The 103,273-nt window shown below is 52.1% G+C and carries 98 protein-coding genes and 3 pseudogenes; 21 read left to right on the forward strand and 80 right to left on the reverse strand.

Annotated features, from left to right (window positions below):
- Positions 1-361: 361 nt before the first annotated feature.
- The 5 genes from ACMWKK_RS16815 to ACMWKK_RS16835 form a co-directional block, all read right to left on the reverse strand.
- Positions 362-733, reverse strand: a complete 372-nt coding sequence (locus ACMWKK_RS16815; protein WP_152043840.1) for a hypothetical protein — start codon at positions 731-733, stop codon at positions 362-364.
- Between the two features lie 390 nt (positions 734-1,123).
- Positions 1,124-1,369, reverse strand: a complete 246-nt coding sequence (locus tag ACMWKK_RS16820) for a hypothetical protein (protein WP_152043841.1) — start codon at positions 1,367-1,369, stop codon at positions 1,124-1,126.
- Positions 1,362-2,252 (reverse strand): integrase domain-containing protein, encoded by an 891-nt coding sequence (locus ACMWKK_RS16825; RefSeq protein WP_152043842.1) that lies wholly within the window; start codon positions 2,250-2,252, stop codon positions 1,362-1,364. Before ACMWKK_RS16825 ends, ACMWKK_RS16820 begins: the two co-directional genes overlap by 8 nt.
- Before the next feature lie 1,114 nt (positions 2,253-3,366).
- Positions 3,367-5,949 (reverse strand): efflux RND transporter permease subunit, encoded by a 2,583-nt coding sequence (locus ACMWKK_RS16830; RefSeq protein ID WP_301512092.1) that lies wholly within the window; start codon positions 5,947-5,949, stop codon positions 3,367-3,369.
- Entirely contained in the window at positions 5,946-7,052 is a 1,107-nt protein-coding gene (locus tag ACMWKK_RS16835; RefSeq protein ID WP_152043879.1) for an efflux RND transporter periplasmic adaptor subunit, read from the reverse strand. The genes ACMWKK_RS16830 and ACMWKK_RS16835 overlap by 4 nt, the downstream gene beginning before the upstream one ends.
- A 230-nt stretch (positions 7,053-7,282) precedes the next feature.
- Between ACMWKK_RS16835 and ACMWKK_RS16840 the strand changes: the two genes are divergently transcribed.
- Complete coding sequence (locus ACMWKK_RS16840) at positions 7,283-8,701, forward strand: efflux transporter outer membrane subunit (protein WP_198996554.1); 1,419 nt, start codon at positions 7,283-7,285, stop codon at positions 8,699-8,701.
- Positions 8,702-8,723: 22 nt separating this feature from the next.
- Positions 8,724-9,614 carry a GNAT family N-acetyltransferase gene (locus ACMWKK_RS16845; protein WP_152043877.1) on the forward strand — a complete coding sequence of 297 codons (891 nt, stop codon included), beginning with the start codon at positions 8,724-8,726 and terminating at the stop codon, positions 9,612-9,614.
- A gap of 282 nt (positions 9,615-9,896) precedes the next feature.
- On the opposite strand, the gene ACMWKK_RS16850 is transcribed toward ACMWKK_RS16845, so the two are convergent.
- Entirely contained in the window at positions 9,897-11,084 is a 1,188-nt protein-coding gene (locus ACMWKK_RS16850) for a sensor histidine kinase (RefSeq protein ID WP_152043876.1), read from the reverse strand.
- Positions 11,081-11,767: a response regulator gene (locus ACMWKK_RS16855; RefSeq protein WP_152043875.1), complete on the reverse strand. Its 687-nt coding sequence runs from the start codon at positions 11,765-11,767 to the stop codon at positions 11,081-11,083. Before ACMWKK_RS16855 ends, ACMWKK_RS16850 begins: the two co-directional genes overlap by 4 nt.
- Before the next feature lie 105 nt (positions 11,768-11,872).
- On the opposite strand from ACMWKK_RS16855, the pseudogene ACMWKK_RS16860 reads away from it, so the two are divergent.
- Positions 11,873-12,649: pseudogene (locus tag ACMWKK_RS16860) on the forward strand (MipA/OmpV family protein).
- Positions 12,650-12,692: 43 nt separating this feature from the next.
- On the opposite strand, the gene ACMWKK_RS16865 reads toward ACMWKK_RS16860, so the two are convergent.
- Positions 12,693-13,577 (reverse strand): ATP-grasp fold amidoligase family protein, encoded by an 885-nt coding sequence (locus ACMWKK_RS16865; protein ID WP_152043873.1) that lies wholly within the window; start codon positions 13,575-13,577, stop codon positions 12,693-12,695.
- A gap of 204 nt (positions 13,578-13,781) precedes the next feature.
- On the opposite strand from ACMWKK_RS16865, the gene ACMWKK_RS16870 reads away from it, so the two are divergent.
- Positions 13,782-14,393, forward strand: a complete 612-nt coding sequence (locus ACMWKK_RS16870; RefSeq protein WP_152043872.1) for a GNAT family N-acetyltransferase — start codon at positions 13,782-13,784, stop codon at positions 14,391-14,393.
- 271 nt (positions 14,394-14,664) lie between these two features.
- Here ACMWKK_RS16870 and ACMWKK_RS16875 read toward each other — a convergent pair whose 3' ends face one another.
- Genes ACMWKK_RS16875 through ACMWKK_RS16885 form a run of 3 tightly spaced genes read right to left on the reverse strand, consistent with a single transcriptional unit; the run spans position 14,665 to position 16,386 of the window.
- On the reverse strand, positions 14,665-15,456 hold the full coding sequence (locus ACMWKK_RS16875; protein ID WP_152043882.1) for a tyrosine-type recombinase/integrase: 792 nt from the start codon (positions 15,454-15,456) through the stop codon (positions 14,665-14,667).
- Positions 15,457-15,507: 51 nt separating this feature from the next.
- A complete protein-coding gene (locus tag ACMWKK_RS16880) occupies positions 15,508-16,017 on the reverse strand; it encodes a M50 family metallopeptidase (protein ID WP_152043871.1) in 510 nt (169 codons plus the stop codon).
- Between the two features lie 15 nt (positions 16,018-16,032).
- Entirely contained in the window at positions 16,033-16,386 is a 354-nt protein-coding gene (locus ACMWKK_RS16885) for a hypothetical protein (RefSeq protein ID WP_152043870.1), read from the reverse strand.
- 1,013 nt (positions 16,387-17,399) lie between these two features.
- Here ACMWKK_RS16885 and ACMWKK_RS16890 point away from each other — a divergent pair.
- A complete protein-coding gene (locus tag ACMWKK_RS16890; protein ID WP_152043869.1) occupies positions 17,400-20,021 on the forward strand; it encodes a TrlF family AAA-like ATPase in 2,622 nt (873 codons plus the stop codon).
- Between the two features lie 421 nt (positions 20,022-20,442).
- Here the strand turns inward: ACMWKK_RS16890 and ACMWKK_RS16895 are convergent, their stop codons facing one another.
- The 3 genes and pseudogenes from ACMWKK_RS16895 to ACMWKK_RS16905 form a co-directional block, all read right to left on the reverse strand.
- The gene (locus ACMWKK_RS16895; RefSeq protein ID WP_152043868.1) at positions 20,443-21,567 is read right to left on the reverse strand and encodes a DUF3800 domain-containing protein; all 1,125 of its coding nucleotides are present in this window, start codon (positions 21,565-21,567) and stop codon (positions 20,443-20,445) included.
- 270 nt (positions 21,568-21,837) lie between these two features.
- Positions 21,838-22,611, reverse strand: a complete 774-nt coding sequence (locus tag ACMWKK_RS16900) for a hypothetical protein (RefSeq protein ID WP_152043867.1) — start codon at positions 22,609-22,611, stop codon at positions 21,838-21,840.
- A gap of 12 nt (positions 22,612-22,623) precedes the next feature.
- Positions 22,624-23,123 (reverse strand): annotated as a pseudogene (locus ACMWKK_RS16905) (HEPN family nuclease).
- A gap of 207 nt (positions 23,124-23,330) precedes the next feature.
- Here ACMWKK_RS16905 and ACMWKK_RS16910 point away from each other — a divergent pair.
- The 3 genes from ACMWKK_RS16910 (at position 23,331) to ACMWKK_RS16920 (ending at position 25,454) form a co-directional block, all read left to right on the forward strand.
- Complete coding sequence (locus ACMWKK_RS16910; protein ID WP_152043865.1) at positions 23,331-23,942, forward strand: DNA-binding protein; 612 nt, start codon at positions 23,331-23,333, stop codon at positions 23,940-23,942.
- 367 nt (positions 23,943-24,309) lie between these two features.
- Positions 24,310-25,065 carry a hypothetical protein gene (locus ACMWKK_RS16915; RefSeq protein ID WP_152043864.1) on the forward strand — a complete coding sequence of 252 codons (756 nt, stop codon included), beginning with the start codon at positions 24,310-24,312 and terminating at the stop codon, positions 25,063-25,065.
- Between the two features lie 107 nt (positions 25,066-25,172).
- On the forward strand, positions 25,173-25,454 hold the full coding sequence (locus tag ACMWKK_RS16920) for a hypothetical protein (RefSeq protein WP_152043863.1): 282 nt from the start codon (positions 25,173-25,175) through the stop codon (positions 25,452-25,454).
- Positions 25,455-25,498: 44 nt separating this feature from the next.
- Here the strand turns inward: ACMWKK_RS16920 and ACMWKK_RS16925 are convergent, their stop codons facing one another.
- From ACMWKK_RS16925 to ACMWKK_RS17175, 51 genes are all read right to left on the reverse strand, one after another.
- Positions 25,499-27,043: a conjugal transfer protein TraG N-terminal domain-containing protein gene (locus ACMWKK_RS16925; protein ID WP_152043862.1), complete on the reverse strand. Its 1,545-nt coding sequence runs from the start codon at positions 27,041-27,043 to the stop codon at positions 25,499-25,501.
- Between the two features lie 10 nt (positions 27,044-27,053).
- On the reverse strand, positions 27,054-27,392 hold the full coding sequence (locus tag ACMWKK_RS16930; RefSeq protein WP_152043861.1) for a hypothetical protein: 339 nt from the start codon (positions 27,390-27,392) through the stop codon (positions 27,054-27,056).
- A gap of 1 nt (position 27,393) precedes the next feature.
- Positions 27,394-28,788: an integrating conjugative element protein gene (locus ACMWKK_RS16935; RefSeq protein ID WP_000709002.1), complete on the reverse strand. Its 1,395-nt coding sequence runs from the start codon at positions 28,786-28,788 to the stop codon at positions 27,394-27,396.
- An 11-nt stretch (positions 28,789-28,799) separates the two neighbouring features.
- Positions 28,800-29,771: a TIGR03756 family integrating conjugative element protein gene (locus tag ACMWKK_RS16940; protein ID WP_064373805.1), complete on the reverse strand. Its 972-nt coding sequence runs from the start codon at positions 29,769-29,771 to the stop codon at positions 28,800-28,802.
- Positions 29,768-30,175, reverse strand: coding sequence for a TIGR03757 family integrating conjugative element protein (locus tag ACMWKK_RS16945; protein ID WP_105633371.1), 408 nt, complete (start codon positions 30,173-30,175; stop codon positions 29,768-29,770). The genes ACMWKK_RS16940 and ACMWKK_RS16945 overlap by 4 nt, the downstream gene beginning before the upstream one ends.
- Before the next feature lie 266 nt (positions 30,176-30,441).
- Positions 30,442-30,849, reverse strand: coding sequence for a hypothetical protein (locus ACMWKK_RS16950; protein WP_032676588.1), 408 nt, complete (start codon positions 30,847-30,849; stop codon positions 30,442-30,444).
- Positions 30,846-33,662 (reverse strand): conjugative transfer ATPase, encoded by a 2,817-nt coding sequence (locus ACMWKK_RS16955; protein WP_152043860.1) that lies wholly within the window; start codon positions 33,660-33,662, stop codon positions 30,846-30,848. Before ACMWKK_RS16955 ends, ACMWKK_RS16950 begins: the two co-directional genes overlap by 4 nt.
- Positions 33,662-34,078, reverse strand: coding sequence for a TIGR03751 family conjugal transfer lipoprotein (locus ACMWKK_RS16960; protein ID WP_000926982.1), 417 nt, complete (start codon positions 34,076-34,078; stop codon positions 33,662-33,664). Before ACMWKK_RS16960 ends, ACMWKK_RS16955 begins: the two co-directional genes overlap by 1 nt.
- Complete coding sequence (locus ACMWKK_RS16965) at positions 34,062-34,325, reverse strand: hypothetical protein (protein WP_223195103.1); 264 nt, start codon at positions 34,323-34,325, stop codon at positions 34,062-34,064. The genes ACMWKK_RS16960 and ACMWKK_RS16965 overlap by 17 nt, the downstream gene beginning before the upstream one ends.
- 11 nt (positions 34,326-34,336) lie before the next feature.
- A complete protein-coding gene (locus ACMWKK_RS16970; RefSeq protein ID WP_152043859.1) occupies positions 34,337-35,863 on the reverse strand; it encodes a TIGR03752 family integrating conjugative element protein in 1,527 nt (508 codons plus the stop codon).
- On the reverse strand, positions 35,860-36,759 hold the full coding sequence (locus ACMWKK_RS16975) for a TIGR03749 family integrating conjugative element protein (protein ID WP_152043858.1): 900 nt from the start codon (positions 36,757-36,759) through the stop codon (positions 35,860-35,862). Before ACMWKK_RS16975 ends, ACMWKK_RS16970 begins: the two co-directional genes overlap by 4 nt.
- On the reverse strand, positions 36,756-37,415 hold the full coding sequence (locus ACMWKK_RS16980; protein WP_000086096.1) for a PFL_4703 family integrating conjugative element protein: 660 nt from the start codon (positions 37,413-37,415) through the stop codon (positions 36,756-36,758). Before ACMWKK_RS16980 ends, ACMWKK_RS16975 begins: the two co-directional genes overlap by 4 nt.
- Positions 37,412-37,792 (reverse strand): TIGR03750 family conjugal transfer protein, encoded by a 381-nt coding sequence (locus ACMWKK_RS16985; RefSeq protein WP_000268263.1) that lies wholly within the window; start codon positions 37,790-37,792, stop codon positions 37,412-37,414. Before ACMWKK_RS16985 ends, ACMWKK_RS16980 begins: the two co-directional genes overlap by 4 nt.
- Before the next feature lie 9 nt (positions 37,793-37,801).
- Entirely contained in the window at positions 37,802-38,167 is a 366-nt protein-coding gene (locus ACMWKK_RS16990; protein ID WP_152043857.1) for a TIGR03745 family integrating conjugative element membrane protein, read from the reverse strand.
- A gap of 12 nt (positions 38,168-38,179) precedes the next feature.
- Positions 38,180-38,425 carry a TIGR03758 family integrating conjugative element protein gene (locus ACMWKK_RS16995; RefSeq protein ID WP_001251235.1) on the reverse strand — a complete coding sequence of 82 codons (246 nt, stop codon included), beginning with the start codon at positions 38,423-38,425 and terminating at the stop codon, positions 38,180-38,182.
- Positions 38,416-38,733 carry an RAQPRD family integrative conjugative element protein gene (locus ACMWKK_RS17000; protein ID WP_001216596.1) on the reverse strand — a complete coding sequence of 106 codons (318 nt, stop codon included), beginning with the start codon at positions 38,731-38,733 and terminating at the stop codon, positions 38,416-38,418. Before ACMWKK_RS17000 ends, ACMWKK_RS16995 begins: the two co-directional genes overlap by 10 nt.
- Before the next feature lie 191 nt (positions 38,734-38,924).
- Complete coding sequence (locus tag ACMWKK_RS17005) at positions 38,925-39,686, reverse strand: TIGR03747 family integrating conjugative element membrane protein (RefSeq protein WP_152043856.1); 762 nt, start codon at positions 39,684-39,686, stop codon at positions 38,925-38,927.
- The gene (traD, locus tag ACMWKK_RS17010; RefSeq protein WP_152043855.1) at positions 39,673-41,784 is read right to left on the reverse strand and encodes a type IV conjugative transfer system coupling protein TraD; all 2,112 of its coding nucleotides are present in this window, start codon (positions 41,782-41,784) and stop codon (positions 39,673-39,675) included. Before traD ends, ACMWKK_RS17005 begins: the two co-directional genes overlap by 14 nt.
- A 220-nt stretch (positions 41,785-42,004) precedes the next feature.
- Complete coding sequence (locus tag ACMWKK_RS17015) at positions 42,005-42,562, reverse strand: restriction endonuclease (RefSeq protein ID WP_152043854.1); 558 nt, start codon at positions 42,560-42,562, stop codon at positions 42,005-42,007.
- Complete coding sequence (locus tag ACMWKK_RS17020) at positions 42,559-43,089, reverse strand: integrating conjugative element protein (protein ID WP_152043853.1); 531 nt, start codon at positions 43,087-43,089, stop codon at positions 42,559-42,561. The genes ACMWKK_RS17015 and ACMWKK_RS17020 overlap by 4 nt, the downstream gene beginning before the upstream one ends.
- Positions 43,086-43,709 (reverse strand): transglycosylase SLT domain-containing protein, encoded by a 624-nt coding sequence (locus ACMWKK_RS17025; protein WP_152043852.1) that lies wholly within the window; start codon positions 43,707-43,709, stop codon positions 43,086-43,088. The genes ACMWKK_RS17020 and ACMWKK_RS17025 overlap by 4 nt, the downstream gene beginning before the upstream one ends.
- Positions 43,688-44,401: a TIGR03759 family integrating conjugative element protein gene (locus tag ACMWKK_RS17030; protein WP_152043880.1), complete on the reverse strand. Its 714-nt coding sequence runs from the start codon at positions 44,399-44,401 to the stop codon at positions 43,688-43,690. The genes ACMWKK_RS17025 and ACMWKK_RS17030 overlap by 22 nt, the downstream gene beginning before the upstream one ends.
- Positions 44,402-44,425: 24 nt before the next feature.
- Positions 44,426-45,292: a plasmid transfer protein gene (locus tag ACMWKK_RS17035; RefSeq protein ID WP_152043851.1), complete on the reverse strand. Its 867-nt coding sequence runs from the start codon at positions 45,290-45,292 to the stop codon at positions 44,426-44,428.
- A gap of 206 nt (positions 45,293-45,498) precedes the next feature.
- The gene (locus ACMWKK_RS17040; protein WP_152043850.1) at positions 45,499-46,620 is read right to left on the reverse strand and encodes a site-specific integrase; all 1,122 of its coding nucleotides are present in this window, start codon (positions 46,618-46,620) and stop codon (positions 45,499-45,501) included.
- Positions 46,621-48,211: 1,591 nt separating this feature from the next.
- Positions 48,212-49,546, reverse strand: a complete 1,335-nt coding sequence (gene pilV, locus ACMWKK_RS17045) for a shufflon system plasmid conjugative transfer pilus tip adhesin PilV (protein ID WP_406542872.1) — start codon at positions 49,544-49,546, stop codon at positions 48,212-48,214.
- 5 nt (positions 49,547-49,551) lie between these two features.
- Positions 49,552-50,220 carry an A24 family peptidase gene (locus ACMWKK_RS17050; protein WP_152043804.1) on the reverse strand — a complete coding sequence of 223 codons (669 nt, stop codon included), beginning with the start codon at positions 50,218-50,220 and terminating at the stop codon, positions 49,552-49,554.
- Complete coding sequence (locus ACMWKK_RS17055; RefSeq protein ID WP_076734831.1) at positions 50,217-50,696, reverse strand: lytic transglycosylase domain-containing protein; 480 nt, start codon at positions 50,694-50,696, stop codon at positions 50,217-50,219. The genes ACMWKK_RS17050 and ACMWKK_RS17055 overlap by 4 nt, the downstream gene beginning before the upstream one ends.
- Before the next feature lie 4 nt (positions 50,697-50,700).
- Positions 50,701-51,297 carry a type 4 pilus major pilin gene (locus tag ACMWKK_RS17060; RefSeq protein WP_152043805.1) on the reverse strand — a complete coding sequence of 199 codons (597 nt, stop codon included), beginning with the start codon at positions 51,295-51,297 and terminating at the stop codon, positions 50,701-50,703.
- A gap of 9 nt (positions 51,298-51,306) precedes the next feature.
- Complete coding sequence (locus ACMWKK_RS17065) at positions 51,307-52,422, reverse strand: type II secretion system F family protein (protein WP_152043818.1); 1,116 nt, start codon at positions 52,420-52,422, stop codon at positions 51,307-51,309.
- Positions 52,412-53,986, reverse strand: a complete 1,575-nt coding sequence (locus tag ACMWKK_RS17070) for a GspE/PulE family protein (RefSeq protein ID WP_152043819.1) — start codon at positions 53,984-53,986, stop codon at positions 52,412-52,414. The genes ACMWKK_RS17065 and ACMWKK_RS17070 overlap by 11 nt, the downstream gene beginning before the upstream one ends.
- A 7-nt stretch (positions 53,987-53,993) precedes the next feature.
- The gene (gene pilP / locus ACMWKK_RS17075) at positions 53,994-54,491 is read right to left on the reverse strand and encodes a type IV pilus biogenesis protein PilP (protein ID WP_152043806.1); all 498 of its coding nucleotides are present in this window, start codon (positions 54,489-54,491) and stop codon (positions 53,994-53,996) included.
- Positions 54,478-55,758 carry a type 4b pilus protein PilO2 gene (pilO2, locus tag ACMWKK_RS17080; RefSeq protein ID WP_193227153.1) on the reverse strand — a complete coding sequence of 427 codons (1,281 nt, stop codon included), beginning with the start codon at positions 55,756-55,758 and terminating at the stop codon, positions 54,478-54,480. The genes pilP and pilO2 overlap by 14 nt, the downstream gene beginning before the upstream one ends.
- Before the next feature lie 3 nt (positions 55,759-55,761).
- The gene (locus ACMWKK_RS17085) at positions 55,762-57,435 is read right to left on the reverse strand and encodes a PilN family type IVB pilus formation outer membrane protein (protein ID WP_152043807.1); all 1,674 of its coding nucleotides are present in this window, start codon (positions 57,433-57,435) and stop codon (positions 55,762-55,764) included.
- 19 nt (positions 57,436-57,454) lie between these two features.
- Positions 57,455-57,898, reverse strand: a complete 444-nt coding sequence (gene pilM, locus ACMWKK_RS17090; protein ID WP_152043808.1) for a type IV pilus biogenesis protein PilM — start codon at positions 57,896-57,898, stop codon at positions 57,455-57,457.
- A gap of 1 nt (position 57,899) precedes the next feature.
- Positions 57,900-59,249 carry a TcpQ domain-containing protein gene (locus ACMWKK_RS17095; protein ID WP_152043809.1) on the reverse strand — a complete coding sequence of 450 codons (1,350 nt, stop codon included), beginning with the start codon at positions 59,247-59,249 and terminating at the stop codon, positions 57,900-57,902.
- 266 nt (positions 59,250-59,515) lie between these two features.
- The gene (locus ACMWKK_RS17100) at positions 59,516-59,764 is read right to left on the reverse strand and encodes a DUF2442 domain-containing protein (RefSeq protein WP_000155614.1); all 249 of its coding nucleotides are present in this window, start codon (positions 59,762-59,764) and stop codon (positions 59,516-59,518) included.
- Positions 59,748-59,990, reverse strand: a complete 243-nt coding sequence (locus ACMWKK_RS17105) for a DUF4160 domain-containing protein (protein WP_406542873.1) — start codon at positions 59,988-59,990, stop codon at positions 59,748-59,750. The genes ACMWKK_RS17100 and ACMWKK_RS17105 overlap by 17 nt, the downstream gene beginning before the upstream one ends.
- Positions 59,991-60,068: 78 nt before the next feature.
- Positions 60,069-60,620, reverse strand: a complete 552-nt coding sequence (locus ACMWKK_RS17110) for a single-stranded DNA-binding protein (RefSeq protein ID WP_000168256.1) — start codon at positions 60,618-60,620, stop codon at positions 60,069-60,071.
- 17 nt (positions 60,621-60,637) lie between these two features.
- Entirely contained in the window at positions 60,638-60,841 is a 204-nt protein-coding gene (locus ACMWKK_RS17115) for a hypothetical protein (RefSeq protein ID WP_032676552.1), read from the reverse strand.
- Positions 60,842-60,913: 72 nt separating this feature from the next.
- Complete coding sequence (locus tag ACMWKK_RS17120) at positions 60,914-61,405, reverse strand: STY4534 family ICE replication protein (protein WP_032676551.1); 492 nt, start codon at positions 61,403-61,405, stop codon at positions 60,914-60,916.
- A 628-nt stretch (positions 61,406-62,033) separates the two neighbouring features.
- On the reverse strand, positions 62,034-64,043 hold the full coding sequence (locus ACMWKK_RS17125; RefSeq protein WP_152043810.1) for a DNA topoisomerase III: 2,010 nt from the start codon (positions 64,041-64,043) through the stop codon (positions 62,034-62,036).
- Between the two features lie 13 nt (positions 64,044-64,056).
- A complete protein-coding gene (locus ACMWKK_RS17130) occupies positions 64,057-64,779 on the reverse strand; it encodes a PFL_4669 family integrating conjugative element protein (RefSeq protein WP_152043811.1) in 723 nt (240 codons plus the stop codon).
- A 460-nt stretch (positions 64,780-65,239) separates the two neighbouring features.
- Positions 65,240-66,472, reverse strand: a complete 1,233-nt coding sequence (locus tag ACMWKK_RS17135) for an STY4528 family pathogenicity island replication protein (protein ID WP_076734837.1) — start codon at positions 66,470-66,472, stop codon at positions 65,240-65,242.
- 78 nt (positions 66,473-66,550) lie between these two features.
- Positions 66,551-66,781 (reverse strand): hypothetical protein, encoded by a 231-nt coding sequence (locus tag ACMWKK_RS17140; RefSeq protein WP_058799658.1) that lies wholly within the window; start codon positions 66,779-66,781, stop codon positions 66,551-66,553.
- Complete coding sequence (locus tag ACMWKK_RS17145) at positions 66,781-67,383, reverse strand: DUF2857 domain-containing protein (protein WP_152043812.1); 603 nt, start codon at positions 67,381-67,383, stop codon at positions 66,781-66,783. Before ACMWKK_RS17145 ends, ACMWKK_RS17140 begins: the two co-directional genes overlap by 1 nt.
- 84 nt (positions 67,384-67,467) lie before the next feature.
- Positions 67,468-68,211 carry a DUF2786 domain-containing protein gene (locus tag ACMWKK_RS17150; protein WP_152043813.1) on the reverse strand — a complete coding sequence of 248 codons (744 nt, stop codon included), beginning with the start codon at positions 68,209-68,211 and terminating at the stop codon, positions 67,468-67,470.
- The gene (locus tag ACMWKK_RS17155) at positions 68,204-68,458 is read right to left on the reverse strand and encodes a TraR/DksA C4-type zinc finger protein (protein ID WP_152043814.1); all 255 of its coding nucleotides are present in this window, start codon (positions 68,456-68,458) and stop codon (positions 68,204-68,206) included. Before ACMWKK_RS17155 ends, ACMWKK_RS17150 begins: the two co-directional genes overlap by 8 nt.
- Positions 68,451-70,166, reverse strand: a complete 1,716-nt coding sequence (locus ACMWKK_RS17160; protein ID WP_198996528.1) for a ParB family protein — start codon at positions 70,164-70,166, stop codon at positions 68,451-68,453. Before ACMWKK_RS17160 ends, ACMWKK_RS17155 begins: the two co-directional genes overlap by 8 nt.
- Positions 70,163-71,530: an SPI-7-type island replicative DNA helicase gene (gene dnaB-PI, locus ACMWKK_RS17165; protein WP_152043816.1), complete on the reverse strand. Its 1,368-nt coding sequence runs from the start codon at positions 71,528-71,530 to the stop codon at positions 70,163-70,165. The genes ACMWKK_RS17160 and dnaB-PI overlap by 4 nt, the downstream gene beginning before the upstream one ends.
- Positions 71,527-72,441, reverse strand: a complete 915-nt coding sequence (locus ACMWKK_RS17170) for a ParA family protein (protein ID WP_152043817.1) — start codon at positions 72,439-72,441, stop codon at positions 71,527-71,529. Before ACMWKK_RS17170 ends, dnaB-PI begins: the two co-directional genes overlap by 4 nt.
- A gap of 181 nt (positions 72,442-72,622) precedes the next feature.
- Positions 72,623-73,150, reverse strand: coding sequence for a helix-turn-helix domain-containing protein (locus tag ACMWKK_RS17175; RefSeq protein WP_112781519.1), 528 nt, complete (start codon positions 73,148-73,150; stop codon positions 72,623-72,625).
- 672 nt (positions 73,151-73,822) lie between these two features.
- On the opposite strand from ACMWKK_RS17175, the gene pgaA reads away from it, so the two are divergent.
- From pgaA to pgaD, 4 genes are read left to right on the forward strand one after another with little or no spacing between them, the layout of a single operon-like run.
- Positions 73,823-76,261 (forward strand): poly-beta-1,6 N-acetyl-D-glucosamine export porin PgaA, encoded by a 2,439-nt coding sequence (gene pgaA, locus ACMWKK_RS17180; RefSeq protein WP_112781518.1) that lies wholly within the window; start codon positions 73,823-73,825, stop codon positions 76,259-76,261.
- Between the two features lie 8 nt (positions 76,262-76,269).
- Positions 76,270-78,207 carry a poly-beta-1,6-N-acetyl-D-glucosamine N-deacetylase PgaB gene (gene pgaB, locus ACMWKK_RS17185; RefSeq protein ID WP_112781517.1) on the forward strand — a complete coding sequence of 646 codons (1,938 nt, stop codon included), beginning with the start codon at positions 76,270-76,272 and terminating at the stop codon, positions 78,205-78,207.
- Positions 78,200-79,531 carry a poly-beta-1,6-N-acetyl-D-glucosamine synthase gene (gene pgaC, locus ACMWKK_RS17190; RefSeq protein WP_112781516.1) on the forward strand — a complete coding sequence of 444 codons (1,332 nt, stop codon included), beginning with the start codon at positions 78,200-78,202 and terminating at the stop codon, positions 79,529-79,531. Before pgaB ends, pgaC begins: the two co-directional genes overlap by 8 nt.
- On the forward strand, positions 79,528-79,962 hold the full coding sequence (pgaD, locus tag ACMWKK_RS17195) for a poly-beta-1,6-N-acetyl-D-glucosamine biosynthesis protein PgaD (RefSeq protein WP_112781515.1): 435 nt from the start codon (positions 79,528-79,530) through the stop codon (positions 79,960-79,962). The genes pgaC and pgaD overlap by 4 nt, the downstream gene beginning before the upstream one ends.
- Positions 79,963-80,014: 52 nt before the next feature.
- Here pgaD and gss read toward each other — a convergent pair whose 3' ends face one another.
- From gss to ACMWKK_RS17225, 6 genes are all read right to left on the reverse strand, one after another.
- Positions 80,015-81,877 (reverse strand): bifunctional glutathionylspermidine amidase/synthase, encoded by a 1,863-nt coding sequence (gss, locus tag ACMWKK_RS17200; RefSeq protein WP_112781514.1) that lies wholly within the window; start codon positions 81,875-81,877, stop codon positions 80,015-80,017.
- A 258-nt stretch (positions 81,878-82,135) separates the two neighbouring features.
- Positions 82,136-83,113, reverse strand: a complete 978-nt coding sequence (locus tag ACMWKK_RS17205; RefSeq protein WP_406542874.1) for an ABC transporter ATP-binding protein — start codon at positions 83,111-83,113, stop codon at positions 82,136-82,138.
- Positions 83,110-84,087: an ABC transporter ATP-binding protein gene (locus ACMWKK_RS17210; protein ID WP_112781512.1), complete on the reverse strand. Its 978-nt coding sequence runs from the start codon at positions 84,085-84,087 to the stop codon at positions 83,110-83,112. The genes ACMWKK_RS17205 and ACMWKK_RS17210 overlap by 4 nt, the downstream gene beginning before the upstream one ends.
- On the reverse strand, positions 84,080-84,925 hold the full coding sequence (locus tag ACMWKK_RS17215) for an ABC transporter permease (protein ID WP_112781511.1): 846 nt from the start codon (positions 84,923-84,925) through the stop codon (positions 84,080-84,082). The genes ACMWKK_RS17210 and ACMWKK_RS17215 overlap by 8 nt, the downstream gene beginning before the upstream one ends.
- A 5-nt stretch (positions 84,926-84,930) precedes the next feature.
- Positions 84,931-85,884, reverse strand: coding sequence for an ABC transporter permease (locus ACMWKK_RS17220; protein WP_112781510.1), 954 nt, complete (start codon positions 85,882-85,884; stop codon positions 84,931-84,933).
- A 45-nt stretch (positions 85,885-85,929) separates the two neighbouring features.
- On the reverse strand, positions 85,930-87,519 hold the full coding sequence (locus tag ACMWKK_RS17225) for an ABC transporter substrate-binding protein (protein ID WP_112781509.1): 1,590 nt from the start codon (positions 87,517-87,519) through the stop codon (positions 85,930-85,932).
- A 245-nt stretch (positions 87,520-87,764) separates the two neighbouring features.
- Here ACMWKK_RS17225 and yghU point away from each other — a divergent pair, with 245 nt between their 5' ends.
- Both yghU and ACMWKK_RS17235 read left to right on the forward strand, forming a co-directional pair.
- Positions 87,765-88,631 carry a glutathione-dependent disulfide-bond oxidoreductase gene (gene yghU, locus ACMWKK_RS17230; protein ID WP_045331904.1) on the forward strand — a complete coding sequence of 289 codons (867 nt, stop codon included), beginning with the start codon at positions 87,765-87,767 and terminating at the stop codon, positions 88,629-88,631.
- A 159-nt stretch (positions 88,632-88,790) separates the two neighbouring features.
- Positions 88,791-89,123: a glycine zipper domain-containing protein gene (locus tag ACMWKK_RS17235; protein WP_045331905.1), complete on the forward strand. Its 333-nt coding sequence runs from the start codon at positions 88,791-88,793 to the stop codon at positions 89,121-89,123.
- 59 nt (positions 89,124-89,182) lie between these two features.
- Here ACMWKK_RS17235 and ACMWKK_RS17240 read toward each other — a convergent pair whose 3' ends face one another.
- Entirely contained in the window at positions 89,183-89,458 is a 276-nt protein-coding gene (locus tag ACMWKK_RS17240; RefSeq protein WP_406542875.1) for a hypothetical protein, read from the reverse strand.
- A gap of 231 nt (positions 89,459-89,689) precedes the next feature.
- The gene (locus ACMWKK_RS17245; protein WP_112781508.1) at positions 89,690-91,237 is read right to left on the reverse strand and encodes a methyl-accepting chemotaxis protein; all 1,548 of its coding nucleotides are present in this window, start codon (positions 91,235-91,237) and stop codon (positions 89,690-89,692) included.
- 219 nt (positions 91,238-91,456) lie between these two features.
- On the opposite strand from ACMWKK_RS17245, the gene ACMWKK_RS17250 reads away from it, so the two are divergent.
- A complete protein-coding gene (locus tag ACMWKK_RS17250) occupies positions 91,457-92,497 on the forward strand; it encodes an aldo/keto reductase (RefSeq protein WP_112781507.1) in 1,041 nt (346 codons plus the stop codon).
- 64 nt (positions 92,498-92,561) lie between these two features.
- Here ACMWKK_RS17250 and ACMWKK_RS17255 read toward each other — a convergent pair whose 3' ends face one another.
- From ACMWKK_RS17255 to ACMWKK_RS17265, 3 genes are all read right to left on the reverse strand, one after another.
- The gene (locus ACMWKK_RS17255) at positions 92,562-93,050 is read right to left on the reverse strand and encodes a TIGR00645 family protein (RefSeq protein ID WP_045331914.1); all 489 of its coding nucleotides are present in this window, start codon (positions 93,048-93,050) and stop codon (positions 92,562-92,564) included.
- 82 nt (positions 93,051-93,132) lie between these two features.
- A complete protein-coding gene (locus ACMWKK_RS17260) occupies positions 93,133-93,636 on the reverse strand; it encodes an ESA_00282 family adhesion-associated protein (RefSeq protein ID WP_045331915.1) in 504 nt (167 codons plus the stop codon).
- Positions 93,637-93,725: 89 nt separating this feature from the next.
- Positions 93,726-94,423 (reverse strand): IS1-like element IS1A family transposase gene (locus ACMWKK_RS17265; protein ID WP_226874028.1). Its coding sequence is split into 2 segments (ribosomal slippage): positions 93,726-94,174 and positions 94,174-94,423, totalling 699 coding nucleotides; the frame shifts between segments, so codons are not numbered across the junction.
- Positions 94,424-94,516: 93 nt separating this feature from the next.
- On the opposite strand from ACMWKK_RS17265, the gene ACMWKK_RS17270 reads away from it, so the two are divergent.
- A complete protein-coding gene (locus tag ACMWKK_RS17270; protein ID WP_008499807.1) occupies positions 94,517-94,921 on the forward strand; it encodes a hypothetical protein in 405 nt (134 codons plus the stop codon).
- A gap of 1 nt (position 94,922) precedes the next feature.
- Positions 94,923-95,372, forward strand: coding sequence for a cytoplasmic protein (locus ACMWKK_RS17275; protein ID WP_112781506.1), 450 nt, complete (start codon positions 94,923-94,925; stop codon positions 95,370-95,372).
- Positions 95,373-95,422: 50 nt separating this feature from the next.
- Here ACMWKK_RS17275 and exbD read toward each other — a convergent pair whose 3' ends face one another.
- On the reverse strand, positions 95,423-95,848 hold the full coding sequence (gene exbD / locus ACMWKK_RS17280; protein WP_112781505.1) for a TonB system transport protein ExbD: 426 nt from the start codon (positions 95,846-95,848) through the stop codon (positions 95,423-95,425).
- Positions 95,849-95,852: 4 nt separating this feature from the next.
- The gene (gene exbB / locus ACMWKK_RS17285) at positions 95,853-96,584 is read right to left on the reverse strand and encodes a tol-pal system-associated acyl-CoA thioesterase (RefSeq protein WP_112781504.1); all 732 of its coding nucleotides are present in this window, start codon (positions 96,582-96,584) and stop codon (positions 95,853-95,855) included.
- A 251-nt stretch (positions 96,585-96,835) separates the two neighbouring features.
- Here exbB and metC point away from each other — a divergent pair, with 251 nt between their 5' ends.
- Complete coding sequence (gene metC, locus ACMWKK_RS17290; protein ID WP_045332097.1) at positions 96,836-98,023, forward strand: cystathionine beta-lyase; 1,188 nt, start codon at positions 96,836-96,838, stop codon at positions 98,021-98,023.
- A gap of 142 nt (positions 98,024-98,165) precedes the next feature.
- A complete protein-coding gene (gene yghB / locus ACMWKK_RS17295; protein ID WP_039262934.1) occupies positions 98,166-98,825 on the forward strand; it encodes a DedA family general envelope maintenance protein YghB in 660 nt (219 codons plus the stop codon).
- Between the two features lie 49 nt (positions 98,826-98,874).
- Here the strand turns inward: yghB and ACMWKK_RS17300 are convergent, their stop codons facing one another.
- Positions 98,875-99,774 (reverse strand): AraC family transcriptional regulator, encoded by a 900-nt coding sequence (locus ACMWKK_RS17300; protein WP_045332072.1) that lies wholly within the window; start codon positions 99,772-99,774, stop codon positions 98,875-98,877.
- A 195-nt stretch (positions 99,775-99,969) separates the two neighbouring features.
- Between ACMWKK_RS17300 and yqhD the strand changes: the two genes are divergently transcribed.
- Positions 99,970-101,133, forward strand: a complete 1,164-nt coding sequence (gene yqhD, locus ACMWKK_RS17305) for an alcohol dehydrogenase (RefSeq protein WP_112781503.1) — start codon at positions 99,970-99,972, stop codon at positions 101,131-101,133.
- Positions 101,134-101,237: 104 nt separating this feature from the next.
- Positions 101,238-102,065 (forward strand): 2,5-didehydrogluconate reductase DkgA, encoded by an 828-nt coding sequence (dkgA, locus tag ACMWKK_RS17310; RefSeq protein WP_112781502.1) that lies wholly within the window; start codon positions 101,238-101,240, stop codon positions 102,063-102,065.
- 84 nt (positions 102,066-102,149) lie between these two features.
- Here dkgA and ACMWKK_RS17315 read toward each other — a convergent pair.
- Positions 102,150-103,157: pseudogene (locus ACMWKK_RS17315) on the reverse strand (radical SAM protein); the annotation flags it as partial.
- Positions 103,158-103,273: the final 116 nt, after the last annotated feature.

Genomic DNA, 103,273 nt, shown 5'->3' on the forward strand with positions numbered 1-103,273 from the left:
GCGCTTCTCTGGACCTAAAACATCAATCATTCGGACTCCAACGACTAGTCTAAAAACTAGTATTAAGACTATCACTAACTTAAGTGATACCAACTGTCTGGAGATTCAGGGGGCCAGTCTATCCTGCGTTTCCATGTACTGCCACACTTCACCAAAGTTTTCAGCGGCAGTGGGGTCCGGTAAATCACGATTCGGGCCACACGCGGACAGTTCTGCCCACATGTGGTGCCATTCGGGACTGTCCGGTCTGACAAGACAGATCGCGTTAACGGTATGGTTGAGCATAGAAAAATCCTTTGTTTGTGGACGAGAGGATTTCTCTCCGCAGGGAGAAAATCCCCTGCGGGTCAGGTATCAGTGGTCAGAAATCAGCGTCGTGGCTTTCCATCGTCAGAAAGGCCTCTTCATCTTTAATGGCAACCTGATAAAAAAAATCCCAGGCTGCTTTATCGATGCTTTCTGCCAGACGACAGAGGCTGTCATAGAATGTTACCCATGAGTCAGGTATGAGTTTCCGGACAGACAACTCAGCCAGGTCACGGGCAACAGCAGCCATATCCCAGACGTAAAACTGAAAACCGTCTTCATCTGTCCCGGTATTAAGGTCAAGGCGGCGTAGCGCTGCGATACTCAGCAGCTCGCCTTCCGCTTTTGCCAGCGTAATTTTGTGAGCGATCTGCTCGCTGGCATGATGAGATGAGTAATAAGCGGACAACGTGCGTGATTCATACATGATCGGATTCCTTTTGAGGGGAAACCGATCCCAGAGGGAAAGTTTCCCAATGGGGTAGTGGCACGACCAACAGCGTCAGACGTGAGGATTAAATGTAAGGTAAGGATGCGTAGGGCATAGCGTGAAATAGACCTTAACCTGGTTATCAGGCCCCTGTTTGCAAAGGTTAAACAGGATTAAACCACCCGAAGGCGCCACTCTCAGGTTGCTGTGGCATTGGCATGTGATCACCCGAAGGCGCCTGTCTCAAATCACTCAGGCATTGGCAGTTGTCAGAGACAACGTTAGCAAATTAAGCGTACACAATTCCAGCACCTCAGGCAAGTGTCAACGCAAAGATCTTCCCACATTGTGTCATGTTTAAATTGACCAGAAAACAGGATCATTTTTTTACATATCATGAGCGTTTTCTTTTTCTCTCAGAGATTTCCTGAAACTTTCAGACAGTGCGCCATAGATGAAATAAAGACAGGCATCAGTACGGGTGAATTTGTCGCCGTAATGCGCATGAGCCTCCTGTGAACAGGCCACCTCGTAATGTCCCCTGTCGATAATACGTGAAATCCTTTCCTTCCATCCCAAAAACACACGACCAATAAACAAATCCTCACCAGAAACAAAAATGCTTTTACTCATTACCCTTTACCTTATTATAAACACGAGCCACGTAATGCCCCCTGCCATCGCCATGTCCCAAATCCATTGAAGCCAGAGCCTGTGCCTCTTCTTTAGTGAAACCTTTTTTCATATGATAATTCATGACATCAACAGAGTAGGCATAACGTAAACTATGAGGCGCATATTTTCCTGTTAATCCGGATTCACGGACAACATTGCGATAACGTTCAATAGCTGTATGTAATGATGGCTTATCAATCAACTTTCCATTATTTTCATTCAAGTGTTTAAGGGACGCATTGATTGCAGCCAGAGTTGAGTCACGATCTAATACCGTTGTATCTCTTGGACGTCCTCCTTTTGTCCCGAATACAACACGTATTTTTTCGTCACCATTGAGTAAAGCTTTTTGCCAGGTACGCAATGATTTAGCAGACTGTACTGTTTCTTCTGTTCTTAAACCGAGTAATCTGGATAGTCTCATTGCACATGCAACGCCATCATCCTTTTGCTCTACACTCGTCAATACCTGCCGAAAATAAGCATCGGGAATAGCCACCTTAGTTCCATCCCGGCTCGTTTCCGAAATACCCAGAGCCTGATTGCTCAGTTTTTCGTGAGAAGGATTTGCCATGAATGTTTTACCCGCAACCCGTAACAAAGCCCGGATAGCTGCCATTTCGTTCTGAAGTGTGCGTCTGGAAATATCTTCGGAAAGACGGCTCTTCATATACAACTCGATATGCCCCGTCCTGATGTTCTTAATATCTCTAATCTGGACGTTAAGTTTTAATAAACGTTCAGCAAACCTGTCCGCAATTTTCATACGGTCGGAAACAGTTTTAAAACTTCCGCCAGCCTGTCTGGCAAGCGTTTTTAAATTCTTATTCAGTTTTGCCATAGTCAACCCTCCATTAAACAGGTGTCAGTGCTTTTCCGTCTGCGTGAACGGAAAAGCACTGACACCGGCTGCGCCACAGCTACAGACGATGAATTTCACCCCGACGGCACGGTTTATGGTTGCGCTTCCTGCGTCTCGACAGATATCTGTGCATCGGGGCGGCGAAATGTTGAGTTATTGCGAAGCTCCCCAGGTCTCTGACCTGTTCGCGGTTTGCACCGGGCTGAAATTAATCAGTCTGCTTCCACACACCAGAATGTTGACTGGTGTCGCCATCGATATCGTGTCGATTTTCTCCTTTCAGAATGAAGTCCTTACCCGTTTTTACGGTAAAGGCGTTTGGTTGATAAATGAACAAACAGTGAATGGAGTACGTTTTTAAGGCTCTTAAAACCTTTAAGTACGTGTTGGTCAGTTGGTAAAAAAGTTGTCGAAATGGCAGTGCGTCAGCTCTGCCAGTTTTGCGCTGCGCGCGTCACTTGGTACTCGTTTCACTCGTGCACAAGTGACGCCGCGCTCCTCTGCTCTCAATGCAACCGTGGAAGATGCCCAAATGTGCCAAATGGTCATACCCACGCCGCAAAGTTCGCAACGGCCTGCAGCGTCATAAAGAGTGAAAACGATAAGAAAATTGCACCCAGACAGCGGCTGCAAGACGTATCTGAAAACAGATACAGAAGTGAAAGGGACCTTAATCGCCAGATTCAAACTGTATGCGATCTTCGTTTTCAAAGGGTAAACGAAGTTACCGCCCGAAGGCGCCACCTCTCAGGTTACGGTGGCATTGGCATGGCGATCACCCGAAGGCGCCTCTCTCAGATCACCGAGGCATTGGCGTGTTGCATACAACGCAACGGTACAACGAGTAAGATATTAGATCGGAGAGCGATCCTTTAACAAGTTTTTATCTGTGATTGATTTAAACTGGTTGCTATTATGAGCTATGGAAGAGTAAATATAAAAACAATAATTCTAAATGGTAGTTGTATAACACACTGATAACTGTGTTGCGATTTGATAGAATGATTTTTTATTATGATGATATTGCATTGCTACATAAGCGCCTAAATACGAGTGTAACTCCCTTCCCCTTCTGGTCAACGGAACGAAATAACTAACGACAACATCCATGATTTATTGTCTGAGATATGTTAGATACTCTGCGTTCGCCCACATACCCGGTCGGTAGTTCTGAACGGAATTCGGTGATCACCTGCTCAAGTTCAGCACCGACGCTATCAACATTTTGCCCCTTGATCACATCCCCCTGGATAGTTACAGATGCTTCCCGGTTACGGCGTTGTATTTCCGGGCTCTTTAAATCCCATGAAAATGATGCCACCTGCGATAACGGGATTTTCGTACCCGATTCAGTGGTAATTAGTGTCCCTTCTAGACCGGAAAGATTATTCCTGTCATCTTCGTTACCCTGTAAAATGACTTCAGTACGGTGATTTTTCTCTCTCAACTCTGTGACAGAAAGACCGGAGTAAAACATGTTCAGCATGTTAGCAATACGCTCCGAGGTCAGTCCCGCCATCCCTGCTGCAGCCTGGTTTATCTGAATATTGACCGTACGCTGCGGATCACCAGCCGTCATATTCAGCCCTGTCACTCGCGAGTCCTTTGCCAGCAGGCCGGAAAGTTGCCGGGCATAAATTCGCGTCTGATTAAAATCCGGACCGGTGACCCTGTATTTAAGCGGCCAGCCTATCGGGGGACCTAGTTCCAGCGGTGAGACACGGGTAACGATATCGCTGAACTGCTCATTCATAATTCTGGTCAGCCTGGCCTGCAGCTTCTCCCTGGCCTCAAGGTCTTTTGCCACGACAACAAGCTGGGAAATATTCTCAGCATCAGAAAGAATATCCATTGGCAGATAGAAACGAACCGCGCCAGTACCAATATAAGAGGAATATCCACTGACCCCTTCGTCTTTATCCAGAATATTTTCAAGACGTCGGGTCTCCTGTTCCGTAACATATTGCGTTGTATTTTGCGGCAATGTCAGACTCACAAGCAGCTCCGGGCGATCCGATGCCGGGAAAAACTCACTTTTGAGCCATTGGCTGCTAAACACTGAAACGCCGAAAAGCAGTACGGATGAAATGATAACCGCAGGACGATGGCGGAACGAAAATGCGAGCAGGCTGTGATACATGCCTGCCAGTCGTCCGGTTTTGGTTTCATCGTGCTGCTGCAGCTTTGCCCCTTTCAGCAGCCATACACCACTGATTGGTGAAAAAAGCACGGCAACAACCCACGAGCTGAGCAGAGAAATAAAGATAACGGCAAATAATGAATAGCAGTATTCACCCGCCATTGATTTGGCGAACCCCACAGGGATGAATCCGGCAATCATAACCAGTGTCCCGGTTAACATCGGAAACGCGGTTTTCACAAAGGCACTTGATGCCGCCTTTCGCAGAGGCTCCCCTTTCTCAAGGTGCGATACCATTGACTCGATAGTGATCATCGCGTCATCCACGAGCAATCCCAGCGCAATAATTAACGCGCCCAGCGAGATTCGTTGCAGCCCAATACCTGCCAAATCCATCCCGGTAAAGGTCAAAGCCAGAACAATTGGAATGGCCACGGCAACGACCAGACCTGCGCGCAGCCCTAAAGAAACAAATGAGACCGCTATCACGATGATAATGGCCTCCATCAGCACATGCAGAAACCCATCCACGGCTTCGTCAACAATAGCTGGCTGGTTGGCGACTTTCGTTATGGTAATGCCATGCGGAAGTCTGGCCTTAATCTGCTCAAGCTTTTGATCAAGAGCCTCGCCAAACTGCAGCATGTTTCCACCCGATAGCATAGCTATACCGATGCCAAGCGCCGGATGTCCATTAACATGGAAAACCGGCTGAGGTGTTTCTGAGGCTTTTCTGGTCACGGTGACAATATCAGCCAGGGAAAGAATACGCTCCCCGGAACGCAGGCTGATACGCTTGAGAGCATCTTCAGTAAGTTTTGCACCGCTGACAAGAAGACTCATCCGGTCATCACGCGTTCGCAGCTCGCCTGAAGGCGTAACGGCATTGCTGCTCTTCAGTACAGCCATAATTTCATCAGGAGAAATGCCCAGTGTGGCCAGTTGGCGTGCTGAGAAGCTAAGAATAACCTGTTGCTGCTGTACGCCAAGCTGCACAGTGCGTCCAATATCTTTCACAGAACGGAGATCGCGCTGAACCTGATCTGCAATGTTTCGCAACTCATCACTGGAAAAACCGTCCCCGGTAATGCCGTAAATGGTGCCGTAGGTGGCATCATATTCATCATTCACCACCGGCTCGTTAACCCCTGCAGGAAGCGTGGCGGCGAGATCCCGAATTTTTTTGCGTAGCTCCTGCCATGACGGTTTCACTTCCGACGGAGGTGTGGCATCCAGCAAATTGACAGTGACTTTTGTATGACCATTTCGGGTCTGACTGTCAACACTGTCAAACCACCGAAGCTCCTGAACTGTCTTCTCAATTGGATCGGCAACGAGGTTCACCATGTCCGCCGGCGTTGCACCGGGCCAGTCGGCACTGATAACAGCTGTTTTTATCGTAAACGCAGGATCCTCATCCCGCGACAGTGCGGTAAACGAAAGGCAGCCCGCCGCCATGATGATCAGCAGGAAAAAACTGACCATCTGCTGATGGGCCAGTGCCCAGGATGAAAGGTTATGTTTATCCAGATTCATTTCATTGCCTCAGCGCTGACATCCACCTTTTCGCCGTCCTGTAGCGTATTAACACCGGCAGTAACCACTTTTTCGCCTGCTTTGAGGCCAGAGGATACATAGGCCTTATCGTCAGAGAAACGAACAATATTTATCGGACGGATGACGAGCTTCCCGAGTTTCGGATCAACGATAAATACAGCGGGCTGGTTACCTGCCCGGGTCAGTGCAGAGGCAGGTAGAGGAATAACGGTATCGTCATACGCACTCAGTTCGACTGATACAGCAGATCCAAACACAGGTTCGTTTTCCGCTGCAGAGAGCGTTGCACGGACCAGACTCGTACGTGTGCTGCTATCAAGCTGGGGTGTGATATACCTTATTTGCCCTTTGATCCGTGAGACCCCGTCGTTGACGGATACCGGGTCTCCGGCATGTAATTTTGAAGCCAGCCCGGACGAAACACTGAACTGTACCTCAGCCTTCGAAGAGGAAACTTTTAGGATATCCTGGCCCGCAGCGATGGTTTGTCCGGAATAAGGGAGATACGACGTGACCACACCATCAAAAGGCGCTCTCAGCGTACTGAAATCCGATTCGTTGAGCGCTGCATCTTTTTGAGCCTGAGCCCGGGCTTTACGTGCGTTCAATGCTGCAACAGAGGACACCGCCTCCTCAAGCTGTGCTCTGGATGCCGTTCCTATAGCGAACAGTTTTTTTGTCCTCTCAAGTTCCTGACGTCCTTTTTGTTCCGCTGCTACGGCTTCCTGATATTCAGCCACCGCCGCCGCTTTCTCGCCCTGGCTCATGGAGCCACTCAGCAGAGCAACGGGCTGGTTTTTTGTCACTTTCGCGCCGACATCTACCAGTTTTCTGGCCAGTTTTCCGTCAATACGAAACTGGAGAGTAACCTCTTCTGAGGGCTCAATGGTGCCAGTCCAGGTTAATGGAGGGACATGTTGCGCCTCCTGAACGACCCAGGTTTTAACCGGCCGCAAAGAAGCAGGTGCAACCTGACTATCATCACAGCCCGTTAGGAGCAGTAACATGCTAAATGCACATACGCCCAGACCTGAAACTGAAGTGAGCGGCTTCTGAATGATGTGTTTTTTGTGATATTGCATCGTGTAAATCCCGGTTTATTCCAGATCGTTATCTAACCGCACAAAGAACAAGGAACGCTTCAGGAATTATCAAGATACAGTCAATGGATATAAAAAAGTCATTCTTTCCTGGCATATTGCATCAACCTTGAATTGCCCTTGACCGTTTATTGATAAAGGTCTGGATAATCTGTCTGAGGGACGGATATGGCCGTCGGCTATGGCAATTAACATGACTTCGGGGAAGAGTAATGATACCGGAAACTACAAGATTTACATCCTTAACCATCACATTGTTTTCGGCATTATTGCTTTCAGGCTGTGGCCTGATGCCGGATTATCACAGGCCGGAAACAGCGATCCCGTTGAAGTGGAATCAACAGGAAGTTTCTCTTCAGGGAACAAACGTTGCCCGTTCTTCTGCGCCTTATTTCAATGACGAAAAACTGCAACAACTGATCAAACTGACCATCGCAGGCAATAAAGATTTGCAGGTGTCTGCTCTGAATCTTAAAAAGGTCGGGGAACAATATGGTGCAGACCGTTTGTCCACGCTTCCTAATATTGGTATGACTGTCGAGAAAACAGCTGCACATGAGCCCGCAGGAATTTATGACACAGTCGATACAGGAGCTGTTACGTATCATCAGTTCGATGCGAAACTGGTTTCAGCGTCATGGGAAATTGATTTCTGGGGGCGACTGCGCAGCCTGAAAGAAGCATCTCTGAATGAATATCTTGCCGCCGGTGCAACATCCCGGGCGCTGCGAATCAATTTAATAGAACAAACAGTGAGCGCATATTTCAATTATCTGTCCAGCCGTGAGGCTGCAGAAATATCCACTCAGCTTCTGAAGAATAAGCTGACAGAAAAAGAAATGGTGCATCAGGCATACCTGGAGGGGGCACTGACACAGAATGATGTTATTGAAGCCGATAAAGAAGCTGAACGCGCACAAACAGAACTGATGACATTTAAATTGCAGGCACAGCAGAATTACAATGCATTACAGCTTTTAGTCGGTCAGCCGCTGCCCGCTTCATTATTCAAGAACGTCGCACTCAGCCAGAACTGGCGTTTCCCCCTTCTTCAAAGCGGACTTCCTTCGGATGTACTGCTAAGACGCCCGGATGTTGTTTCAGCAGAATATGCTCTGAAAGCAGCTAATGCCCGAATCGGCGCCGCGCGTGCCGCATTCTTCCCGTCGGTTTCAATAACCGCGGCGGGTGGCTCAACCTCAGCAGAGCTGAGCAACCTCCTGTCCGCCGGAACGGCAAGCTGGAGTTTTGTCCCCTCGCTTAACCTGCCGATATTCGATGGCGGGAAAAATGCCGCAAATCTGAGCATCGCTGAACTGAATAAACAGGTCGAAATTGTCAATTACCAGAAGGCGATACAGCAGGCTTTCAGGGATGTATCCGATGCACTTGCAGGACAGGCGGCTATGAAAGCCCGGTATGGCAATAGTGAGGCGATTTACACGGCTGCAATGACACAATACCAGATGTCCGTAATGACGCAGACGGCAGGCCAGTTGAGTACAGAAGGTCTGGTACATAAGAACAATGAACTTCTTGAAGCACGTAAACAGTTACTGGAATCACGTCTGAAATACCTTATCCAGGGCGTAAAACTGTATTCTGTTCTGGGCGGCGATAGCGCTATCTGATTATTTTTTGGGACACAGGATTATGAGTCTTAAACATACCATTATGGGGTGGGTTCCCTGTAATTATGATGTTTACGCTGCAGCATATTATAAATTTGGCGGTAGCGTGAATATGCACCCCGACATGGTCATGTTTTTTATGAACCAGGGCCGAATGAAGTTTCAATTCTGGCATTATTGTCAAAATGGGATAACTACGGCAGCTTATTTCACCGTTGATAATAAGAATATTGGTTTAAATGTCTGGCGCGAATACCCGGTCTCCTTCGACGAAATTATGCTTCCTGTTGCGGCTGAGCAAAAAATCTGGCTACCTGAAAAGACAAACCGGCTGTCATCTGATAACCGGGCAAACATAATTAACTCTGCTTTTATCTACCGAACGAAAAGGCAGGTGTGTCGCGTTAAAGACTCCTTTTCGGTTAAAACAACCAAAAAGAGAAATAGCGAACTCAGAAAGTTTTTATCTCAGGGAGGCGAAAGCTATCGACTTGCTGACATATCAGCAGGAGAGATTGCGCAACTTTATGTGCATCTGTTTAAACTGCGTTTTGCAGACAGAGTCAGATGCTATGACCGACAGAAAATTTTTGAACTGCTGTCCTCTGTTCGCCATATGATTTTTGGCAATGTTATGTTTTTTGCAGGCGTACCTTGTGCCATCGATCTGGTTCTTGCAGCATCGAGTGAAAATATGATCTATTTTGATGTGCCGAATGGGGGGTTGGACCCACAGTTTTCACAGTACAGCCCTGGAAGCCTGCTCATGTGGTCAAATATCTCTGACGCCCGCAGAATATGCGCCATACAGAATAAAAAGATGGCTTTTTCAATAGGGATGTTCGAAAAAAACTGGGAATACAAACTGAGATGGTCAGAGGCCACTAAAACAGGAAAAGTGCTGTGCTATTAGCTATCCGGCATCGCCCAAAATAAACGTATCGATGCAGTCTATTTTTTATTCCGGTTTGAGTGACTTGTGTCCAGGAGGATAGCCACAAAAAGTTGAATGACAAAAATTATAATCGCGATAATGATAATCCAGACACAGCTATCATCAAATTTATCGCATGCTGACAAGAAACTCTCAATAAAACCTGACAACATGGTAAACCTCCGTTTACCATGCATTTAATCAGACGATAATCAAGGAACTGTACACGCATTGTTAAGAATGCTTCAATGGCTGAAAAATTTAATGCCTGGGGAGGGTTATGCAGAAAGATAATCCTTTTTCTTTGTTTTTTTCAGCGCTTAGTCTTCCGCCATGAGCTTCACAGATTGCCCGCGCAATTGATAAACCCAGTCCTGATCCCCCGCTATGACGCGAGCGGGATACATCTTCACGCACAAAAGGAGTGAAGATACTGTCAAGGAAGTTATCAGCAACTGCCGGGCCGCTATCTTTGAACACTACAACAACAGCTTCAGAGGAAGAACGATAGCTTATATCAAGGACCCCACCGTCAGCTGCATAGCGTAGCGCATTATCCATCAGTATCAGGAACACCTGGCCTATACGGTACGGATCAGCCATGCAAGTGATTGTTTGTTTCTGATGGTGGATAATATCCACCCCAACTTTTTTAGCGGAAGGCGTTATCCACGCGATTTTTTCCCGTACAATATCACTGAGGTTTACTGGCATAACATCCAGGTTAAGCTGACCGGCATCGGCCAGTTTAAGAAGATGCAGATCTTCGACGAGCCTGTTCAGCTCGTTAAGCTGACGCATCACCATCTTCAACTGGTCTTCGTCTGGCTCAAATATTCCGTCAATCATACCCTGCAGGCGACCTGTAGCAGCGGTTAGTGGGGAACGAAGCTCATGTGCCAGCGTTACATGGGCCTTTTTTAAATCCTTTTCATAACGTTCAAGCTTCACTGACATATCATTGAAGTTTTCACTAAGACGTTGCAATTCAAGCGGCAGGATATCCGGAACGGGCACTTTAAAGCCGAACCCACCTTCAGAAACTGATCGGGCTGCGCGATCGAGTCTGCCGATATGACGCGAAATAGGGCGCGCGGCCTTAAGGGTAATCAGGACGATCACCGGTATGAAGAACAGTATCAGGGCTCCTAGTACTAGCCAGTCCATTACACCCATTGAGGGGTCGGAATAAGAAAGGCCATACCAGGTATCAATAATCTCGTGATAACGATTTATATTCAGGCGCGGATTTTTTATCAGTACGGCAAGTTCAGCCCGTACATCTTCCGGCATGCGGTATTCATGCCATTTGTTCTGCACATAAAAGCGTAACCACATCAAAAAAGCGATCAGAATGATACAGCCAACAGCAAGGGATATCAGACGGCCGCAAATCCAGGACCATAAGGTTCCTGGCTCCTTTTTTTGTCTGTTTTGATCCATCTTCATATGTTTGAAAACCTGTAGCCAATGCCTCTGATGTTAACGAGGAGATCTGTCTGACCAGCGGACTCAAGCTTTTTGCGTAAGTTATAAATATGCGTGTCCACAACACGTTCGAGTGCATAACTGTCAGGCAGGCAAGCTTCCAGTAATGCCTGCCGGGTAAACGCCTTATTGGGCGATTTAAGGAAAGTCACAAGTAGTGAGAATTCCGTTGGAGTCAGATCTAATAATGTAGATGCACCCTGTTCATCTTCAACCGTTGCCTGCATCGACTCCATATCCGCTTTAAGTCCTCTGAACTGAATAATATTGGTGACTCGCTCACTCGAATATCTTCTGAGAACAGCGCGTACACGGGCAACGACCTCGCCCGGGTTGTAGGGTTTTACGACATAGTCATCCGCACCAAAACGCAGCGCACTGATTTTGTCGCTACCATCGCTCACGGCGGTGATCATGATCACCGGTACATCACTCCTGCGGCGTACAGCCAGCAGAACGTCCGTTCCGCTCATTGCTGGTAGCATGACGTCCAGCAAAACGAGGTCGGGTTTCCAGCTAAAGACCAGTTCCAGACCATGTTGACCATTACTGGCTACCGCCGTTACAAACTGATCGTGTTTAAGGTATGCCTCAAGCACATTCGCAGCATCGAGGTCGTCTTCAATAATTAAGACACGTTTCATATTCGCACCTTGACTGAATCTTGATTAAATCTTGCGGGTTTTTTGATTATCTGCATGCATACTATGTTTCCTTTTTATATAAGCATAATTCATTTCGGGAGTTTTATGAAGGAAATAAAATTTGCCATCGCGACATTAGTTACCTTGTCATTTTCATCGCAGGCAGCATCTGAAAATGCCACACCATCCCTAACGATTGGACTGGGTGCACAGTATGCTCCGGAATATACGGGGGCTGATAAATATAACACGAACGTATTGCCCTATATTGAATGGAGTAACGACACCTGGTTTCTGAACTCCGAAAAAGGGGCGGGTTATACCCGGCAATTTGATAATGGTATTTATATTGGTCAGGCTTTAGGATATTCTGTCGGGAGAACTGATAAAGGTAACTCCTGGATTCAGGAGGGGTCGAAAAAACTGAAAGGCATGGGAAAAATCAAGCCAGCAATAACGAGTACGACTACTGTTGGATGGTGGATAACCCCCTGGGTCGGTTTTGAAGGGAATATTATTGCACCACTGACAGACAGTCAAGGTATGCAGTATAACGTTAAAGTCAATCTCGTTCTCTTTAATAATGATACAGATACGCTGACAGTTAGCTCGGAAGGTAAATACGGTGATGCACGATTTAATGACACCTAGTTTGGTGTTAATGAAAGACAAAGTACAAATTCAGGTTACAGAAAATACAATGCCGGAAGCGGAATGAGCAGTATTGATTATACTATTAACTGGCAGCATGCATTCACTGACTCCTGGTCAGGATATGCTGATTTTCGTTACACCACTCTACCGAACCGTGTAAACAGAAGCCCGATTGTTAAAAAGGATGATTACATCACTTTTACTATTGGCGCATTATATAATTTTTAAACGCTGGCATCAGTTATCTGACGGCATTATGCCGCCAGATAATTTAAAGCACCCACAACCGGCCAAGCTTTGCGTCCCATTCTGGAGGATTAAACTTTAGTTGACCGCTTTCTGGTGTCAGTGTAATTTCACTAAAAAATATAGCGTCGTCAGATGCCATAAAATCCAGACGGCAATAGTCAAAATCAATAGCTATCTTACTGGCTAAGCTAAGCATTTTATTGAAGGATGCTGGCCTGTCGATTGGATTCGGTGTGTTGGCATACCCCAGAGTAAATGGCTCCAACTCCCATTCAGTGTTATAGATGTTTACATGCTCGTTGCCATTGCCCGACGTGAAGTCGACCTCAATAAAGTGTGGTCTGCCATGGAAACAATGTATTCTGAACATTTCTGGTGTGGTATCCCGCGATTTACCACGAAACAATTCTACTTTTTCTTCAATTAAGATACGCGGCTTAATGTTTTTGTACTGCCATTCACGGTTGGTGTAATACGGATTTCTTTTGAGATGCTGTTTAAAATGGCGGATGACATTTTCCAGATCAAGATTATATTTATTATTGCATATAATTGCGCTTCCACTGTCATGATTGCACTTCATAACGAAACTCAATGGAAGTCTGCTAAATTCAATTTCTTCTGGCTTTTCGAAAACGCCCAACAAAGGAACAAGATACTCAGGACCAATGGCAAGTTCAACATAATCTCGTACGGAAATTTTATCTGCAACTAGCGTAAAGAAATCACTTCGCTGATTAACCATTCTGTAATTAATTTTTTCGTTCAGCGTTTTCGGTGATGTCAAGGAGACTTCTTTACCAAAAATTTTTTTAAATTTTTTCCTGCGATACTCCTCATCGCTAACAAACAGTGTTCTGAAAACCTTGAACTGATACTCAATCATTTTAAATTTACTTAAAAACATGATAAATCCCCAGGATAAATGACAGAGTCAATTTAACCTGCACTTGTCAATTCTCAGTCAAGGAAGTATTGAGAAACCGTTAAGATTGGGATGTATTTTCGTAAACATACGTAAATAATAAAAAGTGGCGATAATAAAATCACGTTCCGGTTTATTATAAGTCAGCCACAACATTTAACAAACAGGATTTCATAAGAGTTGAGCATGGACATAACCATTAAAGAAGTTCAAAAGAAAGACCATCGCAGAGCCAGGCAGTTTGCTATTTCTGGCATGCATCTCAGCTGGTACACATCAAGTAGGCTGCATCTTTTATTGTACATACAACACTACTGGAATTATGAGTTATTACATGCAACTCATCTTATGGGAGCTTATTCAGGGGACAAGTTGTCTGGTGTACTTATAGCAAAAATGAACGATCACCCAGCAATCTGTAGTTCCGTTTTGCGGAAGATTTTCGTTGCGACATTAGAGTGGATTATAAGAAAATTATACGGTCATTCCGGTGAGGAACTGGACAACCTCAATATGAAAATGTTACAGGAAAATTCACATTGCTCTCAGTTCGATGGTGAAATTACTTTTTTTGCCGTCGCCCCTGAAACGAAAGGAGCTGGAATTGGCTCCCTCCTGCTTAAAGAGCTTGAGGCCAGGGAAAAAGGAAAAAAAATTTATCTTTTCACCGATACGGGTTCCACGTTCCAGTTTTATCAGAAAAGAGGTTTTCAGGAGGCTGGCAAAAAGAGAGTGCACCTGAAAATAGGCCCACGAACCCTGGAGGTAACGTCTTACCTATTTTGTAAAAGGTTGTGATTTTCTTGAAGACAGACTCAACAACACTCTCACTAATCCTTGATTTCTGCTGCGGAGATTTATTCTAACTATTTTCTGTCATTAACAATCTGAACGATGTCTGCATAACCACAGCCTTGACGGATCTAAAGATCCTCTGTGTGCCAAGCGGACATGGCTAAGTCCGCACCGCATCTATTATTGAGGAGCGTGTCACTCAACTAAATCTGTTTGACGAGATACAGCCGCGCGCTTCGATTAGATAATTCTGGCTGATCTGTATAGTGCCGGTTTACTCCACATGTTGAGTAATCTGCTTCATCAAACTTACTGCTTCATCTGTAGGCATCTGAAACTGAACCCGGTGTCTGGCAGCGACATCAAGGGCAAACACCTTCGTGTACACCTCCGTCGAGCTTACCGACTTATGCCCCATCAGACTCTGTAGCACCTTCAGCGGAATACCGGCGTACAGCATGTGCATGGCATAGGAGTGACGGAACGTGAGAGGCGTCACCGGCACTGAGAACCTCACGCCGTCGGCCGCAGCGGCTTCAACCGCTTCATTCACCCATGTCCTTGCCGTCCGGTCGGTGATCTCCCAGATGCGTGCCTTTTCCATTCTGCCGGTACGTTTGTGTTTACGCTCCAGCGGAATTTTCAGGGTAGCCACTAACATCTGCAGCTGGCTGACGTACTGATTATCTGAGAGGGGGACCAAGCGATGTACCTGACTGTCGGCTAACGCACGCCCTGCTGCTCTGGCCGCTTTTTCCGTGCGCTGCTTGAGAGTGGCCAACTGTACAAACGGCCAAGGCGGCGTCAAAGAAAAATCGCCCCTCGTCAGCGCCAGCGCTTCGTTGATGCGCGCGCCGATGTTCCAAAGCGTCTCTAGCAGCATTTTGCGGTGCAGATCCGGGACATAATGGAGTAACGCGCTCACTTCCGGCGCCAGCAGGTATTTCGGCAGTTCGACATGCAAAAGAGCCATCTTCCGCAGCGCCAGCGCCGCCGGATAGTCGATAGCCACAGGAAGCTGCTGTGACTGGGCAACATATTCGCTTGGCAGACCAAGAAGAGACATCTTCATCAGCATTCCTTTCAACTAAGTAGATAGAACTCGTGTAACAGTTGCTCAGGAATTCAGGACCTTCCGCCCCTGAACTATGGCATGCAGATGCTTGAGAACTTTCTGGCCATCTGTTTCCATCATGAAGGGATTTAGGTTAACCAGAGTCAGTATCATTACAATCAACCCGGCAATGACCATTAGTGGCTGAATACCGGTAAGAGTAAAAACTGGTACTGACAGAATCACGGGCAATAATGGACCGGCCAGCGCCGCCGCCATAACTTTCCACCTGGGGGCATCATTCGCATAGTGGTAACTGACACCTCCGTCCGGAAAAAGCAATCCAAACTTCAGGATAAGTCTGCCCCTTTTGAACCGGAACAAGACAGGTTTCCCCACTTGAAAGCGCGTTACCCGAGTTCCCAGGCACATGGCCATAAGGGCATGTCCGGATTCATGAATAAATGCGTAAATAAAACTGAAGAGATATAAATAAACCGGCAGCATCCATCCAAGGCTATCAACGATGTAATGCAGATATTCAAAAGAGAGCAATGGAATTTCTTTAATCATAAATCCCGCCCGCCATTAAATTTGTTTAGCAGCAGCTTTTGCAATTTCATCCACCGCTTCTCTGACCGAAAAGGACAAACTCTGCTTCGGCGAGAAATGTACCCAGTAGCACAGGTGAGATGCCCAGGTCTGACCGTTCTGTCGCGGCTCATAATCCACACTGAAGGCATAGATAATCCTTCCATTAAGATCAAAGCTGGTCACTTCGCAGTAACGCAGATAAAGCTCGCGTAATTCATCAAACAATTTTCCCTCTTTCAGCGGGCCCGCTTCTTTGACTGTTTCACGCTGATCCATGAAATGCCCCACAGCTGCTTTTTTGGAAGGAAACTCCCTCCCCTTGATAATCACCTTAGTGGAACGCCCCATCCTTAACTCCTTTGTTGTTACGCTGCTTTATAGAGAAATCCCGCCATCATTGATTGGTTCAATTGCGGGTGGCTTTTGCTATTACCAGTCATTTATTAGATATATCTGTTGTGCTGCATGACCTGGGTCTATGAGTTCAGTGAGGAAGCCCCCTGGTGGGGATTCATTTTTCGTATTGTCATTCACCCGACAGGCATTTTTGCGAAAATTCCAGCTCCTGAGGTATGGGTTATAGCTGGCAGCGACTAGGTTATCCCTGGTAATGATAAGGCGATTGTACTTTCCGTTATCACGAAGCCAGAGACGGGTGTGTCCGATACATATCAGCGCCTCAAATATTTGTTGTATTTCAACCGGCATTCGTTTGCTCACTGATCTCCCCCAATACCTTTCATGAAAATAGTCCCGCCGTCAAACCTTCCCCCGCCCCGACGCCACCCTTTCTTTCCGCATTGTCGCAGTGAGTGATAATCACTAACCTGATAATAAACAGATATATAACCACTCCATTAAATTACCGAATGCCGGTTTCAAGGTGATCAGATTTTTCTGCTCTACAGCAGTTTCCGGAAGTGTATCACGGTCAGGGAATAAGGCCGGGGGCGAAGATACAGCATATAGCGTGACCGGTGCGGTATTAACTACCACATGGTGGATTAAATGGCCGCAGCGCCCCGGAGGCCGAAAAGAAGAACCGGGACCACCAGAAATCGGATCTGTGCGAGAAGAAAAAAACTACTGCTTAATCTGCAATAACCATAAATTATTATTTCTTTTTTGGCATTAATGTCTGATATGCAATAATAATCACTTTCTATTGCTTAATTCAGCACATCGGAAAAGACTGCCGGCCGCCCTCATTCGTAACCGGTTAAATGCGGTTCGGGTTCAGATCAAAGATTTATTAAGCGGCTACGGAAATAAAATGAAGCCGGAACGGGATCGCCCTAATATAAATGACATTAAGCAAAGCCTCCGGGCATTCATCAGCGACTGAATAAAGGTATCAAGGAATGTATCCCGTATTTGAGAATGGATCCTGCTGGGTCAAGGTGGATTTTCACCTGCATACCCGTGCAGATAAAGAATTTCGCTATGCCGGCGAAAGCGACAGATTTATTACCGACTATGTGAATACCCTTAAAGCGGCGGAAGTGGGGCTGGGGGTTATCACCAATCACAATAAATTTGACCCCGGTGAGTTCATTGCACTGCGTAAAGCGGCGCGCCGTGAAGGTATAGGGCTACTACCCGGCGTGGAGCTGTCCGTCAATGATGGCCAAGCCGGCGTGCACACGCTCGTGGTCTTTGCTGATGAGTGGTTTATCAATCTACAGCAGACGAATCATATTGAAAGTTTCCTGACGGCCACGTTTGCGGGCGTTGATAATTTTGAGAACGAAAATGCCCGTTCAACAGAAAATATCACACAGACCATCCAGCGCCTTGACCGGTACGAACGGGATTACTTTATTGTGTTTGCTCACGTGGAGGCCCATAACGGGTTATGGGGCGGGCTGAGCCCTGGCCGGATCGGGGAGCTTTTTAAAAATGACCTTGTCCGCCGGCGCGTGACGGGATTTCAGAAGGTGATGACCCTCGACCTGCGGGTCAAAATTCAGGGCGTGCTTGGTGAGCGCTATCCTGCTGAAGTCCAAGGATGCGATGCCAAAACGCTGGATCACATCGGTGCCAGAAAAGTCGCCAGCTATCTGAAACTGGGTGATTACAGTTTTGACGCTGTCCGCTTTGCGCTGCAGGATTTTCCGCATCGCGTCAGCGGCGAGAAACCGCCCCTGAACCACAGCCATATCCGCCAGATAGCATTCGAGGGAGCCGGTTCGCTCGGTGGAACCGTGGTGAAATTATCTCCGGAGCTGAACACCCTGATTGGGATCCGCGGCAGCGGCAAATCCTCCATACTTGAAGGGATCCGATATGCCTTGGACATTCCGTTTGGCGAGAAGGCTTCTGACCGCGATTACAAAGAAAATCTGGTCAGTAATTTACTCAAAAGCGGGGGGAAGATTACCGTTGACGCCGTGTGCCGTCACGGACGGGCCTATCAGATAACCCGCATCTTCGGCCAGGAGCCGCAGGTTATTTTTGACGGTCAGGCCCGGCACGGGGTGGCGCTTCGGGAAACGGTTCTGCACAAGCCGGTGTATTTTGGCCAGAAAGATCTGTCCAATACCGGCGCGGGATTTGAACACGACCTGATTGAAAAACTGGTCGGAGAGCGCCTGGCCGCCGTGCGGAATAAAATCCGGCAGCAGAATGATGTCGTCCTCGACAGGTTACGCGAGTATCGTCGTCTGAAAACATCAGGAGAAACACTCTCCGAATGGCAGGCGAAAGAGAAGGATGCGCAGTTCCGCCTGCGCTTTTATGCCCAGCACGGTATGGAAGAAAAACTGGCGCGTCAGACCACTTTCGGACGGGATGAGCGTTATCTCAGCAGTACCACTGCACGGGCAACCCGGGCGCTGGACAGTCTGCAGGACGGGATCAAGGAAACACTCGATGAGCTGAAACAGGAGCAGAAACATGAATCAGCGCATAACCAGGCAGACATTGATGATTACAGTGCGGGATATGATCGCTTCACGGCCCATCTCGACTCCCTGAACTCCATCGTAGACGGCGCCCGCCCGCTCCTCGCCGAACTCGATACGAAGCAGCAGGCCTTCCTGCAGAAAAAGCTGGCGCTGACGGAGGAATTTGCCGAAATAGAGCGTGGCCTGGCTGAAGAGTTGCGGCTGGCAGGCGTGGAAAAAGCCGATCCGGCTGACTTTCTGAAGCTGAAGGCCGGGCTGGAACTTGCGGAACAGAAAATTGCCGAGCTGACCCGGGCTGAAAGCAGTCAGGCGTTACTGGAGAAAAGCCTGACAGAGGCGCTGAGCCGATTGTATGAACTGTGGGTGGAAGAATATCAGGAAATTGAAGCCGTGCTGGCCGGCATCAGCCAGGCCGACTCGCCCCTGAAGATCGTGCCGTCCTTTGCAAACGGCAAAAAAGCCATGCAGGCCGTTCTGAAAGAGGCCTTTACCGGCAGCCGGCTGCGGGAAAGTACCTACCAGACCGTGGCTGACACCTTCAGAGACTTTGGTGAACTCTGGCTGAACAGGGACAAACTCCCGAGGATTATCAGCGGCTCTGCAGAGACGTTCAGCGAGTATCTGGAACAGCAGATAGAATCGCTGATTGCCTGGCAAATACCCAATACCTACTCCATTGAATTCCGGGGCAAACCCCTAGAACAGCACTCGCTGGGTCAGCGCGCATCCGCATTAATGCTGTTTGTCCTGAATCAGCAGGACAATGATGTGGTGATCATCGATCAGCCCGAAGACGACCTCGACAATCAGACGATTTATGACGACGTGATTAAAATCATCCGGGTAATGAAACCCCACACCCAGTTTATCTTTGCCACTCATAATGCCAACATTCCGGTGTTGGGAGATGCAGAAAATGTCTGTGCCTGTGAATATTCAGACGGAAAGATCCAGGCTGCCGGCGGGGGCGTGGATGCCCCTCTTGTACAACAGCACATCATTTCTGTGATGGAGGGAGGGCGGGAAGCCTTTGAGCGTCGCAGGGAAGTTTACGGCTCATGGCTCAGTAAAACCTGATGCCATCACGCTTACTGAGCATGCAGAAAAAGCCGCAAATGCGGCTTTTTCTGTTTCCAATTAACCCGAATCCTCAGAGAGGATTTTCATGCTGTTCTCGCACCGCTTCATCAGGAAATGCGCAGCCTGGACTATATGACGTCCCGTCTGCCCCTGAAGTGGCTGCAGCGGGAACAACGCCACCTACTCCGCCATGCTCGATGGCTGCAGCTGTATCTGGATTCGTGCAGGGGCGACAGTAAAGGTTTTTTTCCTGTTACTGCATGATGTGGCGATGGGGGCTGATTATGAGCTCGCTGACATTCTGGCGTCGCTGCATAACAGTAAGCGGTGCCGTGTATCACGCCTGCCGGTTAACATGAAAACCAGCCCCTAAGACGGTGCAGATGAACGCAGAAATGAATATCCGGCATCAGCCGGGTTATCCCGACACCACATGCAGCATGCGTCTGGCTTCGTCAAAGTCCCGCAGTTCCTGCGCCTGCTTCATTATCTCGGCAGTAGGAACCGGGAGTTTACCCAGGAGTTCCTCAAAGCGCTTGGCAACCGACTGGATTGACACGCTGTTGGTCCTGGCCGTTTTCAGATTGGTATAAACAAGGCGGGCAAGCGGCTTTGTCAGCGCCTTATCTTCCATGAATCGCTTGAATGTCCAGAGATAAATATCTACCAGCTCCAGGCCTGCACTTTGGGTACCGGACTGGAAAACAAGTGGCTCAGCCGGCATATTTTTCATATTCATTACGGGTAATCCAGGCCCCAGCTCCCAGGGCATCTCCCGGATCTGGTAGTAGAACTCGTTAAGTTCACGTTGTGTAGTGTTGAACTGTGACTGCTGGTCAACAATGATACAGGCCTTTCTTTCAGGAGCCCCCAGGCGGGAGCAGATACCGTGCAGCACGGACTGAAAGCCAATCATATTGGGCATGATCTGCAGCCTTTCCTTGTTAGTTTTACAGTTATAGCCCAGCCGCTCAAAATTGACTGATGCCCAGTTCAGGGCATCGGTGATCAGCTGTTTCGACCGATGGTCCAGCGCGCTGGCTGCCGTCCTGCTGACCAGTTCATTACTGACGGTACAGAAAAGCGCCGCCGCCCGCTCATCATGAGCCTCCAGCCTAGCACTCCATGCGTTTGCAGCAAGTTCATCATCAAACAGGCTGGCCAGATTCAGCAGCAGGGGGTAGCGCAGAGGGGTCCAGTATGCGGACCAGGGAACAGCTGGATTCATCCCCTGATCAAACACCTGGTCGAAGAACGAAATAATGGCGTGATCGCGCTTAACCACCTGCCAGATGTCAAACCGTATCCGGTGCTTTTTCTGGAGGACCAGCAGCGTATCCACAACATCAGAAAGACGATGCACGCCCAGTTCCGCAGCGTGCAGGCGCTCCACGCCCAGTGTTTTGCGTAATACGGCAAGATCAGCTTCAGCAACCTTATCCAGATCAGCATCTGAGGACAGCACTCCATAGGAGAGGACGGGCTGGGTTTTGTCAAAAAGGTTTCGGCCGGTCTGGCCTGTTTCATCCACATAAAAGTGCATTCAGATATCCTTTTCCGGGCAGGAGGAAGGGAAACGGCATAATCTAGGTCAATGTAAAACCTTTCTGTAGTCGGCTGCAAGTGATCCGCTTAAGCCTTAAGATCCACGCGGAGTCCGGTAACTTCAGAAAGGTCGCTGATTCGGGACGCCTTGCGGATCTTACAAAAACATGGCTTACCCCGGCAGAAACCGATCTACTCTGCAGTGATCTTGCCCACTTAGATCACAGCAAGGAACAAACGGACCAAAATACTGGCCTATTTTTTTGTGTTAAATCTGCCCGGTCGGCAGAAACTCGATTCTAGCAATGGCCGATCTGGACACTGATTTACCCTCACAGTCTATGCCTAAAGTTGCGTTTGTGTCCGGCGGGAGGTCCCGGACTGATGTATAGGCATATGCTAGGGCCGTCTCAAGTGCCCCTTTTTCATAAATAATATCCGCCTGGAACCAGATAATACAGGGATGAAGCACCCTGAGGTAATGCGGCGTCAGATCGTGGCCGTACTGCTCCTGATAGGCGTTACAGACGTCCTCTACCAGTTCCGGCAGCCGGAGATAATCATGCAGCCCATTTTTTCTGGCGTGGAAATGTAATTCACGGACCAAATGGCCGTATGGTCCCCAGTGCGTTTTATCGCCTGTTCTGAGCTGAAACATCTCGTCCGGGACGCCCCCCGGAACAACCCATTCCTGCAGGTGTTTACGGACTATGTCGTTCGGGGCATGGGTAAGCAGCATCTTCATCGCAAGCGATTCGGAATGATTCAGCGCAAGTAACCCTGCAGGAAAAGTATTATCGACGAAAGTCCTGGTGCCATGAAACCACAGCGCCCTTCTGAAGGGACCCGGTTCGCCCAGTTCCGCGCTGACATAATCTTTCAGAAACTGATTTGCATCCACTATAATACTTTGATCTGTTTCGTAGATATGCTCCAGATCGAGCGACAGCAGCACCTTTTTCAGCTTTTCAGGGGGACAGCCAAATCCGGCAGATAGTGTATGCAATGCCTGAGACCGTGAGGAGCAATCGAGAATCAACATTGTGTAAATCCCTTACAAATCCAAGACGTTAACAGCTGGGGCTCGACGGCGGGCCATATTCTCTAGCAGCTGCGCTGCGTAATATTTAAGGAAAGGCAAAAGTTCCGGGGCGCTGAAAATGGCGTAGGCATTCTCATCCTCCGGATCATCCCTGAAAGCAATCAGATCTACAAGACTCTCATCGCTTACTGATACAACCTGGACGCTGAAATGAGCCACAGAATTTCTCATTTTAAGGATCAGAGCCCGCAGGGTCATCTCGGGTCCGGGTAGTTGCGACTCCTGTAACCCCATGCTGGTTTTAAGCTGCTGCGTTAAACGGTCAGCAGGCAGGAAAGAGAGCGCCCTCTCTTTCGCAACACGATAAGACCCAGAAGGCAATTCAGGGTCAACGTGTAGTTGTACTGCTCCCTGAACGGCTTGCCCTGCACCTCAATCATTTCGTTATACTGATCGATAAATGCCAGTGTTCGCTGAACAAATTCGGTCTCAAAATCTGAATAATTTCCCATTCAAACCTCCCGCTCCGGTCCAAAAACTCACTATACCATCAGGTCAATCAGATACCTCAGGCCTGCAATTCCGATTCAGTGAGTTTTCGGATCTGAGCGCGAAAATAAAGATGGTGTATGTTGGTTTTGTATTGAATGTATTATTTGTATTGTGTACAAAATACAGTCAGGTTAAAATGTATGCATACCTTCTAAACGGAGTATTTCATGACTAACCTGCCTGCTGACACCGTCCGTCGGATCGAGGACGTCGCCGCCGCACTCATTGCCGCCGGCAACCCGAACCCGACCAACGAACAGGTCCGCCAGCACCTCGGTGGCGGCTCCCTGTCCCACATTTCCCCGGTGATGCGGGAATTTCGGGCACGCCAGCGCGCACTGGCCAGCGAACGGACGCCGGCTCTGCCGCCAGAGCTGGCGCAACTGCTCACCGGCCAGTTGGCCCTGCTGTGGCAGGCCGCAGTGAAACAGGCAGAAGCCGGGACACTGGCGGCCCGGGAACAGGCCGACACCGATATCGCCCGGGCCGACCAGGAACGCGACGAGGCGCTGGAGAAAGTGACCGCACTGGAAAGTGAACTGGCGGTGCTTCGGGAGGTGGTGACCGAACGTGACCGGTTGCTTGATGAGGTACGCGGGCTGCGCGCAGAGGCACTGCCGCTGCGCGAGCAGGTAGCCCGTCTGACCGCTACCGGCGAACACCTGGCGGCGCAGTTGCAGGACACCAAAGCGGAGTTGAAGGAAACCCGGGAGGATGGCCGTGCGCTGCAGGCCGAGCTGCTGGCCCTGGCACGCCATGACGGGAAGGCGAAGAAATGAGAGCGGGAACACAGGCCCGTGTGGAGGCCTTCCGTCGTCCGCTGGAGCTCTCCACCAAGGAACGCGCCGGTGAGCGGTGCCCTCCGACTGGCACAAGGAGCTGGGGTCATTTCCGGACTGCTGCTGTGAGCTGGCCAGCCAAGCACTGGTAAAGTACCTGAGAGATCACGACAAAAGCGACAGAACGGTTACCGGTCCGTCAGATTAGGGCGCTCACGTCCCTGAAGGAGTTTATCGTGGGGAGCACTGAATCCGTCAATCACACTGACTCCAGCGGGCCACCAGACTGACGGCCTCATATGACAAGTATTGCAAGCGGAAGTCAGCATTAAGGTATCCATACCGGCTAAGGAATAAAGTTAAAAATATGAGTAAAAAAATGCTTGAAAGATGCAAGGAGACGTACCGATTTCTCAGATCGGTAGATGCGCTTTATCATTGGATCGGGCTCGGTAGTCTGGTTGTATTGCTGTCCAAGGTGGCGGTTCTGAACAGTATACCAGCGCCGCTGCATTTTATGTCTGCAATCAGTCCGGTGGTGGAAGGCATTCTTGGCTCGGTAATCGCCAGCTACATTTTTTATATGTTCTGTATTCACCCGCCAGTGTTTGCAGAAAAAAAAACCAGTGCGGCTTTTGTTAATTTTATACTGACACGGATAAAAAAAGGGTTCGACGAACATTTGCGCAATGTGTCCTCCACGCTGAGCTATGACTCAACCGAACAAGATTTTTATGCGGCATTTACGGGTATCAATCCCTTTGCACGTAACGCACCTTTACTCCTTCAGGCACACCCAAAGCTGATATATGCAGACTGGTTCGAGTTTTTTCAAAACCATAATGTGCATATAAAGAAAGAAATCTCGCGCCTGCTGGATTCGCGGCTAACCTTGGATATAGAGACAATCTACATTCTGAATCTGATTAACGATTGCAGCTGGTTCATGATTACCGAAAAGCTGGCTGGACTGAAAGGGCAGATGACAAATGGACATAACCCTTTTGTAAATCCAAACCAGCCAGAAATTTCTTGCTGCTCAAGTATGTATAAGTTGAAGGAGTTTATCAGAAGCCTTCAACCTGCAATCGATGCTACGGATAAACTGGTAGGTAGAATCTGAAAGATAGGTTGACATGTCCCCTATACGGCCCATATAGCGCTTAATAATTTGCGTGTATAGGGGATTTTTAGTAGCTTATTTATTAGACGAAATCAGGAGTCGTTACTATGAGCGAGGACGGTTTCAATAAAGATGACCTGAGCAGCACCTTTGCGCGCTTCACTACAAAACGCCGTAATATCGTTAGTGATGAGTCAAAGTTAAAGCGGAAAAAACCTGAGTCGGTAAAACTTTCGAGTGCAACACAAGAAATTGGTAGTGTGATTTCATCTGTGCTCGCCTCTACCTCTAAAGCGGATGTCACTAAAGACAAACAGGACCAATATAAATCTCCTATCCGTTACAGCTGGGAGAAAAAAGGTATTAACGGTGGTTCTAACAATTTTTAATCTTATGAAGCGATGGCATAACCACCGCTTCATAAAGCCATCAGTTACCCTTTACTTAATCCTGATTTAATCCCGCCTGAAGCTGCATCAATCGCCATTCCCTGAGCTTTTTTACCTGCTTCCGAACCAGCATCCATAGGCATTTTAGAAGCATCGCTAAAGTTGTTAGCCATATTGCCAATTCGAACTCCTGCCCAACTGAGCATACCAACCCAGAACATTGGAAAGACCAGGTACATCATCCCCAATACCAGGTTCATAATCCATCCATCAGCCGTTGAGCTAAAGAAAGCCGCAAAAGGCACTGAGCTGTTTGCAATCCCCTGCTCAGCCATATTGTCATAAAGGATGGTGATCAATCTGTCATCAAGCCAGCCTGCCAGTTCCCACCAGAACGTAATGAACTGAAGAGCAAATAACGCGAATGAGATAGTAAAAATGGTTTTCGGATCGTAGGCGCTGAACATCATTAACGCAGGAATGACCGTAATTATCATCATCAGCAATAATGCCTGGATCATCGGCAGCGCCTGCTTCATTGCATCAAAACCTGGTAACGCTTCGGCCTGTTTCAGTCCAAGACCAATAGACGAGGTAAGGCGTGTAAGATTACCGACTACTCCGGAAGTTGTGTCGCTACTGCCAACAGCATAAGTGGTACCTGCGCCGGACAGATCTGCGTTGCGTGGACTGACCAGCCAGCGTAACGCGATTTCTTCCCACTGCTGTCCGGGGAACTGGCGTTGCATCTCCTTACGTGTGTTATCACTAAAGCTGGCCAGAACTCGTTTGCGAAGCCCGGAAGTACCATCAGACCACCACGTCTTACATGTTGGGTATCCACCTGCGCCGGTATCTGGATAACCACTGTCCCGGCTAATGTTGTAAGGCCACTGGCTACGTGGCGTCATAGCCGTGTAGTAATCATAATATCCGGAAGTATTCAGGAAGTAGCTGCTACCTATCCAGCCCACAGAGTTGATGGTGGCATCACTGAGCTGGCTGTTGCTGTTTTTCAGTTTGAAATATGCTCTCGAGTAACATTGATCTGCAAATTCCTGGACCTCCTGCAGCAACACAGGATCACGCAGCTTCGTGTTCTGAATGTCAAAACGCATCTGTCGCAAATTCGTACCGCATGGGATTGACGCAATCATTGCCTGCGTTGTGCCCTTCGACATCATATGCAGGAGATACCACCATACTGGAACCTCGGCCGTACGACCGTCAAAATCATTAACGAGTCCCTTGTAGCCCGAATTCTGTGGCGTCGGCACACTGACACCGCACTGTTTAGCGCGTGAACTGTCGAACTTGATCGTGCTGATATCAACCGGCAACAGCGGAATGCAGCAAAAGAGCATCACAAGATAAGACACATACAATGCATGCTCGATTCGCGGAAGGGCAAGAAGCCCTTTGTTCCCCTCGTCAGCCCCCTCCTCCCTCACTTTCAGCCAGACGCCAAGAACCCTGACCACTAGTGGCAATGCAAAAAGGCCCGTATTGCTGAGAATGCTCCACATAGCATTGTTCATTACCCAGCCAAAGAGAACGAGAAAATATTCCAGAAAACTGTTTGCGGTCATCGTCCTCTCCTTACACAGCACTTGTCCAGGCCACATATTCCGTGGCTACCAGGAACAACACCCCCATCAGTTCCATACGCACAAGACGCGGACGTCCGTCCGGCCAGCGGATTAATGCCTGTGGGCGTACCTTCAGTATCCAGGCGGTAATAAGGCAGCCATAAAGAACCAGTCGCCAGGCAAACAGTCCCCATCGGCTGTCATGCAACCAGCCCCGTGTGATGTGGCCATCAGGGTCGTAAGCCATAAATACCGCTGAGATAGCAAACATGCTGGCCGTCATCAACAGAATGAGCAGCACCATAAGGAGAATGCGGCCAATATGGCCGCTGAACGGGTAAAGTCTCATATCAGTTTGCTCCGGAAGACTGAGACTGGCCCATCTGGCTGAAGCCCTGGTCCTCGTTACCGGCTTTCTGCTGCAGACGGTTATCCTGATTCCTTGTTCCCTGCCGTTCCAGTGCCGTAAGCAGACTGTTATTGCTGATAGATTTGCGTAACTCCATCTCATTACGCAGCGCCGTCAGCTCGCGATCGAGGGCATCGATGCGGCGATCACCCTCGGCAATAGCTTCCGGCTGCTCTGCAGCATTAGGTTCGGATTCACCGGTGGTGAGCATCCTGCGCATTGTTAGCGCGGTTTCAACGGTATCGGACATCGCCAGTTCGCCGGCAAGCCGTTGAACCAGGGCCGCTTTGTCTGGATCGTCACGTAATGCCTGAATTACCCCGCGGGTGACAACCAGACTGCCGGTTTTCAGTGCGGAAAGGTTATCAGTGGTGGGCTGCAGTTCACCACTAACCAGCTTACTAAGCTGCTCCAGATTCTCTTTCGTGGCATCCTCAAGGATGGGAGAAAAGCCAGTACCAGCGACAGCACTGCCCGGCTGGTTATCGGTTCCACCACTGGTACATTCACTGGTTTCCCGGCAAGTCCTGATGGAGCGATCACCAAGCACTTTAACAACGGCCGCTGCGGCCTCTTCAGAAGATTTATAACGTTGGCATGCGGTACCATTGCAGCTCGAGGAGCCGACGCTGCTGTTACTGGTCACTGGCAAATTATTCATCATGTTATAACCAGCTTTGGCCAGATCCCGAGTGGGTTGAATTGCGGGCTGCCCCTTACCTCCCCTTTTCTGCCCACCGACCCACGTCACGCCTTCCTCTCCAGTTGCTTTTTGCAGTTTCTGGTCGCTGGAAACCGCATCGCCACCACTTGTGGCCACAATATCTTTGTACTCTTCAGAGACGGCTACCTGCTGCCATTTATTGCCAATGGTATAATCAGCCAGCTTCTTCGACATACTCTGACAGTTCAACATCGCTTTATCAAAGCTCAAACCGGCCTGCAGAACGCCATTGGTGAGCATTTCATACAGCCCGGGGTTTGCGCGCTGAATAGCCATTGCCGGCATACTCATGACAGCACCGGTCGCCCCCTGAATCACATTCCCCATCAAATCCTTAAACCCGCTGGTAATACCATTCAGCTGGTTGCCAACGGTTGTTTTGATGTCGAAATTGCCACACATCAGATCACTGCTAAGGCCACCATTAATGCCTATCCTGGACATATTGTTACGACTGGGCGGGGGTGAAATAACCGAACCGCCACCAATAGAATAAAAGAGCCCATCGCTGATAGCGTTACCGCTAACTGACGCCCCCGATGAAGACAAAGAGATATCAGCTGCCATTGCCGGCAGCGAGGCAAAAATCAGTAAAAGTCCTGCTTTTTTCATGTTCTGAACCTTTATGAGAAATCGGTGCTGGAAAGGAACGTCTGGCCGCGACGTTTGCAGCAGCTGTACGGTTGCCACAATGCCCAGGCATAGTTACCGTCCTGGGCAATCTGACCATTGGTGTCGGGAAACACTGCACAGGTCTGGGACAACTGAGGCGAAAGTCGCTGCCATTTGTGGTTTTTCGTGCCGGTATTTTCTTTTACCGGCTCGGGTGGCCAGTAACCCGGGGACTTCTGTCCCGTAAGGGGGTTGTAGACGTGGAGCTGGCCGGAGCGGGTAATGACGTCAGCGACACGCTGAACTACAACCGCTGCTGATTTGTAACTGTCTGTCTGGGTGACAAACCCGCTACGTGGATAAACGTTCCCCCACATATTGCCGGATGTGGTTTCCCCGATTTCTCGTTGCCCGGGGATGAGTGCTTCGGGATAAAGGGTCTCCGGGACACCCGTTCGCCAGACCAGAGCATCCAGTGAGCTGTTGAAATATGGCATGAAAGGAGTGGCAGCACTGTCGCATGAATAGCCCGGCACCATACCGCCAATGACTTTCGTTGCTGGATGGCCATAGGCGTCGCCGTAATAGAAATGCAGGTTCTGCTTACGTTCCCCGGGAGCTTTCATCTCCTGACGACCGCCCCCCGTACTCACGCCCGTCACACTTTCCAGCAGAGAACCTTCAGCACCGCTGGCGGCGTTACTAACTGTGGACATTTCGGTCCAGGGGTTATCTCCGGGGTTGAGGTAAGCCGATACCACAGCCTCCGGAATGAAATGTGTCACTTTTACCGAGGTTTTCACCGTGCAACCAAATGGGGTACACAATAACCAGTAGCAGATACCACTGACACGCCAGCTGATACAGTCTGTACTTGCCGCGCTGGCCAGAAGATTCGCTGTATTGACGCTGGCCATGGTGCCGGAACAAACCAGCAATGTGGCGATCGCCAGTCGACGTGGGCGGAAGGAGAAAGATTTCATCGGTTCTTCTCCTTCCAGGCAGTGAGCTGACGGGTTGCCTCGTTGACATCAGTCGTACCGTAGACAACAAAGACGTCATCAAAAACCACAGCCGGGTATTTTTCCAGGCCGAGGGACCAGGCATGAGTGACACCCGCATAAGCTTCCGCCAGTTGTTGTTGCTGCTGCCGGAAATTCGGGGAAGAGATCACTGCCCGGGCACGTTGTTCTGCAAGAACGGGATCGGCAGATAACTGACCGAAAATGTCCGCCTGTGCACGTTCGGGCGCATCGAGCTCAACAACGGAGACATCCGGACCAGGATTTGCTGCTATGGCATGAGAGGAGTCGGTATATATCACTGTGCCGGCACTGGCACCGACGGAAAGGAACAGTGCTGCCAGGCAGCAAAATGGCATTTTCATGAAAAACACTCCCTGAGTGTGAAAAACCTATTCAGGGTGCGTTCTCTTTAAGGAGGGGTCAGTAATTAATTCTGACGTGAAAAATGATAATTAATCTTGCCCTGGTAATTCATCATCTGTACGTCAGCATAAATCTCAGATCGCTGGAAATGTCATTTTTTAAATGCAGGAACTTTAATACACGCGGGCTCTTTGCCGCCCGCACCCGCAGCCTCCCCCCTTACCAGACAGCGGAAAACACACCGCTGTCTGGCAAGGTCGGAGGGTTATAAGTCACATCCGGTGTCACAGGTCACCCTGTCGATTTCCTTAAGAACCCAGAGCATATCGGTTGCATCGGGTACACAGATATTCCATCGGATACCCGACCGGTACTCTTGTTCTGCTGGCCAGAGTGTATTGCCGGTAACAGTTATCAGGATATCCAGGGTTTTCTCATGCACGTCGCTGAGGTGGACTGCAACGCAGCTGCGCCGGCCAACCCGGTGAGGATAGACCGACAGCAATACAGGCTGCTCCAGTCTCTTAACGATCTCCCCTTGCAGATGCTTAATCGACTCACTGTCAGCCACACCGACTGAGGCAGAACCCTGTGGCGGAACGGTAAAAATAACAGAGGCAATAAATGCCTTGTCCGGTACAACGATCGGCGTCGCCATAATCAGTTTTTTCATATTGTCCCCTGAATAGTACCAATGCCACGTTTCTCATCGAGGCGGCGCGCAACGTGAAATGCGGCCTCAAGCTCCGAGCAATTTAATTCATTCATAATGGCCCGTCTTTCGGCTTTTTCCTCTTTTTCAGTCATTCCCAGCGCCAGGTACAAACTGGGGGGGACCGCACGAAACAACGCCTGTACCTTACGGGACAAAATAACTCCCTCTGTGTATTTTCTCGGAAGTTTTGTCGCGGACAACAGCATCGCCTTCTGCTCTTCTGTGAGCGTCTTAAATCGCGCTATTTGTTCAACTTCATCAGGTGGCATAACGAGGCAGATCCACCACTCCGCCATATTGAGCATTTTTTTCGCAGTGTCAGGGAAATCCTCCAGGTTCTGTGTGAACAACCACAGCCATGATCCGAGCTTACGCCACATTTTGACAATTTTGGTTGCATACGGGCCCAACAGCGGGTTAGCAGTTACAATATGCGCTTCGTCGATTGGCACAATGATATCCCGATCGCTGAACTGTTCCCTTTCTGCGATGTTGTTAATCGTATTAAGCAGCGAGATGACAGCAACGGCCATCTGAGCTTCATAGCCTTCACGCGCCAGCGTACCTAAATCAACAATAGTCACGTCTGCCTCTGGCCATTGCGCGCCTGGACGGTTAAACAACTCCCCTTCAAAACCTTCGGTAAACATGCGTAATGCTTCTGCCATCTCTTCAGCTCGCGCACGTCGCGCTGGCGTGCGTTTCTCGCGGCCGTCTTCTCCCATGCTGACATCGCGGGCAATGTTCTCAAGCGAGAACATTAAATCTTCCGGTAGCATCTGGCGGTTTTCCTCAAACGCTTTACGAGCCGCAATGAGTATCGCCTCACGAATCATACCGCGGTCGGCGCGTGTCATTCGCTCCTCTTCTGCTGCTTCACCACCGGTGATCATCAACCGCGCTGCAATCTCCATTTCACCCAGAATGTCACGTTCTTCGTCCTTGTCCTCATCATCTTCATCAATGTCAGGGAGGGCCTCTTCGCTTGTCACTAACGTCTCAGGTTTCGCCTGCATGAGCAGATGTGAATCGCCAAACGGAGCAAGTGAAATAACCTTACCAGGCTTGATACTGACACGGTGCACTGAGAGCCCCAGCGAATTACAGTAATCTCCAAACAGACCGAAGCTGTTACCCGCTTCCAGCAAAAATATACGGGGGCGGTAGATTGCCACCATCTGAGCCAGTTTATCGAGCGCAGTGGCAGATTTACCGGCACCTGTCGGCCCGAAAAGCAGCAGGTGCGCATTCTGGGTACGGTCATTTTTATTAAGTGGATCTACGGACAGGGGGCCACCACCACGATTCCAGAACGTAAGCCCCGGGTGACCAGTACCGGTGTCACGACCATAAATAGGGGCGAGACATGCAAAATGCTGTACAAACATAAGGCGCGTGTACCAGTTGTGTTTATCCATTTGAGGGTTAAAGCACATGGGTAACGCACGCATATAACTGCTGAGAGGGCCAATATCGTGTTCTGGATTTATCGGTTCCATCCCACAGTTCAGCAATTTACTGCTGAGATCAAGATACCGTTTATCGAGTGTTTCCTTGTCCTGAGCCTTGATAAGCAGTGTGATGGCCGCACGGTAAAGCTTGTGTTTGTTTCCCAGGAAATTACGCGCTGTAGCAGCGTCTTCACGAGCACGCAGGGAATCAACATTCTCCCCCATTGAATTGCGGCTCAGGCTCGCAAAACTTTCTTCAAGTTTGTCCTGAGGCTGAACCACCAGGGTCATGGCCAGAACTGTCCCTTCCGGAAGCAGATCCATAATGGCATTCACGTTATCACCACGTTTTACCTCCCCCGTCAGATGACCGGTGGAAGGTGCAGTACGCAGGCGGGCAACCGGAACAGCTTTATGTGCCACATCATCAAACCACCACACACCGCTTTCGGCATCACTTCGCGGGCGGGTAAACCAGAGGCTTTCGCTGAAATCATTCAGAAGAGGCAGATCGCCCGGTGCATGATCGGAGTGTTTTGCGCAACGATACAATGTTTTCTTATCGACCCACGCCGGCGCCGGGTTGAACCAGCGCAACAGCCAACTATGGATTTGCTCGCCGTTCTGCTTTTCGCACCGGATACCGGCACCGCTCAGAGCTGCAGTCAGGCGATCGCAGACCTGTTTCAGCAGCACCTCCGGTGGCATGGGGTCACGATACGGCGTCTCAACCCAACGGTAAACCACCATGCGCGTTCTGCGAATTTGCCCTCTCCAGGCGGCCCCTGTGACAGCCTCGTCTACAAAAAGCCCCTGTTCCACCGCCACATTTTCTAGGTGGCGCTCCTGTTCAGCCAGCCAGGCTTTCGTGAATGCAGTTCCCTGAGCTCTTGGCCTGACATAGCCTCTGATAGTATCCATATAAGTAGAGAGATCAGAGTCATCCTGGCAGAAAAACTGTACCACCCATTGGTGATCATCCAGTTCAGGGAGACTGTCCTGTAGGGCGTTCTCAGCGATATTGCAGATCTCGTCCAGACGTGTTTCCGGGCGCCCTTCAGTGCCCACAGGAATAATCTCATACACGGCCCCGACAGATACACCATCGTCAAGCAGAATGCATTCATGCTCTGGCAAATACTCGCCCCAGGGAACATGATCGATAATGGAAGGTGCCGTGGAATACAGACGCGCTTCATCTGAATGAGTCAGCTGCCCTTCCCGGGTAAGCGGTTCATACCCACTGACGGAAAACGGACCGTTACCGTACTGATGAGCATCCTGAGATGCTCGACGTCGGCTAAATAGAGGGAAAGCCATCAGAGATCCTCCGTTCGCTCACCAGGCAACGCATACTGTACCTGGCTGTAGAAAGGAAAGACGGTGCTGTAGCCTGGAACCGGCGTGTTCCCGCCAGCCAGATGCGGGAAAACATACATGACCATGTCAGGATTTGGCAGACGCGGAAACGTCTGCTGAATTTCATTTTCCTGGGTGCGGCTGTAGCTGTTACTGACCTGCTGATTGATCTCACGTTCGCTGTCTGTAACTGGCCGGCGAAGTGTTGTTCTGCTCTCGTTGGTAGCATGAGTTGCCGATGCACCATCGTTCCATAATTCAAGCATGGTGCTGTCGCCAGGCGGCAACATCTCCTCTTTTGACGTACTGCAACCCGAGAGGGCAAGCGGTACAACAACCAACATAATGGTGGCCAGATGATTAAAACTGAGCAACATGCACCTCCGCTTCATCCGAATCACTGATGACAGCTGACAGACGAATCACTCGCCCATCAGGCAGCTGCATCTGCATTCCATTACCCTCGCTCAGAAGCTTTTTTCCGACAGCGAGCAGGGCCTGTTCGGTGACTTCATGCCTGTTACCTTCCCATTTGCCATTATCACGCCTGACAAAACCGGCAAAGAGACGGCCACCCAGTGGTGTATAGTCCACCCGATATTCGAGGTTTTTATTGTTCTGCATCTTTATCCCCATCAGTCCATGCCCGTGCTGCTACCAGCGAGGCTGAAATCGTCATATTTCACCTTGCGGCCTTTTTCTTCATAATCAATCGCCAGCTGACGAGTGATATGTAAAGCCACTTTCTGTCCAGGCGGTACATAGATCGCGTCAAACGTCTGACCATATCGCGCTTTAACCCAGTCAACGGTCTCACGCATACCGCCTGATAACGCCTTACCCAACACTGCCTGACCGGCATCCCCCGTCAGCGTTGACGTCACACCACCATAGCCATTGGTCTGGCTGGTATTCTGGTTTTCGGCCACGGCATCACCAGCTGCGCTGGCAGCTGCAAGTGCGGCAATGGTTGGCAGATAAGTAGAAGCGTTTGATTTTCGGGTACCCGAAATGCATGGAATGCCGTTGTCATCTGACAACCAGCCAATACTGCTGTTATTCCCACCCTGGCTGTTCTGATTACCACCATTACTGCCTTGCCCCTCAGGTGAAGGAAGCGTACGAACAGTGCCATCAGTAAAAACAAAAGTGATGCTGGTTATGGCGCCACGCACGCAGGAAAGCGTCCAGTCCCCCGTAGCGGTTCCCGAAACGATCGCCCCCTGTACATCAGGCAATTCAATGCCATTTGCCGTCAGGTTGTCTTTTCCGATCATCACTTTGAACGGGTAAGGGTCAGTCACCTTGCCATCAATGGGAATACGTCCCAACAGCGCGGTCATGGCCCGACTACCCACAAGCGTGGAGTTTTCCGGAAGGGTGTAAACAGGGGCGGCATTTTTTTCAGATCCGGGAATGTTGTTCTGTACCGTTGTACTTACTGCTGACGTAGCCTGCCTGGCTGCATCACCTGCAGCGCCAAAGGAGGTGGCAAAAGAAAAACCAGTCGCGTTATTACTGTTTTTATCTGAGACCGGTCGACCGTTCGCATCCGTGGCAATACCATCTTTCGGCTCAACCCATTGCAACCCGTTTCCATCTGTTTGAGATATATTTCCCGCGCCTCCGGTCAGACCATTGTCATAACCCAGTCCCACAGGAATATCGCTGCCTGCAGCGTTACCTTTATTTCCTGCCGTTAAGCCGGAGGACCCATTTTTGAGTTGATCAAGAAGTTGGTTCACCTGCGAGCTCAGATCAGTAACCTGAGAACTCAGTTGTGCACGTTTTTGGGCCTCTTCGGAACGAACTTGCCCCACAGCCTGGCTGATTTGCTGGTCAACATTGGTGCTATTTTTTTTTAGCTCCTTATTTTCATCAACAAGTGTTTTATTATCGCTTTCAAGGCTGTCAAGCCGCCCCTGAACCTTACGATAACTACCTACCAGGGTACGCAAAGTATCCTGCGCGGTGTCACCTTCCACACCCAGCGCTTTGAGATCTTCTGGTGTAAGGTCCTTCAGGACGACATTAGAGGTTTTCTGGCCTGCTTCATTTTTATCGTTTTTATCTGTACAGGATTTAACCCCAATCATGATGGCGCCCACCACTACGACGGGAACAGCAATTTTCACAAGCAGGTTTGAAGCAGGCTTTTTCATTTATGTGCTCCTCGGTTACTCCGCTTACTCTCCTTTCCTTCAGATTCGGGTAAACGCTGTTCAGCAATAAAGGCACTTTCGGGACGTCCTGCAGTAACCAGATATAGAACTGTCGTGTCTTCCGGTGTACCGGCACGCCCCAGCCAACGGTGCTGGAAAGTCGCAGTAGTAAACTGACCTTGCAGCGAACGAGGATCAAGGATGACCTTTACTGCTGCTCGGTTACGCACCTGCAGCGCAATTACACTGCTGCCCTGCAGACTCCAGGCAGACATCGGCGTGACGCTGACGGACTCAGTGGGCATAAGTGTGGTGATCCGGGGGGGAAGCTTCAGTGAAACCGGACTTACTCCCGGTACGGGCTCTACCGTTCTCAACGGTCCATACATGTTCTGTGCGGCATAACGAGTCAGGACAACGGGCAGCGGCGCATTGAGTTTTGCGGGCCTCCGGCTTTCTGCATTTGCCTCTGCCGACGAGTGACGGCCGGCACTGTCCCCATCACTGCTGACCGTCTGTTTATCGGTCGCCGAAGCGGTAGCCACTTCTCCGTCGTAGACAATTTTGACAGGTTCCCGCGTGGTTTTACCGGGGGCAGCAGAAACATCAAGTAGAAGTATTTCCCCGTTTTCCTTGTTCTGAAGCTCCAGTCTCGTCACCGGAAAGGCTTCTTTCGCATCAAGATAAACTACACCTCCGGAGCTTTGAATACGCAGCTTGTCGTTGAGTGCGGGCGGAAACCCCACTCGCACGTTTTTGTTTACAAAAACGATTCGCTCCTGCCCTACAGTCAGGGGAATCTGCAACGGTATCCGTTCCCATTTCATAAGCTCAACAGCACGAGCTCCGGCTGAGACCAGTACCAGGGTCAGCAGGATCACTGAGAATTTTTTCAATTGAATGCTCCCGACTTTTGTTCTGGCTCAGGCAAGGAGATCGCCTCAAGTCTTTGTGGCGCGCTGTCATAGCAGTCCAGTGCCAGTCCAAACGGATTTCGCTCTGGGTCGCCTTCCCAGCGAACCACTTTCATTGGATAACGCGCCAGGGCACGCTTAACGGGTTCGGTATGGAAATATTCGTCAGCTACCAGGTCCAGCCGTACCACCCAATGATCTTCATCAATGATGGTCACGCTGCGGTTGCTGTAACCACGACGGGGGATTTCGTATACCACGCGTACACGATCGCGCAGCTCGTCATTATTCTTGCGCATCTCGGCGTCCTTATTGAGAAAATCCTGACAGGACGGCGTCAAATACGGGCTCATTTGGGCAATTTTGGCTGTGTAGTCAGCTTCCCCATTTTTCGGCCAGGAATTCAGTTGCTGAAAAATGTAAAAAGCAAAACTGTAAACCGTAGATGGCGGGACCTCCCACCATTTTCGGGTGCTGCCGGAACGCAGGTCGGGTGGGTTGTGAATTGTCAGTTCCGAGGGCGCTCGCATCCATCCCAGACTGGTGACGAACAGCCCCAGAGCCAGCAAAACACAAGCGATACGTAGCGAAATAATATGATTATCGCGGGCGGTTATACCGTTACGAAAACGACTCATACTTTCCCTCCGCGCATCAACGGAACAGGTTTCGTTCGTTTAAGTTCCCACGCCCTGCTATCCAGAATCATGGTTCGGGACATACGTGCACGGCAGCGCAATTCCTCCAGACGTTGCCAGATATAATTTTCTGGCTTACCGCGCTTGTAGCTGGCAATCCAGTTGCCGCCAAAAAAAATAACCAACAGCGGCATCAGCAGCATGCACGTCGGAAAAGCCAGCCATCCAACAAAAGGAACCAGAGCTAACGGTATTGCCAGAGGGATACCGGCAATAACACCGATGACGGCCGCCAGCACAAACTCCCCGGATGTGAACCCTTTCCAGACCACGGGGGGGTTGTTCAGTCTGTCAGGGAGGAAATCAATGACGGCCATATGGGCTCCTTACAGGATATCTGAAGCTTTAGTTGCGAGGTAAATAACCAAAAGGATGAGGATGATGCCGACAACCAGATAGACCAGGAACTGAGTCCATTCCCCCTTACCACGACGGATATCGTGAAATGCGGTAATCACGGCATGCGCTACGGCAAAAAAAGCACCGACACATACGAGAAGCCCTATCGCAAGTGCCCCCATTTTGATGTAGCCCATAACGGTGTTGTAGGTTCCGCCACCGCCTCCAGATGTTGGCTGTTCAACAACTGGCAAGTCTGCCATAGCCTGATTTGCAGTTAAGAGACCGGTAAGCAACAAATATCCCGCACGGGAATAGGCAGAACGAAAATGCCTGAAGAAAGTGAATTTCATTGAGTCATCCTTTCAGTGGAAAAATAGAAACAGGGTCAGCAGATAAAGCACAATCAGTCGAATTAGCAGCTCATTGAACTGCCTGAACGTCACTGATTTACTGACCAGGCCACGGTAGGCCTGCACCAGTGCCCATGCGCTGAAAAGGAGAACGACGATGGCGAGCGTACCGAGGATCAAGAGGTTCAGTTGCCCGGGCGTGAGGCTGCTTCCGGTGCCCGCACTCCATCCATTTAGCTGAGAGCCATTCATCGCCATGAGGGCTCCTCAGCACGGTACTGCCCGGTGACTAAAGTGGAGGGTGCTGTTGGCTGCGCGCGCGACGGCTCGAGATAAGTGGATATGCCCTGCCTCATCGTTGAGATGTCACGGGTTGCCTGCTGATAGTCGAAATAAAAGCGAGCGTCCTGATTCTGATTGGCTACGACGCGGGCGCGATCAAGGCCAGCCTGAACCTGATCCAGCTGGCGCATCACGAGTGCCAGCTCATCTTTTTCTGACGCCTGGCAGGTCAGCACCGGCAGAACGGGCAATAACATTGCCAGGATGATTGTGGTGTGACGCATTTGCGACTCTCCCTAATAACTTGTCGTCGGGAGATTGACGCAAACAGGACATGCTGGCAGCAGGAAAATATTTATGAAGGTCAGAAAATTAAATGCCACAAAGTGAGCCGGTTAATACAGATGAACCTTCAAAAAAAAGCCCGCGACATCGAGCGGGCTCCGGGGAACTCCCGAAACAGCTACTTCCTGGGCTATAGGTATTTTTTAAAGGACGCAGTGACGATGGCCAGAACACCGCCAAGTAATAATGCTGATGGCAGCAACAGGAGATTTGGCCAGACAGCAGTCGGCCAGGCCAGATACAACATGCAGGGGCCGTAAAGTGCGGGTTTAATAAAACGTTTGGCGTGATGGTATACAAAGCTCGATTCATATCCAGCTCCGTAACGACGCAAATCTCGACGGACCAGCCCTTCAACTATGCCGGTGATAATCACCAGGCCGAACAGCGGCAGACTCAGGAAAAGGATCATCACCCTGATGAAGTAAATCAGAGTTACCCAGAGCGTAGCTTGCAGGTACTCCCCAAGCCAGCCGATTAGTGAGTCACCGAACCGGTTTATCGTTGGGATAAGTCCAGTCCCCTTCTGACCAGTTTCCCTGAATGATTGAAGCCAATGGCTGAATCCGCTATCGACAAACAACCAGTTCCAGGCGGTATGTACCCACCGCGAAATCGTCTCAACCGGCGCTGCCATCAGTAAACTCCGCGTGTACCCTTCCGACAACCAGTGGCTTTCTGCAACCATCACCCGGTAGCTGTGTGAAGCACCTTCGTCAGGCCAGAGTAAGGCAATGCAGGCATATTCGATTAGCAGGCTAACCAGAAGCGACCCCAGCAGAATGCCAATTAAACTGACAGGAAAATCCCAGAGCAACATGCCGAATGGTCCGGATTGTTTCTGTCGGGATGGCGAACTGCGATTGGCAGTATCTCTGTCATGCTGAGACATTTTGCCCCCCCGAATATGCCGCATCACCGCCTGTCCACCAGGATTCTCCAGTTCGGTAGTTCTGCTCCATGTTGTCAGCCAGCTGCTTCAGGCTCGCGGGCATATAAGGATCGTCGTTATCAGCCGGCAACGGCATCCTGATTTTCCACAGGCGCCCTCCTTCAAGCAGGGCGAATGCCTGCCCTTTCGGCAGGTTGATAACGTCTGAAGGGTTGAGCATCGGGACTTTAACCAGACTGACCTGGTCCTGAACGTTACTGTTAAAATCAGTACCCTCTCCCGGCCGGGATACGTCAGTGACACCCGATGTAAGGGTTTTCTGGTAGACGTCAATTTCTGGTAATTGGTCGGTCAGGAGCATGGCAGTGTTTTTTTCACGCACACGGAGCATAATCAATGAGTTGAAGTTCCCCACTACCTGATTCGCTTTAGCACTGCTGCCTATACGGGCCTCGATGTCCGAAAGAGTCTGCGTGTATGCTGTCACCTGGAAGCCCGCCCCCCCCCCTTTGTTGATGAGAGGAATAAACTCATCACCCATTAACTCGTTAAACTCGTCACAGTGAAGATTTATCGCCACTTTCGAACTTTTTCTACCATCCTCATCACCGAGACCGAATTTATAGATGTGTCCACCTTCGGAAACGAGATCAGCGAACATGCTGTTGCCGACTGCTGCTGCGACAACAGGGTCGGATAGTGCATCGAGGCCGATATAAACCACGCCGCGCGATTTGATAATGTTATGCCAGTCCAGGATCGGCCTCGGATCGTTCAGGTCCGTATAGTCAGGTGCCAGCAATGCGGCCGTTTTACCAGTTGTAAGCTTTTCAAGCAGCGGCAGCAGTGACGCAACAATTTTGTCGAAATACGTTCGATCATATTGCACAGCGCTACGTAGCCCATCCAGCACCGGGTCCCACAGTTTTTTTCCTTCTTCGCTGGCCAGTACCTGCTCAATAGCCCAGATATTCATGCCATTAGGCCTGCCCTGCATGTGACGCGGCAGATCCTTCTCGCTTATACCGCTACCTAACAGCGCTTCGACTGTACTCAGCAACTGTGGTGCCTTTTCACTCAGCATATTCTCAACATAGGTTTCGTACAGTTCACCTATGTTTGTCACGTAACGCAGTATGAGACCGTAATCAGGACGCTGGCCAAGTGCGACCAGCGCACGGGTAATAATATTGACAAATCGCCAGGCAAATTCCCGAAATGCAGCAGAATTGCCCTCTCCGGAGAGCTGTCCTGCAACACGTGATGCTACTTCCGAGATACGGCTGAACCGTCCAACGGCATTGTAGCGAGCGCTTATATCTGGCCATCCGAGGTGGAACACCCAGAAGTTATCCTGACGACCAGCACGGTGTGCCTCGGCATACATTCGCCTCAACAGATCGGCATCTCCTTTCGGGTCAAACACGATGACAACTTCATGCTCGCCTGCAGCGTTTTTACGGCGAATATCCTGTGTGATAAGTAACTCAGCAAGCCGGGTTTTACCGACTCGTGTGGTGCCGATAACCAGTGTATGCCCTACACGTTCTCCGAGATCATAGGTGACCGTAGTTTCATCCAGTTCCACACCATGGTAAATGGGGCTTCCTCCTACAGGGGGCAACGGGCGAAACGGGTTGAGCGCCGAATCAGTTCGTGTCAGCCTGCACAACCACGGCAAGCTGTACTCCATCTTTTTTTCCAGATCGCGTGCCAGGCGATAAATAACAGAAGGTTGTACGTAGACCTCACACTCCGGACGCCTCGCTTCCAGAAGACGCTGCGTATGGCGGGGAGACCACTGGAAGCCCTTGCCAAGGAACAAGTGCCGCTGGCTGACGGGGATCTGCTCGCTGGTCAGTACATATCGGGGCAAACGGCGAATGTTTTGGCGGTAACGGAGTATTTTCATCCCCTCAGATGTACGCTTCAGCGCCAGTACACCAAACCCCGCGGCGGTCACCCAACTGACCGATGGTGCGAGCGCGACAGCCCAGGGGGCCGTAAGGCAAATAAAGGTCGCGCTACCCGCCGCCGCAGCGGAATACAGTTCAACCGCCGGGCGAAGGAGGGATTCCATCACGTACTTGTCGCTCATATAAAAGCCCCCCCCTGGAACGGAGCAAAACTTTTACCATTGAGTTTGAGGAATAAACGAACAGAATCTGTGGCCTTGCGGAATACTGCATGAAATAAATAAAAGAAAAGAAATAACCCAAACATCTGCAAAGAAATCATTACAGACCGGAATATGAAAATCCGGAAAGAAACCAAAAGCCACACCGAACCAATGAACGGTAATTTTGATGTGGAAAACTTCATCTGTATTGCCTCTTTTTTAATGGCCGGAGAACATGTTCAACGGATTCACCAGACAGCAGTAGCAAAAGGGAAGACCCGCTTATGAGCAAAATTTCCGGGTAATCACTGAAATACTTAAAACTGATAAAACCTGTTCGTCCTGTGTGTACGAACAGACCTCTGCATTTTTCTTGTCGGACTAGCTCACCAAACTGACGGACATGTTCAGGACGAACAGCACTGGCAAATCGTTTAGCCTGGACAAGCCACCTTTCCTGACCAATCCAGAACTGACCATCAATACCACCATCACCGCTGTAACTCGGATTACGCCTGACCGGTATTCCTCGCCGCTCTATGGCGGTCAGAACCATCTCCTCGAAAACATAGGGATTAATCTTCCGTAAATATAAAACCTGCTGCCCCGCTTTCAGCTCAGGCAGTTTTAGCAACACCCTGTTAGCCGTCTGTCGATTGCGCTGATGTCTGCGGACACGGGCACTTCTTGTATTACACCGCAGCCAAAAAGCCGTGAGTGAAATGAAAGCCAATAATATGAAAACCACGGTGGTCATTGCGCTAATCCATCAGCGGTAATCAGGACAGGGTAATGCGTCAGTTTCAATCGCTGTGCCAAATCACCGCCGCGAACAGGGACCATCTCAGTACCTGGCAAGAGTCCTCTAAGCGTGTTGAGCGCACTTTCAGTCGTAACATTCACTACCATTCCTGTGGCACCCATCCCTTTCAGTTCAGCACCACGCTGCCGCAACCAGGCTCGGGAAATATCATCATCGCCAATCACAAAAACAGGAGGCAAACCGAGTAACTGCAGTGGGCGTGACGTCACCTTTCCGGGTGTCATTTCAGGTGTATTAACGGGCAACATATCGGAAATAGACAGCGATGACGGAGGTCCAGGCAAGGAGGAAACATCGGATAAATGCGACTCTTCACCTGAATTAATCGCCTCGAATAATGGTCTGGTTGACTCCCCGCCCAGATCCCCGACCACTGTCAGCGAAGCAAAACAACTAAACGCTGCTGTAAGCAGTGATACACAAAAGATGCCATTGAAATATTTATCGATATTTTTTTTCATTGAGGTTCAACCCAGGTTAATGAGTGACTGGCCAGAGCAACCGGCTCCCCTTCAGGGACCTTAATATCAGGTGCGATCTGACTTAGCTTGCGGCGTACGATAGCCATATATTTTGCTGCCGGCTTACCACCGGCCGGGTGGTGATAACAGCCAGCAGCTTTAATCCAGCTTCCAGGCTGAGCGTCATAGCAGGCACGGAGAATTCGGGCCGCTGCACGAAGATTTGTGTAGGGATCAAAAGCATCACGAAAGGATGGGAAAAGATGCCCGTTCCACCCAAGATTGACCTGAGCTACACCGACATCGATACGCTTGAGAGGGTAGCGCTGCATAAATCCAAGAAGTGCCGCAAAGGCCTCCTCGCGGGTTTCAAAGTGGTATCCTTTCCCTGCTACATTAATAGTCCAGGGCCATGGTTTAGACCCCCATGCGGTTTTACGGGTGCTTTCGGCCATCGCCAGCGAGTAAAGCGATTCTGCCGGAACACGCTCGGCAGCAGCAATGACCCGATAAGCCTGCGGAACTACCTGAACACTGCTATTTACATTCACGACCGCCAGGCAACCAGTGCTGACAAACCATAAACAGCAAGCCAGTTTCAGAATGCGGCAATTTGCCATCCCTCTTCTCCCTGCTGCAAAATAACTGGCATCTGACCTTGCCCATAGCGCTGCCACAAACCGCGATCATGATTTAGGGTAATTTGCCGATTACGCACTTTTTCGACTGGTATGCCATGGCTTATTGCCCATGATCTGATTTTTTCGTCGCTCACGTCATTTCCGACAAGGTAAATATCTACCGGTCTGTTGTCGGCGATAACAGCAGCAAGCCGGGCATCACAGCGTGAACATGACTCTTTGACAAATAACGCCAGTCTTCCTTGTGTGTCATGAGCGATACCCGCGGCATTCCCCATATTCACGGCCAATGTTTCAGGATAAAGACGAAGCCAGGCAGTGTTTATTTCTCGTTGAAATGCGAGTTCTTTCTCGGTACGGGCGTATTCGTGTTTTACCCACAATTCAGCCAGCCGACGGCGCTCAGATGAATTGTCTGTCTCGACGCCCAGGGCAGTGAGAGGATCAAGACCAGGGGACATAATGCCTCTGGCTCCTTTCATCAACGACTGATAGCGACTCCAGTCCTCATCTGAAAGCCCCCATTGTTGACCCTGTTGCTGCGTCTGAACCTGGTTTGTTGATGATGCCTGCAGGGATGTCTGCTGACTCCGATTCGATGGGGTGGTAACTGTTGATGCCGCTACACACAACGGCAAGGAAAGTACACCTGCCATCAAAATTCTTCTCATCTGATGCTTCATATGTCTGGTCTCTTATTGAACCTGTAAACTCTGTTGGGCACCGTTCACGCTGAAAACAGCGGTACCACTGTCCTGAATAGAACGAAGCGTCCACCCCAGCATCCCGTCTCCCGGTGAAAGCAACCGCATATCTGATATTTGGGAATTTCCACGGGGGATGACGACTGCGAACATCTGCCCGCCGCGCCGCTCAATGCCGGTCAGTACAAACGGTGCTTCAACAGCTGCGCGCCTGACTGACCGCTCAGGCTTTTTTACGATCTGGCCTGTCCCGGATTTTGAAGTTGTTTTGCTCTTAGTGACTGGTTGCTGGTTCTGCTTCGATTCTTTCTGAGAAGAGTTGCTTTCAGCTTTGCTCAGCCCGGCAACTCGCGATTCAACCTGTGACAACCGTGAGTTAATGTCATCAATACGTTCAGAGTGTTCGTCTATCGCGGTACGCCGCACCTGAGCTTCTGAGGAAAGTTTGCTAATGCTTCCTGTTAATTTTGAATGTTCCCCCTGGAAATCAGCTAACTGGTTTTTTACTGATTCAAGCCCTGATGAGACAGACTCGAGCTGCTTCTCGTGTTTCCGGCTTTGCGCTTCGAGCGAAGTAACCGAACCAGACAACTGGCTCATCTGACCGCTGCGAAAAGCGGCATCCAGGGAGTTCACCCGAATACTCAGGTCAGAGATTTGCTGTGCCATGATCACAATCGTGGCCACAGAACCAACAAGAGAAACAATGAGGAATCCCAGACCTCCAATACGGACTATTTTTTTCAGATTAATGGGAACCAACCGGCGAGCTTCTGGCTCAGCAGGTTCAACTTGCGAAGAAGTAACCTCCGGATTTTCCGCTATAACTTCTTCTTTGATGACTTGACTGACTGACATTTCAAAATCCTTATAGCTGCGCAGAACAGCCATAAGGTGCAAAAAACGTCATTCTATGGCGATGATTAACTCATCTGCCATTTCTGAAGTTTTTTTCGGCAGGGAAACCAGGTCGGAGGGGATCATCTGGAAAGGCCACTATAATAATAGCGCTGTCAAAAACGTCCTTGTTTTAGATGTGTTTGAATCCAGGGGTTCGCAAAATTTCAGAGCGGATTAATGAGCACACGAGTTGGGTCATTAGCTTTGATATTGCCTGGTGGAGGGAGTCGTTCTCCAGAACGAGCAGCAAGAGCCTGAATTCTGAGAAGCTCAAAAGAGGCTTTCTGGATAACGTCTTCCTTTGTTTGCGCTTCAAGTGAAGGATGTTCAAGATCAGGGAAGCGTAAAACAATACCGTTATTGCTGCTCTCAAGTTCAGCAGGATACGGAACAAAGATCGCCGCCAGTTTCTGCGCCTGTCGTTTACGTATATCAAGTTTACTAACCAGCTGCGTCGCACGAAGGTGGGTATAGCGTTTTAGCATCGTCAGGCTCTTATGTCCTGATATCGCTGCAATTTCCATAACATTCAGTGTTCCGAGCTCAAAGAGACGGCTTATAGCTTCGTGTCGTAGATCATGAAAATGCAAATCGACAATGCCTAAAGCCTGTATAACTTCTCGCCAGGCGCTTTTAAACCCATTGGATGTATAACTGAAAACAGGTCCGGATAGAGGGCCGGAATACTCTCTTAATACCTTTCTTGCTTTAAACGACAACGGAACATCCCGTACGCTCCCATTTTTAGTGAGAGGCAAATGAGCGATGCCAATGTGCAGGTCGATATTCTCCCAGCGAAGTGAGAGGATCTCCCCCTGACGCATAGCCGTTTCAAGGGCCAAATGAAAAATGGCTGCCAACTCGATATTTCGTTTTGCCAGCGCCCTGCTAATCTTTCGCTCCTCCTGAGATGTCAATCTTCGGGTTCGCCCTTTAGAGGCCGGTGGTTTTCGTACATGCTCAACAGGGTTATGAGTACATGTTCCCCATTCAATTCGAGCAAGGTTATAAAGGGCAGATAGCAACGCAAGTTCAAGTCGGACACTTGCAGGACTATTAGTTCGCCCCGTTTTACTACTTACTTCAGAGAGTCGCTGATCACGGTATTCTGCAATATCAACCGAAGTAATCTCATGCATGTATCGCCTGGCAAGAGCTGAACGCTTTATAACATTTATCCGATAAAACTCCTGTAGATGGCCCCGCTTTTGCGCAGATGCACAACCGTAATATTTATCAAGAGCTACACCCAGCTCCATTTTCTTAATTCGCTGTCTGAGTTGCATCGCATATTCCTAAAAAGATTAGAAATATATCACATACCACTGTCAATCCGGTGTGTGGAAATCATTCCAAAACAAGTTCTCGATACAGGCTTTCGATGTGGGGAAAAATGTCACTAACAGTGATATTGGAATCCATGCTTATTGCTCATGGACGAACTTAAATGGTTCACCTTTTGGTGGATTTCAGAAGGTATATGCAGATAGTTCAAATCGCTGGTTTGTTACCAATACGCGATGGGGTGATTATGAATCAGGAGGGACAATCACTGTCACTTGCTTAAATCTACCTGGTGCCGGAATTTGACTGTCAATCCGGTGTGTGGGCAGCCGCATCAAAAATCAAAATGCAAACCGTTTTTGGCGAAACCACCTGTGCCAATAAAGCGGTTGCGTCTGCTTATTGTCCGTCCGGTACAGTGGCTATAGGTGGTTCTTACACTTTAAAAAGTTGGTCTGATGGTTCCAATCATAACTCACCCGATTCCATGGCTCTTGATCCTGTAAATGACCGGTTCTACATCGTCTTACCGAACAATTCAAAAGGTGCAGCGTGCTTCCAGGCTATAGCAAACTGCGCCACTAATTAGACGCCAAATCCTGTGTGTAGTGAACTCAAGGGCTTTGATGTGCCTGACTACACGCCGGATGGAATATCAGTCTACTGCGCATTTCTTCAGTACGATTCTGACGGTATAGCTCCCATAGATTATGAGTATATAGCAAGGCTAAAACTCCCTGGAGAGCATCCATAAGAGGGTAACGGGCTAGACATAACAGTGAAGGAAGAGCCTGCCGGTACGATAAAATTAATCGTACCTGACTTACTCCAGCTTGAATTAGCTGTACCTGCGGCGGTGATAACGCGCCCATCAACACTACCTGACAAAGCCCATGTGTTTCTGCAATTGTCACCATCCTCGACGTGCCGGTTCACTGTGGATACTCCCCCAGATGCATATACTGTCATGGGCTTACCGGTGGTATTGATAGCTGTGTAAGCTGACACAAATGAGCCAAGTGAAGAATAATTCCCGCTGTAGTTTCCACCAGATACCCACACACCGGATTGACAGGTTTATTTAATTGCTAATGCACGCCACGCAATGTTGTTGCTGCGGCTTGAATCTTTGTTTTTTACGCAAACGCGAAATTGGCTTCCATTTATGACTGTAAAGTAAGCAGAGGTTACTCCAGCATTAGCCAGAGAACTAAGATCAGATACACTTCCTGTAAGCGATAGAACCTGGCTTACCAGTACCGGAAATCCGCTGTTGACACAGCTATCGTCGCCAATACCGTATATGGTTCCGAACATTTCTACATGTGATCCATAGTCAATATATCCTGGGTAAACAGTAGAAATTTCATTTCCTTGCCACACACCGGATTGACAGTCAGTAGTCGAGTATGATTTTCATACAACTGCAATATCCGTTTGGTGTTTGACCTGGATTAATAACAGGGCAATTGTCATCGGTGCGAGGGGTATAACCTACGTAATCATCTGAACGTCCTTTATCGAAGGAAGTCCTTCTACAGTAATATCCTGAACGTCCTTTTCCTGGGCTAATCCACACACCGGATTGACAGGTTAATTACTGGCACATATAGCGTACACAGTTAGGTTCTCTCCTGGACATGCTGCGCTCCAAGAATTTCCATTCGGATTTGACCATTTAAGTCGCTCCTTACTATTCGGGTTACATTGAGCTCCTCCTCCGGTCAGTTTCTCGTTACTGGCACAGCTAACTGATATCACGTCATACCCAGTATTAATCCTTGTGGTAGCCTTGAAATTGCTTCCTGCCCACACACCGGATTGACAGGAAAGTATGGCTCCAGTGGCGTCGCGGCTTACAAGGCCGTTTGGTGAACAAACTGCGCCAGCAGTATTGACTCCGTCGAGCTGCAAAACTTCTCCTGTAGAAAGTCTTCCATCAGCCCGCACACTTCCACCACGAACCTGACCGCTTGTATAAATATTCTTATTATTTATGACTCTAACCCAGTCATTATCTGACATATAAAAACCGCCGCCATACGTTTCATTTAGCCATCCCTTACTCCCTCGAGTTATGAACCAGCCATTATTTGAACGTATGTCGTTGTTAGCCGTTATTGTATTTCCTGCGGTGACGTTTGAACCGGCAGTAACATTCTGTCCTGTAACAGTTCCATTCGCAGTTATATTTCCAGTGGCCGCCACATCGCCACTAAAATTACCCGTTACGGCATTAATCGTGCCTGTGTTATTAAGATTGTTACCTCCCATATCAATGCTGGTATGCATCGTGTTGAGGTCTGGCTTGCCGGTTACCGAAAAACGATAAAGACGATCATTTTCACCGCGAGCAGCGCCCAGTTCATCTGTGGTCAGTAAAGCCGCAATATGCCCCTGAGTTGTGCTTATCCCAAACTGAGAAAGAGGTAGAGTCCAGCTGCCCATGGCGCCGGTAGCAGTTCCCGACGTCCAGATATAGCCGCCCATACCCGAGGTGATATCCATTGATATCTGGCGCAGTGCGAGAAAAGGCAGTGCCGCACCGTTTTGTGTGTAAACCAGCGCCTGCAGTTGATCTGTATTGGTGGCATTACGAACAACTGCAGCCAGGTAAGCCTGTCCGTCTACGGTCGTCTCGCTGAACCCCTGCTCCAGAAATCCGGTGTTTTTCAGCATAGTGGGAGTAACCGTAACCGGGGTCGTGGTGGTGGCAGTTGAAAGCAAAGTATCGTAATAACGGCCCGTGTAGCTCTTCACAGCCTGTGTAAAGCGAGAAACCTGTGACGCAGTATTCAGCCAGGTCCGCTTTTGCATCCAGTCACTGATAAGCGTAAAGCCCCAGACGCTGACAACAAGGAGAATAATCAATGAAGCACCAGTGCTGAGGATAGCCCAGCCCCGGTCAGTCGTTTTATATGTGAACACAGGCATCACCATGTAATAAGCGGTTGATACAATTTAAACAGGGTCACAGAAATCGCGCCGGCGCACAGCCAGGGTCCCATCGGCCCTCCTTCAGTTATGCGACGAACAGATATCTGCCAGAGCACAAAGAGCACCACGCCGATCAGCAGAGCATAAAGCCCCTCTCGCCCTCCCAACCAGGCCGCAATAGCGCCGGCCAACCAGACATCGCCCAGCCCCAGACACTCACGGGCATGAATCCTAAAGGTGACGTAACGCCAGACACCAAAAATCACCAGCGCAGTGGTAGCTGTCAGGAGGTGCCCTGTAAAGCCGGGAGCGATAAGAGCGGAAAAAAGACCGGCAATAAGGCATCTTATTGTCAATTCCCGGGGCAGAAATCCTGTGAGCGCATCTGTAAGCGTCATCCTGAAAAGAAACAGGCAGAACAACAGAGACATCAGTCGCTCCAGTAGCGGCACAGGGGACAGCATCATGCCTGTTGCCGCTATTGCATAAAGCCAGATGAAGCCGGTGGATGCAGGTGCCAAAAAAGCAGCGGACCATTCCTGATCATCATCCAATATCATCAGGCTGAGACGAACCAGGCTCCTCATAAAACTGAATAAGCTGAGGCATAGAGGAAAAATGATAATGACAGTTGGCCAGGGCATACTCAGCGTCAGCAGTGTCACAGTTTTATTCCCCGTTCATTAAGTAAAAGCCGACGATAAATGGCATAAATCCGGTTGGCGTAGGACTCGCGAGTTTCATGCCGGTCCTTACGAAAACCTGCGTTATAAGAGCCAAGACAGTTCCAGCTTATGCCGCATACCTGAAAATGTTTCGCCAGTATCCAGGTGCCTATCTGAACGTTTAGACACGGACGGTTCAGGAGGTCCTGTGAGCTGCGAATGTAACCCTGCGCTATCAGCGAAGGGATATGCGATGAATTGACCTGCATCAGTCCATAATCGGTACTGAGTGCCTGCCCGGTCTTTTTGTCACGATTAATATTTGTGACACCCGGTCGCAGGCTGCTTTCACCTATGGCTATTGCCTTAACCAGTAGCGGGTCAATGTGGTATTTAGCGCCCGCCGATTCAAAGCAGAATGCATCCACCCGTGGGCAAACCAAAATCAGCAGTAGAAAGGCGGACAGGCGCAGCATGTCATCAGCCGTTATGGGTGAAGACCAGTGTATTGTTACCTGTCATTCCGCTGTCTGATGAGCAGGATTTGCCTGCCTCTTCTGCACTGACCAGACCGTCGCTGTAATCGGTACTGTTAATGGTGATAGCACTGAATGCCCCACCGGAACCGAGTTGAGTAGTGATAGAGATGCAGTCTGCCTGCGGAACTTTCTGCGTTGTAACTGAAAATCCATTGTTAAATCCATTCGATGCCACAGGTGCCAGAACGACCTGACCACCATAACCGTTCCACATCGTAGCGGTACCGGAACTGGCTGTTCCCTGGATAGTCCAGCCAGCCTTTGGTGCGCCCCCCTGCTGGATAAGCGTTCCCGTCATAGTTGTACTGCTCGTAAAGTTATATCCCCCCTGCGCCTGCTTAAGCTGCTGCGCGTTTGTCACGACGGTCTGGAGATTTGAAACCTCAACGGCAACGGACTTTTTCCCCCAAAGACTCCAGACCAGAGCACCAACCAGAGCCAGTACGATAATCGTCCCGATCGCAATGGTACCGTGTTCAAGAATGCCCCAGCCCCGGTCAGGATGATGTTGGCGATGTGGTAATGTCTGAGCTGACATGGCGGTTCCTTAATGTAAGTTGAAAGTGTTCATGTCCTGAATCTGCATCACCATCATCAGGATGAGTAAGAAGAAACTCATAATCAGAACGAGAGAAAAGAGTTTGGTGGCATTCGCCCGACGCGCGACGCGCGCGAGCGCCTGTTCCAGCCAGCGGTCCGCATAATTGGTGATGAGCGAAGCAGCACCATCCCCCTTATCCAGAAGAGAGAGATAGTTCACAGCCTCACGGCTCGGAAAATCATATCCGCTGTTACGCAGAGCTCTGCCAAGTGAATCGCCTTCACTCATGCACTCCATCGCGGCCTCGATGCGTTCCTGCAGCCAGGGCGGTGCAAAACCGTTAAGGATCTGCAAAGCTTTGAGTTCCTGGACACCCGAACCAAGAAGCGCGCCAATATTCATAAGGAATACAGCTCCCTGCAGGTCGTTATAAACAGACCATGGTAGTAACCAGTCAGCACAGCGCCTGAGACGGCCGCGCCAGCGGGGCAGCGACCAGAAAGACAGCAGCACAAGCCCTGCGGCTGTAGCGGCAGAAGCAACACCCCACTCGGAACTCCACTTCGCTACTCCATTCATAAACCCGAGTGCACCGGTCCAGCGAGCTGGATCGGACATTTTGCTCATGGTGGGAACAAGTGCGAGATTGTTGGCCAGTAGTAGCCCCGTACTCAGGATGGCAAGCGCGGCAGGAAATACGGAGGCAAAAATTACCTGTCCAAGAATTCGCCTACGGGCAACAATCAACTTATCAGCCTGCATCAGCGCGGCAGGAATATTACCGGTTTCCATCCCGGCGCTGATAAGCGCGGCCTCTTCGTAAGGTGCCCAGGCAGCCAGAACATCCTGCAGCGCGCGGCCAGGACGGTTGTCGTTCACACCCTCGATGCAGTCCTGAACAAGTTCATAATAAGGATGCCAGCGCCTGCCAAAATCAGTATGTACATCGCCGATCATGGTCAGCGCGTCTTTCAGGGCCTTACGGTTTTCAAGAAGAAAGCGCAGCGTTTCGTAAAATGGCTGGCGGTATTTTCCAGTAAAAGTGGCTCTGACAAGCCGGTAGCGAATCCTTTCAGGGAACGACATTTCCCGGGATGGATAAAAATGGCTGTCACTTTCCATCAGGCACCTCACAATCCATGATGTCATCCTCATCCAGCGGACAGATGAGATCGCCTTCCAGCGGATCAACAAGACCCTCTGCCAGATAACGCAACAGATGCATGCGGCGAGTAATCCCCCCCTGGTTTACCCAGTACTTTCTGGCAACTGAAGGCCCATGTGAAAGCCAAAGTTGCATCAGGCGAGCATCTGTCCGGACAACTTCGGCAATAGCTGTTCGCCCTGTAACGCCACGACTGATAATGCGTCCGGTCAGTGGTACCGTTTTCCGGCAGTTTTCACATCCCTCATAGTTGCGGAAGAAGAGATTTTTCGGTTCGCACAAGCCCGCGACAGAACAATATTTTTCGAGACGCGCGCGGGTTTCTTCATCAAGCTCAGGGACTTTGACTTCCCACGGTACCCGGCAGTGTTCACACAACAGCGGCACCAGACGCTGGCCAATCAGGCCGGTGATGAGTGCAGCATCCGCCAGAAGGTGGCGATCAATACCGAAATGCTCCATACGACGCAGGGAGCCGATAGGGCTCTGGGTGTGCAGGGTCGACAGCACCAGGTGGCCGGTTTCACTGGCGAAAATGGCGGCGAGCAGGGAATACAGGTCACGGATCTCACCGTTCAGGATGGCATCCGGATCGAGACGAAGTGCAGAGGCGTTTCCGTTACTCCAGGCGCGGCTGATGGCCTCCGGTGAATTGTCTTCCGGCATAACGGGGGTCTGAATACCACCCGGAATACGCCCCTCGGGCGGGTTTTCCAGCGTGAGCAGGCGCTTTTTACCGCCGGTCAGTTTCAGCCAGATATCACTGAAAACGCGCAGCGTGGCGCTCTTCCCTGAACCAGTAGGCCCGGTCAGCAGCGTCATGCCTTCCGGCATACGCAGGATCTGCATGATAAGCTTAATCTGCTCAGGCAAAAAACCCAGTTGCGGCAGCGTCGGTATATTGTCCCCGTCATCCGGGATCAGACGCATGACCACTATCAGCCCATCCGGAGTAGGACGGTGTTCGTAGCGGGCGCCATAGAGGCCGGCGCGGCGGGCGAACTTTGCATCGATGCGCCCTGACTGCTCACGACCGGCAAAGAATGACTGCTCGCGCACGTCGCACATGGAAAGATAAGCCGTGGAGGCCAGCGTCATACCCTCCACGTCTTTCACTTCATCCACCACCTCCAGCTCGCCGTGAATACGCAACTGAACGATGCAAATCTTGCGATCACCGCTTATTTCCATATGAATATCAGAGGCATTAAAGTCGTTACCCAGCCTCATATAGCTGATGACCTTATCCTGCGAAACACTGACGTCACGGTTACTTAGATCCGCCTCGCTCACCCCCTGGTTAAGCCCGCGGCCCTGACGTTCTGCCACTTCACGCCGCCGGTTCAGTTCGCTGAGAGTAACAAACTCAGTTTTTGCGTCAGACCATGTACGGGTGACATCCATAACCCAGCGTTGTATGCCAGGGTCTTTTCGCCGGTTGCCGTCGATGAGTAGCGTAACCCCACCAGATGGATGCTGCTCGGCAAAGACAAAATCCATGATTTCTTTATCAGGAGACATCATCACCTCAGAATGAAAGTTCAGAATTGTCGCTGAGGCGTACGATCGTGGACGTAACCTCCGTGACCCGCTTTGAGGTTCCGGGAAGCTGATCGCCTTTTGCTACTTCTGTGACTCCGCCATCCGGCAGAACAATGCGTGCACGCAACTGCGAGCCGCGACCGTAAATTTCCTGAAGGCGCACACCACCGGTCCGCTTTTCACTGGCTGCACTGGTAGTCTGTTGTGAAGGAGATGGCTGCGCCATAAGCGGCATGGCAGGCTGGGTGGCAGTAGACAGATAATTCCTGTCAGTACTCTGCCCGGCCTGGCTTTCGCGCAGCTGCTGCTCCAGACGCGCCGTCTGCACTTTCTGCTCCAGAATGAGATTGCGCGCCTGAGCTGCTTCAAGTTCGCCAATCGTAACGTTCGGCGAAAGCGCGTCACTGGTTACGGTTGCTACTGCCTGCCCGCAGAACAGAGCGGACAGCAGCAGGCCCGTTCCCACGGGTTTAATTCTGCGCATAAATGCTCCCCTTCATGGTGTAGTCGAACTGCCCCTGCGGGCTCATGGTGATTGACACGCTATTCAGGCGGAGCCCGGTCGCATCAAAATCCTGCAGCAGACGCTCAGCCAGCAAACGAGAGCTGACAGTGAACGTGAATTCGCGCCAGTCCTGTACGGGCATGGTTTTCTCCTGTCCTGGCGCGACCGCAGGCGGTTTCACTTCACTGAACTTCACTTCCAGATTGCGACGCTGCAGGTGCGAAATAAAACGCATCAGTTGGGCATCCGCTCCAGGCAAGGCCTCGTCGGTATACTCACTCATGCTGTATTTCCGGAAAGGAATGAAGACGTCGCCGTTTTTGCCTCCCTCCTGCAGGTTGAAAACGGCAGAATGCCCAAAAAGTATCCTTGCGCGGTGGGAGAAATCCTCCACCGTCGCACCAGGTGTGGCGAAGAAACGCAAACGAAGGCCCTCAGGGACACATTCGCCGTTCGTAAAGCGCCAGCCGGCCACCGAGGCGAAAAGTGGTGCGCGTGTCAGCCAGCAATTACCAAGTAAAAGCGAAACCGGTGGCTGAGAGGCCCACGGATGCGGCGCTCGGGCTGGCGCAGCTGGCTTATCAGCAGACATCGCCATTCGGGCGCGAAACTCGGCCATTGCAGCAGCCTGTTCCGCTTTTTGCTGAACGTCGTCGTACCAGTAAATTCCTGCTGCTGCCACGAGGGTAATAAGCGCAGCAGGCATAATGAGCGACATCGTCGTCAGGCGCTTACCCAGGCGGCAGCGCTTCAGTTGCGAACGGTTTAGCCTGTCTGTGAGCGCGGTTGCATCACAATTATCATCTGCGGTTGCGGCACAGCGCAGACCCGGTGCATCAGCATCGTTAAAACGCAGGAAGTTTTCAGCTGCTGATTCTATCTTCACCCGTGAACCAGTCACGTCACCCATGACAGAAAGCTGCCCACCACTGGCTGCAAAGAAAACCCAGAGGTCTTCGCTACGGCTGAGGCGGTATATCCCCCATGTATTTCCCCCTTCAGACAGCAAAAATGCTACTGCAAGAGAGTAAGGGCTCCGTCTCACACGCCCGGGTGAAACGACCCCCATCATTGATGCGTTACGCCTGCCAGCAACTACGACATGCGTGTCAGGTGATGCTTTTCCCCGGAACCGCGTTAACAGTGCGCTCCGCTGCTGTTCCCAATGAAGACCGGCTATCCAGTCGCGACGGTGGTGAGTGATGCGAATGCCGCTACGGAGTGAAGATTTTTTCTTTAATGACATGGATTACCTCAGCAGAACAGGAGTGATCATGATCACGAGCGTGGTACGACCGCGCGTACCGTTCTGGCCGCCGCCCAGGATAAAGTTGTTGGGTGTGAATGTTCCCTGCTTGTTTGCAGAAAGGTTCTGTTGCTCAGATCCGGTTAATACCAGTGTCTGTCCTGAGCGCAGGTTTACTTTACGAGCCAGCCCCTGTGTCGAGGTATTCGGTATATCGTTACGGGTATTCCCGTCCCTACTGATAAATTTCTCTATCTGCGGTGGACTGGTATAGCTAAAAGCGAACTGCAGTTGCACGTCGCCGTTTTCCTGGATGAACGGCAACATGGTCATGAACAAACCGGTGGTGATTGTGGTCACGGTCTGGGAAGAAGTAACCCCGACGTTAGCTGTTGCAGTTGAACTGGAACTTGTCAGAACGCCCTGTTGGTTTGAGAGCTGATAAGCTACTGGCGTCAGATTTGCCGTTGGGTCGGTCTGGTTCAGCGCCATGCTGACGTTGCCCTGCTCGGAAAGCGCTTTAATCAGCAGGCTGGAGCCGGAAAATTTGGCGGCATTGCCTGTTGCCGTGTCGAGAATCGAAATGCCGGCACTGCCTGCTGAAGTCGAAGCATTGGCCATTGAACCGGTCAGAGTGGCGCCAAAATTGTGCAGGGATTTGTATACGAGCCCCCAGTCAAGACCCAGTTGCTCATTACGCGTCTGGTTGACGCTGACAATCTGTATGTTGAGCTGGACTTGCCTGCTTAGAACCTTATTCTGATACTCAATGTAACGACCAATACGCTCCAGAACGTCCGGTGTGTCAGTAACACTCAACGTGCCAGTAGCTGCTGAAAGCCAGAAACGACCTGATTTTGGCGTCAGCATCTGCTCGATGGTTTTACGAATGTCGTCGTACAGGTCGCTGTTCATGCCATAATCGGTCTTCTGATTAGAGCTAATGTCTCCGCTCGTCCCCCCCGATGTGCCGCCACCGCTGCCCAGCTGATTGCCAGAGCCGGAGTTAATTGATGCGCTACTGTTTACTTTCGTATTCAGGATAACGAGCTGAAAAGTGCGGGTATCCTGTCGATAAAAATAAACTCCGTTTCCGTCACTGCGCCATGACAGCCCGTACCCGCTGGCTTCGACATCGAGCAGATCACGAACATCTCCCTGGAATTTAAGGCCACGCATGAGCGCCGGTGATGGCTGAACGGAGACGGGCTGAGCTGACGTAGCCCCCATCTGTGCCAGGGGAACCCGACCATTGTCATCCGGCGCCGGCAGTTGACCACTCATCTGAGAAGTTACCACGCTGCCGGTACTCACGTTGCTCAGCGCAGCAAATGCATCTGGTGTGATGGAGACTCGTATACCACATAGCGCAGTGATGCGCTGTCCCAGCTCAGGCAGTGAAATACCATCAGGACGATTAATCGTTATCTGACAGGGAGGCAGATTCTTTTCGTCCGGCGTGGAGACTACCGGCGTAACTGGCTGCAGGTTTACCCAGGGCTTATCCATCCAGACAACAGTTGGTTGTGATATGGACTGACGACTCTGCAACACTCGCTGAGCCGTATCGGCCTGCCCAACGGCTTCCTTGTCTATTTTGCTGATTTCACTCAGCGAACATGATGACAGCACAAACGCAGCAGCAAGTACTGTCAGGCAGAAAGGTATACGCGGCATCCGCAGCTCCCTGATTCTGTTAGTTGAGATAAACAATGCTGCCTTCCGTCACACCGGACGGCAGAGACAGGTTCATATCAGTGCCATCCGCCATCCGCAGACGACCGCCGCTGACGGTCAGGGCAAGCGCAGATGTCACTGAGCGGGCGCGCAACGCGGCATAAACACCGTCTGTTTCAGGTACCCAGATCCACAGGCGACCGTTTTGAATAATGCTTTTGATGCGACTGTCTGGTAACGGCACCATTCCAGTCAGTGCGGTTGATACGGGGCCATCTGTTATTGTCCGCCCGTGACGCCAGTTATTTACGACATCAGCAGTCCGCAGCATGTCTGCTGCAAGCTGATCAGGCTGAGTCTGCTGCAGCGCAAGCCGTACATGCTCGGATGAATGTTGCTGTGCATCACCGGCTATCAAGACGATGACAAGACAAAGCGCGAAAACTGGCAGCGCATATCCCATATCATTTCCCGTCCTGAATCGGCTTATCGTCCACGAATATCAGGCACTGGAGACGATTTGGAGCTGCATAGAGGGGTTTTTCTGCAGCGCGATATAAATTAAACAGCTGCACGATAATCGACTCGAAATTACCACGCAGCGTAAATGGTACATCGATGCGGTAGTTCACAGGCGTTGGCCAGATAACTACCCAGGTAGGACTGCTGCCACTCTCACAGCGAACCGATGTAGCCCATTGGATCAGAGTCTCTTTTAACGTAGTGCCTGCCTGCGAGGTCCAGGCCTGTCCGTCTGGTAACGAGGAAAGCAATGCTCCCGGAGTGAAAACAGTTTTTCCGCTGACCGGAGCAGCAGGAGAGACAATAGTGGAAGGGGGATTACTGTTCTGAACCGTTCCACCTGGTTTCACTGCACCAGATGAAGTTAAAGGCACACCAAGAGCAGCTTTATTCAGAGGTGCTGACGCAACTGACAATGCTGACGGCGCAGGCGCAGGTGCCAACTCTGTCGATGGTTTTACCTTGCCAGATGTTAAGTTAGCTGCGGAACCTGCCTGTGTTTTCTGCACCGGAACCGTAGATTTTTCCCATGGCTCGCTGGCAGAGAACGGGTTTCGGGGTGTTTTTGCTGTCGTTGCAGCAGATAAAGAGGAAACAGCTTGAGGGGTAACTTTTGATGTCCCTGGTGACAAAATGGAACTTTCCGGCCGAGCCGGAGGCAACGGATAGCTGTTATTTCCAGTACCAGAAAGTCCCTTAGAACTGTTAAGTAGTGTACCTGTAGAAGCAGATTTCCCTGTTCCCTGACTGGCTACACTCGCCTGCAAGGGACCTGTTGTTGAGAGGGCAAGATGTCGATATTCATCACGCAGAACGAAACAAATTTCTCGATTCAGGTCATCTACGCGCATACGCCAGGCTGGCCCGGCCAGGATTTGTAAAGCATCTCCAAGCTTCACAGGTCCTATTGAACGCTGCACAGCCGGTAATGGTTTAACGAACAATTCAGAGAATACACCCGGTTCGCCTGAACACAGTGAATAACCTGATTCAAGCATCACGTATCGCATACCTTCCCCAATGGTATTCACCATCTGCAAAGGCATCCTGATATCGATAATCTGATTCAGCGGGTCACGCTGAGCATCTACAGGTCGCGTACTCGCAAGTGTGTAACGATCGTATCGAACAACTTCAGGGGAACGGTTTTGATAAAGATCCTGAACACGGGGAGAGCCCTGAAGCCTGCTCATGGGTTCAGAGCGAGAACTAAAGTCTGTGCAGCCAGCGGCAAGCAGACATAGCGTGATGGCCCCAAGCCGATAACGTGTCTGCAGGTTTATTTTTACCATCAGGAATCCCCAGGAGTTGTCCGAAACAAGTCGGATATTCTGGCGGGGATGCCTTTTCGGACAATGTAAAACTATTACTGCAAACTGAAGAAAATTTCCTCGGTGGGGCAACCGCGAAAGACCAGGATATCCAGTTTCAAGGGTTATCACCGTTTTCGGGAGCAGGGGAAGGAGCTACACGAGACCGATTTATCCAGCCAGTTGGCAATACCTTCAAAAGAAAAGCGCCGGAAAATCCGGCGCCTTAGTCTGCTACTTTATGATTATCAGGCTACGCGATGTGGAACATGGGTCACGTCACCACGGCCAGCGAGCAAGCCATCGACTGAGATATCCTCATCGAGATTATCCCAGTGAATACCACGTTTACTCAGTTCATAGTCATTACGTTCTTTGTCTGTGGCATTCAGCAGACGTGGAAACCAGGCGATTGGTACGCCCATCACCCTGCCATCGTTTAATTCGACCCACATAGTGGTCTCATCAAATCGTACATTTTTAGCTGAAATAGTCATTCCAGGCCTCCACAAACATCGTCTGGTTATGTTGAACCATCTTAGTCAACTCTTTAAGAGCCCGGGCATCGAAGCCATCGTTCCTGCTCAGTTTAACTTCATCTTCAAGCCAGAATTTCGCTTCACCATCAGCGTTACGGACATGAATATGAGCGGGTTCTAGAGGATTTCCCTCGTTCGAGTAAAAGAAAAATTTGAATCCGTTAATTCTCAGTATAACTGGCATTAAAAAAGTACCCCGCTCCTGCCAAGATTATCTTGAATAAAAAAGCGCCAGTCAAACTGGCGCCTCTGTAAAATCGTATCAGGAAATGGCGTAGATCGCTTTTCGGCAGATCCCATAACCATGCCCCAGAAACGGTATGTCATCATCAAAATCCATTGGAGGTTCATTAGCAGGAATGTGTGGCGCAGCTGACTGCTGAGGCTGAGGCTGCTGAGGCTGACCCCAACCACCTTGAGCTTGCCCGGGCTGCTGAGCATTACCGGTACCAGCAGGGGCATTACGACTACCCAGCATCTGCATCGTACCATTCACACCAACCACAACTTCAGTTGTCCAGCGTTCAACACCGCCATCATCGGTCCATTTGCGGGTCCGCAATTGGCCTTCAATGTATACCTGTGATCCTTTTTTCAGATATTCACCGGCTATTTCGGCGAGTTTGCCAAACAACACAACGCGGTGCCACTCAGTCTTTTCCTTCATATCACCGCTTTGTTTATCACGCCATGACTCCGATGTTGCAATACTGAACCCTGTAACAGCTGTGCTGCTATTGGGGATATAACGCACTTCGGGGTCCTGACCGAGATGGCCAACGAGAATAACTTTGTTAATTCCGCGACTTGCCATGATGTAATCTCCTGTACCTAATCATATTCACGCTGCGTCCATTCCCCTTTTTCAAGAGCAATATCGGCCTGCAGACTGGTTTTGTAGTATTCGACTGACTCACGGGACACGGGTCCCATTTCGTTCGCGGTTCCGATATAAAAACCGCGCTGACTGGACAGAACCTGAATTTGTAATTGATACCCAGCTTCTGAAGCCAGTAAACCGAATGGATTTCCCATGCGAGAGCTCCGTTACGTTATCGAGAGAGGTAAATCTCCCGAAAGAGATTTACCGGATGTAAGAAAAAAGAATTAAAACGAGTTCGGATCGTAGTCTTTAGGAGCCGCAGAACCTTGTTCCGGGGTTTGAGATGCATTTGGCGCTGTGTAAACGACTTCCTGGCCTTTCTTAATGAACTCAACCTTAATCAGGCGAGCCTTCAGAGAAGGTCTGGATTCACCGGAATGTTCGCCCGACTGAAGGGTAAACACGTCAGCTTTCAGGCCGCTCAGCACAAACCCCAGCAATACTTTTTCCTCTTCATCCACGGCCTTCTGGCAGCGGTTGATGAGTTTTGTAGCTTCTGGGCCCGCAACAGTGACATCGAAGCGAGTGTATGACGCGTTGTCGGTAGGACCAGTCAGGGCATTAATGACAGCGCAGGTAAATTCACCGTTTTGGCCCTGTACACGACGAATCGAGCTCAGGTAGCCGATACCGCTTACGTTAAGATTGAAATACTCTTTTTTCTGGCTGGCAGAGGAAGAGGTGGTGGAAGAAGATGCAGTTGTAGTAGCAGTCATGATGTTATCTCCGGAGTGAAAACTAAACTGGTAGCGGAGAAACATCTATCCCTTGCGGGATAACGTTTCCCGCAGGGAAGTCAGCAAATTTTTGCCGACTGGCTGTATTTGTGAAATGGACCTCAACTCGCCAGGAGTACCTGTTCTCAGAGGTTAAACAGGTTTACCACCCGAAGGCGCCACTCTCAGGTTTTATGTGGCATTGGCATGTGATTACCCGAAGGCGCCCTTCTCAAATCACCAGGGCATTGGCAGTTGTCGATGACAACGATTAGCCTCTTTATCATTTATTCAGACGCAGCAGATGTCAACGCCGGTGTGCGTAAAAAATCATCAATGCCAAAAAATAAAAAAAGCGGCACCTTTCGGCACCGCCTGTGAGGTCTGCACCATTAGACCTGATGTTGACCTGCTTACGCAGTTGCTCCGGGGGTGTGTTCAGGACCCGGCACGGTTTCACGGAGTTTTGTGCCTTTTTGACTCACGTTCAGGTGTGGACGCGGCCAACAAGACTGTATCCTGCAAGCACTGCATTTGATGCTCACAGGACCCGCAGTCACGGGGTGCGGCTTCAGAGCCGTCGCAACAATAGCAAAGGCATCCTGTCCCCGCAATGAGAGACAAGGAATTAATTATTCTTTGGTTTTACAGCCTTAGAGCTACGCGCGCTTTTACGTTTCTGGGTGTCGTTGTTGATGATTCCTTTGCAATCAGGATAACGAGTACACCCCCAAAACTCTCCTTTCTGTCCTTTTTTTAGGCGAGTTTTCCCCCCACATAAAGGGCACGATGGTGTGGGTGGTATTCTAATGCTCACCCGCTGCTGTCCTCCCATGCTGACAAGGTTACGGGTCCATCCGACCTGTCGCTGCAAAAAATCATTCAGGGTAAGGCGTCCTTCTGCTACTTCATCCAGAGCCTGTTCCCAAAGTGCAGTCATTCCGGGGTCGGTTAACTGCGAGGGCAGAGCATCAATGACATCAGCACCAAGATCAGTCGCGCGAAGCTGCTTACCTTTGCGCACAATAAATCTGCGGTTCAGCAATTGCTCAACGATACCAGCACGGGTGGCTTCCGTGCCTAATCCGGCGTTGTCCTTCAGTACCTTACGAAGAGCAATATCGGTAACAAACGCTGACGCGTTCATCATAGCGCCGATGAGTGTTGCGAAAGTATAGTGAGCCGGCGGACGAGTCATTTGCTGCACGACCTCTGCACCGTTTACTCCGCAACGGTCACTCTTCCTGAGAGGAGGAAGTTCAATACTGAGATCATCATCCCCTGCACTATCCTCTTCCTCCTTACTGAAAAGGACCTTCCAGCCCATTACAATCTCCGTCCTTCCTGTTGTGCGGAACAATTGCCCGCCAATGTCAAACTGCAGACGAGTAATATCAGATTCGTGCAGGGGAAGAAATTGTGCCAGATAATTTCGGCGGATAAGGGTGTATACCCTTCGCTCTGCCTCACTTAACGCAGAAAACTTAAACGCGTTTCGGGTAGGGATAATGCCATGGTGAGCTGTGATTTTTTTGTCGTTCCATATCCGTGAAACAAACGAAGTATTTAAACCTGAAAGAATAGAACTACACTCTGGATCAGACAGGCCTATAGCGGAAAGAACCGAGGGGATTTCCTCACGCATAGACTCAGGAAGGTATCCACAATCAGTTCGTGGATAAGTGGTTGCCTTGTGTTTCTCATAGAGGCTCTGCGCAGTATCAAGCACCTGCTGGGGGGACATATCCCAGAGCAGACCACAGGCCTGTTGTAAAGTGCCGAGCGAAAAAGCCAGCGGCGCAGACGCTTTTTCACGCTTCGTCTCACATTCTGTTACGGTCGCTGCGCCAGCCTGCCGGCAAAGATGCGCTACCTGCTGCGCAATGTTTTGATGTACACAGCGTTTTTCTTCGTCGGTATAAACCTTAGCTGGTACCCATTGCGCCGGAAAAGTTTTTCCTCTCGCACTCAGAAGCGCCTTAACCTGCCAGAAAGGTTTAGGGATGAATGTCCCTATCTCCCGATCACGTCGGACAACCAGTGCCAGGGTGGGAGTTTGCACCCGCCCGACAGAAATCACACCGTCGAATCCTGACTGTACCGCAAGCAATGTATACAGACGGGACAGATTCATTCCAATGAGCCAGTCGGCACGAGCGCGACCAAGTCCCGCATGATACATTCCAAGAGTTTCGGCACCCGGGCGCAGATCCTTGAGAGCTGCACGGATGCTCATTTCATCAAGGGCAGAAAGCCAAAGCCGCTGTACAGGACCGTCCCAGCGGCAGTATTCCAGCAATTCACGGGCAATTACTTCTCCTTCCCGGTCCGCATCAGTGGAGATAACCACATCATCGACCTGGCGCAGCAGCCGCTCAATAACCTTGAACTGAGACTGCGTCTCCTTTTTTACCACTACCTGCCATGGGGAAGGCAGGATCGGCAGAGCAGAGAGCGACCATGGTTTACCATACTGTTGACCGTATACTTCAGGCGGTGCAGTCTCCAGCAAATGCCCTACTGCCCAGGTAACAGTGACGCCAGGGCCAGTTAGAAAACCGTCGCCACGTCGGGTGGCACCCAAAACATTCGCAAGATCTCGCCCCTGTGAGGGCTTTTCGCAGATAAACAACCGCATGGTGGTTCCCCGGTCAGGCAGCCCGATATCGCATTCGAAGCAGGTTTACGCTCGATTCATTAACCGGCGGTGAGAAAGCTGAACGTTTTTCACCAAGAAGAACAGACAAATCTGGCTCTCCCGCCACCTCGCAGGCTTGTTTCCATGTTTCGTTGTTTTCCACAGCATCAAACCGGGTAGCATCGATACGGCGATAAGATAAAACAGAGCCATAGACCTGACGAATTAATCTGCCGCCTTCGCTAAGATGATGATCACGGCGAGAACGTGTAATTAATCCATAATGCGATGCCTGTAGTGCCTTTTTCGCAAACTGATCGAAACCTACTAACAGAAATACACACCTGTAACCCAGAGGGGTTCGTGTAAATACCTGGATATCGAGTGGCTCAACAGATGCAACTTCTGTCAATGTAATACCAGGCGGCAGCATGGACATTTCAGCATCAAGTTGCTGTATCAAAGCAGTCATAGAATCTGATGCAACCTTGATCTTTTCTTCCAGGTTAAACATAGCAACATCAGCCCATGGATTATTTCGCAGGGAATCCTGGTTAATCAGAGTCGCACGGTGGAAAAACTGAGGCATACCGATAATTCCGTGCCTTGCAGGCTTTTCACCGTCCTGTTTTTCAGGCTGACGCCCTTGCCATAACCCAATTGCGTAATTCGTATGAAGCGCGATCGTCATTTCAGACTGCAGCGCACCAGTTTTTTTCTCATTTTTTTCAGCCATCGTTGTCACCTGTGTTCAGTTAAGATGAGCAGGCATAGTCCTGAAACACCGGTATCTCCAACAACGCGAAACTCATAATTCCACGAACGAAATTGTAATTTGGTTAATATTTAACCTTGCTGCGCCCCGCAGCAAGGTCGCTTTTTAACTAGCAGTAAAAATATCCCGCGAAACTTAACCATTACACGTCAGGATTGATTATTTTTTATACTTGTTGCGCCCCGCAACAAGCTCACTTTTTAATCAGCCGTAAAACCATCCCGCGAAACATTAACCGCCACACATCAGAATTGATTATTTTTTATACTTGTTGCGCCCCGCAACAAGCTCACTTTTTAATCAGCCGTAAAACCATCCCGCGAAACATTAACCGCCACACATCAGAATTGATTATTTTTTATACTTGTTGCGCCCCGCAACAAGCTCACTTTTTAATCAGAAAAGATTTTTGATGCCATAATCATTTCTGGACCTGTTGCCGAATAGCCGCAATCATCGCCCTTACCTGCCCCTGAGACGGGCGTTTCGCAGGTTGAACAGGGATGTTGGCTGTGGGTACAGTACGTGATTCAACCGGGCGGGAAATTGTTCCACCAGAACTGGCAGTCGCCGTATCCTCTGAAATTTTTAGCTCACCACTTCGCGCCTTGCGTAGCATAGAGAACATCCAGCCCACCGGATTGTTGAGCCTTCCAAGGGCCTGTTGCTCACGCAGCATATCAGCAAGGGCCTTTGCCATTGTCTCCGGAAGCGAAGCCATCTGCGTACTCAGCATCTGCCTGTCTTCACTGTTCAGAGCGTTCAGAAAATCATCTGGCAGGAATTGCTCACCACACGGTACGTACGTTTTTTTATTCACACTGTGTGTGAAAGAACGTACGTTACAGTCCGAATTTCGGACTCCGGTGTAAGTCCTTGATTTTTTACTGAGTCCATTTTCCGGACTCTGTGAATTATCAGGTTTAAGGGAACTGAGTCCGTTTTCCGGACTCAGTGAATTCGGGCTGTTTTTTATGCGTTTTTTACTGAGTCCTGATTTCGGACTCGGTTGCACAGCCTGTCGCTGACGAGCCATTTGTTCTGGTGTGGCAGGTGCACTTAGCCGGCTCTCAATAATGGCCAGGCGGCTGTGACGGTGGCGCATTCCCGGATCATGAAGGATATCATTGACTACAGCCAGCGCCGTCATACGGACGGCTTTATTCCTGCTCAGGCAACTCTCTTCAACAAGGGTCAGCCAGCCTGGATCAAAAGTCTCAGCATCACGGTAGCCCAGCGGCTCATCATGCTGTGCATAGATATTGCCCCGCACACGACCATGGTCGTCGCGAACACGCTTACACAGGCTGAGCCAGCCTGTAAGACGCAGCATCAGCAGAACGCGGCTGACTGTATCTCTGGAGGCCTTCTCTGAATGTGCCGACGCCAGCTGAACCTGGAGCTCATCATAAGTCGGGAAAACAGCACCTTCATTCTGCTGTGCATACAACCGGATCATCACCCAGGCGGTTTTATCCAGTGGCGAAAGACGGGTATCCAGAAACAGCTGCCGGGGAAACGCATCATGTACATTTCCCATAAAAAGAAGCCCGCTGCGCTCCTGACCGACATCACCAGTGTCTGTACGCCGTTCGAGACTACGCTGCATCCTGGACAGTGTATGAGCAACTATGCTGTCTGCCGGAATGGTCATTTTCTGCTCTCCTCTTCAACCTGAGACAGCACAATGCCGGGACGAACCCGGCACTGTACGGTCAGCAGCGGCATTCCGTTACCGCCGTATTTCACGGTTATAGGTCTCATGATCCATCAGCCACCAGTGTTTACCTCCATCCTTACTGAGGATGCGCCAGAACGGCCCAACATCTATCTTGAGATAGCCGTTCATCGTCAACCGACGGAACACCTTCTCACCACAGCATACTGCGCTGAACAGCCGTTGCGCCCTGCGACGAACCGAGGGGGAAACGTGCTGACGTGAAGAAAAGTCGGTCATCTGCATCATGCTTCCTTGCGCTGTTGTGATTCACTCTTGCGGGTTGGGGTTGGAGTTGTCTCCCGGCACCACTGGCAGACCCTGCTCCAGACTGCGGTCAGTGACAGGCCATGCTGCTCAGCGGCAAGCATCATCGCTTCCAGAGCCTGATGAGAGTCCGGGGATGATAGCCCGGCAGCCTTCCACTCGATCCATAGTGCTGAATCCTGTGGCTCCGTCAGAGACTGTGTGCGGCCCTGGCGAGACTCTATCCCCATCAGACGACGCCGTGCACTAACCTCTGATGGAGACAGGCCGAAGTATTTATCAATCAGTTCCATTGAACCGCCAAGCTCAAGCGCCCGGTCTATCATCAGCATTCGTTTCTGCTCATTACGTGCCTGGTTGAGCATCAGCCAAAAATTTTCGTGATTCAGGCTAACATCAAGCACAGAAACGTGTGACTGGCTCAAATAGTGCAGCTCATCAAGGCTTAGCTGACTCAGTGCGCGTATCTCCTCGAGAGACATTCCCAGCGACTCACAGCGGCGGATATTACCGTTTTTGACATCCATCAGCAGTGATGAAAGGATGGCCGTGGTGGCCTGTGAAAGATTGTGCTGGCTCATAGGCCCCCTCCTGATATCATCTGATCGGCAACAAGCAGAACATCAAAAAGCCAGCCCGACAGGCAGGCACTCCATAAAAAAAAGTCAATCATGTGTACAGCCTCCCGCCGTAATCTGCTGTTGAGCCTGCGCACCAGTCAGGCCTTGATGAACTTCGGTATCCCGCCCTGCGAGCCAGCCCGCTACGCGTGCTGCTCTGTCGCCACGGCATTTACCAGCTGCCCTGACGCTTACAGCACCAAGGGGGTCGCCGGTGTGACGCTGGGCAAGCCAGCGCTGAAGCATGGAATTCTCACATTCTGAAGGAGCAAATGACTGCAGTACCTGCCAGACGCCAGATACCCACCCTTCACGAAACTGATCGGCTCGGCGACGGAGCGTGTTCTTAAGAATCCGGCGCTTCCGGTATCCGGCAATCTGACCGTCAGTGTCTGCACGAAGTTGCCGCTGTAAAACGGTATAGATATAGAGCGCAACTTCGGCTCTCCCGCTGAAACCATAAAAGTGCAGAGATCGGCGGACGCTTTTTACACCACTGCAACTTGTGTGGACATGCCAGCCAAACCAGCAGCGGCAGCCCGTAGCCATGCAAACCACCGTTGCAAGAGAACTTAGCCAGGCTGGCACTTTTTCAGCATTACTGGTCAGGTTCTGGCAAACGGACTCCTGGATATCATGAATAGAAAGCATGTCAGGGGTCAGGCCATGACGCTGCATCAGCCGTTGAGCCAGCGCCACTGCACGGGCCGCCTCGTGTGGATTACTGTTCCGGGTACCCAGCGCCATCAGTCGCCGGATACGTGCAATCACTTTTGTGTTTTCAGACATGGTGTAGCCCCCTGCTGCCGGCAGCACGGTGAACATCCTGCTTCTCTTTCACATCCTGACAAGCAGCACACAACTCTACGCCCGGTACTGCCAGCTGGCGGGCTGCGGGAATGTCCGAGCCGCAGCATTCGCAAATCTTTTTTGACGGACGTAATGAGTGCACTTTTGCCCTGATAGCATCGATACCGCGTTGGGTGAAAATAGCGGTACTGGCCTGAGCCATTTCATCATTCAGGTCTTCAGACATTTTCCCCTCCCTTCGCAGCCAGACGCTGCAGCTCACGCAGACGACGTATTACACGAATAAGACGCATTGTTTTTACAACAGTGACATCATCGAAAACGGCAGTATCTGTAGGTTCCTGAGAGCCAAAAAAATTCAGGCAGAACATGAACATATTGAACTGTTTGTTAGGCAGTGAACCTGATAGCCCTGCGAGGAAAAGAGTAAACTCACTGGAGTTCTCTGAAATGGAGAAACCAGCTGAACGATGGTCTTTATTCTCCCGAACACAGTCCGCACAGCCCATCGCTTCGGCAATTTCGAAAGTAAGCCGATAAGTCATATCCTGCAGGTGCTCGATGTCGTCCTGTAATGCAGGGATGTGCCAGATATCATTGACCGGCTCCAGCCCGGTTGCCGCGAAGGCCACTGAGCTAACTGAAGAGATGGAGGACTCATCCTGTTCGCCAAAAGCAGAAATGAGGGCGCTGGAATTAACATCTGACTTAAATTGCCATTCTCCGGCGCTATCAGGATTCTCTGTCTGACCGGTAACTACAGGATTTCCGCCAAACAGGTCATTCTGTACTTCACGACGCGTCTCACTTCCAACAGACATACCACCGGGAAGTGCAGTATTGTCCTGAAGTTCTGGTAAAGCTTCCGGACGCCCTAGCGTGGTCAGCGTACCGCTACGCAGACCAGTAACAGGGGGCTGGGATGATTTATCTGCAGGCAGGGTCGTAACTGGTGGTGTTGTGCGCTCCCGCCCACCTGACTGTTCAGACGCGGGTGTGGGTGCTGGCAGTGGAGGTGGCTCGCCAAACTGTTCCCGGCGTTTTTGCTCACGAGGATCAAGTTCAATTAACCAGCGGTCATAATTCAGGCTTGGATGGGGAAGAGCCTTAACCAGTTGACCGATAAACTCATCCCTGAAAATATCAAGGGCATAGCTTTCAGGTTCATCAAAACACCGGCAAACTGCACCAAACACATCATCAAGAGAACATTCTGGGTTTACGTCACCGCTGAAAGATTTCCAGACCTTCATAGCAGAAGAACGAAGGCTCAGGAGTGGTGTTGCCTGACCACGGCTCATACCACTTTCAAGCAACTGGGGCATATGTGGATACAGGTAATTAAGCGTATCTTCCATTCGGCTTACGCTGGAGTAATCAATAGGATAACCTTCCTTACCCAACAGATCCGAAAGCTCTCGCAAAGTCACACTTCGACCCAGTTGCTCTTCATAAATTACGCGCGCTTTATGAACACCAAATGCCTTTTCTATATAGGTAAGATCTCCCCTGACCTCATTCTCAGCCAGATGACCAACCAGACATTTTAGACGTCCAGGCCAGGGTTTAAAGATTGTATGAACGCGATAAAAACGTTCATCACCAGTCTCCTGCCAGAGTTCGCAGAGGATCTGATACCGGGTATTTCCTCCGTCACTAAAGATATAAACATCATCACCATCCGGATCGCGGGTTACTTTTGGAATCGAATCCAATCCTCGAGCACGGACGGAAGCTTTGATTTCTTCAAAACGAGGGTTGCGCCCTTTGCGCGGGTTATCCGGATTGGGGCGAAGCTGGTCAAGGGTAAGAACCATTGCCATTTCGTTTACTGGCTGTGTTACAGGGGGGGTATTATTATCAGCAGCCTGAGCTGGTGATTTTCCTCGCTGCAACATGGCGTCGCCAAGGTTGAGACCACGGGCATTGCTCATGCAAACCTCCCGGTCTGACCAGGGTTAGCAGAGAAACGCGTATATCGGCCTTCGTATTGCAGTCGGATGGTACCAATTGGTCCCTGACGCTGTTTGCTGACAATAATTTCAGCAACCCCCTTGTCTTCAGTGTTTTCGTGATAGACCTCATCACGATAGATAAAGACAATTACGTCAGCATCCTGTTCCAGTGCACCGGAATCACGAAGATCGCCATTGTTAGGCCGTTTATCAGCACGACTCTCCAGTTGACGATTCAACTGCGAAAGGGCAACAACCGGACAGCTCATTTCTTTTGCCAGCGCTTTGAGTGACCGCGAGATTTCAGCAATTTCCTGTGTGCGGTTCTCGTGATCCGGACAACGCATCAGTTGCAGGTAATCAAGGCCAATGACAGAAGGGTGACCATAACGGCGGGCGTTACGACGGGCACGAATTCTGAGCATGGCGGGGGTCAGTGAGCCAGTGTCATCTATGATGAGGCGGTCTTTAAGGTCCCCCATCAATAGTGAAGACGCGTTTGAAACGCGCGCCCAGTCCTCATCATCCATCTGACCATTTTTTAAATGTGTTAGATCTACACTGCCAAGTGAAGCGACCATACGCATGAGGATCTGCTCGGTGGGCTGCTCAAGGCTGTAAAACTGCGCATGCGTATCGGCTTTTTTCAGAAGTGAATTAAGAATCAGGCTGATCAGAAAAGCAGTTTTCCCCATTGAAGGCCTTGCTGCTATAAGTATCAGATCAGCAGTCTGCAGCCCGCTGGTCATGGCATCAAAATCTTCAAATCCCGTAGGCGTACCAGTAATACCATCAAGCACATTGCAACGACGTTCCAGCTCTGTCAGGAGTTTTTCCATGCCGTCAAGCAGCGTCACAGCCTGCTGTGGTTCTGAACGTTCTGCCAGCCGCGTAATTTTTTGCTCTGCGGTTTCCATCACCGCCCCGATATCAGCACCGGATGCCTTAACAGTCTCGGTTATCTCAGTACCAATTGCGACCAACTGTCGCCCCTGGCTGTACCTGGCAACAATGTCACAGTAAGCGACGATATTGGCCGCACTCGGAGTATTTTTTGAAAGTTCAGCCAGATAGGCGAATCCGCCAAGTTGCTCAAGCGCATCCTTACCGCGGCTTTCAATGCTCTCAGCAAGTGTGATCAGGTCAATCGGACGCCCTGCTGCAACCAGGCGCGCCATTTCATGAAAGATGACCTGATGAACCTTAAAATAGAAATCATCGGTATTGAGACGTAGCGCCACTTCATCCCAGCAGTCGTTATCAAGCATCAGGCCACCAATGACGCTCTGCTCAGCATCCTGAGAAAACAGCCCTGATACATTTCTGCGGTTGTTAGAGGTCATTCCTCGCCCCCCGCATTAGCTAACGCATCAAAATTCGCTTTCCACTCAGGGAAAAGTTCACATGCCAACTGATACATTGACGTAAATGCTGAGTCGCTTTTACGCCGGGTATTTTTTTCAAGACGATGTACCGGTACGCCCTTAACATGCCCAAGGACATAGACAGTCAGGTCATAGATACATGTCTCCAGCAAGTCGATATGAATTTTGTCTGCATGGGCGCTGTAGCGTTTATCTTCAACGACCGCTTTGACTTCGGCGAGAGTCTCAACAGACAGATTGTCGTATTCCATACAGTTGATGAGCAATTTTGTGACCGGAAGCTGAATGCCAAACGCACAATAAGGCAGCAATTCTTCCATCAGCGCGACTGTACCGCGCATGAACTCCCTGACATCAGGAAGAATTGGTTTGGCAATACCCACCATGGTTCCGGTGGAAGCAAGGATGATTAACTCAGACATCACTGACCGCGAGCCTTGTGAATCGACAATAATCACGCCATATGAATTAAAAAGGGGATGTGAAAGAGCATTTCGGAGACGAACTCGTCCATCAGGCGCATTCAGCATTGCAGTAGGGAGAAAATTACGAGGATCGTTGGAAACGATAATGTCCAGATTATTGATTGACGTACGGGAGATCAGATTATCTGGATTGGAGAGATCAACTGTCTGCATCAACAGTTCGTACAAACCACCAGGGGCTTCGTATTCAAGCGGAAATATACTGCTGGCCGTTGGCTGAGCATGATCGCCATCAATCAGAAGTGTTTTGATGCCTGCATCGGCCAGAAATCCTGCAAGATTAGCTGACTGAGTAGACTTACCCTCGCCGCCCTTAGTGGAAACAACAGGTATAATACGAGGCTTAACGCCCAACGTTGGATAATCGATTGATTGTAAATGCATTTTAGCACCTGAAAATTAATCAGGATGCGATTCAACAAATACCGATCATTCTTCTATGGAATTTAACATTTTGTCACAGGGATTGAAAATCCCCGTGTCCTTGGTTCGATTCCGAGTCCGGGCACCACTATTTAAAGAACCCGCCCTCGTGGCGGGTTTTTGCTTTTGGCCTCTCCCCAATCTAGGGATCGTTCCCAACCGCGTCCAGCAGTTTGTTTTTAAAGATAAACAAACACGCCTCGTTGAAGTTCTCCGCCCCCAGACGTTCTGAGAGCGCCGTTCGTTTGCGATAGAGGCTTTTCACCGACGTGTTCAGATCATCGGCAATGGCTTCCATCGACATGCCTGCCCTCAGCAACCGCAGCATGATCGCTTCGTGCGTGCTGAGCCGTAAATTCAGCAGCCACTTCGTGGTCAGGCGCCGTCCCTTCATATTGAGCACCAGGTTGAACAGCGAGGCCATGTCCGGCGCCGTAAGCGACGTGTTCATGAATAACTTCATACTGAGCAGATTCTCCTCGCGGTGTCGCATATCAAGCATAACGCAGCAGATTGTTTTTTTCGTTCTGGCCGGATGGCGTATCAGGTAATCATATAAGCGGAGCGGAGAACGGCTATCAATCAATACAGAATATTCATCTGCACCGCTATCAAATATGTTTCTGTCAATCGAGTCGAGCAGGATAATATCCGGAAAAAATATCCGCATCCCCCTGACAAGGTAGCGATCCTGAGTCACTAACACTATTGAAGTTGCCACTAACCATCCCTTTTAGATTAAAGCAAGAACGATCCTGCGCAAAGCAGACCGCCTTCGTTTTATAGCGCTGTAATATTAACGATAAATGTATTCTGGCTTTGGACATCCCTCAATACAGACATTGTTGGGTAAGACTTCCTGTAGACCATCATTCAATGTCTGGCATTAATTATAAATAAAAAACAACCCCAGAAAAGACACCTCACTAAACATTAAGAATTTTTGTCATGAAACTTCCCAAACATGCACCAGAAAGTACTTTAATTGAGGCACATAAACGGCATTAAAAATATATAAAAATCTGTCACATTAAAAATAAATATATTAAAAATCAATAAGTTATAATTAAGCAAGCAATTGAAAATAATCGCTAAAAGTTGCTTAATACAGAATTATCTCAAAACGATACCGCCGCTTTTCAGCATATTTATCCGGCAACATATCAGGTGTACATTACCTCCCATCCAGTCAACTGAGATGAGGCTCCATAATTACCTTTAAGTAAGTACCCCGTAACATCACCGTATTCAGATTTAATGTTCTCATTTATGGCCTTTTACGCTGAGCTTAAAGGCGGCCGTGTTATGCAATGGATTAATGACAAACAAATGGCAAATAGATATGGAAAGATCGCATCGCTTCAGTACGTTATTCTTTTATCGCACTCCAACATTATTGTTTCTGTTATTCCTCTTTCCTGTTCTGGTTCAGGCTACGGAATCCGTTTATGATCGGCAGATTCAACAGGCGCGTAACGGTAATTACGCGTCGTTTCTCGATTATCTTCAGCGTTATCAGCAGCAGCATGCCCTGACGCCTGAAAACGTTGCGGACTGGTTACAGGTGGCTTCCTGGGCAGGTCATGATGACGAAGTTATTCAGGTCTGGCAGCGCTACAGCATCTATATGCCGCTGCCCGCCCGCGGCGTTGCGGCCGTCGCACAGGCCAGGAGAAACCAGAAGGCGTGGCAGCCCGCGCTGGCGCTCTGGAAACAGGCCCGAAGCCTTGCGCCGGATAACGACGATTATCGTATTGGCTATATCAAAACCCTGGCCGATGCCCGTCAAGATGCGCTTGCCCTGCAGGAAGCCCGGCAGTTGGTCACCGAAAACCCCACTCTGGCGCATCTTCAGACGCTGGCGTACGTCTGGTCACGCCAGGGCAAAGGCTGGGATCGGCTTTTAGCCGACACGCGGGCGCTGAATCTCGCGCCAGAAAATCACGCGCTTCTCCGCGAGCAGATCGACGCGCTAACGGATAACCGGGTGAATACCCCTGCGCTCCTGCTTTCACAAAAGGTGGCTCTGTCCCCGGCGGAGCGTCGTCGTCTTGAGCTGAATGCCGCAGCCGAAAGCGTTCGCCTTGCGGATGTGCCGGGCAGAACGGAAAAAGAGCGCCTGCAGCTTGCGCAATCTGCGCTGAATCGTTACGACGCGCTGCTTTCTCGCTGGCAAAGCGAGCCGCAGGCGGCGGAAGATGTCATCCTTGCGCGTATAGACCGGCTCGGCGCGCTGTACGCCCATGCTGATTATCCGCAGGTCATCAGCGAGTATCAGGATTTGACGGCCGCCCGGCACCCGGTGCCGGGCTGGGCAATCGGCTGGGTTATCTCCGCGTATCTGCAGGAGAAAAACGCCGCTGCCGCCTTCTCGCTTCTGCAACGCTATCCGCAATATGCGTCCGATCCGCAGGACGAGGAGCACGCGCTTTTCTATGCCTGGCTGGATACCGGAGAGTATGCATCCGCCCGCCGGTACGTAGCGCGCCAGACCCGCAACGTCCCCTGGACCCGCTACGATTTCGGCTCCCCTACCCCTCAGCCGAACGATCGGTGGCTTACCGGGCAGTCTCTCCGCTTTAACTATCTGCTGGCGACCAACGCCCTGCCGGAAGCCGAAAGGCTGTCTCAGCATCTGGCGGCAACGGCGCCGGGCAACCAGGGATTGCAGATTGACTACGCCACCCTGCTTCAGGCGCGGGGCCTGCCGCGCGCGGCCGAGCAAAGGCTAAAAAGGGCGGAGGCGCTGGAACCCTCGAATCTGGAACTTGAGCAGCAGCAGGCTTACGTCGCCATGGATCTGCAGGAGTGGCGGCAGATGGATTTACTGGCCGACGACGTCGTCGCCCGCGCGCCTGCCGATCGCAGCGCCAGGCGCCTCGACAGGCTTCGCACCGTCCACCACATGTCCGAACTGCGCCTCAATGCGAGCAAGGGTTTGCACTCCGATAACCCCGTCAGCGGGACGCACGATCTCAACTGGGACGCCACGATCTATAGCCCGCCCCTGGCGGACAACTGGCGGCTGTTTGCCGGCACCCGCTATGCAGCGGGTAATTTTGACGAAGGCAGAGGCACCAGCCGCCACCTGCTGGGCGGCGTCGAGTGGCGGCCACGCGATCTTCAGCTCGAAGCCGAGCTCTCCAGCAACCGCTATCACGGGGCAAACAAGCCGGGCGCTCGTCTCGCAACAACGTACTTAGTGACCGACAACTGGCAGGTCAGCGGCAGCCTTGAGCGCCTGTCGCGCACCACGCCCCTGCGGGCGTTACGCAACGGAATTAGCGCCAACCGGGGCGAGACCGGCGTGCGCTGGTATCAAAACGAGCGCCGAGAGTACCAGTTCAGCGCCGCCCTCAGCCGCTTCTCAGACCATAACCGGCGCCAGGAATACAGCCTTACGGGCAAGGAGCGCCTCTGGCAGACCCCGTCCCTGACGCTGGATCTCGAACCGGGGATCGCCGCCAGCAAAAACAGCCTGCGCGACACGCTCTATTACAACCCGGCGCGGGATCTCTCCGTGACGGCGGCCCTGGCCGTCGACCATGAGATGGTTCGCCATTACGACACCCTCTGGAGCCAGCAGCTTGTGGCGGGAGGCGGCAGCTACTGGCAGAAAAATCAGTCCGCTGGCGCCATCGCCCTGCTGGGATACGGACAGCGCGTTCAGTGGAACAGCGTCATGGATACCGGCGTGATGTTGAACTGGGACAAGCGCCCTTACGACGGCAAACGCGAGAGCAACCTCTCCGTCACGTTTGATGCGACTTTACGTTTTTAAGGATGACTATGCTAAACACACGTTTTTCCGCGAGCCTGATGCTCATCGGCTGGCTCTGCCTCAGCGCGAGCGCCTGCGCGCAGGCACTTTCTTTTATTGCGCCCAAACAGAGACCACAGCTGGAGGCGAGCAAGCCCTGGCCGCAGAACCAGTTTCTGGTGCTGGCCTACCACGACGTAGAAGATGATGCCGCCGATCAGCGCTACCTCTCCGTTCGCACCAGCGCGTTAAACGAGCAGATAAGCTGGCTGCTGCACAACGGCTATCACGCCATCAGCGTGCAGGACATTCTGGATGCCCATGACGGGAAAAAAACGCTGCCGCCGAAAGCGGTTCTGCTCAGCTTTGACGACGGCTACAGCAGCTTTTACACCCGCGTCTGGCCGCTGCTGCAGGCGTGGAACGTTCCTGCGCTGTGGGCGCCGGTGGGCAGCTGGGTGGATACGCCGGAAAATCAAAAAGTTAACTTCGGCGGCCTGATGACGCCCCGCGATCGCTTCGCGACGTGGGATAGGGTGCGCGAGCTGAGCCGGTCTCCGCTGGTTGAGATTGGATCGCATACCTGGGCCTCGCATTACGGCATTCCGGCTAACCCGCAGGGCAGCCGGGAACCGGCGATCGCCAACCGCTATTACGATAAAGCCACGGGCCGCTATGAAACGGACCAGCAGTTCAGCCAGCGGATCGGCGATGACGTTCGCAAAGTGACTGAAAAAATCACGCAGGTGACGGGCAAAGCGCCGCGCGCCTGGGTCTGGCCTTACGGCGCCGCTAACGGTACGTCGCTGGCGATCGCCAGACAGCAGGGTTACCAGCTGGCCTTTACCCTTGAGGATGGGCTGGGTAACGTGCAGGACCTCGGGAACATCCCCCGTCTGCTGATCGCCGGAAATCCCTCGCTCAAGGCGTTTGCCAGTACGGTCAGCCAGGTTCAGGAGCGCGATCCCGTGCGCGTCATGCACGTCGATCTGGACTACGTATACGATCCCGACCCCGCCCAGCAGACCCAAAACATCAATAAGCTGATCCAGCGGGTCTACGACATGAAAATCAGCCACGTTTTCCTGCAGGCGTTTGCCGACCCGCAGGGCGACGGCAGGATCAAGGCGCTCTATTTCCCCAACCGCTGGCTGCCGGTTCGGGCCGATCTGTTCAACTTCGTCTCCTGGCAGCTGCAGACCCGCGCGGGGGTAAAAGTCTTCGCGTGGATGCCGGTGCTCTCGTTCGATCTCGACCCTGCCCTGCCGCGCGTGCAGCGTCGGGATCGTCAGACCGGCCGGCTGCACGAGGCCACCGAGCCCTATATCCGGCTCTCCCCCTGGGACCCGCAGGTGCGCCAGAAGGTGACGGATATCTATCAAGATCTGGCCCGCTATGCCAGCTTCAACGGGATCTTGTTCCATGACGATGCGGTGTTGACGGACGTGGACGATACCGCTCAGAACAGCACGCGCCAGAAAAGCCAGACGCTTATCGGGTTTACCCACACCCTGAGCCTGGCGGTAAAGCATATCCGCGGCCCGCAGATAAAAACCGCCCGCAATATGTTCGCCTTACCCATTCTGCAGCCGGAAAGCGAAGCGTGGTTCGCGCAAAATCTTGATGATTTTCTGGCGGAGTATGACTGGACGGTACCGATGGCCATGCCGCTGATGGAGTCCGTCCCGGTTGACGAGAGCGATGCCTGGCTGACGCGTCTGGTTAACGCGGTCGCTGCCCGCCCCGGCGCGCTCGATAAAACCATTTTTGAACTGCAGGCGAAAGACTGGGATCGGCAACCGCAGCGCGCCGTATCCGACAGCCAGCTTGCGCAGTGGATGCGCGTGCTCCAGCTGAACGGCGTCAAAAACTACGGTTACTACCCCGACGATTTCATCAACAACCAGCCTGCTATCTCACACATCAGGCCTGAATTTTCCTCCTACTGGTACCCTGACAATGACTGATCGCATTATCGCATTCTCTATTTTATGTCTGGTATTCGGGTTGCCGTTAGGCGTGGCCGCCCTCTTTACCGGCGAGCTGATTCTGGATTTTGTCTTCTTCTGGCCGCTGTTCATGTCGGTGCTCTGGATAACCGGCGGCCTCTATTTCTGGTTTCAGCTTGAACGCCACTGGCCGTGGGATAAAGAAACACCGCCGCCCGCGCTGCCCGGCGAGCCGCTCATCTCCATTCTTATTCCCTGCTTCAACGAGGGCAGGAATGCCCGGGAGACCATCAGCGCCGCGCTGGAGCAGCGGTATGAAAATATTGAAGTCATCGCCATCAACGACGGCTCGTCTGACAACACGGCGGAGGTCCTGCAGGCCCTGGCACAGGAGCAGCCGCGTCTTCGGGTGATTAACCTCGCGGAGAACCAGGGAAAAGCGGTGGCGCTCAAAGCCGGGGCGGCGGCGGCCCGGGGCGATCTGCTGGTCTGCATTGACGGCGATGCCCTGCTCGATCGCGATACGGCAGCGTATCTGGTGGCACCGCTGATTCAGTATCCCCACGTTGGCGCGGTTACCGGGAATCCGCGTATTCGCACGCGATCGACGCTGATTGGCCGCATTCAGGTGGGCGAGTTCTCATCCATCATTGGGCTCATCAAGCGGACGCAGCGGATCTATGGCCGGGTGTTTACCGTCTCCGGCGTCATCGCCGCCTTCCGACGACAGGCGCTGGCGGACGTCGGGTACTGGAGCCCGGACATGATCACCGAAGATATCGACATCAGCTGGAAGCTCCAGCTGCGCCACTGGGATATCTTTTTCGAGCCGCGGGCGCTGTGCTGGATCCTGATGCCGGAGACGCTCAAGGGGCTGTGGAAACAGCGTCTGCGCTGGGCCCAGGGCGGCGCGGAGGTGTTTCTGGTCAACCTTCGCAGGATTGTCCGCTGGGAGCATCACCGCATGTGGCCCCTGTTTCTGGAGTACGCGCTGTCGACGCTGTGGGCCTTCGCTTACGCGATGACGGTGCTGCTGTTCCTCCTCAGCCACGTCGCGCCTGTTCCCGCCAGGCTGACCGTGGAGAGCCTGTTTCCACCGGAGTTTACCGGGCTGCTGCTGGGCGTGATGTGCCTGCTGCAGTTCCTGGTCAGTTTGTACATTGAGCGGCGCTATGAGCGCAAGGTGGCCAGCTCGCTGTTCTGGGTGATCTGGTTCCCGATGGTGTACTGGATGATCGGCCTGTTCACCACCCTCGTCGCCTTTCCAAAAGTCATGCTTAAACGTCAGCGCGCTCGGGCGCGCTGGATCAGTCCGGACCGGGGAAAAGGAAGCATTCAATGAACGAAAATACCTTAATTCTGACCGAGCATCGGCTATTGCCGCGTCTTTTCGATGCCGCGTTGACGCTGCTGGCGTGGGGAGGATTTCTGTTTTTCCTCTATGCCAGGCTCTGGATGCAGCTTACCGATGAGAGTGAACACCGATGGAGCGTGATTATTGCCTCCTTTAATACGGTGCTGGTCTATCTGCTGTTCGCCGCGCTCAACGGCTGGCTGCTGATTTTGTGGTATCAGTACAATCGCCGCCGGGCCCACGTGAGGCGGCGCCAGCCGGGCTATTTTCACCAGGAGGAGCTGGCCCGCAGCTTTAACGTCTCACCGCAGATCATCTCCGAGATGAGCCAGTACAACCAGCTGACGGTTTACCATGACCAGATTGGCCGCATCATCGATTTGAAGATAGCTGCGCGAGAGAACGAAGAAGAAGAGTAAAAAAAAGCCCCCGCCGGATGGCCTGCGGGGGCGTCTTTATAGCGGAGCCGCGTTACTTATCCTTCACCACGATCAGCGGCTCAATATCGCTCTCTTTCTTCACCACCAGCGAGTCATCGCCGCGCAGACAGGTTCCCCCGTAGTTCCCGCCTACGGTAAAGGTACAGACCTGAATGTACTTGCCGTCGACCTTCGGCAGGCACCACAGCTGCTGGTAAATGTTTTTGCGGTCGACAAACTTGCCGCTGGATTTATCCAGAAGCTCGTCCTGGGCGCTGATGAGATCGATATTGCTGCCGCAGCGTCCGGCAATCGGCTTGACGGCGTATCCGGTCTGCTTCAGCAGATCGTTAACCTCAAAATCGGTGTCGAGCAGGTAACGGTGGTTCGGGAAGAGCTGCCACAGCACCGGCAGAATGGCTTTGTTGCCCGGTATCACCGTCCAGAGCGGTTCGAAGACCAGCACCTCGGGGCGCAGCAGGACGTCAATCAGGCGGACTTCGCCTTCAGGATGTCCGGTGCGGATCGGCACGGCGGCGTATTCAGTTTCGCTGACCTCGCGGATCTGCTCTATCGCCGTCTCCCACGCCCAGGTTTTCCACACGCAGTTGACGTGGCGACCTTCGTCGTCAATCAGCTGTCCGGCGGCATCCCAGCTGAGCGCCCCCAGCCCGTGCAGGATTTTGGTCTCGAACCCGGCCTGCATCAGCGAGCGCTGAATAAAGAGCGCGTGATAATCCTCTTCGACATCGTTGTCCTGCATGATGTGGACGAACGGCCGCGCGTGGCTGTGCTTCCACGCGCCGGTCAGCTCTTCCAGCAGGCCTTCCGCCGGGTTATGCCCGTTGCCGCGATAGCCGTTTTTCACCCACTCCTCAAGGATAAGCCCGCCCTCGGTATGGCATGACGCGGAATCGGCGTTGTACTCGTAAACCTTGATGCCGCGCTCGTCCATGCAGAAATCCATACGACCGGTGATCATATGGTGGCGACGCCACTGCCAGGAGAGGCGCAGGCGCGGCCAGAGGATTTTCGGGATGTCGAAAAGCGCCAGCAGGCTGTCGTCTTTCAGCACCTTATCGGTGGCGTGCAGGTACATCAGGTGCAGCTCGTTGGTGGCCTTGATCAGCTCCTGCTCGGCGCTTTCGGTAATGGTGAAGTACTGGCAGGGATCTTTATTGATCACATGGCCGTTGGCGCGGATATACGCCTGCTGCAGCGCGTCATTTTCGTTGAGCCACTTCCCGTCGAACTGACGCGTGTTTTTCAGCCGCGCGCCGCTGATTTTCAGCAGTTCGCCGTCGATTTCCGGCTGGGGAATGCTGTGTTCCGCGTCGTCGGTCTGGATCATCCAGCCGAGAATCTCAGTGTCGCTGAAGGTGTCATGGAGGGTGTAACACCCGTTCTCGACGCTCAGACGCAGCTCGCGCGTCCACTGCTGCCCGAGCGGCAGCGGAGCGTGAATGACGTTCTGCTCAGCTATGCGCACCTTATCGTCCAGAAGCTGGGTGATCACCGCCACGTGGCCGGTCTCGTGAAACTCGCCGCCCTTTTGCCAGATCAGCAGCGCTCCGGCGCGCGGCGCGCGTTTCGAACCGTTGGCAAACGCCTGAAGGGGCAGAATATTGTCGTTCACCACCTGACGCAAAAAGCGCAGGGAGAAAATCTCCCACGCCATGCCGACGTCGGTAAACACGAAGCCATAGTTGAGGAACAGGAAACGGCGGGCGAACTCCACGCACTGCCACTTGTGGCCCATGTATTCGTTGCCGATATAGCTGCGAAAATCCGCGTCTTCCGGGTAGTTGCGCGGGTCCAGACTGCCGTAATTTGAAGAGTAAATCGCCACGCCACCGGGCGCATAGCCTAACAATGTCCCGAATGGCGCATCACTGCTTAACGTTCCTTTACGCATGTATCCAACCTAAAACAGGCAGGCGGCAATTTTTATTGGTTGTCGTCGTCTGCACGTTGTAATTAACCTGACAGAGGAACGTTTATCATACACCTGCGCGGCAAATTATTCGTCGCAACAATGACTAAAATTAACAACAGCGCTGGGGATAGCGTTGTGCCGCCGGTCATGCCGGGTGGCGGCTTCGCCTTACCCGGCCTACAAAACACAAAATCTCGTAGGTCGGGTAAGCGCAGCGCCACCCGACACGTTTAAGGCTCACATCTTAAACAACCAGCATGCCGCGAAATGCCCTGGCGCGATCACCTGCATCGCGGGCTCCTGTGTCTGGCAAACCGGCATGGCGTGCGGGCAGCGGCTGCAGAACTTACACCCCGGCAGCGCGGACGTCGGGCCCGGCATTTCGCCGCGCAGGGTCGCGTCTTCGAGATTGCGAATGCGCGGGTCGGGCTGAGGAACCGCTGCCAGCAGCGCGCGGGTGTAAGGGTGTGCCGGACGCTGATACAGTTCATTCGCCGGGGCCACCTCCACCAGCTTACCGAGGTACATCACCCCAATCCGGCTGGAGATATGGCGCACCATCGAGAGATCGTGGGCGATGAACAGATAGGTCAGCCCCAGCTCCTGCTGCAGATCCTGCAGAATATTCACCACCTGCGCCTGCACCGAAACGTCCAGGGCCGAGAGCGGCTCATCGCAAAGCACAAACTCAGGACGCACGGACAGCGCGCGAGCAATACTGATGCGCTGGCGCTGCCCGCCGCTGAACTCATGCGGGAACCGTTCAAGATGTTCCTGCTTCAGGCCCACTTTGTAGAGCAGCGTTTCCGTGCGCTCGCGCTGTTCTTCACGGCTATAGCCGTGGATCTGCATCGGCTCGGCCACCAGCTGCCGCACGGTCATCCCGGGATTGAGCGAGGAGTAAGGATCCTGAAAAATCGCCTGCATTCGTTTACGCAGCGGCTTAAGCTCTTTCTCACGGGCGTGGGCGATCGCCTGCCCGGCAAAATGGATCTCGCCGGAGGTGATATCGAAAAGGCGCAGGATGGCGCGCCCGAGGGTCGATTTTCCACAGCCGGACTCGCCCACCAGGCCAAACGTCTCGCCGGGCTGGATATCAAAGCTCACGCCGTCGACCGCCTTCACGGCCGCCCCTTTACGCAGCAAACCGCCGCTAAGCGGATAGTGCTTGCGCAGATCGCGCACGCTCACTAACGGCACCTGGTGTTCACTCATGCCTGAATCTCCTTATCGGCCCATAGCCAGCAGGCGGCGCGATGGCCCGCTCCGGTGGCGTAAAAAGCGGGCTGCCGCTCACACTGGGGCATGCGTTTCGGGCAGCGTTCGGCAAACGGGCAGCCCGGCGGCGGGTTAAGCAGGCCTGGCGGCGCACCTTCAATGGGCGATAAACGTTGATTGGCCTCATCCGGTCGCGGCAGCGAGGCCAGCAGCCCCTGGGTGTAAGGATGCGCAGGGCGATAAAAGATGTCTTCCACGCTCCCCTCTTCCATCACCAGCCCGCCGTACATCACCACCACGCGGCTGCACACCTGCGCGACCACGCCGAGATCGTGGGTGATCAGCAGAATCGCGGTTTGGGTCTCCTGTTGCAGGCTTTTCAGCAGGCGCAGGATCTGCGCCTGAATAGTCACGTCCAGCGCGGTGGTCGGCTCATCGGCAATAAGCAGCTTCGGATTGCAGGAGAGCGCAATCGCGATCATCACCCGCTGGCGCATCCCGCCGCTAAACTCGTGGGGATACTGGTCGTACCGGCGTTCCGCCTCGGCAATCCCCACCTGTTCCAGCATGGCGATGGCCGCCGCTTTGGCCGCTTTTTTGGTCAGCCCTTTGTTGCGCATCAGGATCTCCGCCATCTGTTTGCCGATGGTCAGCACCGGGTTCAGGGCGGTCATCGGATCCTGGAAAATCATCGCGATCTCGTTGCCGCGAATGGCGCGCATCTGCGCGGGCGTTTTCTGCGCCAGATCGTCATTCTGGAAGCGAATGCTGCCGCCGGTTATCCGCCCGTTGTTCCCCAGAAGCTGAATGATCGACTTACAGGTGACGCTTTTCCCGCAGCCCGACTCGCCCACAATGCCGACAAGTTCTCCCGGCTGCACCTGAAAGCTCACGCCGCGCACCGCGTGAACGTCACCCTCGCGGGTGCGGAAGGTGGTTTGCAGGTTCTCAAGCGCTAATAAGTTACTCATCGCGATTCGCTCCTGGCTCAAAGGCGGTACGGAAGACATCGCCCAGCACGTTAAAGCTGAACACCGTCAGCAGGATCAGAATACCGGGGAACATCGCCAGCCACGACGCTTCGCCAATATAAGACTGCGCGTTGTTAAGCATGCTTCCCCACGACGCCGCCGGCGCCTGCACGCCCAGCCCTAAGAAGCTGAGCGTCGACTCCATCAGAATGGCCGAGGCGATATTGAGCGTGGCGGCCACGATAATGGTCGGCAGCACGCCGGGAATAATGTGGCGCACGATAATGCGAAGGGGGTGCTCTCCCGACGCGCGGGCATAAAGCACGTACTCGCGCTCTTTCACCGATAGGGTTTCAGCCCGCACCAGCCGCGACATGTTCATCCACGTCAGCAGGCTGATGATCAGAATGATGTTTTCCACGCCCGGCTTGAGGTAAGCATTCACCACCAGCAGCAGGAAGAAGGCCGGAATGGCCATCAGAATATCCACGGCGCGCATCATCAGGTTATCCAGCCAGCCGCCAAAATAGCCGCTCACCGTTCCCACCACCGTGCCGATAAGCGTGGAAAAGAGCATGGCGAGAAAACCGACCATCAGGGAGATCTGCCCGCCATACAGCGCGCGGGTGAAGTAGTCGCGTCCATACTCGTCGGTGCCGAACCAGTGTGAGGCATCCGGCGGGAGCGTGCGTGCGCCGAGCGCCATCCGATCCGGATCGTACGGACTTAACCCCGCACTGAGCGCGGCGACAACGAAAATAAAAAGTACAAACAGGGAGAACTGCGCCGGACGGTTGCGGCGCAGCTGGTGACGAACCTGCTGCCAGCGTCTGCTCATCCGGGTTACCTCAGCGTACGAATGCGGGGATCGGCGAAGCGATAAAGCAGATCGGCGATCAGGTTGCCGACGATCAGCATCATCGACGAGAGCATGATGATCGTCATGATCAGCGGGTAGTCCAGCGAAGCGATCGACTGGATCCCAAGCAGCCCCATTCCCGGCCAGGAGAAGACGCTTTCCGTGACATAGGCCCCGACAATCAGCTCGCCGAACGACAGGCCGAACAGGGTAATCACCGGCAGCAGCACGTTTTTCAGCACGTGGCGGAACAAAATGCTGGAACGCGTGGCGCCGTAGGCCAGCTGGGTCTGGACGTAGTCGGCCGAGAGCTGCGAGATGGTGTTGGAGCGGATGTAGCGCACGTAGCTGGAGAGGTTGTAGAACGTGAGGGCAATACACGGCAGCACGCCGTGGCGCAGCACGTCCAGCATATTATCCTCCATGCCGATGGTGCGCATTCCCATGCTGGGGAACCAGTTAAGCTGCACGGCAAAGACCGTGATGAGCAAGATGCCGAACCAGAAAATCGGCACCGAGATGCCGATATAGGCGAACAGGTTCAGCAGGTGATCCAGCCAGCGGTGCTTAAATGCTCCCGCCAGCAGGCCCAGCGGGATCGCCAGCAGGATAGCCATCAGCAGCGACGCGCCCATTAGCCCCAGCGTGGCCGGAATGCGTTCGCCGATCATCTCCAGCACCGGTCGATGGTAGATTAACGAATAGCCGAGATCGCCCCGCAGGACGTTTTTCAGCCACAGAACGTACTGCGTGACCAGGGGCTTATCCAGCCCCAGGCTCTGGCGAATACGCTCGATATCTTCCGGGGCCATACGCGGCGTGATGTACGCCGCCACCGGATCGCCGGGTGCGAGTTTGACCAGCAAAAACGCCACCAGTGAAATAAAGAACAGCATCGGCAGCAGCTGCAGCAGCCGACGCGTGAGGAGTGTGTTCACGACATGCCCTTACCAAGGCCCCGACCTGACGGCCGGGGCAATGACTTATTTCTGATAGATTTTTGACAGATCCTGGAACAGATAGACCGGTTTCGGCTCCGCTTCCTCGGTGCCGCCGAAACGCTTGTCCACCGCGACGGTCGCATTGGTGTAGGCGATCGGGTAGTAGGTCATGTCGTTTGCCACGGTCTGCTGAATTTGCCTGTAGATATCGGCACGTTTTGCGGCGTCGGTTTCCACGGCGCCTTTATCCCACAGGGCATCAAACTGCGGATTTTTGTAGTGCGCGTAGTTATAGGCTTCATTGCTCATGAACAGCGATTTGTAGCCGTCCGGCTCTGAACCCATGATGTAGCCACCCAGGTTCAGCTCCCACGCGGTATTGTTCATATCGAGGCTGCGCTGAGACATGGCGTTGGAGTCCAGCGGCATCAGCTCTACGTTCACCCCAATGCCCTTCAGCGCCTGCTGAATGTAGAGCGCCATGCTCTCCTGGGTTTTGCTGGTGTTCAGATACGCCAGGCGCAGCTTGAGGTTGTCCGGCGCGCCGGACGTCTTCAGCAGGTCTTTGGCCTTTTGCAGATCGAATTTGTACTGTTCAACGTCATCGGTCTTGTAAAGCGTATCGGGCGTCAGGAACGACGTCGCCGGTTTCGCGTAGTCCAGCGAGGTAAACGCGGTCTGGGTCAGCTCGTCCTTGTTGATGGCATACGCGATGGCCTGGCGCAGCGCTTTGCTCTTCATCACCGGCACGTTCTGGTTGAACGTCATATAGGCCAGACGGCCTTCCGGATAGACCACGAAGTCAAACTTACCGGTATTTTTCAGGCGGTTCACATCCTGCGGGTCAACCATCTTGAGGTTGATTTCACCGTTTTGCAGCGCCAGGTTGGCGGCGTTGCTGTCTTTGGCGAAGCGGTAGGTGACCGAATCAAGCTTCGCCTTGCCGTTCCAGTAATCGTCAAAACGGGTCAGAGCGTAATACTGCCCGGCGCGATACTCTTTGAATTTGAACGGGCCAGAACCCACGGGCGCATCGTTTTTGCTGCTCTTTTCCAGGTCGCCTTCGCTGGCGAACACGTGCTGCGGGATCGGGTAGATCTGTACCAGGGTGCCGGTAAAGGCCGCGCTGACCTGCGGTAAGGTGAACTTAACGGTGCGATCGTCAACCTTGCTCACCTGTACCGGCTTATCGCCGTACGTAAACATGCTGCGGAAGAAGCTGTGCTGTTTGGCATCCAGCAGCTTATTGAACGTGAAGACCACGTCGTCCGCCGTCAGCGGCTGTCCGTCCTGCCATTTCAGGTTGGGTTTTAACGTCAGGGTGTAGCTCAGGCTGTCGGCGGAGGGCGTCAGGCTTTCCGCCAGGCCCCATTCGATCTTACCGTTGTTGAAGCTATAGAGGGGAGCATACAGCGCCTGCATGATCGTTAACGTCGTGCGGTCACTGGCGTAGAGCGGATTCACGGCTAACGGGTCGCCGGAGGTAATTCCGATAATCAGCGAGCCGCCCGCTTTTGGCGCGTCGCTTTTTGCCGCTGAGGGCGTATTTGTCTCTTTATTTTTCGCATCATCACAGCCCGCCAGGCCTAACGCGAGCGAAACGACCACTGCCGATAACAGAAGCTTGCGCATCTCACTAACTCCTTGCCTTATAAAGTGTTTATGACTGCATCTTTTATTTATGTTGAAGCATCATATGCAGCTTTATCCATTAACGCATTAATTATGAAAATGCCATTTTCGATTAAGCTTATGCCAGATTTGATATATATAAGCGCCGGAAGGAATAGCGGCAGATCGATTACGCTCAGTTCGTTAAACGCTTCACAAATCTCCTGCTACACTGCCTCAACACATCACTCAAAAGGCAGGCCAACATGTCAGACAACACGTATCAGCCACCCAAAGTGTGGGAATGGAAAAAGAACGGCGGCGGCGCGTTCGCCAACATCAACCGCCCCATTTCCGGCGCAACGCATGAGAAAGATCTTCCTGTCGGTTCGCACCCGCTGCAGCTCTATTCGCTGGGTACACCGAACGGCCAGAAGGTGACGATCATGCTCGAAGAGCTGCTAGCGCTGGGCGTGACGGGCGCGGAGTACGACGCGTGGCTGATCCGCATCGGCGAGGGCGATCAGTTCTCCAGCGGGTTTGTTGAGGTAAACCCGAACTCGAAAATACCGGCGCTTCGTGACCACTCCACGAACCCGCCAACGCGCGTATTTGAATCCGGCAATATCCTGCTCTACCTCGCAGAGAAATTCGGTCACTTCCTGCCGAAAGATCCGGCGGGACGCACCGAGACGCTGAACTGGCTGTTCTGGCTGCAGGGCGCGGCGCCATTCCTCGGCGGCGGTTTTGGCCACTTCTACAACTATGCCCCGGTGAAAATTGAGTACGCGATTGACCGCTTCACCATGGAAGCCAAACGCCTGTTCGACGTGCTGGATAAACAGCTGGCGCGCGGCCGCTACGTGGCGGGTGAAGAGTACACCATCGCGGATATCGCCATCTGGCCATGGTTCGGCTGCGTGGCGCTGGGCAGCGTCTATAACGCCGCCGAGTTCCTCGACGCAGAGAAGTACACAAACGTGCAGCGCTGGGCGAAAGACGTGGCGAATCGCCATGCCGTCAAGCGCGGACGCATCGTTAACCGCACCAGCGGCGAGCTGAGCGAGCAGCTGCACGAGCGCCACGCCGCGAGCGACTTCGAGACCAATACGGAAGACAAGCGTCAGGCATGACGACTGGCCGGGCAGTTCGCCGCCCGGCAGACAGATCCTTGTCGAGGGCATGATTAGCCTAAAGGTTGAGCCGGTATTGCTGGCACTATCTGGCCGTTTCTCTCCTTTCAGACGCAGAGAAATGACGTATCAACTAACAGCAGTCACAAAGGATCTGTTATGAAACTCATTAAAACAACGCTGGTGATCGGCACCCTCATTTTTTCCACCTCGGGAATGGCCATCGACAAAACCGCCGCAGGGGCGGTCGCGGGGGCGGCTATTGGCGCGGCCACGGGCAAAGATCTGAAATCAACCGTGGGCGGTGCCGTTGTGGGCGCAGGCACCGGGGCCATGTTCAAAAACGGCGACAAAGGCAAAGCCGCGCGTAAAGGCGGTGCGGTAGGAGCTGTCGTGGGCGCGGGCGCAGCGGCGGTGACCGGTAAGAGCGTGCTGAAAGGCGCGGCCGTGGGTGCTGGTTCAGGCGCGCTGATAGGTGAAGCGACGCACTGATAGACTTTGCCGGGCGTCTATGTGCTCGCCCGGCTTTTTTGAAACCCTTCACCATCGTATCAATGGTGATGATCGTCATACTGATGCTCAATCACCATCCCTTCCGCCACGCTCGCAACATGGCGTGCACGCGGGTGATAAACCGGAGCAGGCGCAGCATAAACGGTTTGGGCGGGTGCAGGCGCAACGCTTACCGCCTCAGGAACCGTGGTTGATTGCGGAACAAGCACGACCTTATACCCGGAAGGGACATCGACCGTGACGCTCTGAACCATTGCGGTATTGACCATAGCAAAACCTGCCAGAGCAGCACATAAAATAATAAGCTTTTTCATAAATTGAATTATTTCCGGTATCAAGAAGATAATTCATTATGTCGACTGAATCTTAAGACAATATTAATTTTCATATTTTGAAATGTGCAGAAAATGCCAAATATATTGTTACAACAAGATAATTTAATATATTAAATATATTGACTTGCGCTATTAAAAAAAGAAAACGCACACTCAATGGGAAAGTCGTGAATAATGCAGGGCCGCTCAGTGCGGCCCTGCATCGTTGCGTTATGCCGTCAGGCGGAACTTCTGCACCGAGCGCTGAAGATCTTCGGTCTGACGCTCCAGCGCCGCCGCCGCCGCAGAAACCTCTTCAACCAGCGAGGCGTTCTGCTGGGTGACGCCGTCCATCTGGGTAATCGCAATTCCGACCTGCGAAATGCCCTTGCTTTGCTCCTCAGATGCAGAGGCGATTTGCTTCATAATGGTCGTCACTTCCGTCACGTCGCGCAAAATTGCATCCATGGTGGTGCCGGTGTCGCTCACCAGCTGCGCACCCTGCTCTACGCGGGAGACGGAGTCGGTAATCAGCCCCTCAATCTCTTTTGCCGCGTTGGCGCTGCGGCTTGCCAGGTTGCGCACTTCTCCTGCAACCACGGCGAAACCGCGCCCCTGTTCGCCCGCGCGCGCCGCTTCAACCGCCGCGTTGAGTGCCAGAATATTGGTCTGGAAGGCAATGCTGTTAATCACGTTGGTGATTTCAGCAATTTTCTTCGAGCTTTCCGAAATTCCGCTCATGGTGTTCACCACCTCCTCCACCAGCGAGCCGCCGCGGCTGGCGGTGGTTGAGGCCACATCGGCCAGCTGGCTCGCCTGACGCGCGCTTTCCGCGTTGAGCTTAACCGTGGCGGTCAGCTGTTCCATGCTGGCTGCCGTCTCTTCCAGCGCAGCCGCCTGCTCTTCGGTGCGGGACGAGAGATCGTTGTTACCGCTGGAAATTTCCGTTGCTCCGCGCCAGATATTTTCACTGCCGGAGCGGATCGTGCTGACCGCTTCGCGCAGGCTGTCCTGCATGGCGCTCAGCAGCGGCACCAGCTGCCCCACGCAGTTGCGGCCAAACGGCTCGATGGGCTGGCTGAGATCGCCCTGGGCAATCTGGCGGAACTGGTGGCGAATGCGCTCCAGCGGTTTGACCAGCATCGCCACCAGGTAACGGTCGGTGAAGAGCAGGATCAGCAGGCCGATAATCGTGGCGATGATAATCACCGTGCGGGTCATGCTGGTCAGTCCGTCCACCACCACGCGGGTGCTGTCGAGCGACTTCGCCGCAGCATTGTTAAACTCTTCAGCCGCCGCACCGAACGCGCGGCTCAGCGGTGGAGTAACGCTGTTAGCCTGCTGACGATAGCCGTCCAGCGCGTCCTGTTTCGCCTGCTGCATTTGCGGCGTCACCCCCTGTTCCAGCAGCGCCTGCCAGGTGCCGATCACCCGGGCAGAGATCTGCTCATCCATCGGGCCTGGGGAGATCGCTTTCATCTCGGCCAGCTTCTTGCCCATGTTATCCAGCGCCTGCTGGGCAGAGGCCAGATCCGGCGTACCGCCTGCGGCCTTGACTTCCATTGCGCGGCTCAGGCGAGTCACGAAGCGGAAATACTGATCGTTGCCCTGGCTGAGCACCGTCATCTGTTTCACCAGCTGGCGGTCAACGTCGTTGCCATCTGAAACGCGAGACAGGGACCAGGTGCTGTACAAGCCAACGCCCGCCCACATTAAACAAAAGATCCCGAGAATCGCCAGCATGACGAAACGGATCGTGAAATTACGGAGCATATTCATAAGTCTTCCTTGCCGTGAGGGTGAGTTCGCCCAGAGGCGAGTACTTCTCTCGTTATCGGCAGGAAAGAGGGAAATTATAACGTTTTGTGATCATTTTTAATTAGCAGGGCTTCACTGGTCGCACAGCAACCGTTAACCATTATCTTCGCGCGTAGTGATGTGATAAGTTCAGAATGAAAACGACGTTTCAAAAAATTATTGATAAGAAAAGGAGACATCATGTCCTGGTACCCTGACGCTTCCCGCTATGAACATATGCAGTACCGCTACTGCGGAAAGAGCGGCCTGCGCCTGCCCGCGCTGTCGCTGGGTTTATGGCATAGCTTCGGCCACGTTCAGCCTCTTGATGCCCAGCGCGCGCTGCTGCGCAAAGCCTTTGACCTCGGCATTACCCATTTCGACCTTGCCAACAACTACGGCCCGCCGGCAGGCAGCGCGGAAGAGAATTTTGGTCGTCTGCTGCGCGAGGACTTTGCCGCATATCGCGACGAGCTCGTGATCTCCACCAAGGCAGGCTACGACATGTGGCCGGGGCCATACGGTTCGGGCGGATCACGCAAATATCTGCTCGCCAGCCTCGATCAGAGCCTGAAGCGTCTGGGCGTCGACTACGTGGATATTTTCTATTCCCACCGCGTGGATGAAAACACGCCGATGGAAGAGACGGCCTCTGCGCTGGCCCACGCCGTGCAGAGCGGTAAAGCGCTGTATGTGGGCATCTCCTCCTACTCAACCGAGCGCACGCAAAAAATGGCCGAGCTGCTGCGCGAGTGGAAGATCCCTCTGCTGATCCACCAGCCGTCCTATAACCTGCTTAACCGCTGGGTCGATAAGACCGGTTTGCTGGACGCGCTGGCGGCAAACGGTACCGGCTGCATCGCCTTTACCCCGCTGGCGCAGGGGCTGCTGACCGGAAAATACCTGAACGGAATTCCTGAAGATTCACGCATGCAGAGTGAAGGGAAGAAAGTCCGCGGTCTGAACGAAAAAATGCTGACCGAAGCCAACCTGAACAGCCTGCGTTTGCTGAGTGAAATGGCGCAGGCGCGCGGTCAGTCCATGGCGCAGATGGCGCTGAGCTGGCTGCTGAAAGACGCGCGCGTGACCTCAGTGCTGATTGGCGCAAGCCGCCCGGAACAGATTGAGGAGAACGTTCGGGCGCTGGATAACCTGCACTTTAGCGAAGATGAACTGGAAAGAATCGACAGGCATGTTGCGGATGGAGAGTTGAATCTGTGGCAGGCGTCGTCGGATAAATAAGGCCGCACCGGGCAGTCCCCTCTCCCGTTTGGGGAGAGGGTTAGGGTGAGGGGTAAGGTGTACTTTATTTCTTACTGATCTTATCCAGATACCCCATCACAAACGCCGACAGCACAAACGTCAGGTGGATAATGACGTACCACATCAGTTTATTATCCGGCACGTTCTTCGCGTCCATAAATACGCGTAACAGGTGAATAGAGGAGATCGCCACAATCGACGCGGCCACTTTATTCTTCAGCGACGAGGCGTCCATTTTTCCCAGCCAGCTGAGCTTCTCTTTACGCGCGTCGATATCAAGCTGGGAGACAAAATTCTCGTAGCCGGAGAACATCACCATCACCAGCAGTCCACCCACCAGGGTCATATCCACCAGCGACAGCAGAACCAGAATTAAATCCGCTTCGGCAATTGAGAATATGTTCGGCAGAACGTGCCAGATTTCCTGAAAGAACTTAATCGTCAGCGCGATAAGTGCCAGCGAAAGGCCAAAATAGACGGGGGCCAGTATCCAGCGCGAAGCGTACATGGCGTTTTCAAAAAAGCGTTCCATAAAGTCCTGTTTGCAAAAGAAACCAGCGTCCAGTATATCCCAATGACGCTGGCAGTTTGCAATAGCTCACCGGTAGGGTCACTCAGACGTTATCGGGGTTAACCTCCGGACGGGCAAACTCCGGCCAGACCAGCGCCACCAGCTCCGGATAGGCTTCCAGGCTGAACTCGCGAAAACACTGACGTAAATTTAATACGTCGAGATCGGAATAAGAGACCTTCTCGCCGTTAAGGCAGCGCTTTTTGATATTGTCATAATATTTATACACGGCTGAATTCAGATCGCTACAGCGACGCTGTGCCTCAAACAGTCCAGGCGTGTCATTAATTTCCGACATTTTCATCCGCTTAATTGTCGCATGCAAAAAGTCGATATATTCATGGTTCACCCGCCAGTACCAGACAGGCGTAACGGAGTTCATCAATACCGAGAAATGGTCTTCCCCTTCCTCTTTTGTCATGAGTTCCGGTAGCGGCGGTTCACTGGTGTCCGTCGACACTTTCGTTTTATTGAACTCGTGCATCAATAAAAGCACACCAGCGGTCAGAAATAGTAATGTGATGACCGTAAAAAAGATGCTGTTCATGGGTAGGCTCCATTTTTTTTGATTTTAAATTTGCCTCATGATATTGTCAACGAATCTCACGCCTTTACCAACCCGGTAATGACTCCAACTTATTGATAGTGTTTTATGTTCAGATAATGCCCGATGACTTTGTCATGCAGCTCCACCGATTTTGAGAACGACAGCGACTTCCGTCCCAGCCGTGCCAGGTGCTGCCTCAGATTCAGGTTATGCCGCTCAATTCGCTGCGTATATCGCTTGCTGATTACGTGCAGCTTTCCCTTCAGGCGGGATTCATACAGCGGCCAGCCATCCGTCATCCATATCACCACGTCAAAGGGTGACAGCAGGCTCAGAAGACGCCCCAGCGTCGCCATAGTGCGTTCACCGAATACGTGCGCAACAACCGTCTTCCGGAGCCTGTCATACGCGTAAAACAGCCAGCGCTGGCGCGATTTAGCCCCGACATAGCCCCACTGTTCGTCCATTTCCGCGCAGACGATGACGTCACTGCCCGGCTGTATGCGCGAGGTTACCGACTGCGGCCTGAGTTTTTTAAGTGACGTAAAATCGTGTTGAGGCCAACGCCCATAATGCGGGCAGTTGCCCGGCATCCAACGCCATTCATGGCCATATCAATGATTTTCTGGTGCGTACCGGGTTGAGAAGCGGTGTAAGTGAACTGCAGTTGCCATGTTTTACGGCAGTGAGAGCAGAGATAGCGCTGATGTCCGGCGGTGCTTTTGCCGTTACGCACCACCCCGTCAGTAGCTGAACAGGAGGGACAGCTGATAGAAACAGAAGCCACTGGAGCACCTCAAAAACACCATCATACACTAAATCAGTAAGTTGGCAGCATCACCTACCAACCCCACCCTGTTGAAATTAAAGGAAATTAAAAATGCTGCCCGACTATCTCGTCCCGGCTAAGTACCACATTACGCCTGTGGAACAGCAACCGACGGAAGCAGAAAAAGAGGTCAGTTTCACTCAGGGGAAAAGAAAGCTCTCTGATTTTGAGCCTGATATATTAATTGGTGTTTCCCGTACCGGCAAATCCCGTAATATGTTGCTGGAGGAGCACGATCGCCATATAAAAGACCGCTTATTTCGCGCCATAAAAATTGAGGCCTTTGTTCACCTGCTGAATGATCTGCAGGCCGAAGGCGAAATAGATGCCCAGAAACTAAGTCAAATATTGGCCGAAAAAACCAAAGAAATTAACGAGGCGGGCAATGAAATTTGGCTTAACTTAATTACGCGCGAAAAAAATAACCCAATTTTTTATAGCCTGGGGGAAGATTAACGTGAAAGAAATTAACAATAACAACGTTTATTTGACTTTGGATGATAAAAAAAGTGATGAATTTATCTTAAAGCAAAATCTCGACGCGCTGCGAAACACAAAAAATGACGAGATGACGCGTATTACGCAAGACCTGGTATCGATCCCGGCGACGCTGGTGCGGCTGAAATGGCAGAATCGCCGTGAAATTTATCCGCTACAGGTGAAAGAAGAAATTTACGGTGCCGTGATGAACGCCATCATGAAACAGCGGCCAGAGCTGAAAGAGAAGCTCCTGGGTCGCCTCGAGGCCAATTACCAGTATCTGCTTGCCAGAGAAATCGCCACCCTGCGTCTGACCCGCAAACTGTCAGACGGTGAGTACCGCACGTCTAACGTCACCTGCGTTGCGCTTGATGAAGATGCGCTGGCAACCCCCTCTACCGCACCGACGGATACCAAAAACGCATAAACCGCCAGGCATAAAAAAAGCCGGCTTTCGCCAGCTTCTTTATCACTTCATCACTTCGAGGTCGCTTTCTCTTCGCCGACCAGCCCAATCTTCAGGTACCCCGCCTGATGCAGCGTGTCCATCACCTTCATCATGGTCTCATAATCAACGGTTTTATCCGCACGGAAGAAGACGGTGGTGTCTTTCTTGCCGCCGGTAAGCCGATCCAGCGCCGGAATAACCGAAGCGTCCGTTACCGGGTTATTGCCCAGGAACATCGATTTATCCGCTTTCACGGAAAGATAGATAGGCTTTTCCGGACGCGGCTGCGGCTGGCTCGATGAGGCAGGCAGATTCACCTTCACATCGACCGTCGCCAGCGGCGCGGCAACCATGAAGATAATCAGCAGAACCAGCATGACGTCGATAAACGGCGTCACGTTGATCTCATGCATTTCGCCGTTATCGTCCAGATTTTCGTTTAGACGCATCGCCATAGTATCAACCCACGCGCAGTTTGGACGCCGCGTGCACCGGCTTAACCGAGCTGGCGTTCAGGTCAAGATCGCGGCTCTGCAGCAGCAGGACCTGCGCGGCAACGTCACCGAGCGTCGCTTTGTAGCTGCCAATCATGCGCGCGAAAATGTTGTAGATAACCACCGCCGGAATCGCGGCAACCAGGCCGATTGCCGTCGCCAGCAGCGCTTCTGCGATACCCGGCGCCACGACCACCAGGTTGGTGGTTTGGGTCTGCGCGATACCGATAAAGCTGTTCATGATGCCCCACACCGTACCGAAGAGACCAACAAACGGTGAGATCGCGCCGATGGTTGCCAGATAACCGTTGCCGCGTCCCATGTGCCGGCCAACGGCCGCGACGCGACGTTCCAGACGGAAACCGGTACGTTCTTTGATGCCTTCGTTATCTTCACTGCCCGCGGAGAGTTCCAGCTCGTTTTGCGCTTCATTCACCAGCAGGGTCGTCAGGCTTTTCGCGTGAAAGGATGAGGTCATGTCTGAAGCCTGATCCAGAGAGCGGGCTTCAGCCAGCTGCTGCTGCTCACGCTTGAGACGACGCTTCTGCGAAAGCAGCTCGGCGCTTTTGCTGAAGAAGATAGCCCAGGTGACAACGGACGCCAGAATCAGGCCGATCATCACAATCTTAACCACGATGTCAGCATGCTGATACATGCCCCAAACGGAGAGATCCGCCTGCATCAAATTATTACCCACTCTGTATCTCCAGGACGCAAATCACAAAATCTGAGCGTAATAATATCAAAACGTCGTCGAATTGATAGTAGTTCTCATTAGTATTTGCATGGTGCCGTAATTTTCGCTCACTTTCCTTGCGCTTACGCAGTAAAAATTTCTTATGCGGTTTTTTGCTAATATTTTCTGCTTATTCGATAAGCCTGCGGGTGCAGTTTTTTGCAATCGTGGTAGTCTGGACGTCCAGACGTATAAAAACAGGGTTGGCGAACATGACTAAGAAGCATCTTGATACCACGCTGGTACAGGCAGGACGCAGCAAAAAATATACGCAGGGATCGGTTAACAGCGTGATTCAACGCGCCTCCTCGCTGGTGTTCGATACCGTTGAGGAGAAGAGAAACGCCACGCGCAACCGCGCGAAGGGCGGGCTTTTTTATGGCCGTCGGGGCACGCTAACCCATTTTTCTCTGCAGGAAGCCATGTGCGAGCTGGAAGGCGGCGCAGGCTGCGCGCTGTTCCCGTGCGGGGCGGCGGCGGTCGCCAACACCATTCTGGCGTTTGTGGAACAGGGCGACCATATCCTGATGACCAACACCGCCTATGAGCCCAGCCAGGACTTCTGCACCAAAATCCTCAGCAAGCTCGGCGTGACGACCGGCTGGTTCGACCCGCTGATTGGTGAAGGCATTGCCGAACTTATTCAGCCAAACACGCGCATTGTGTTCCTGGAATCGCCGGGGTCGCTCACCATGGAAGTGCACGACGTGCCGGCGATCGTGAAGGCCGTGCGCAGCAAAGCGCCGGAAGCCATCATCATGATCGACAACACCTGGGCGGCGGGCGTGCTGTTCAAAGCCCTGGAATTCGACATTGATATCTCGATTCAGGCGGCGACGAAATACCTGATAGGCCACTCTGACGGCATGATTGGCACGGCGGTTTCCAACGCGCGCTGCTGGGATCGGCTGCGTGAAAATGCCTATCTGATGGGCCAGATGGTGGATGCCGACACGGCCTACATGACCAGCCGCGGGCTCCGCACGCTGGGCGTTCGCCTGCGTCAGCACCATGAAAGCAGCCTGAAGGTGGCGGAGTGGCTGGCCCAGCATCCGCAGGTTGAGCGCGTGAATCACCCCGCGTTACCGGGCAGTAAAGGGCACGAATTCTGGCAGCGTGATTTTACGGGCAGCAGCGGGCTGTTCTCGTTCGTGCTGAAAAAACGGCTTAATAACGACGAGCTGGCGAGCTATCTGGATAATTTTACCCTCTTCAGCATGGCCTACTCCTGGGGGGGTTTTGAATCCCTGATCCTGCCCAACCAGCCGGAACAGGTTGCGGCTCTGCGCCCCGGCGGCGAGGTGGACTTTACCGGCACCCTGATTCGGCTGCATATCGGTTTAGAAAATGTTGACGATTTGATTGCCGATTTAGCAGCAGGGTTCGAGCGTATCGTGTAGAGTGCAGGCTGAAATGTACTCTCTGGACGCTTTTGTGAACACCGCAAGCAGAAAAGTCTGTATGAGTTGCGCCCGGGATCAAACCCAACAGGCGAATTAGGGAGTACAATAGGGTCATATCTGCTGTTCCACAGGAAAGTCCATGGCTGTTATTCAAGATATTATCGCGGCGCTCTGGCATCACGACTTTGCCGCGCTGGCGGATCCTCACGTCGTCGGTATCGTTTATCTCGTGATGTTCGCAACGCTGTTTCTGGAAAATGGATTACTGCCAGCCTCTTTTTTACCCGGTGACAGCCTGCTTTTACTTGCCGGGGCGTTAATCGGGAAAGGCGTCATGGACTTCACGCCCACGATGGTTATCCTCACCTCTGCCGCCAGCCTGGGCTGCTGGCTGAGCTATCTGCAGGGCCGCTGGCTGGGGAATACTCGCGTCGTAAAGGGCTGGCTGGCGCAGTTACCGCATAAATATCATCAGCGTGCGACCTGTATGTTCGACCGGCACGGCCTGCTGGCACTGCTGGCGGGGCGTTTCCTCGCGTTCGTTCGCACCCTTCTGCCGACGATGGCGGGCATTTCCGGCCTGTCGAACCGCCGCTTCCAGTTCTTCAACTGGCTGAGCGCCCTGCTGTGGGTTGGCGTGGTGACAACGCTCGGCTACGCGCTGAATATGATCCCCTTTGTGAAACACCACGAAGATCAGGTGATGACCTTCCTGATGGTGCTGCCGATGTTCCTGCTGGTGGCGGGCCTGGTGGGAACCATCGCGGTGGTGATTAAGAAGAAGTACTGCAGCGCGTGATTAAAAATTGCCGGGTGGCGGCTACGCCTTACCCGGCCTACGTTCCCCGTCAGACTCCCTGCATGGTTCGGATACGTGACGCATCTTCTCCCGGCGTGACGCCGAAATAGCGCTTAAACTCCCGACTGAACTGCGAGGCACTTTCGTAGCCCACCCGCATCGCCGCCGCGCTGGCCTTCATGCCGTCGTGGATCATCAGCATCCGCGCCTTGTGCAGCCGGTAGGTTTTGAGGTACTGCAGCGGCGAGGTGCTGGTCACCGACTTAAAATTGTGGTGAAACGCCGAGACGCTCATGTTCGCCTCCGCCGCCAGCTGGTCGACGCTGAGGTTTTCCGTGTACTGGCTTTCGATACGCTTAAGCACGCGGCTTATCAGGCTGAAGTGGGTCTGACGGCTTACCAGGGCGAGCAGCGCCCCACCGCCCGGACCCAGCAGCACGTGGTAGAGAATTTCGCGGATAATCTGCTTGCCCAGAATGCGGGCGTCCAGCGGCCTCTCCATCACGTCCAGCAGACGCTCGATGGCGCAGAGTATCTCTTCCGACAGCGTCGCCGAGTTGATTCCGCTCGACGCCATCGACGGCTGGAAGAGCTCATCCTCGCCAATCTCCATCAGCAGCTCCTGCAGCTGGAGGATGTCCACATTTACGCGAATCCCCGCCAGCGGAACGGCTTCTGTCGCGAAAGTTTCACATTCAAAGGGTAAAGGTACTGTCAGGAGCAGATATTCATTGGTGTCGTAGCGAAACACGCGCTCGTTGATATAGCCAATTTTATGGCCCGAGAAGAGAAAAACGATGCCCGGCTGGTACATGACCGGCGTGCGCGTCCCGGGCTGCGTGCCGTAAAGCAGGCGAATGTCCGGCAGCAGATCGCCAGCACCATTTTCATTATCTATCAATCTCTTAATCTGCGCAGTGAGCTGCTGGCAGATAGCCTCACGGTTCATCTTGCGTTACTCCGGATACGATTTTTGACGTTGACAGTGTGCGTGCTTTTCCGCGCTTTCTCCAGCGCTCTGTAGAAATGGGCAAGACATCGGCAGGAATGTGCATTGAGAGCATAGCCCCGGAGCGCCACAATGTGCAGCATCAGGTCGCCATCAGTGCCGCCACGGTTTTTCACCCACTAAAGGGAACGAGCAATGAACAACTTTAATCTCCACACCCCAACCCGCATTCTGTTTGGTAAAGACGCTATCGCTGACCTGCGCGCGCAGATCCCTGCTGACGCCCGCGTGCTGATCACCTACGGTGGCGGCAGCGTGAAAAAAACCGGCGTGCTGGACCAGGTTTACCGCGCGCTGGACGGTCTGGACGTGCGCGAGTTCGGCGGCATTGAGCCAAACCCGTCCTACGAAACGCTGATGAACGCGGTGAAAATCGCCCGCGAAGACAACATCACCTTCCTGCTGGCGGTCGGCGGCGGTTCCGTGCTGGACGGCACCAAATTCATCGCGGCGGCAGCGCACTACGCTGACGGCATCGATCCGTGGCACATTCTGGAAACCCGCGGCAGCGACATCAAAAGCGCTATCCCGATGGGCTCCGTGCTGACCCTGCCAGCGACCGGTTCTGAATCCAACAAGGGCGCGGTGATCTCCCGCAAAACCACCGGCGATAAGCAGGCCTTCATGAACGAACACGTTCAGCCGGTCTTCGCGGTCCTGGATCCGGTTTATACCTACACTCTCCCTGCGCGTCAGGTGGCAAACGGCGTGGTCGATGCCTTCGTTCATACCGTTGAGCAGTACGTAACCTACCCGGTAAATGCCAAAATTCAGGATCGCTTCGCGGAAGGCATTCTGCTGACGCTGATCGAAGAAGGCCCGAAAGCGCTGAAAGAGCCTGAAAATTATGACGTTCGCGCCAACGTCATGTGGGCCGCGACGCAGGCGCTGAACGGCCTGATCGGTGCTGGCGTGCCGCAGGACTGGGCGACCCACATGCTGGGCCACGAGCTGACGGCGATGCACGGTCTGGATCACGCCCAGACGCTGGCGGTCGTTCTGCCTGCGCTGTGGAACGAAAAACGGGATACCAAACGCGCCAAGCTGCTGCAGTACGCCGAGCGCGTGTGGAATATCACCGAGGGTTCTGACGACGCGCGTATTGATGCGGCTATCGAAGCGACGCGCAGCTTCTTTGAAAGCCTGGGCGTGCCAACGCGTCTGTCTGGCTACGGTCTGGACGGCAGCTCCATCCCTGCTCTGCTGGCGAAACTTGAAGAGCACGGCATGACCCAGCTGGGCGAACACGGCGACATTACGCTGGACGTTAGCCGTCGTATTTACGAGGCGGCACGCTAAGCCTTTTTGCCCCTCGCCTTTCGTTTTTTGACATTTCGTCCAGACTTAATGCACACCCCATCGCCGGAGTTCCCCTCCGGCGATGCGCACCTGAAGGAGGAAAAATGGCAAACCAAACCGTAATCAAGCTGCAGGACGGCAACGTGATGCCCCAGCTGGGGCTAGGTGTATGGAAAGCCGGTAACGACGAGGTCGTCTCCGCCATTCATAAAGCCCTGGAAGTCGGCTACCGGTCGATTGATACCGCTGCCGCCTACAAAAACGAGGACGGCGTGGGTAAGGCACTGACCAGCGCCGGTGTCCCTCGCGATGAGCTATTCATCACCACGAAGCTGTGGAATGACGATCAAAAGCGCCCCCGCGAAGCCCTGCAGGAGAGCCTGGAAAAACTCCAGCTCGACTTCGTCGACCTGTATCTGATGCACTGGCCGGTTCCGGCTATCGACCATTATGTGGATGCCTGGAAAGGGATGATTGCGCTGCAAAAAGAGGGGCTGGTGAAAAGCATCGGCGTCTGTAACTTCCAGGTGCATCACCTGCAGCGGCTGATTGACGAGACCGGCGTCGCGCCCGTCATTAATCAGATCGAGCTGCACCCGCTGATGCAGCAGCGTCAGCTTCACGCCTGGAACGCCACGCATAAGATTCAGACCGAATCCTGGAGCCCGCTGGCTCAGGGTGGTGAAGGGGTATTCGATCAGAAAATTATCCGCGAGCTGGCGGATAAATACGGTAAAACCCCGGCGCAGATCGTCATTCGCTGGCACCTGGACAACGGCCTGGTCGTCATTCCGAAATCGGTCACGCCATCGCGTATCGCCGAGAACTTCGACGTCTGGGATTTCCGGCTGGACAAAGATGAGCTGGGTGAGATTGCGAAGCTGGATAAGGGCAAGCGGCTTGGGCCGGACCCGGACCAGTTTGGCGGGTAAGCGCGTAAAAAAGCCGGGTGGCGGCTTCGCCTTACCCGGCCTACGCGTCTGGATAAAACCCCCTGGCTTGCCGGGGGTTTTTATTTACGCTTTACGCTTCACGGGCTTCTTCACGCTTGAATTACCGTTCGAACGCTGATGCACTATTGGCGTGTGCTTGGTCAGCGCTGGGCGCGTATTGCGGTTCTGGCGGCGCGCTTCGCGCATCTCATCCAGCGTCGGGGCCGGCACCAGGCAGTCGCGGCGCGAGCCGATCAGGTGTTTTTTACCCATCTCTTCCAGCGCCTGGCGGATCAGCGGCCAGTTTTTCGGATCGTGATAGCGCAGCAGCGCCTTGTGCAGGCGACGCTGTTTATCCCCTTTCGGCACCACCACCTCTTCACTCTTGTAACCAATCTTACTCAGCGGGTTCTTGCCGGTGTAATACATGGTCGTCGAGTTGGCGAGCGGTGACGGATAGAAGTTCTGCACCTGATCCAGACGGAAGCGACGCTGCTTCAGCCACAGCGCCAGGTTCACCATGTCCTCATCGCGCGTGCCCGGGTGCGCGGAGATGAAGTACGGGATCAGATATTGCTCTTTGCCCGCCTGCTTCGAGTAGGTGTCGAACAGCTCTTTGAAGCGGTCATAGCTCCCCATACCCGGCTTCATCATTTTCGACAGCGGGCCTTCCTCGGTGTGCTCCGGCGCAATCTTCAGATAGCCGCCAACGTGGTGGGTCGCCAGCTCTTTGATGTAGCGCGGATCTTCCACCGCGATGTCGTAACGTACCCCGGACGCGATGAGGATCTTCTTGATGCCCTTCAGATCCCGCGCGCGGCGGTAGAGGTTGATCGTCGGCTCGTGGTTGGTGTCCATGTGCTCGCAAATGCTCGGATAGACGCAGGAGAGACGGCGGCAGGTTTGCTCCGCGCGCGGTGACTTGCAGCGCAGCATGTACATGTTCGCGGTTGGGCCGCCAAGATCGGAGATCACGCCGGTAAAGCCCGGTACCGAGTCGCGAATCGCCTCGATCTCGTTGATGATAGAATCTTCAGAGCGGCTCTGGATGATACGGCCCTCGTGCTCGGTAATAGAGCAGAGTGAACACCCTATAATTCTGATCATTTAGAAATTTTTTTGCGTTTAAAATCAATGAATTGAAAGATTTCATTTTTCTAAGTCTGATAAAACAGATGAAAACCCAACTGACTATACTCATAAAACTC

It is taken from the genome of Enterobacter sp. 01-M-03-SI-ECC (assembly GCF_047530215.1).
Classification (GTDB): Bacteria; Pseudomonadota; Gammaproteobacteria; order Enterobacterales; family Enterobacteriaceae; genus Enterobacter; species Enterobacter chengduensis.

Coding starts and splice junctions, on each gene's coding strand:
- ACMWKK_RS16925 (WP_152043862.1), bottom strand. CDS start 27,043: ATGACCGCAAACAGTTTTCTGGAATATTTTCTCGTTCTCTTTGGCTGG.
- exbD (WP_112781505.1), bottom strand. CDS start 95,848: ATGGCGATGCGTCTAAACGAAAATCTGGACGATAACGGCGAAATGCAT.
- ACMWKK_RS17270 (WP_008499807.1), top strand. CDS start 94,517: ATGCTGCCCGACTATCTCGTCCCGGCTAAGTACCACATTACGCCTGTG.
- yghU (WP_045331904.1), top strand. CDS start 87,765: ATGTCAGACAACACGTATCAGCCACCCAAAGTGTGGGAATGGAAAAAG.
- ACMWKK_RS16990 (WP_152043857.1), bottom strand. CDS start 38,167: ATGAAATTCACTTTCTTCAGGCATTTTCGTTCTGCCTATTCCCGTGCG.
- ACMWKK_RS17255 (WP_045331914.1), bottom strand. CDS start 93,050: ATGGAACGCTTTTTTGAAAACGCCATGTACGCTTCGCGCTGGATACTG.
- ACMWKK_RS16820 (WP_152043841.1), bottom strand. CDS start 1,369: ATGAGTAAAAGCATTTTTGTTTCTGGTGAGGATTTGTTTATTGGTCGT.
- ACMWKK_RS16855 (WP_152043875.1), bottom strand. CDS start 11,767: ATGAAACGTGTCTTAATTATTGAAGACGACCTCGATGCTGCGAATGTG.
- ACMWKK_RS17095 (WP_152043809.1), bottom strand. CDS start 59,249: ATGGTAAAAATAAACCTGCAGACACGTTATCGGCTTGGGGCCATCACG.
- ACMWKK_RS17060 (WP_152043805.1), bottom strand. CDS start 51,297: ATGTCAGCTCAGACATTACCACATCGCCAACATCATCCTGACCGGGGC.
- ACMWKK_RS17020 (WP_152043853.1), bottom strand. CDS start 43,089: ATGAAAAAAAATATCGATAAATATTTCAATGGCATCTTTTGTGTATCA.
- ACMWKK_RS17170 (WP_152043817.1), bottom strand. CDS start 72,441: ATGCATTTACAATCAATCGATTATCCAACGTTGGGCGTTAAGCCTCGT.
- ACMWKK_RS17240 (WP_406542875.1), bottom strand. CDS start 89,458: ATGAAAAAGCTTATTATTTTATGTGCTGCTCTGGCAGGTTTTGCTATG.
- pilM (WP_152043808.1), bottom strand. CDS start 57,898: ATGGGATATGCGCTGCCAGTTTTCGCGCTTTGTCTTGTCATCGTCTTG.
- ACMWKK_RS16900 (WP_152043867.1), bottom strand. CDS start 22,611: ATGTTGATTCTCGATTGCTCCTCACGGTCTCAGGCATTGCATACACTA.
- ACMWKK_RS16960 (WP_000926982.1), bottom strand. CDS start 34,078: ATGTTGCTCAGTTTTAATCATCTGGCCACCATTATGTTGGTTGTTGTA.
- ACMWKK_RS17250 (WP_112781507.1), top strand. CDS start 91,457: ATGTCCTGGTACCCTGACGCTTCCCGCTATGAACATATGCAGTACCGC.
- ACMWKK_RS17115 (WP_032676552.1), bottom strand. CDS start 60,841: ATGGGAAATCCATTCGGTTTACTGGCTTCAGAAGCTGGGTATCAATTA.
- pilP (WP_152043806.1), bottom strand. CDS start 54,491: ATGCGCAGAATTAAACCCGTGGGAACGGGCCTGCTGCTGTCCGCTCTG.
- ACMWKK_RS17140 (WP_058799658.1), bottom strand. CDS start 66,781: ATGCAGATGACCGACTTTTCTTCACGTCAGCACGTTTCCCCCTCGGTT.
- ACMWKK_RS17150 (WP_152043813.1), bottom strand. CDS start 68,211: ATGTCTGAAAACACAAAAGTGATTGCACGTATCCGGCGACTGATGGCG.
- ACMWKK_RS16920 (WP_152043863.1), top strand. CDS start 25,173: ATGAGCGAGGACGGTTTCAATAAAGATGACCTGAGCAGCACCTTTGCG.
- ACMWKK_RS16825 (WP_152043842.1), bottom strand. CDS start 2,252: ATGGCAAAACTGAATAAGAATTTAAAAACGCTTGCCAGACAGGCTGGC.
- dkgA (WP_112781502.1), top strand. CDS start 101,238: ATGGCAAACCAAACCGTAATCAAGCTGCAGGACGGCAACGTGATGCCC.
- ACMWKK_RS16955 (WP_152043860.1), bottom strand. CDS start 33,662: ATGGCTTTCCCTCTATTTAGCCGACGTCGAGCATCTCAGGATGCTCAT.
- ACMWKK_RS17300 (WP_045332072.1), bottom strand. CDS start 99,774: ATGAACCGTGAGGCTATCTGCCAGCAGCTCACTGCGCAGATTAAGAGA.
- ACMWKK_RS17205 (WP_406542874.1), bottom strand. CDS start 83,113: ATGAGTGAACACCAGGTGCCGTTAGTGAGCGTGCGCGATCTGCGCAAG.
- ACMWKK_RS16835 (WP_152043879.1), bottom strand. CDS start 7,052: ATGCAATATCACAAAAAACACATCATTCAGAAGCCGCTCACTTCAGTT.
- ACMWKK_RS16885 (WP_152043870.1), bottom strand. CDS start 16,386: ATGGGGCGTTCCACTAAGGTGATTATCAAGGGGAGGGAGTTTCCTTCC.
- ACMWKK_RS16850 (WP_152043876.1), bottom strand. CDS start 11,084: ATGAAGATGGATCAAAACAGACAAAAAAAGGAGCCAGGAACCTTATGG.
- ACMWKK_RS16980 (WP_000086096.1), bottom strand. CDS start 37,415: ATGAGTCGTTTTCGTAACGGTATAACCGCCCGCGATAATCATATTATT.
- ACMWKK_RS16950 (WP_032676588.1), bottom strand. CDS start 30,849: ATGAAAAAACTGATTATGGCGACGCCGATCGTTGTACCGGACAAGGCA.
- ACMWKK_RS16890 (WP_152043869.1), top strand. CDS start 17,400: ATGTATCCCGTATTTGAGAATGGATCCTGCTGGGTCAAGGTGGATTTT.
- ACMWKK_RS17235 (WP_045331905.1), top strand. CDS start 88,791: ATGAAACTCATTAAAACAACGCTGGTGATCGGCACCCTCATTTTTTCC.
- ACMWKK_RS17105 (WP_406542873.1), bottom strand. CDS start 59,990: ATGCCAGTTATACTGAGAATTAACGGATTCAAATTTTTCTTTTACTCG.
- pgaC (WP_112781516.1), top strand. CDS start 78,200: ATGACTGATCGCATTATCGCATTCTCTATTTTATGTCTGGTATTCGGG.
- ACMWKK_RS17085 (WP_152043807.1), bottom strand. CDS start 57,435: ATGCCGCGTATACCTTTCTGCCTGACAGTACTTGCTGCTGCGTTTGTG.
- ACMWKK_RS16895 (WP_152043868.1), bottom strand. CDS start 21,567: ATGCACTTTTATGTGGATGAAACAGGCCAGACCGGCCGAAACCTTTTT.
- ACMWKK_RS17000 (WP_001216596.1), bottom strand. CDS start 38,733: ATGCGTCACACCACAATCATCCTGGCAATGTTATTGCCCGTTCTGCCG.
- ACMWKK_RS17175 (WP_112781519.1), bottom strand. CDS start 73,150: ATGCGGATATTTTTTCCGGATATTATCCTGCTCGACTCGATTGACAGA.
- ACMWKK_RS16840 (WP_198996554.1), top strand. CDS start 7,283: ATGATACCGGAAACTACAAGATTTACATCCTTAACCATCACATTGTTT.
- ACMWKK_RS17070 (WP_152043819.1), bottom strand. CDS start 53,986: ATGTCTCCTGATAAAGAAATCATGGATTTTGTCTTTGCCGAGCAGCAT.
- ACMWKK_RS17225 (WP_112781509.1), bottom strand. CDS start 87,519: ATGCGCAAGCTTCTGTTATCGGCAGTGGTCGTTTCGCTCGCGTTAGGC.
- ACMWKK_RS17125 (WP_152043810.1), bottom strand. CDS start 64,043: ATGCGGTTGTTTATCTGCGAAAAGCCCTCACAGGGGCGAGATCTTGCG.
- ACMWKK_RS17215 (WP_112781511.1), bottom strand. CDS start 84,925: ATGAGCAGACGCTGGCAGCAGGTTCGTCACCAGCTGCGCCGCAACCGT.
- ACMWKK_RS17120 (WP_032676551.1), bottom strand. CDS start 61,405: ATGACTGCTACTACAACTGCATCTTCTTCCACCACCTCTTCCTCTGCC.
- pgaD (WP_112781515.1), top strand. CDS start 79,528: ATGAACGAAAATACCTTAATTCTGACCGAGCATCGGCTATTGCCGCGT.
- traD (WP_152043855.1), bottom strand. CDS start 41,784: ATGAGCGACAAGTACGTGATGGAATCCCTCCTTCGCCCGGCGGTTGAA.
- dnaB-PI (WP_152043816.1), bottom strand. CDS start 71,530: ATGACCTCTAACAACCGCAGAAATGTATCAGGGCTGTTTTCTCAGGAT.
- ACMWKK_RS16985 (WP_000268263.1), bottom strand. CDS start 37,792: ATGGCCGTCATTGATTTCCTCCCTGACAGACTGAACAACCCCCCCGTG.
- ACMWKK_RS16880 (WP_152043871.1), bottom strand. CDS start 16,017: ATGATTAAAGAAATTCCATTGCTCTCTTTTGAATATCTGCATTACATC.
- ACMWKK_RS17160 (WP_198996528.1), bottom strand. CDS start 70,166: ATGAGCAATGCCCGTGGTCTCAACCTTGGCGACGCCATGTTGCAGCGA.
- ACMWKK_RS16930 (WP_152043861.1), bottom strand. CDS start 27,392: ATGAGACTTTACCCGTTCAGCGGCCATATTGGCCGCATTCTCCTTATG.
- metC (WP_045332097.1), top strand. CDS start 96,836: ATGACTAAGAAGCATCTTGATACCACGCTGGTACAGGCAGGACGCAGC.
- ACMWKK_RS17055 (WP_076734831.1), bottom strand. CDS start 50,696: ATGCTGCGCCTGTCCGCCTTTCTACTGCTGATTTTGGTTTGCCCACGG.
- ACMWKK_RS17015 (WP_152043854.1), bottom strand. CDS start 42,562: ATGACCACCGTGGTTTTCATATTATTGGCTTTCATTTCACTCACGGCT.
- ACMWKK_RS17040 (WP_152043850.1), bottom strand. CDS start 46,620: ATGCAACTCAGACAGCGAATTAAGAAAATGGAGCTGGGTGTAGCTCTT.
- ACMWKK_RS16965 (WP_223195103.1), bottom strand. CDS start 34,325: ATGCAGAACAATAAAAACCTCGAATATCGGGTGGACTATACACCACTG.
- pgaA (WP_112781518.1), top strand. CDS start 73,823: ATGGAAAGATCGCATCGCTTCAGTACGTTATTCTTTTATCGCACTCCA.
- ACMWKK_RS17025 (WP_152043852.1), bottom strand. CDS start 43,709: ATGGCAAATTGCCGCATTCTGAAACTGGCTTGCTGTTTATGGTTTGTC.
- ACMWKK_RS16845 (WP_152043877.1), top strand. CDS start 8,724: ATGAGTCTTAAACATACCATTATGGGGTGGGTTCCCTGTAATTATGAT.
- ACMWKK_RS17245 (WP_112781508.1), bottom strand. CDS start 91,237: ATGAATATGCTCCGTAATTTCACGATCCGTTTCGTCATGCTGGCGATT.
- ACMWKK_RS16915 (WP_152043864.1), top strand. CDS start 24,310: ATGAGTAAAAAAATGCTTGAAAGATGCAAGGAGACGTACCGATTTCTC.
- ACMWKK_RS16870 (WP_152043872.1), top strand. CDS start 13,782: ATGGACATAACCATTAAAGAAGTTCAAAAGAAAGACCATCGCAGAGCC.
- gss (WP_112781514.1), bottom strand. CDS start 81,877: ATGCGTAAAGGAACGTTAAGCAGTGATGCGCCATTCGGGACATTGTTA.
- ACMWKK_RS16995 (WP_001251235.1), bottom strand. CDS start 38,425: ATGGCGATGAATGGCTCTCAGCTAAATGGATGGAGTGCGGGCACCGGA.
- ACMWKK_RS16935 (WP_000709002.1), bottom strand. CDS start 28,788: ATGAAAAAAGCAGGACTTTTACTGATTTTTGCCTCGCTGCCGGCAATG.
- ACMWKK_RS16875 (WP_152043882.1), bottom strand. CDS start 15,456: ATGTCTCTTCTTGGTCTGCCAAGCGAATATGTTGCCCAGTCACAGCAG.
- pilO2 (WP_193227153.1), bottom strand. CDS start 55,758: ATGTCATTAAAGAAAAAATCTTCACTCCGTAGCGGCATTCGCATCACT.
- ACMWKK_RS16910 (WP_152043865.1), top strand. CDS start 23,331: ATGACTAACCTGCCTGCTGACACCGTCCGTCGGATCGAGGACGTCGCC.
- ACMWKK_RS17005 (WP_152043856.1), bottom strand. CDS start 39,686: ATGTCTCAGCATGACAGAGATACTGCCAATCGCAGTTCGCCATCCCGA.
- ACMWKK_RS17260 (WP_045331915.1), bottom strand. CDS start 93,636: ATGAACAGCATCTTTTTTACGGTCATCACATTACTATTTCTGACCGCT.
- ACMWKK_RS16865 (WP_152043873.1), bottom strand. CDS start 13,577: ATGTTTTTAAGTAAATTTAAAATGATTGAGTATCAGTTCAAGGTTTTC.
- ACMWKK_RS17210 (WP_112781512.1), bottom strand. CDS start 84,087: ATGAGTAACTTATTAGCGCTTGAGAACCTGCAAACCACCTTCCGCACC.
- ACMWKK_RS17035 (WP_152043851.1), bottom strand. CDS start 45,292: ATGTCAGTCAGTCAAGTCATCAAAGAAGAAGTTATAGCGGAAAATCCG.
- ACMWKK_RS17135 (WP_076734837.1), bottom strand. CDS start 66,472: ATGACCATTCCGGCAGACAGCATAGTTGCTCATACACTGTCCAGGATG.
- ACMWKK_RS17155 (WP_152043814.1), bottom strand. CDS start 68,458: ATGTCTGAAGACCTGAATGATGAAATGGCTCAGGCCAGTACCGCTATT.
- ACMWKK_RS16945 (WP_105633371.1), bottom strand. CDS start 30,175: ATGAAAATGCCATTTTGCTGCCTGGCAGCACTGTTCCTTTCCGTCGGT.
- ACMWKK_RS16970 (WP_152043859.1), bottom strand. CDS start 35,863: ATGAAAAAGCCTGCTTCAAACCTGCTTGTGAAAATTGCTGTTCCCGTC.
- ACMWKK_RS17100 (WP_000155614.1), bottom strand. CDS start 59,764: ATGACTATTTCAGCTAAAAATGTACGATTTGATGAGACCACTATGTGG.
- ACMWKK_RS17110 (WP_000168256.1), bottom strand. CDS start 60,620: ATGGCAAGTCGCGGAATTAACAAAGTTATTCTCGTTGGCCATCTCGGT.
- ACMWKK_RS16815 (WP_152043840.1), bottom strand. CDS start 733: ATGTATGAATCACGCACGTTGTCCGCTTATTACTCATCTCATCATGCC.
- ACMWKK_RS17065 (WP_152043818.1), bottom strand. CDS start 52,422: ATGGAAAGTGACAGCCATTTTTATCCATCCCGGGAAATGTCGTTCCCT.
- ACMWKK_RS16940 (WP_064373805.1), bottom strand. CDS start 29,771: ATGAAATCTTTCTCCTTCCGCCCACGTCGACTGGCGATCGCCACATTG.
- yghB (WP_039262934.1), top strand. CDS start 98,166: ATGGCTGTTATTCAAGATATTATCGCGGCGCTCTGGCATCACGACTTT.
- ACMWKK_RS17145 (WP_152043812.1), bottom strand. CDS start 67,383: ATGAGCCAGCACAATCTTTCACAGGCCACCACGGCCATCCTTTCATCA.
- yqhD (WP_112781503.1), top strand. CDS start 99,970: ATGAACAACTTTAATCTCCACACCCCAACCCGCATTCTGTTTGGTAAA.
- ACMWKK_RS16830 (WP_301512092.1), bottom strand. CDS start 5,949: ATGAATCTGGATAAACATAACCTTTCATCCTGGGCACTGGCCCATCAG.
- ACMWKK_RS17130 (WP_152043811.1), bottom strand. CDS start 64,779: ATGGCTGAAAAAAATGAGAAAAAAACTGGTGCGCTGCAGTCTGAAATG.
- ACMWKK_RS17030 (WP_152043880.1), bottom strand. CDS start 44,401: ATGAGAAGAATTTTGATGGCAGGTGTACTTTCCTTGCCGTTGTGTGTA.
- pgaB (WP_112781517.1), top strand. CDS start 76,270: ATGCTAAACACACGTTTTTCCGCGAGCCTGATGCTCATCGGCTGGCTC.